At 69.5% G+C, this 110,722-nt stretch carries 104 protein-coding genes (2 of these 104 running past the window's edge); 44 read left to right on the top strand and 60 right to left on the bottom strand.

Translation table 11 applies throughout. From position 1 onward, the window contains the following. The 5 genes from AC1RLW_RS22185 to AC1RLW_RS22165 form a co-directional block, all read right to left on the bottom strand. Positions 1-174: the beginning of a serine endopeptidase gene (locus AC1RLW_RS22185; protein WP_070063203.1), read on the bottom strand. The gene continues 927 nt to the left of window position 1, outside the view; the window shows 174 of its 1,101 coding nt (coding positions 1-174); it begins with the start codon at positions 172-174; its stop codon lies beyond the left edge, outside the window. 31 nt (positions 175-205) lie between these two features. Continuing rightward, positions 206-1,006, bottom strand: a complete 801-nt coding sequence (locus AC1RLW_RS22180; protein ID WP_493195088.1) for a DUF2145 domain-containing protein — start codon at positions 1,004-1,006, stop codon at positions 206-208. Continuing rightward, positions 1,003-1,449, bottom strand: coding sequence for a hypothetical protein (locus AC1RLW_RS22175; protein ID WP_493195335.1), 447 nt, complete (start codon positions 1,447-1,449; stop codon positions 1,003-1,005). The genes AC1RLW_RS22180 and AC1RLW_RS22175 overlap by 4 nt, the downstream gene beginning before the upstream one ends. Positions 1,450-1,659: 210 nt before the next feature. After that, entirely contained in the window at positions 1,660-3,615 is a 1,956-nt protein-coding gene (locus AC1RLW_RS22170) for an MFS transporter (RefSeq protein ID WP_493195086.1), read from the bottom strand. Positions 3,616-3,678: 63 nt separating this feature from the next. After that, entirely contained in the window at positions 3,679-4,536 is an 858-nt protein-coding gene (locus AC1RLW_RS22165) for a hypothetical protein (RefSeq protein ID WP_493195085.1), read from the bottom strand. Positions 4,537-4,674: 138 nt separating this feature from the next. Between AC1RLW_RS22165 and AC1RLW_RS22160 the strand changes: the two genes are divergently transcribed. Then, entirely contained in the window at positions 4,675-5,409 is a 735-nt protein-coding gene (locus tag AC1RLW_RS22160) for a helix-turn-helix domain-containing protein (protein WP_062477478.1), read from the top strand. A 7-nt stretch (positions 5,410-5,416) separates the two neighbouring features. Here AC1RLW_RS22160 and pyrF read toward each other — a convergent pair whose 3' ends face one another. Genes pyrF through AC1RLW_RS22130 form a run of 6 tightly spaced genes read right to left on the bottom strand, consistent with a single transcriptional unit; the run spans position 5,417 to position 10,181 of the window. Continuing rightward, positions 5,417-6,241 carry an orotidine-5'-phosphate decarboxylase gene (gene pyrF / locus AC1RLW_RS22155; protein ID WP_062477481.1) on the bottom strand — a complete coding sequence of 275 codons (825 nt, stop codon included), beginning with the start codon at positions 6,239-6,241 and terminating at the stop codon, positions 5,417-5,419. 33 nt (positions 6,242-6,274) lie between these two features. Continuing rightward, positions 6,275-7,108: a uracil-DNA glycosylase family protein gene (locus AC1RLW_RS22150; protein ID WP_493195084.1), complete on the bottom strand. Its 834-nt coding sequence runs from the start codon at positions 7,106-7,108 to the stop codon at positions 6,275-6,277. Continuing rightward, on the bottom strand, positions 7,105-7,647 hold the full coding sequence (gene rimI, locus AC1RLW_RS22145; RefSeq protein WP_062483095.1) for a ribosomal protein S18-alanine N-acetyltransferase: 543 nt from the start codon (positions 7,645-7,647) through the stop codon (positions 7,105-7,107). Before rimI ends, AC1RLW_RS22150 begins: the two co-directional genes overlap by 4 nt. Further along, a complete protein-coding gene (gene tsaB, locus AC1RLW_RS22140) occupies positions 7,644-8,354 on the bottom strand; it encodes a tRNA (adenosine(37)-N6)-threonylcarbamoyltransferase complex dimerization subunit type 1 TsaB (protein ID WP_493195082.1) in 711 nt (236 codons plus the stop codon). Before tsaB ends, rimI begins: the two co-directional genes overlap by 4 nt. Further along, the gene (locus AC1RLW_RS22135; RefSeq protein ID WP_493195080.1) at positions 8,347-9,366 is read right to left on the bottom strand and encodes a DMT family transporter; all 1,020 of its coding nucleotides are present in this window, start codon (positions 9,364-9,366) and stop codon (positions 8,347-8,349) included. The genes tsaB and AC1RLW_RS22135 overlap by 8 nt, the downstream gene beginning before the upstream one ends. Before the next feature lie 47 nt (positions 9,367-9,413). Continuing rightward, positions 9,414-10,181 (bottom strand): DeoR/GlpR family DNA-binding transcription regulator, encoded by a 768-nt coding sequence (locus tag AC1RLW_RS22130; protein WP_493195078.1) that lies wholly within the window; start codon positions 10,179-10,181, stop codon positions 9,414-9,416. Positions 10,182-10,259: 78 nt separating this feature from the next. Here AC1RLW_RS22130 and AC1RLW_RS22125 point away from each other — a divergent pair, with 78 nt between their 5' ends. From AC1RLW_RS22125 to AC1RLW_RS22115, 3 genes are all read left to right on the top strand, one after another. Then, positions 10,260-10,847 (top strand): GDP-mannose pyrophosphatase, encoded by a 588-nt coding sequence (locus AC1RLW_RS22125; protein ID WP_493195077.1) that lies wholly within the window; start codon positions 10,260-10,262, stop codon positions 10,845-10,847. 7 nt (positions 10,848-10,854) lie between these two features. Beyond that, the gene (gene dacB, locus AC1RLW_RS22120) at positions 10,855-12,276 is read left to right on the top strand and encodes a D-alanyl-D-alanine carboxypeptidase/D-alanyl-D-alanine endopeptidase (RefSeq protein ID WP_493195075.1); all 1,422 of its coding nucleotides are present in this window, start codon (positions 10,855-10,857) and stop codon (positions 12,274-12,276) included. Positions 12,277-12,409: 133 nt separating this feature from the next. Further along, positions 12,410-14,011, top strand: a complete 1,602-nt coding sequence (locus AC1RLW_RS22115; protein WP_493195333.1) for an alpha/beta hydrolase family protein — start codon at positions 12,410-12,412, stop codon at positions 14,009-14,011. A gap of 24 nt (positions 14,012-14,035) precedes the next feature. Here AC1RLW_RS22115 and AC1RLW_RS22110 read toward each other — a convergent pair whose 3' ends face one another. Genes AC1RLW_RS22110 through purE form a run of 3 tightly spaced genes read right to left on the bottom strand, consistent with a single transcriptional unit; the run spans position 14,036 to position 16,778 of the window. Beyond that, positions 14,036-15,037 carry an L-threonylcarbamoyladenylate synthase gene (locus tag AC1RLW_RS22110; protein WP_493195073.1) on the bottom strand — a complete coding sequence of 334 codons (1,002 nt, stop codon included), beginning with the start codon at positions 15,035-15,037 and terminating at the stop codon, positions 14,036-14,038. Next, positions 15,034-16,236, bottom strand: coding sequence for a 5-(carboxyamino)imidazole ribonucleotide synthase (locus AC1RLW_RS22105; protein ID WP_493195071.1), 1,203 nt, complete (start codon positions 16,234-16,236; stop codon positions 15,034-15,036). The genes AC1RLW_RS22110 and AC1RLW_RS22105 overlap by 4 nt, the downstream gene beginning before the upstream one ends. Next, on the bottom strand, positions 16,233-16,778 hold the full coding sequence (purE, locus tag AC1RLW_RS22100) for a 5-(carboxyamino)imidazole ribonucleotide mutase (RefSeq protein ID WP_493195069.1): 546 nt from the start codon (positions 16,776-16,778) through the stop codon (positions 16,233-16,235). The genes AC1RLW_RS22105 and purE overlap by 4 nt, the downstream gene beginning before the upstream one ends. 36 nt (positions 16,779-16,814) lie before the next feature. Here purE and AC1RLW_RS22095 point away from each other — a divergent pair, with 36 nt between their 5' ends. The 4 genes from AC1RLW_RS22095 to AC1RLW_RS22080 all read left to right on the top strand — a co-directional run bounded on the left by AC1RLW_RS22095 (position 16,815) and on the right by AC1RLW_RS22080 (position 20,061). Further along, positions 16,815-17,735, top strand: coding sequence for a tetratricopeptide repeat protein (locus tag AC1RLW_RS22095; RefSeq protein WP_493195068.1), 921 nt, complete (start codon positions 16,815-16,817; stop codon positions 17,733-17,735). Between the two features lie 132 nt (positions 17,736-17,867). Then, the gene (locus AC1RLW_RS22090; RefSeq protein WP_062481916.1) at positions 17,868-18,176 is read left to right on the top strand and encodes a helix-turn-helix domain-containing protein; all 309 of its coding nucleotides are present in this window, start codon (positions 17,868-17,870) and stop codon (positions 18,174-18,176) included. Between the two features lie 49 nt (positions 18,177-18,225). After that, positions 18,226-19,515, top strand: coding sequence for a type II toxin-antitoxin system HipA family toxin (locus tag AC1RLW_RS22085; RefSeq protein ID WP_493195332.1), 1,290 nt, complete (start codon positions 18,226-18,228; stop codon positions 19,513-19,515). 102 nt (positions 19,516-19,617) lie between these two features. Further along, a complete protein-coding gene (locus AC1RLW_RS22080) occupies positions 19,618-20,061 on the top strand; it encodes an META domain-containing protein (RefSeq protein WP_159274102.1) in 444 nt (147 codons plus the stop codon). A gap of 12 nt (positions 20,062-20,073) precedes the next feature. On the opposite strand, the gene AC1RLW_RS22075 is transcribed toward AC1RLW_RS22080, so the two are convergent. The 3 genes from AC1RLW_RS22075 to AC1RLW_RS22065 all read right to left on the bottom strand — a co-directional run bounded on the left by AC1RLW_RS22075 (position 20,074) and on the right by AC1RLW_RS22065 (position 22,787). Continuing rightward, positions 20,074-20,982 carry a phosphoribosylaminoimidazolesuccinocarboxamide synthase gene (locus tag AC1RLW_RS22075; protein ID WP_062478299.1) on the bottom strand — a complete coding sequence of 303 codons (909 nt, stop codon included), beginning with the start codon at positions 20,980-20,982 and terminating at the stop codon, positions 20,074-20,076. A gap of 100 nt (positions 20,983-21,082) precedes the next feature. Continuing rightward, positions 21,083-22,147, bottom strand: coding sequence for a class II fructose-bisphosphate aldolase (fba, locus tag AC1RLW_RS22070; RefSeq protein ID WP_062478296.1), 1,065 nt, complete (start codon positions 22,145-22,147; stop codon positions 21,083-21,085). Between the two features lie 154 nt (positions 22,148-22,301). Then, complete coding sequence (locus AC1RLW_RS22065; RefSeq protein WP_070063218.1) at positions 22,302-22,787, bottom strand: Lrp/AsnC family transcriptional regulator; 486 nt, start codon at positions 22,785-22,787, stop codon at positions 22,302-22,304. Positions 22,788-22,929: 142 nt separating this feature from the next. Here AC1RLW_RS22065 and AC1RLW_RS22060 point away from each other — a divergent pair, with 142 nt between their 5' ends. Continuing rightward, positions 22,930-23,946, top strand: coding sequence for a 1-aminocyclopropane-1-carboxylate deaminase (locus tag AC1RLW_RS22060; protein ID WP_070063219.1), 1,017 nt, complete (start codon positions 22,930-22,932; stop codon positions 23,944-23,946). A gap of 60 nt (positions 23,947-24,006) precedes the next feature. Here the strand turns inward: AC1RLW_RS22060 and pyk are convergent, their stop codons facing one another. The 3 genes from pyk to AC1RLW_RS22045 all read right to left on the bottom strand — a co-directional run bounded on the left by pyk (position 24,007) and on the right by AC1RLW_RS22045 (position 27,755). Then, complete coding sequence (gene pyk, locus AC1RLW_RS22055; protein WP_062478290.1) at positions 24,007-25,455, bottom strand: pyruvate kinase; 1,449 nt, start codon at positions 25,453-25,455, stop codon at positions 24,007-24,009. Between the two features lie 105 nt (positions 25,456-25,560). Then, positions 25,561-26,754 (bottom strand): phosphoglycerate kinase, encoded by a 1,194-nt coding sequence (locus tag AC1RLW_RS22050; RefSeq protein ID WP_487847606.1) that lies wholly within the window; start codon positions 26,752-26,754, stop codon positions 25,561-25,563. A 92-nt stretch (positions 26,755-26,846) separates the two neighbouring features. Further along, on the bottom strand, positions 26,847-27,755 hold the full coding sequence (locus AC1RLW_RS22045; protein ID WP_493195066.1) for a LysR family transcriptional regulator: 909 nt from the start codon (positions 27,753-27,755) through the stop codon (positions 26,847-26,849). A gap of 90 nt (positions 27,756-27,845) precedes the next feature. Here AC1RLW_RS22045 and AC1RLW_RS22040 point away from each other — a divergent pair, with 90 nt between their 5' ends. The 6 genes from AC1RLW_RS22040 to AC1RLW_RS22015 are packed head-to-tail and all read left to right on the top strand — an operon-like array spanning position 27,846 to position 33,370. Further along, positions 27,846-28,400: a VOC family protein gene (locus AC1RLW_RS22040; protein WP_095747253.1), complete on the top strand. Its 555-nt coding sequence runs from the start codon at positions 27,846-27,848 to the stop codon at positions 28,398-28,400. After that, positions 28,393-29,514, top strand: coding sequence for an alpha/beta hydrolase (locus tag AC1RLW_RS22035; protein WP_493195065.1), 1,122 nt, complete (start codon positions 28,393-28,395; stop codon positions 29,512-29,514). The genes AC1RLW_RS22040 and AC1RLW_RS22035 overlap by 8 nt, the downstream gene beginning before the upstream one ends. A 7-nt stretch (positions 29,515-29,521) precedes the next feature. Beyond that, complete coding sequence (locus AC1RLW_RS22030; RefSeq protein WP_493195063.1) at positions 29,522-31,180, top strand: FAD-dependent oxidoreductase; 1,659 nt, start codon at positions 29,522-29,524, stop codon at positions 31,178-31,180. Then, complete coding sequence (locus AC1RLW_RS22025; protein WP_493195061.1) at positions 31,177-31,389, top strand: DUF2783 domain-containing protein; 213 nt, start codon at positions 31,177-31,179, stop codon at positions 31,387-31,389. The genes AC1RLW_RS22030 and AC1RLW_RS22025 overlap by 4 nt, the downstream gene beginning before the upstream one ends. Beyond that, positions 31,386-32,351, top strand: coding sequence for an MBL fold metallo-hydrolase (locus AC1RLW_RS22020; RefSeq protein WP_493195059.1), 966 nt, complete (start codon positions 31,386-31,388; stop codon positions 32,349-32,351). The genes AC1RLW_RS22025 and AC1RLW_RS22020 overlap by 4 nt, the downstream gene beginning before the upstream one ends. 44 nt (positions 32,352-32,395) lie before the next feature. Then, positions 32,396-33,370: a Bug family tripartite tricarboxylate transporter substrate binding protein gene (locus tag AC1RLW_RS22015; protein ID WP_493195058.1), complete on the top strand. Its 975-nt coding sequence runs from the start codon at positions 32,396-32,398 to the stop codon at positions 33,368-33,370. 10 nt (positions 33,371-33,380) lie between these two features. Here AC1RLW_RS22015 and AC1RLW_RS22010 read toward each other — a convergent pair whose 3' ends face one another. From AC1RLW_RS22010 to def, 5 genes are read right to left on the bottom strand one after another with little or no spacing between them, the layout of a single operon-like run. Beyond that, the gene (locus tag AC1RLW_RS22010) at positions 33,381-33,722 is read right to left on the bottom strand and encodes an AzlD domain-containing protein (protein WP_493195056.1); all 342 of its coding nucleotides are present in this window, start codon (positions 33,720-33,722) and stop codon (positions 33,381-33,383) included. After that, positions 33,719-34,459, bottom strand: a complete 741-nt coding sequence (locus AC1RLW_RS22005) for an AzlC family ABC transporter permease (protein ID WP_062478259.1) — start codon at positions 34,457-34,459, stop codon at positions 33,719-33,721. The genes AC1RLW_RS22010 and AC1RLW_RS22005 overlap by 4 nt, the downstream gene beginning before the upstream one ends. Beyond that, complete coding sequence (gene fmt / locus AC1RLW_RS22000) at positions 34,459-35,415, bottom strand: methionyl-tRNA formyltransferase (protein WP_493195054.1); 957 nt, start codon at positions 35,413-35,415, stop codon at positions 34,459-34,461. The genes AC1RLW_RS22005 and fmt overlap by 1 nt, the downstream gene beginning before the upstream one ends. Continuing rightward, positions 35,412-35,909, bottom strand: a complete 498-nt coding sequence (locus tag AC1RLW_RS21995; protein WP_354348065.1) for a hypothetical protein — start codon at positions 35,907-35,909, stop codon at positions 35,412-35,414. Before AC1RLW_RS21995 ends, fmt begins: the two co-directional genes overlap by 4 nt. Further along, positions 35,906-36,427, bottom strand: a complete 522-nt coding sequence (gene def / locus AC1RLW_RS21990) for a peptide deformylase (protein WP_070063231.1) — start codon at positions 36,425-36,427, stop codon at positions 35,906-35,908. Before def ends, AC1RLW_RS21995 begins: the two co-directional genes overlap by 4 nt. 160 nt (positions 36,428-36,587) lie before the next feature. Between def and AC1RLW_RS21985 the strand changes: the two genes are divergently transcribed. The 3 genes from AC1RLW_RS21985 to AC1RLW_RS21975 are packed head-to-tail and all read left to right on the top strand — an operon-like array spanning position 36,588 to position 39,583. Beyond that, complete coding sequence (locus AC1RLW_RS21985; RefSeq protein ID WP_070063232.1) at positions 36,588-37,811, top strand: LysM peptidoglycan-binding domain-containing protein; 1,224 nt, start codon at positions 36,588-36,590, stop codon at positions 37,809-37,811. A gap of 33 nt (positions 37,812-37,844) precedes the next feature. Then, complete coding sequence (gene dprA, locus AC1RLW_RS21980) at positions 37,845-38,987, top strand: DNA-processing protein DprA (RefSeq protein WP_139700754.1); 1,143 nt, start codon at positions 37,845-37,847, stop codon at positions 38,985-38,987. 59 nt (positions 38,988-39,046) lie between these two features. Then, positions 39,047-39,583, top strand: coding sequence for a Smg family protein (locus AC1RLW_RS21975; protein ID WP_493195051.1), 537 nt, complete (start codon positions 39,047-39,049; stop codon positions 39,581-39,583). Positions 39,584-39,638: 55 nt separating this feature from the next. Here the strand turns inward: AC1RLW_RS21975 and AC1RLW_RS21970 are convergent, their stop codons facing one another. The 5 genes from AC1RLW_RS21970 to AC1RLW_RS21950 all read right to left on the bottom strand — a co-directional run bounded on the left by AC1RLW_RS21970 (position 39,639) and on the right by AC1RLW_RS21950 (position 49,310). Then, the gene (locus tag AC1RLW_RS21970; protein ID WP_493195050.1) at positions 39,639-42,038 is read right to left on the bottom strand and encodes a DUF1631 family protein; all 2,400 of its coding nucleotides are present in this window, start codon (positions 42,036-42,038) and stop codon (positions 39,639-39,641) included. Between the two features lie 112 nt (positions 42,039-42,150). Beyond that, positions 42,151-43,113: a protein translocase subunit SecF gene (secF, locus tag AC1RLW_RS21965; protein WP_062478240.1), complete on the bottom strand. Its 963-nt coding sequence runs from the start codon at positions 43,111-43,113 to the stop codon at positions 42,151-42,153. Positions 43,114-43,131: 18 nt separating this feature from the next. Continuing rightward, positions 43,132-45,015, bottom strand: a complete 1,884-nt coding sequence (secD, locus tag AC1RLW_RS21960; RefSeq protein ID WP_062478237.1) for a protein translocase subunit SecD — start codon at positions 45,013-45,015, stop codon at positions 43,132-43,134. Between the two features lie 89 nt (positions 45,016-45,104). Then, on the bottom strand, positions 45,105-45,440 hold the full coding sequence (yajC, locus tag AC1RLW_RS21955) for a preprotein translocase subunit YajC (RefSeq protein WP_062478234.1): 336 nt from the start codon (positions 45,438-45,440) through the stop codon (positions 45,105-45,107). A gap of 258 nt (positions 45,441-45,698) precedes the next feature. Next, positions 45,699-49,310 (bottom strand): indolepyruvate ferredoxin oxidoreductase family protein, encoded by a 3,612-nt coding sequence (locus AC1RLW_RS21950; protein WP_493195047.1) that lies wholly within the window; start codon positions 49,308-49,310, stop codon positions 45,699-45,701. A gap of 178 nt (positions 49,311-49,488) precedes the next feature. Here AC1RLW_RS21950 and AC1RLW_RS21945 point away from each other — a divergent pair, with 178 nt between their 5' ends. Continuing rightward, positions 49,489-49,965, top strand: a complete 477-nt coding sequence (locus AC1RLW_RS21945) for an Lrp/AsnC family transcriptional regulator (protein WP_062478228.1) — start codon at positions 49,489-49,491, stop codon at positions 49,963-49,965. Between the two features lie 82 nt (positions 49,966-50,047). On the opposite strand, the gene AC1RLW_RS21940 is transcribed toward AC1RLW_RS21945, so the two are convergent. The 4 genes from AC1RLW_RS21940 to AC1RLW_RS21925 all read right to left on the bottom strand — a co-directional run bounded on the left by AC1RLW_RS21940 (position 50,048) and on the right by AC1RLW_RS21925 (position 52,094). Then, entirely contained in the window at positions 50,048-50,407 is a 360-nt protein-coding gene (locus AC1RLW_RS21940) for a hypothetical protein (protein WP_307695214.1), read from the bottom strand. Between the two features lie 100 nt (positions 50,408-50,507). Next, the gene (locus tag AC1RLW_RS21935; protein ID WP_493195044.1) at positions 50,508-50,897 is read right to left on the bottom strand and encodes a roadblock/LC7 domain-containing protein; all 390 of its coding nucleotides are present in this window, start codon (positions 50,895-50,897) and stop codon (positions 50,508-50,510) included. Then, positions 50,894-51,436 (bottom strand): GTP-binding protein, encoded by a 543-nt coding sequence (locus AC1RLW_RS21930; protein ID WP_070063237.1) that lies wholly within the window; start codon positions 51,434-51,436, stop codon positions 50,894-50,896. Before AC1RLW_RS21930 ends, AC1RLW_RS21935 begins: the two co-directional genes overlap by 4 nt. A 13-nt stretch (positions 51,437-51,449) precedes the next feature. After that, positions 51,450-52,094, bottom strand: coding sequence for a hypothetical protein (locus tag AC1RLW_RS21925; protein ID WP_493195043.1), 645 nt, complete (start codon positions 52,092-52,094; stop codon positions 51,450-51,452). A 179-nt stretch (positions 52,095-52,273) separates the two neighbouring features. On the opposite strand from AC1RLW_RS21925, the gene AC1RLW_RS21920 reads away from it, so the two are divergent. From AC1RLW_RS21920 to AC1RLW_RS21905, 4 genes are all read left to right on the top strand, one after another. Continuing rightward, positions 52,274-52,996, top strand: coding sequence for a hypothetical protein (locus AC1RLW_RS21920; protein WP_493195041.1), 723 nt, complete (start codon positions 52,274-52,276; stop codon positions 52,994-52,996). An 81-nt stretch (positions 52,997-53,077) separates the two neighbouring features. Further along, entirely contained in the window at positions 53,078-53,836 is a 759-nt protein-coding gene (locus AC1RLW_RS21915) for a basic amino acid ABC transporter substrate-binding protein (RefSeq protein ID WP_062479619.1), read from the top strand. Between the two features lie 93 nt (positions 53,837-53,929). Continuing rightward, the gene (locus AC1RLW_RS21910; RefSeq protein ID WP_493195039.1) at positions 53,930-54,700 is read left to right on the top strand and encodes an amino acid ABC transporter permease; all 771 of its coding nucleotides are present in this window, start codon (positions 53,930-53,932) and stop codon (positions 54,698-54,700) included. A 30-nt stretch (positions 54,701-54,730) separates the two neighbouring features. After that, positions 54,731-56,356, top strand: coding sequence for an MFS transporter (locus tag AC1RLW_RS21905; protein ID WP_070063242.1), 1,626 nt, complete (start codon positions 54,731-54,733; stop codon positions 56,354-56,356). Between the two features lie 9 nt (positions 56,357-56,365). Here the strand turns inward: AC1RLW_RS21905 and AC1RLW_RS21900 are convergent, their stop codons facing one another. Genes AC1RLW_RS21900 through AC1RLW_RS21875 form a run of 6 tightly spaced genes read right to left on the bottom strand, consistent with a single transcriptional unit; the run spans position 56,366 to position 61,542 of the window. Then, positions 56,366-56,689, bottom strand: a complete 324-nt coding sequence (locus AC1RLW_RS21900) for a cytochrome C oxidase subunit IV family protein (RefSeq protein ID WP_493195037.1) — start codon at positions 56,687-56,689, stop codon at positions 56,366-56,368. 8 nt (positions 56,690-56,697) lie between these two features. Further along, entirely contained in the window at positions 56,698-57,390 is a 693-nt protein-coding gene (locus AC1RLW_RS21895) for a heme-copper oxidase subunit III family protein (protein ID WP_493195035.1), read from the bottom strand. Between the two features lie 11 nt (positions 57,391-57,401). Continuing rightward, the gene (locus AC1RLW_RS21890; RefSeq protein WP_307582194.1) at positions 57,402-58,019 is read right to left on the bottom strand and encodes a cytochrome c oxidase subunit 3 family protein; all 618 of its coding nucleotides are present in this window, start codon (positions 58,017-58,019) and stop codon (positions 57,402-57,404) included. After that, a complete protein-coding gene (locus AC1RLW_RS21885; protein ID WP_493195033.1) occupies positions 58,016-59,803 on the bottom strand; it encodes a cytochrome c oxidase subunit I in 1,788 nt (595 codons plus the stop codon). The genes AC1RLW_RS21890 and AC1RLW_RS21885 overlap by 4 nt, the downstream gene beginning before the upstream one ends. After that, complete coding sequence (locus AC1RLW_RS21880) at positions 59,800-60,969, bottom strand: c-type cytochrome (RefSeq protein WP_493195031.1); 1,170 nt, start codon at positions 60,967-60,969, stop codon at positions 59,800-59,802. The genes AC1RLW_RS21885 and AC1RLW_RS21880 overlap by 4 nt, the downstream gene beginning before the upstream one ends. A 57-nt stretch (positions 60,970-61,026) precedes the next feature. After that, positions 61,027-61,542 carry a DUF1269 domain-containing protein gene (locus AC1RLW_RS21875; protein WP_095950478.1) on the bottom strand — a complete coding sequence of 172 codons (516 nt, stop codon included), beginning with the start codon at positions 61,540-61,542 and terminating at the stop codon, positions 61,027-61,029. A 201-nt stretch (positions 61,543-61,743) separates the two neighbouring features. Here AC1RLW_RS21875 and AC1RLW_RS21870 point away from each other — a divergent pair, with 201 nt between their 5' ends. The 9 genes from AC1RLW_RS21870 (at position 61,744) to AC1RLW_RS21830 (ending at position 71,865) form a co-directional block, all read left to right on the top strand. Continuing rightward, entirely contained in the window at positions 61,744-64,362 is a 2,619-nt protein-coding gene (locus tag AC1RLW_RS21870; RefSeq protein ID WP_493195030.1) for an autotransporter family protein, read from the top strand. Between the two features lie 170 nt (positions 64,363-64,532). After that, positions 64,533-65,354, top strand: a complete 822-nt coding sequence (locus AC1RLW_RS21865; protein WP_062479637.1) for a creatininase family protein — start codon at positions 64,533-64,535, stop codon at positions 65,352-65,354. A gap of 14 nt (positions 65,355-65,368) precedes the next feature. Beyond that, the gene (locus AC1RLW_RS21860; protein ID WP_062479639.1) at positions 65,369-66,178 is read left to right on the top strand and encodes an ABC transporter ATP-binding protein; all 810 of its coding nucleotides are present in this window, start codon (positions 65,369-65,371) and stop codon (positions 66,176-66,178) included. Next, positions 66,156-67,043, top strand: coding sequence for an ABC transporter permease (locus AC1RLW_RS21855; protein ID WP_174250296.1), 888 nt, complete (start codon positions 66,156-66,158; stop codon positions 67,041-67,043). The genes AC1RLW_RS21860 and AC1RLW_RS21855 overlap by 23 nt, the downstream gene beginning before the upstream one ends. After that, positions 67,015-68,412 carry an FAD-binding oxidoreductase gene (locus AC1RLW_RS21850; protein ID WP_493195027.1) on the top strand — a complete coding sequence of 466 codons (1,398 nt, stop codon included), beginning with the start codon at positions 67,015-67,017 and terminating at the stop codon, positions 68,410-68,412. The genes AC1RLW_RS21855 and AC1RLW_RS21850 overlap by 29 nt, the downstream gene beginning before the upstream one ends. A gap of 57 nt (positions 68,413-68,469) precedes the next feature. Continuing rightward, the gene (locus tag AC1RLW_RS21845; RefSeq protein ID WP_493195026.1) at positions 68,470-69,498 is read left to right on the top strand and encodes an ABC transporter substrate-binding protein; all 1,029 of its coding nucleotides are present in this window, start codon (positions 68,470-68,472) and stop codon (positions 69,496-69,498) included. Positions 69,499-69,640: 142 nt separating this feature from the next. Further along, entirely contained in the window at positions 69,641-70,234 is a 594-nt protein-coding gene (locus AC1RLW_RS21840) for an NAD(P)H-dependent oxidoreductase (protein WP_062479647.1), read from the top strand. 21 nt (positions 70,235-70,255) lie between these two features. Next, a complete protein-coding gene (locus AC1RLW_RS21835; RefSeq protein WP_070063251.1) occupies positions 70,256-71,218 on the top strand; it encodes a PDR/VanB family oxidoreductase in 963 nt (320 codons plus the stop codon). Then, entirely contained in the window at positions 71,215-71,865 is a 651-nt protein-coding gene (locus tag AC1RLW_RS21830; RefSeq protein WP_062479651.1) for a TetR family transcriptional regulator C-terminal domain-containing protein, read from the top strand. Before AC1RLW_RS21835 ends, AC1RLW_RS21830 begins: the two co-directional genes overlap by 4 nt. Here the strand turns inward: AC1RLW_RS21830 and AC1RLW_RS21825 are convergent. From AC1RLW_RS21825 to mdeB, 10 genes are all read right to left on the bottom strand, one after another. Next, positions 71,858-72,325: a RidA family protein gene (locus AC1RLW_RS21825; RefSeq protein WP_062479653.1), complete on the bottom strand. Its 468-nt coding sequence runs from the start codon at positions 72,323-72,325 to the stop codon at positions 71,858-71,860. The genes AC1RLW_RS21830 and AC1RLW_RS21825 overlap by 8 nt on opposite strands. Next, positions 72,322-73,521 (bottom strand): amidohydrolase family protein, encoded by a 1,200-nt coding sequence (locus AC1RLW_RS21820; RefSeq protein ID WP_493195024.1) that lies wholly within the window; start codon positions 73,519-73,521, stop codon positions 72,322-72,324. The genes AC1RLW_RS21825 and AC1RLW_RS21820 overlap by 4 nt, the downstream gene beginning before the upstream one ends. Then, the gene (gene otnI, locus AC1RLW_RS21815; RefSeq protein ID WP_493195023.1) at positions 73,518-74,336 is read right to left on the bottom strand and encodes a 2-oxo-tetronate isomerase; all 819 of its coding nucleotides are present in this window, start codon (positions 74,334-74,336) and stop codon (positions 73,518-73,520) included. The genes AC1RLW_RS21820 and otnI overlap by 4 nt, the downstream gene beginning before the upstream one ends. 12 nt (positions 74,337-74,348) lie before the next feature. Continuing rightward, on the bottom strand, positions 74,349-75,014 hold the full coding sequence (locus AC1RLW_RS21810) for a class II aldolase/adducin family protein (RefSeq protein WP_493195021.1): 666 nt from the start codon (positions 75,012-75,014) through the stop codon (positions 74,349-74,351). After that, positions 75,011-76,282: a 3-oxo-tetronate kinase gene (gene otnK, locus AC1RLW_RS21805; RefSeq protein WP_493195020.1), complete on the bottom strand. Its 1,272-nt coding sequence runs from the start codon at positions 76,280-76,282 to the stop codon at positions 75,011-75,013. The genes AC1RLW_RS21810 and otnK overlap by 4 nt, the downstream gene beginning before the upstream one ends. Before the next feature lie 3 nt (positions 76,283-76,285). After that, positions 76,286-77,299 (bottom strand): D-erythronate dehydrogenase, encoded by a 1,014-nt coding sequence (gene denD, locus AC1RLW_RS21800; RefSeq protein WP_070063257.1) that lies wholly within the window; start codon positions 77,297-77,299, stop codon positions 76,286-76,288. Positions 77,300-77,342: 43 nt separating this feature from the next. Then, positions 77,343-78,272 carry an L-threonate dehydrogenase gene (gene ltnD, locus AC1RLW_RS21795; RefSeq protein WP_307695231.1) on the bottom strand — a complete coding sequence of 310 codons (930 nt, stop codon included), beginning with the start codon at positions 78,270-78,272 and terminating at the stop codon, positions 77,343-77,345. Between the two features lie 16 nt (positions 78,273-78,288). Beyond that, positions 78,289-79,614 (bottom strand): MFS transporter, encoded by a 1,326-nt coding sequence (locus AC1RLW_RS21790; RefSeq protein WP_489060674.1) that lies wholly within the window; start codon positions 79,612-79,614, stop codon positions 78,289-78,291. Positions 79,615-79,771: 157 nt separating this feature from the next. Continuing rightward, positions 79,772-80,548 carry a FadR/GntR family transcriptional regulator gene (locus AC1RLW_RS21785; RefSeq protein WP_070063260.1) on the bottom strand — a complete coding sequence of 259 codons (777 nt, stop codon included), beginning with the start codon at positions 80,546-80,548 and terminating at the stop codon, positions 79,772-79,774. Positions 80,549-80,622: 74 nt separating this feature from the next. Further along, a complete protein-coding gene (gene mdeB / locus AC1RLW_RS21780) occupies positions 80,623-83,286 on the bottom strand; it encodes an alpha-ketoglutarate dehydrogenase (RefSeq protein ID WP_493195017.1) in 2,664 nt (887 codons plus the stop codon). A gap of 105 nt (positions 83,287-83,391) precedes the next feature. Between mdeB and AC1RLW_RS21775 the strand changes: the two genes are divergently transcribed. Beyond that, entirely contained in the window at positions 83,392-83,865 is a 474-nt protein-coding gene (locus tag AC1RLW_RS21775; RefSeq protein WP_062480783.1) for an Lrp/AsnC family transcriptional regulator, read from the top strand. Between the two features lie 31 nt (positions 83,866-83,896). Here AC1RLW_RS21775 and AC1RLW_RS21770 read toward each other — a convergent pair whose 3' ends face one another. Together AC1RLW_RS21770 and mltA are read right to left on the bottom strand one after the other, a co-directional pair. After that, the gene (locus tag AC1RLW_RS21770) at positions 83,897-86,119 is read right to left on the bottom strand and encodes a PhoX family protein (RefSeq protein WP_493195015.1); all 2,223 of its coding nucleotides are present in this window, start codon (positions 86,117-86,119) and stop codon (positions 83,897-83,899) included. A gap of 161 nt (positions 86,120-86,280) precedes the next feature. Next, entirely contained in the window at positions 86,281-87,429 is a 1,149-nt protein-coding gene (gene mltA, locus AC1RLW_RS21765) for a murein transglycosylase A (protein WP_062480787.1), read from the bottom strand. Between mltA and AC1RLW_RS21760 the strand changes: the two genes are divergently transcribed. The 5 genes from AC1RLW_RS21760 to AC1RLW_RS21740 all read left to right on the top strand — a co-directional run bounded on the left by AC1RLW_RS21760 (position 87,428) and on the right by AC1RLW_RS21740 (position 90,768). Beyond that, positions 87,428-87,577: a hypothetical protein gene (locus tag AC1RLW_RS21760; RefSeq protein WP_167395077.1), complete on the top strand. Its 150-nt coding sequence runs from the start codon at positions 87,428-87,430 to the stop codon at positions 87,575-87,577. The two genes, mltA and AC1RLW_RS21760, sit on opposite strands and share 2 nt — an antisense overlap. Before the next feature lie 197 nt (positions 87,578-87,774). Next, entirely contained in the window at positions 87,775-88,434 is a 660-nt protein-coding gene (locus AC1RLW_RS21755) for a YiaD family glycine zipper/OmpA-like lipoprotein (RefSeq protein ID WP_062480790.1), read from the top strand. Between the two features lie 85 nt (positions 88,435-88,519). Next, positions 88,520-89,077 (top strand): OmpA family protein, encoded by a 558-nt coding sequence (locus AC1RLW_RS21750; RefSeq protein ID WP_062480792.1) that lies wholly within the window; start codon positions 88,520-88,522, stop codon positions 89,075-89,077. 136 nt (positions 89,078-89,213) lie between these two features. Further along, positions 89,214-90,152 (top strand): helix-turn-helix domain-containing protein, encoded by a 939-nt coding sequence (locus AC1RLW_RS21745; RefSeq protein ID WP_493195013.1) that lies wholly within the window; start codon positions 89,214-89,216, stop codon positions 90,150-90,152. A gap of 136 nt (positions 90,153-90,288) precedes the next feature. Continuing rightward, on the top strand, positions 90,289-90,768 hold the full coding sequence (locus AC1RLW_RS21740; protein ID WP_159274136.1) for a 2,4'-dihydroxyacetophenone dioxygenase family protein: 480 nt from the start codon (positions 90,289-90,291) through the stop codon (positions 90,766-90,768). Between the two features lie 20 nt (positions 90,769-90,788). Here the strand turns inward: AC1RLW_RS21740 and AC1RLW_RS21735 are convergent, their stop codons facing one another. Genes AC1RLW_RS21735 through AC1RLW_RS21720 form a run of 4 tightly spaced genes read right to left on the bottom strand, consistent with a single transcriptional unit; the run spans position 90,789 to position 98,521 of the window. Next, on the bottom strand, positions 90,789-91,415 hold the full coding sequence (locus AC1RLW_RS21735; RefSeq protein WP_062480799.1) for a response regulator transcription factor: 627 nt from the start codon (positions 91,413-91,415) through the stop codon (positions 90,789-90,791). A gap of 49 nt (positions 91,416-91,464) precedes the next feature. Continuing rightward, entirely contained in the window at positions 91,465-93,540 is a 2,076-nt protein-coding gene (locus AC1RLW_RS21730; protein ID WP_493195012.1) for a sensor histidine kinase, read from the bottom strand. A 2-nt stretch (positions 93,541-93,542) separates the two neighbouring features. Beyond that, positions 93,543-94,361, bottom strand: coding sequence for a carbon-nitrogen hydrolase family protein (locus AC1RLW_RS21725; RefSeq protein WP_307695237.1), 819 nt, complete (start codon positions 94,359-94,361; stop codon positions 93,543-93,545). After that, on the bottom strand, positions 94,358-98,521 hold the full coding sequence (locus tag AC1RLW_RS21720; RefSeq protein WP_493195010.1) for a YhdP family protein: 4,164 nt from the start codon (positions 98,519-98,521) through the stop codon (positions 94,358-94,360). Before AC1RLW_RS21720 ends, AC1RLW_RS21725 begins: the two co-directional genes overlap by 4 nt. Before the next feature lie 25 nt (positions 98,522-98,546). On the opposite strand from AC1RLW_RS21720, the gene glnE reads away from it, so the two are divergent. Both glnE and AC1RLW_RS21710 read left to right on the top strand, forming a co-directional pair. Next, on the top strand, positions 98,547-101,342 hold the full coding sequence (gene glnE, locus AC1RLW_RS21715) for a bifunctional [glutamate--ammonia ligase]-adenylyl-L-tyrosine phosphorylase/[glutamate--ammonia-ligase] adenylyltransferase (protein ID WP_493195008.1): 2,796 nt from the start codon (positions 98,547-98,549) through the stop codon (positions 101,340-101,342). Further along, positions 101,335-102,450, top strand: a complete 1,116-nt coding sequence (locus AC1RLW_RS21710) for a septal ring lytic transglycosylase RlpA family protein (RefSeq protein ID WP_493195007.1) — start codon at positions 101,335-101,337, stop codon at positions 102,448-102,450. The genes glnE and AC1RLW_RS21710 overlap by 8 nt, the downstream gene beginning before the upstream one ends. 3 nt (positions 102,451-102,453) lie before the next feature. Here the strand turns inward: AC1RLW_RS21710 and AC1RLW_RS21705 are convergent, their stop codons facing one another. The 3 genes from AC1RLW_RS21705 to AC1RLW_RS21695 all read right to left on the bottom strand — a co-directional run bounded on the left by AC1RLW_RS21705 (position 102,454) and on the right by AC1RLW_RS21695 (position 104,872). Next, the gene (locus AC1RLW_RS21705; RefSeq protein WP_062475252.1) at positions 102,454-102,921 is read right to left on the bottom strand and encodes a carboxymuconolactone decarboxylase family protein; all 468 of its coding nucleotides are present in this window, start codon (positions 102,919-102,921) and stop codon (positions 102,454-102,456) included. Between the two features lie 105 nt (positions 102,922-103,026). Next, the gene (locus AC1RLW_RS21700; RefSeq protein WP_493195006.1) at positions 103,027-103,917 is read right to left on the bottom strand and encodes an RNA polymerase sigma-70 factor; all 891 of its coding nucleotides are present in this window, start codon (positions 103,915-103,917) and stop codon (positions 103,027-103,029) included. A gap of 97 nt (positions 103,918-104,014) precedes the next feature. Further along, positions 104,015-104,872 (bottom strand): ferritin family protein, encoded by an 858-nt coding sequence (locus tag AC1RLW_RS21695; protein WP_062475258.1) that lies wholly within the window; start codon positions 104,870-104,872, stop codon positions 104,015-104,017. A 129-nt stretch (positions 104,873-105,001) separates the two neighbouring features. Between AC1RLW_RS21695 and AC1RLW_RS21690 the strand changes: the two genes are divergently transcribed. Continuing rightward, positions 105,002-105,631, top strand: coding sequence for a glutathione peroxidase (locus AC1RLW_RS21690; protein ID WP_062475261.1), 630 nt, complete (start codon positions 105,002-105,004; stop codon positions 105,629-105,631). 330 nt (positions 105,632-105,961) lie between these two features. On the opposite strand, the gene AC1RLW_RS21685 is transcribed toward AC1RLW_RS21690, so the two are convergent. Beyond that, positions 105,962-106,573 (bottom strand): glutathione S-transferase N-terminal domain-containing protein, encoded by a 612-nt coding sequence (locus tag AC1RLW_RS21685; protein ID WP_062475264.1) that lies wholly within the window; start codon positions 106,571-106,573, stop codon positions 105,962-105,964. A gap of 119 nt (positions 106,574-106,692) precedes the next feature. Between AC1RLW_RS21685 and purB the strand changes: the two genes are divergently transcribed. The 3 genes from purB to AC1RLW_RS21670 all read left to right on the top strand — a co-directional run. Then, the gene (gene purB / locus AC1RLW_RS21680) at positions 106,693-108,072 is read left to right on the top strand and encodes an adenylosuccinate lyase (protein WP_095950454.1); all 1,380 of its coding nucleotides are present in this window, start codon (positions 106,693-106,695) and stop codon (positions 108,070-108,072) included. 143 nt (positions 108,073-108,215) lie between these two features. Continuing rightward, complete coding sequence (locus AC1RLW_RS21675; RefSeq protein ID WP_493195003.1) at positions 108,216-109,340, top strand: PepSY-associated TM helix domain-containing protein; 1,125 nt, start codon at positions 108,216-108,218, stop codon at positions 109,338-109,340. 55 nt (positions 109,341-109,395) lie between these two features. Next, positions 109,396-110,722 carry the 5' portion of a TonB-dependent receptor family protein gene (locus tag AC1RLW_RS21670; protein ID WP_493195001.1) on the top strand. 824 nt of this gene lie beyond the right edge of the window, so the window shows 1,327 of its 2,151 coding nt (coding positions 1-1,327); the start codon lies at positions 109,396-109,398; its stop codon lies beyond the right edge, outside the window.

Below are 110,722 nucleotides of genomic sequence, written 5' to 3'. Positions count from 1 at the left end.
CGGCTCGGCCGCGGGCTTGTCGATGAAGTCGTCGAGCACGCGCACGCGCTCGACCTGCGGCAGGTCGCCCACGATCGTGCTGCCCAGCCCGATCAGGAAGCTCGCGAACACGAACGCCACCAGCCACAGGCCGCGGCGGAACCACTTCTCGGAGAGGCGCAGGGATTTGCTCATGGTCGTTCCTTCTTTCTTTTCTTCGTTTCGCTCAGAGCTTGAGTGTGACTGGCGCCGCGCCCAGGCCCGCGCGCGGCAGCCAGGTGAACACCGAGTCGACGGTCACGGTCTCGATGCGGTCCGAAAACCGTTTCTCGTTCGGATGATCGTCGAACGCGATGTTGGCCGAGCCCACGCGCCCGCCCAGTCGAGTCAGCGGGCCGAGGTTCAGCGTGGTGGGCTCGTAGCCCTTGAACTGCAGCCAGGCCTGCGCCTGCGCGCGGGTGCCGATGGTGGCGGGTTCCATCGCCGCGGCCAGGGTCTCGAGGGCCCACTGGTTCGACTGCTGGTACTTCTGGCCCCAGGCGTAGCTCACGATGCTGTAGGGCGCCACGTTCAGGCGCACGAGGCGCGCGTCGGGCTCGCGCAGCGCGGCCATCAGCTGCGCCTGCACCGCGGGCGTGGGCACGGACCAGGCGGCCTCGTAGCGCCACAGGTCGTCGAGGAAGAACTCGCCCAGCCCCTGCCGGTAGACCGCGGCCACCGCCGTGCCGCAGTGGTTGAGCTTGTGCACCACGCGCCACGGGCCCTCGTCGGTCTTGTACGCGATGCCCAGGTGCGAATAGCGCAGGCCGTACTTGCTCAGGTCTTGTCCGGCGCGCGCCAGGATGACCACGCGCGCACCGCTCGCATCGAGCTGCTGCGAGGTGCGCTCGGCCAGCTGCATGCCCTTGACGATGAGCGCCGGCGTCGGCCTGACCTGTTCGCACGAGCGGCCGGCGTTCGCCTGCAAGGGCAGCACCGCTGCGACGGTGAACGCCAGCAGCAGCGCGGGGCGCGAGGCGGGTTTCACGACAGTCTTTCGTTGTGAAGCAGTGCGCGGCCGACCGCGTTGGGCACGAAGGCCAGCACCTCGCCAGCAGCCGAGAGCACGACGCCCGTGCCGATCACGCTGACGACCACGGCCGTGCCGGCGGCCGCCGACACGCCGCGGGTGGCGCGCCCCATCACCTTGACGCTGGCGCGGGCGCCGTCCGAGGCGCGTTCGAGCAGGTAGACGGTGCCGTCGACCGAGGCCTCGACCGCGATCACGGTGAGCACCGAGCCGCCCACCGACAGCGCCGCGGGCACGGCGACCACCGCAGTGGCCGATGCACCGACGACCGAAGCAGCACCGACCACCGAGGCCACGGGCAGCAGCGACAGCGCGGCCGAGGCCTCGCTCTGGGCCCGTGCGGACAGCGGCGTCGCCACACCCGCGAACGCAGCGCAGGCGGCGAAGGCCAGGGCGGCCATCGACCGCGCCAGGGCGGTCTTGCGCGAAGCCGGCTGGCTGCGCTGGACGATCGAAACGGTGGGGGATGAGAGGGGTTGCATGAAGGCCTCGCGGCGCAGTGAAGGTGAGCGAATGATGGTTCGCCTTCACGCCGCGGGGCTCGAATACTTCAACCAGTTGCGATCCTGGCGTCCCGCAGTATCCCGAAGAGATACTTTGGGGCGCACGCTTCAGGAAGCCAGCAGGCCGGCCACGCGCTGGTGCAGCGTCTCGGGCTGCACCTCCTGCGGCGCCACGGGGTGGCCCACGCGCAGGCCCACGCGGCTGAAGAGGCCGCGGCGGAAGGGCTTGGCCATGGCGACCTGCTGGCCGCCGCGCAGCTCGATGCGGCTGAAGTACGAGCCCCAGAGGTTGGTCAGCGCCATCGGGACCACGGGCGGCTCGATGCCTTCGGCGCGTGCGCCCTCGAGGATCTTCATCACACCGCCCTTGAAGGGCTGCAGCTCGCCGTCGCGCGTGATCGCGCCCTCGGGGAAGATGCCCAGCAGGTCGCCCTCGCGCAGCACGCCGATGGCCTTGGCAAAGGCCGCCTCGTACGCGGCCGGGTCTTCCTTCTGCGGCGCGATCGGAATGGCCTTGGCCAGCTTGAACAGCCAGCCGAGCACCGGGACCTTGAAGATGCGGTGGTCCATGATGAAACGGATCGGGCGCGGGCTCGCCGCCATCAGCAGCACCGCGTCGATGAAACTCACGTGGTTGCACACCAGCACGGCGGCGCCCTCGGTGGGAATGTGCTGGTCGTCCTTGATGTCGAAGCGGTACACGAAGCGCGACAGCACCCAGGCCACGAAGCGCAGCAGGTACTCGGGCACCAGCATGAAGATGTAGAACGCGACCACCGCGTTGGCGATGCCGGTGAACAGGAAGATCTGCGGGATCGTGAAGCCCGCGCCGAGCAGCGCGCCCGCGATGACCGAGCTGCCGATCATGAAGAGCGCATTGAGGATGTTGTTGGCCGCGATGATCCGCGCGCGGTGCGTGGGCTGGCTGCGCAACTGGATCAGGGCGTACATCGGCACGCTGTACAGGCCCGCGAAGAGCGACAGCAGCCCCAGGTCGGCCATCACGCGCCAGTGCGCCGGCTGCTGCATGAAGGCGCCCAGGCCCATGCCCGTCGCCGGGGGCAAGGCGCGCGAGGCAAAGTACAGGTCGATGGCGAACACGCTCATGCCGATGGCGCCCAGCGGCACGAGGCCGATTTCCACCTGCCGGCGGCTCAGCGTCTCGCACAGCAGCGAGCCCACGCCGATGCCCACCGAGAACACCACCAAGAGCAGCGAGGCCACCTGCTCGTCGCCGTGCAGCACTTCCTTGGCAAAGCTGGGGAACTGGCTCAGGAACACCGCGCCGAAGAACCACATCCACGAGATGCCCAGCAGCGAGCGGAACACCACGATGTTCTCGCGCGCCAGCATCAGGTTGCGCCAGGTTTCGCTGAAGGGGTTCCAGTTGATGACCAGGCTCGGGTCGGTGGCTGGCGCGGGCGGAATGGCCTGCGCCACGCCGCGCCCCACCAGCGCCAGCAGCAGGCAGGCCACGGCCACCGTGGTGTGGCCGATCTGCGGCATCGCCACCAGCAGCCCGCCCGCCACCTGGCCCAGCAGGATGGCGACGAAGGTGCCCATCTCGACCATGCCGTTGCCGCCGGTGAGCTCGCGCGAATCGAGCACCTGCGGCAGGTAGGCGAACTTGACCGGGCCGAACAGCGTGGAGTGCAGCCCCATGAGGAACACGCAGCCCAGCAGCACCACCGCGTCGGCGCGCACGAAACCCCAGGCGGCGATCAGCATGATCGCGATCTCGAGGTTCTTGACGAAGCGGATCATCTTCGTCTTGTCGAACTTGTCGGTCAGCTGCCCGGCCGTGGCCGAGAACAGCAAGAAGGGCAGGATGAACAGCGCACCGATCACCAGCCCCGCCATCGCCGGCGGCATCCAGCTCAGCTGCAGCTGGTAGGTCACCATGACGGTGAAGGCGAACTTGAAGAGGTTGTCGTTCGCGGCCCCCGCGAACTGGGTCCAGAAGAAGGGCGCGAAGCGCCGCTGGCCGAGCAGGGCGAACTGGTTCGCGTGGGCGTTGGGCTCATGCACCACGGGCGCAGTCGCGGCGGCGGCGGGGGTTGTCATGCGATGCAATCTCCTCTTTGTCTTCTACCGCTGCGCCACCGGCGTTCCGGTGGTCAGGCCGCGTCACACCGCAATCGCGGCAGGGTCGGGATTGTGCCGCAGCAGCGTCGCGCGCCAGCCCTTTTCAAGACGGTACAGCGCCATCAGCACAGGCAGGCCGGCCAGCGACGCCACCAGGTGCTTGAGCGTGTGGCCCGACACGAGGTGGCCGGTGGCTTCGTAGATGGCGTGGTCGCCCAGTTCGAAGGCCTTGGCCACCACATAGAACGCGATCACCCAGCCCAGCTTGAGCCCGACGGCGCCGCGCATCGGCGTGGCCAGCGCCAGCGTGAGCACCACCGCCATGCCGCCGAACTGCACCAGCGCCCAGGGCAGAACGTTGCCGGTTTCCTGGCAGACCTCGGCCGCCAGCAGGCCGGCCGTGAGCACGAACCAGGCGGCCGGCCAGCCGGCGCGCTGGCTGACGCGTTCGCAGACGGCGATGCCGATCAGGCCCGCGAAGGCCACGGCCATGCCGGCGCGGTCGGCGGCGAGGCGGGGCGCGTCGGGCAGCAGGTGATAGAAGGCCGAGCCGGCGGCGGTGGCGATCAGGCCGGCGAAGAACAGCCAGGCGCAATCCAGCGTGTTGTCCGGCGGGTCGTTGGCGGGCGGCGCCAGCGGAAACCCGGCCAGCGCTTCCTGGTGCGAGCGGTCGATGCGGTTGAGCCGGTACAGCCCCAGGCAGCCGATCGCCAGGAACGACAGGTTGCTCAGCACGTCCATCGCGTTGGGCAGGTGGAACAGCGGCCGGTTGTCGGCGAACACCGAGGCGATCGCCACGTCGGCGGCCGGCAGCGCCGGGCCGAAGAAGGCGACGAGCAGGAGCAGCGCGAAGGTGAACAACAGTCCGCGTTCGCGGCGTGTCAGGGTGGGCAGAAGCATGGCGTTCCTCGGTGGGGTGGTGGCTGGCGGGTGGAATCTAGTTGCCAGCCCTCCCCCAGGCATCGAGAATCGATACGAGGCACTATTTCACTCCCTTCGGTATCCTTTTTCTATACCTTCAACCCGTACCCTCCCTTCATGAGCACCACCGTCGACCTGGTCCAGGCCCTCAAGAACGAACTCAAAAGCGCCCGCATGACGTATGCCGACCTGGCCCGGTCGCTGGACATGGCGGAGTCCAGCGTCAAGCGCATGCTGGCCAAGAGCGACATGCCGCTGTCGCGCGTCGATGCGATCTGCCGCGCCCTGAAGATCGATTTCGCCGAGCTGGCGCGGCGCGTGGCCGACGCGCAGCCGCTGCTGAAGGAGCTGACCCACGAGCAGGAGAAAGCCGTGGTCAAGGACAAGAAGCTGCTGCTGGTGGCGATCAGCGTGCTGAGCCAGTGGACGCTGGAGCAGATCGTGTCGTCGTACCGGATCACCGAGGCCGAGTGCATCGGCTGCCTGGCGCAGCTGGACCGCATCGGCATCATCGAGCTGCGCCCGCTCAACCGGTATCGCCTGAAGCTCGCGAAAACCTTCCGCTGGCGCCCGCACGGCCCGGTGATGGAGTTCTTCCGCGAGAACGTGGTGCTCGACTACTACAAGGGCGGCTTCGACGGCCCGGCCGAAGGCCTGCTGCTGGTGCACGGCTCGATCAGCCGGTCGCTGGCGCCCGCCTTCATGGAGCGGCTGCAGCGCGTGGCGCAAGATTTCGCGCAGCAGCACCAGACCGACCAGAAGCTGTCGGCCAAGGACCGCGAGGGCTACACCCTGCTGCTGGGCATGCGCAACTGGGAATTCGAACTCTTCACCCGCCTGCGGCGGAACTGAAGGCCCGTCAGGGCTTCGCTGCTTCCAATGCGTCGCGCGTGGTGCGCGCCGCGTTCTTCGCCGCGTCGGCGAAGTCTTCGCCCGACGAGGCGTAGATGATCGCCCGCGACGAGTTCACGATGATCGGCGCGTCGGCGCGCCAGCCGGCGCGCACGGTGGCGACCGCGTCGCCGCCCTGGGCACCGACGCCCGGGATCAGCAGCGGCACCGTCGGCGCGAGTTCGCGCACGCGCTCGATCTCGGCCGGGTAGGTCGCGCCCACCACGAGGCCGAGCTGGCCGTTGAGGTTCCACGGGCCCTGCGCCAGGCGGGCGACGTGCTCGTACAGGAAGGGCTGGCCCTCGACGCTGGCCAGACGCTGGCCCTGCAGGTCGGAACCGCCGGGGTTGCTGGTGCGGCACAGCAGGAAGGCGCCCTTGCCTTCGTACTGGAGATACGGCGCGACCGAGTCGAAGCCCATGAAGGGCGACAGGGTCACGGCGTCGGCGCCGTAGCGCTCGAAGGCTTCGAGCGCGTACTGCTCGGCGGTGGAACCGATGTCGCCGCGCTTGGCGTCCAGGATGGTGGGCACATGGGGCGCGTTGCGGCGCATGTGCTCCATCAGGCGTTCGAGCTGGTCTTCGGCGCGGTGGGCCGCGAAGTAGGCGATCTGGGGCTTGAAGGCGATGACCAGGTCGGCCGTCGCGTCGACGATGCGCGCGCAGAAGTCATAGATGCGGCTGGCGTCGCCCTTGTACGCCCCCGGGAATTTGGCTGGCTCCGGGTCGAGGCCCACGCAGAGCAACGAACCGTTGGTTTGCTGTGCAGCGGCCAGCTTGTCGAGGAAAGTCATGGGGCCCGATTTTACGGACCCCGCCCGCCGACCTCAGGCCGAAGGGGTGGCCTGCTCCGCGGCCAGGCACAGGTCGGCCCAGGCGCGGGCCTTGTCGGCCGGGTTGCGTAGCAGGTAGGCGGGGTGGTAGGTGGCCACCACCGGCACGCCGTTGGCCGACGCCAGCGGCACGGCACGACCGCGCAGCTTGCCCAGCGGATCGCGGCTTTGCATCAGGCTCTGCGCGGCCAGCGGGCCCATCGCCAGCACGACGCAGGGCGCCAGCGCCGCCGCGTGGGCGTCGAAGGCGGCGTCGATCGGCTGCGGGGCGCCGGGCTGGCCAGCGGCCACGCCGCGGTGCGTGCGCATCAGGTGCACGGGCGTGCGGCCGTCGTGCAGCTTCAGCGCACGCAGCATGTTGTCGAGCAGGCGGCCGGCGTCGCCCGCGAAAGGCTCGCCGTGGCGGCCGTCGGCCTCGGGGGGCATGTCGGCCACGACCAGCCAGCCGCCCTGCACCGGCGCCGCGGCATCGGCCTTGTCGGCGTACAGGCGGCAGGGCGCTTCGACCAGCACGGCGGCGCCTTGCGCGACGGGCGCCGGCGCGACAGGACGCGGCGCCGGGGCGGCCACGGGACGGGCGACGGGCGCCGGTGCCGGGCGCGACGGAGGCGGCGCGTCGTACGACTGGTCGCGATCGTCGAGCTCCAGCGGCGGGCCTTCGGGCATGTCGGGCATGCCGGAATCAGCGGCCACGGGAGCCTCCGGCTCGGCTTCGACTTCGATCTCGGGTTCCGGCGGCACGGGCCACCAGACCTTCACGCCCATTTCGTCGAGCATGGCGCGCTGGCGCGCGTCCAGGCGCAGGGTGTGGACCGCGGTGTCCGTCATCGCAAAGCTCCCCAGGCGGAGCCTGTTTCGTTGAGGCGCATGCTCATGACGACCGCGTCTTCACGCTTGCCGTCGAACGCCGGGTAGTAGCCCTTGCGCACGCCGACGCTGCGAAAGCCTTGCCGCAGGTAGATGTCGAGCGCGCGCCGGTTGCTTTCGCGCACCTCGAGCCACAGCCACAGCGCGCCCTCGCCGCGCGACCAGCCGGCCAGCGCCTCGAGCATGAGCGGCGCCCAGCCCTGGCGCTGGAAGGCCGGCGCCACGGTGATGTTGAGCAGGTGCACCTCGTCCACGCCCTTCATGGCGACGAAGTAGCCGATCAGCGTTTCGCCCAGGCTGGTGCAGGGCGACTCGACACCCGGCGCCACGCCGGGCGCCAGCAGGCACTGGCAGTGGTAGCCCACGGCCATCGAATCGGTGAAGTTGGCGCGCGTCCAGGGGTGCGTGTAGGCCGTCTGCTCGACCGCGCACACGGCGTCGATCCGCTCGACGGTGAGCGGTTCAAGACGGGCTTCGACGGACTGGAGGACGGCGCTCATGCGGGGTTCGGCGGAACGGCGGCCGCCGCCTTGATGGCGGCGCGTTCCTCGGTGGTTTGCGCCACTTTATCGCGAACATACAGCGGCCAGGCCTGCGCGGCGGGCACGGTGCGCCCGGCCGCGAGCAGCGCGGGCGCCAGCCGCAGCATGGCGGCGGCCGTGGGCAGCACCTCGTGGCGGGCCGTGGCGCTCGCCAGGCGCGGGCCGTAGGCGGTGAAGGCGTTGCCGGCGAGCGCCCAGCCGGCCGGCACCTCGAGCGCCTCGGGGGCGAGCAGCAGCGGCTCGGGATCGCCGCCGAACGGGCCGGCGGCGGCGAAGTCGTAGTGCGCGGCGTAGAGCTGGTCCATGCGCGCGTCGAGCACAGCCACCACGCGCTGTGCGCCGAAGGCATCGCGCGCCTCGTCGGCCACGGCCAGCAGGGTGTCGACCGGCAGCAGCGGCACCTTGGCGCCGAAGGCCAGGCCCTGCGCCACCGAGCAGGCGGTGCGCAGGCCGGTGAAGGAGCCCGGGCCGCGCCCGAAGACGATGGCGTCGAGCTCGGCCAGCGCGAGCCCCGCGTCGGCGAGCAGCTCGCGGATCAACGGCAGCAGCGTGCTCGACGCCTGCGCGCCGCCCACGCCGCTGTGCGCCAGCACGCGGTCGCCGTGGCGCACCGCGACCGACAGGTGCTCGGTGCTCGTGTCGAAGGCCAGCAGCTTGTCAGACATTCGGACGCCCCATTCCCGCCGGGCACGGCGTCGGGCAGACCGGCGCCACGCGCACGGCTGCCGCGCGCACGCCGAACAGGATGCCGGCCGTCACCAGCGCAAGACCGGCGACCAGGCTCCAGTGCATGGGTTCGTCCAGCCACAGCACCGCGCCGAAGGCCGACAGGCCCGGCACCAGCGCCGTGATCATGGTGGTGCGCACGGGGCCGAAGTGCTGGATCATCTTCGTGAAGGTGATGCCCGAGATCACCACCGAGCCGACGCCCTGGAAGGCCATCTGAAACGCGACCTCGCCCCACGGCGCACTGCCGATGTGGCTCACGACCGCGCCCGAAGCCACCAGCAAGGTGTAGACCGGCACATAGGTCATGAGCGCGAACACGGTGATGGCGATGGTCGCGCGCACCGCGTCCAGGCCGTGGCGGCGCGCCACCACGCTGTAGCAGGCCCAGCAGAAGGCGGCGCCCATGAACATCAGGTCGCCCTTCCAGACCTCGCCGCCCTCGAAGGCGTGCAGCAGGCTGCGCCCGCCGACCACGAGGTCGCCCGCGACGATCATCGCCAGGCCGATGGCGCGCGTGGGGGTGATGCGGTCGCGCAGCACCAGCGCGGCCAGCAGCGTGGTCCACAGCGGCAGGCTGCCGGGCATCAGCACGGCGGCATGGCCGGCCGGCGCGAAGAAGAAGCCGCTGTAGGCGATGAGCGCGTAGGCCACGCCGCCGAAGATGCCGGCGGTGGCGGTGATGCGCAGCGACAGCGGCGACAGGCCGAAGAACGAGGACACGGCACCGCGGTGCTTCGTCGCCAGCCACGCGCCCCAGGGCACCAGCACCAGGCTGGCGCCGCAGACGCGCGCAAAGGCCAGGTCGAAGGGCGTGAGCGAGCGCGCGGCCGAGGCGCGCGCGATGAGGATGAAGGCGGTCCAGACCACGACGGTGACCACGGCCGCGCCGATGCCGAGCATGCGGGGAGACAGGAGGGGCGGGGAGGTCTGCGGGGGCGCGGCGGGCATCCCGCCATTATCGAGGGCAGGCCCCGGCCGCGCAGAGGCGGGGCGAATCAGCCGGCCTCGTCGGCGCGCAGGATCGCCAGCCCGGCCGCGCGCAGCGGCGCCAGCGCCTGCTCGGGGGCCTGCGGCGCCACCAGCAGCTGCGTCGCGTCCGCCAGCGGGTTCACCACCCAGGCCGACGCGGCCCCGAGCTTTTCGGACGAAGCCAGCACGACGGTCTCCGCGGCTGCGGCCATCAGCGCGCGCTTGATCTCGGCCTCTTCCGCGTCGCCCGTGGTCAGGCCCGCCTCGGCGTGCACGCCGGTGGCGCCCATGAAATACGTGTCGGCATGGATGCGCGAAATGGCCGCCATGGCCGCCGCGCCGACCGCCACCATCGAATGCCGGAAGAGGCGCCCGCCGATCAGCACCACCTCGATGCCGGCGTGCGCCGCCAGCTCGACCGCCACCGACGGGCTGTGCGTGACCACCGTGGCCTGCAGCGCGAGCGGCAGGTGGCGCGCCAGCTGCACGGCCGTGGTGCCGCCATCGATGAACACGACCTGCCCCGGCTTCACGAGGCGCGCGGCGGCGCGGCCGATGGCCACTTTTTCGTCGGGCGCGAGCTGCTGGCGGCCGCTGAAGTCGGCCTCGGCCGCCGCGACCGGCAGCGCGCCACCGTGCACGCGCTGCAGCAGCCCTTCGGCCGCGAGCTCGCGCAGGTCGCGGCGGATGGTGTCTTCGGACAGGGCCAGTTCCTCGCTGAGCGCCTTGGCGACGACCTGGCCGTCGCGCCGCAGGACCGAGAGGATGTGTTGCTTGCGCGGTCGGGTGAGCATGGGCCGATGGTAACGGGTTTGCACGTTATTGCACGAATCTTCTTGATATTGCACGAACTCGGTTCTATGCTCGCCGCCATGACCATTCACGACCGCGTCCGGGTGCACGAAGTCACCCTCCTGTCCGACAACTGGTACACGCTGCGCACCACCGCCTTCGACTGGCGGCGCAACGACGGCGAGTGGCAGCGCATGCACCGCGAGACCTACGACCGCGGCAACGGCGCCACGCTGCTGCCGTATCACCTGGGCCAGCGCACGGTGCTGCTCACGCGGCAGTTCCGCTACCCGGCTTTCGTCAACGGCCACGACGACCTGTTGATCGAAGCCGCCGCGGGCCTGCTGGACAACGCCGCGCCCGAGGAGCGCATCCGCGCCGAGGTGGAAGAAGAGTTGGGCTACCGGCTCGGCACCGTGCAGAAGGTGTTCGAGAGCTTCATGAGCCCGGGCTCGGTGACCGAGAAGCTGCACTTCTTCGTCGCGCCCTACGAGGCCTCGATGCGCGTCGGCGCGGGCGGCGGGCTGGCGGAAGAGGGCGAGGACATCGAGGTGCTCGAGCTGGGCATCGACGAAGCGCTGGCCATGGTGGCCGACGGCCGCATCGCCGACGCCAAGACGGTCATGCTGCTGTACCACGCGAAGCTGCACGTTTTCCCGCCGGGATAATCCGCGGATGCCTCTTGCCTTCCGCCCTGCGCCCCTCGCACTGACCCTCGCCCTGCTGGCTCCGGCCGGCGCCTTCGCCCAGCAAGCCCTTCCGCCTCAAGTCGATGCCGCCCTCGCGCGCGCCAAGGTGTCGCGCGAGGCCGTGACCCTGCTCGTGGCCGATGCCGACGCGGGCCGCGCGCCGCGCCTGGCCTGGCGCTCGCAGGTGCCGGTGAACCCGGCCTCGATCATGAAGCTGGTGACCACCTACGCGGCGCTCGACCTGCTCGGTCCGGCCTACAGCTGGAACACGCCGGTCTACGTCGAGGGCACGGTGGCCAACGGCGTGCTCAACGGCAACCTCTACATCAAGGGCCAGGGCGATCCCAAGCTGGTGCTGGAGCGCGTGTGGCTGCTGCTGCGCCACGTGCAAGGCCTGGGCATCACCACCGTGAGCGGCGACATCGTGATCGACCGCAGCGCCTTCGAGACCACGGTCGAGAACGACCCGGCCGCCTTCGACGGCGAGCCGCTGCGCCCCTACAACGCCTCGCCCGACGCGCTGCTGGTGAACTTCAAGTCGGTCAACATGACCTTCGCGCCCGACCGCGCCGGCCAGTACGCGCGCGTGAGCTACGAGCCCCCGCTGGCCAGCGTGGCGATGCCGCCCACGGTGCCGCTGGCGCCCGGCGAATGCGGCGACTGGCGCGGTGCGCTCAAGCCCGACTTCAGCGACGTGAACCGCATCCGCTTCAACGGCGGCTTTCCCACGGGCTGCGGCGAGAAGAGCTGGGCCGTGGCCTACGCCGACCCGCGCACCTACAGCCTGCGCGCCATCGGCGGCATGTGGGCCGAGATGGGCGGGCGCGTGGGCGGCCAGATGCGCGAGGGCCGCGTGCCCGCGGGCCTGAAGCCGGCCTTCGACTTCGAGTCGCCGCCGCTGGCCGAGGTGGTGCGCGACATCAACAAGTACAGCAACAACGTGATGGCGCAGCAGGTGTTCCTCACGCTGGGCCTCACGCAGAAGCAGCGCGGCACCTTCGAGGCCTCGCGCAGCGCGCTGGGCCAGTGGTGGCGCGAGCGCATCGGCACGGGCGAGGCCTCGCCGGTGTTCGAGAACGGCTCGGGCCTGTCGCGCGACGAGCGCATCAGCGCCGCCGCGCTCGGCAAGATGCTGCAGGTGGCATGGCGCTCGCCCGTGATGCCCGAGCTGGTGGCCTCGCTGCCCGCGATGGGCGTGGACGGCACGCTGAAGCGGCGCACGCTGCGCTCGGGCGGCGCGGCGCACCTGAAGACCGGCACGCTGCGCGACGCCTCGGGCGTGGCCGGCTACGTGCACGGCGCGAGCGGCCGGCGCTACGTGCTGGTGGCCATCGCCAACGGCGAGAACGCCGGCGCCGCGCGCGCCGCCTTCGACGCGCTGATCGACTGGACCGCGCAGGACCAGTGACTCGGACGGGGCCCGAACCGCCCCGCTACTGAATAGGTTCTGCTCGCAAACGCTGCTTGCGCGCGGCCATGGCGCTGCCCAGAATCGGACGCTCGTTCGTTTTCGATACAACTCCAGGAGACGCGCCTTGACCTTGCAGCACCCACGGCATTCACAGCCCTCGTCCTTCCCGGCCCGCCGGGTCACCGCCGCGGCGACGCTCGCCGGCGCCACGTTGCTGCTCGCCGCCTGCGGCGGAGGCGGCGGTGGGGGCGGCATCGGCATCGGCTTTCCGCCGCCGGGCGGCGGCAGCGACACCGGGCGCGGCTCGGTCGTCACCAGCCCGCCCGAGCAGGGCACCAAGCTCACGGCCGACCAGTTCAGGGCCAGCCTGCAGGCCTCCGACCAGGGCAAGGCGCTGCTGCAGGTCACCGGCGCGCCCAAGTGCGGCGTCGACATGCGCTACCTCGAGTACCGCACCGTCGGCGGCAAGAACGAAGCCACCAACGCCACCGCCGCGATCATGGTGCCCTCGGGTTCCGACGTCGCCTGCAGCGGCGCGCGCCCCGTGGTGCTGTACGCGCACGGCACCACGCCGGCGCGCAACTACAACCTCGCCAAGTGGACCGACACCACCCAGCCGGCCGCCGGCGAAGGGCTGATGGTGGCGGCCATGTTCGCGGCGCAGGGCTACATCGTGGTGGCGCCCAACTACGCGGGCTACGACAAGTCGACGCTGCCCTACCACCCGTACCTCAACGGCGAGCAGCAGGGCAAGGACATGGTCGATGCGCTCACCGCGGCGCGCAAGACCTTCTCGGACATCGGCGCGAACGACGCCGGCTCGCTGTTCATCACCGGCTATTCGCAGGGCGGCTACGTGGCGATGGCCGCGCATCGCGAGATGCAGGCCACCGGCAAGACCGTGACGGCCTCGGCCCCGCTGGCCGCGCCCTCGGCCATCAGCCTCCTGACCGACTACACCTACCTGGGCTGGCCGGCGCTGGGCGCCACGCTGTTCGTGCCGCTGCTGTCGACCAGCTGGCAGCAGCAGTTCGGCAACGTCTACAACAGCACCAGCGACGTCTACGAGGCGCAGTACGCCACCGGCATCGACACGCTGCTGCCCACCCTCACGCCGGGCACGCTGTTCTCCAGCGGCAAGCTGCCGCAGCTGGCGCTGTTCCCGGCCGACGGCAAGCCGGGCCCGGTGAGCCCCGAGCTGGCGATCTTCTACGGCGCCAACAACCTCATCAAGCAGAGCTTCCTCACGCAGGCGGCCACCGACATCCAGTCGGCCCCCTGCCCCGGCAACGCGCTGCCGGCCACGGCCGCGTCGCTCGGCTCGGCCTCGCCGCTGGACTGCAAGCCCGCCACGGGCTTCCGCAAGGCGGCCATCGCCAACGACCTGCGCAACTGGGTGCCGACCAAGCCGATGCTGCTGTGCAGCGGCGCGAACGACCCGACCGTGAACTTCCTGAGCACCCGCGCCACGGCCGGCTACTTCCGCGCCAAGGGCATGCCGGCCGCCGCGCTCGCGGTGGTCGACCTGGAAGACCGCGGCACCACCGACAGCTACTCGGCCGCACGCGCCGGCTTCGCGCAGGCGAAGGACCTGCTGGCACAGAGCACGCCGGGCAGCGCCGCCGACAAGGCGCGCGCCGTGACCGCGGCCTACCACGGCACGCTGGCGCCACCGTTCTGCCTGGCGGCAGCGCGCGGGTTCTTCCAGGGAGTGCTGGCGGCCGGGGGCTGAGCCCCGCGGCCTAAAAGGCGTTGATCAGGCCGCTGCAGCGCGCTGCAAGCGGTCTTTCACGCCTTCCCACTCGGGCGTGTCGGGCGGCGTCTCGACCCAGATCAGCTTCATGCCCTGCGCGTCGAACTCGCGCAGCACCGCGAACAGCTGCTGCGCGGTGGCCGCCGCGTCGTCGGGCATGCGCCGCAGCAGCACGCGCTGCGAGCGGCTGCGCACCGCGCTGCGCGTCCACACGGCAATGTGCGCGGCGTTGGCGCCGAGCACATCGAGGCCGGTCTGGATGGCCTTGGGGTCCATCAGCCGCACCTTGGCGTCGGGCGCGTAGTGCGCCTCCAGCGTGCCCGAGGCGCGCGGGTCGGGCGTGTCGAGCACCTCGCGGTCGCGCAGCGGCTCGCCGACGGCGGCCTCGATCTGGTCGCGCGTGATGAGGCCCGGGCGCAGCAGCACGGGCGCGCCGCGGCTGCAGTCGACGATGGTCGATTCGATGCCCACTTCGCAGGCGCCGCCGTCGACGACGAGCAGCGCGTCGCCGAACTCGTCGTGCACGTGCTGCGCCGTGGTCGGGCTGACGCGGCCGAAGCGGTTGGCGCTGGGCCCCGCGAGGCCGGGCACGCCCTGCTCGGCGCAGGCTTCGAGCAGCGCCTGCGCCACCGGGTGCGCGGGGCAGCGCAGGCCGATGGTGTCCTGCCCGCCAGCGGCCGCCGTGCCCACGCCGGGCTGGCGCGTGACGATCAGCGTGAGCGGGCCGGGCCAGAAGGCCTGCACGAGCTTCTGCGCGAAAGGCGGCAACGGCTGGGCAAAACGCGACAGCGCCTGCGCGCCCTTGGCGCCCGCCGCCACGTGGACGATCAACGGATGGTCGGCCGGCCGGCCCTTGGCCGCGAAGATGCCGGCGACGGCGGTGTCGCTGCTGGCGTCGGCGCCCAGGCCGTAGACGGTCTCGGTCGGGAAGGCGACCAGCCCGCCCGCGCGCAGCACGCGCGCGGCCTCGGCGATGGCGTCGGGAGCGTGGCCGTCGAGGATCATGCGAGCGCCGGCAGGCCCAGCAGCAGCGCGGCCTGCGAGGCATTGGCGCGCACGCTCTCGAGCGTGGCGCCGGTGAGGGTCAGGTGGCCCATCTTGCGGCCGCGGCGCGGTGCCAGCTTGCCGTACAGGTGCAGGTGGGTGCCGGGCAGGGCGAGCACCTCGCTCCAGCGCGGCGCGACCGGCTTGGCGCCGTCGCCCTCGCCGCCCGGGAACCACAGGTCGCCCAGCAGGTTGAGCATGACGGCGGGGCTGTGCTGGCGCGGCGCGGTCAGCGGCAGGCCGGTGAGGGTGCGCACCTGCAGCTCGAACTGCGACACGTCGCAGGCTTCCATCGTGTAGTGGCCGCTGTTGTGCGGGCGCGGCGCCATTTCGTTGACCACCAGCGAGCCGTCAGCCAGCGCGAAGAACTCGACGCACAGCACGCCCACGTAATCGAGGCCGCTGGCGATGCTCTTGGCGGAATTGACCGCGCCCTGCGCCACGGTCTTGGGCATGTTCTGCGGATGCACCTCGGTCACGGCGAGGATGCCGTCGCGGTGCAGGTTGCGCTGTGGCGGGAAGTGCACGATCTGGCCGTCGCGGCCGCGCGCCAGGATCACCGAGCACTCGAACTCCAGCGGCAGCATCTTTTCGAGCACGCAGGGCACGCAGCCGGCGGCCTGCCAGGCCTCGACCAGCTCGGCGCGCGTCTTCACGCGCTGCTGGCCCTTGCCGTCGTAGCCCAGGCGGGCGGTCTTGAGGATGCCGGGCAGCAGTTGGTCATCGACCGCGGCCAGTTGCTCCGCGGTCTCGATGACGGCGTAGGGCGCGCAGGGCACGCCGCAGCGCGTGAAGTGCGCCTTCTCCGCGATGCGGTCCTGCGCGATGGCGATGGCCGAGGCGGCGGGCGACACCGGCCGCGCCACCGCCAGGTGCTCCAGCGAGGGCGCGGGCACGTTCTCGAACTCGGTGGTCACCGCGTCGGCCAGGCCGGCGAGGCGGGCCAGGCCGTCGACGTCGGCGTAGTCGGTGTGGATGTGGTGGTGGCTCACGCGGCCGGCGGGGCTGTCGGCGTCGGGGTCGAGCACCGCGGTGAAGTAACCCATTCGCTGGGCCGCGTGCGCGAACATGCGCCCGAGCTGGCCGCCGCCGAGCACGCCGAGCGTGGCGCCCGGGAGGATGGGCAAATCGCCGGCATGGCCCGAATGGCCGGTGCTCACAGCGCACCCCCGCCTTGCGGCGAGAAGGGCGACACCGGCGCGCCCGCTTCGGGCGGTGGCAGCACCATGGCCTCCGCGGCGGCGGTCTGGGCCGTGCGGAAGGCGTCGAGTTGGGCGCGCAGTGCCGGGTTGTTCACCGCCAGCATGGCCACGGCGAACAGCGCCGCGTTGGCCGCGCCGGCGGTGCCGATGGCAAAGGTGGCCACGGGCACGCCCTTGGGCATCTGCACGATGCTGTAGAGGGAATCGACGCCCTGCAGGTGGCGGCTGGCCACCGGCACGCCGAGCACCGGCACCGTGGTTTTCGACGCCAGCATGCCCGGCAGGTGGGCCGCGCCGCCCGCCCCCGCGATGATCGCGGTGAGCCCGCGCCCGGCGGCGCTTTCGGCGTACGCGAACAGCGCATCGGGCATCCGGTGGGCCGAGACCACCTTCGCTTCGTGGCTGATCCCGAATTGCTGGAGAATCTCGACCGCGTGGCGCATCGTCTCCCAATCGGAGTTCGAGCCCATCACTACACCGACCTGAATGGTTTCGTTCATGGTTTCAATTTTACGTTTCACCCCCAGCTGTTCCCGATGATCGACATCACTCTCGAAAATTTCCAGGCCGAGCTGATCGAAGGCTCGGTCGCCACGCCGGTGCTGCTGGACATCTGGGCCGAATGGTGCGGCCCCTGCAAACAGCTCGGCCCGGTGCTCGAAAAGCTCGAAACCGAGTACGCCGGCCGCTTCACGCTGGCCAAGCTGGACGCCGACAAGGTGCCGCAGATTTCCTCGCAGCTGTCCGAGATGTTCGGCGTGCGCAGCATCCCGTTCTGCGTGATGTTCAAGGACGGCCAGCCGGTGGACGGCTTCGTGGGCGCCATTCCGGCCGAGAAGATCCGCGAATTCCTCGACAAGCACGTGCCGGGCGCAGAGGAAGCCGAAGCGGCTTCGGAAGGCGCCGCCGCGCAGGAAGCGCTGGCCGAGGGCGACACCCTGGGCGCGCTCGAGAAGCTGCAGCACGCGGTGGCCACCGACCCGGCCAACGACGACGCGCGCTTCGACTACATCAAGCTGCTGCTGCAGGAAGGCCGCACCGACGACGCCAAGGTCGCCTTTGCCCCGGTGATCGCCAAGACCACGCTGGTGCGCCGCTTCGATTCGCTGCAGCGCTGGATGGATGCCATCGATTTCGCAGCGCCCGTCACCGGCTCCGCGCCGACGCTGGGCGACTTCGACGACAAGATCGCGGCCAACAAGCGCGACTTCGACGCCCGCTTCAACCGCGCCCGCCTGCTGATGGCCGCCCAGCGCTGGACCGACGCGATGGACGAGCTGCTCGACATCCTCATGCGCGACAAGAGCTGGAGCGAAGACCTCGCGCGCAAGACCTACATCGCGATCCTCGACGTGATCGAGCCGCCGAAGGTGAAGGTCGCCGACGGGCAGATTCCGCCGGACGATCCGGTGGTGGCCACGTACCGCCGCCGCCTCAGCAGCGTGGTGTTGAGCTGAACGGCTGAACGACGCATTGCGCCTTTCAGTGCGCAATTGAACAAGAAAGCGACCTTTGGGTCGCTTTTTTATTGCCGCCACCGCCCCATATAGATAGCATTGCTACTCAATTCCCGATAAAAGCACATTGCAATGCTCCAACTGACCGAAGAACTCGAAAAAGCCCGCAAGGCCGGCGGCCTGAGCCAGGAGGCGCTGGCCACGCGCGCCGGGCTGTCGCGCATGACGGTGCAGCGCATCGAAAGCGGGCAGATCGATCCGCGCCTGTCGACGCTGCTCGAAATGGCGCGGGTGCTGGGGCTCGAGCTGATGCCCGTGCCCGCCAGCCTGCGCCCGCAACTCGAAGACTTCGTGCGCTCGGGCGGGCGCCTGCTCGGCCAGCCGGCGGGCGTGGGCGCGCCGCCGTCCATCGCCCAGAGCCTGGCCGACGAGAACCGGTGAGGCGGTGAGCACGCGCGCCGCCTTCAACACGGGCATCCGCTACCTGCGGATGCACCTGCACCTGCCCGGAGGCGGGCGGCGCGCCATCGGGTACCTCTCGCAGTACGGCGACATCCTGCGCGTGTCCTTCGACGAGGCCTACATCGCCGACCCGGGCCGCCCCACGCTGTCGCTGGCCTACCGCGGCGCCGACGAGGCCGCCACGCGCGCCATCCTGGCCTCGGCGCGCGACGCCCGCGTCTCGCGCAGCGACGGCCGCTGGCCCAGCTACTTCCAGAACCTGCTGCCCGAGGGCCACAACCGCGAGCGCCTGGCGCAGCAGCGTGGCTGCGCGGCCGACGACGAGTTTGAGCTGCTGGCCGCCGCCGGCCACGACCTCATGGGCGCGCTCGAGGTCGAGCCCGTGCCCACGTCCGAGGGCATTCCCGACACCGTGCGCCACTGGCACACGGCGCTGGGGCTCGACGTGCTCGAGCCCGGCTTCGTCGAGATGCCGGTGGAAGACGCCGCCGCCATCCCCGGCGTGGTGACCAAGTTCTCGGCGGTGCAGGACGGGCGGCGCTACGTGGTCAAGCGCCACGGCGCGGCGGGCTCGTTCATCCTCAAGCTGCCGAGCACGCGCCACCCCGACCTGGTCGCCAACGAATACACCGGCTACCGCCTGTGCGGCGCGCTCGGCCTCGACTGCGCGCAGGCCCACGTGATCGACCGTGCCGACGCCGACCTGCCCGAGCAGGTGCCCTTCGCGCAGATCCTGGCGGTGCGCCGCTTCGACCGCACGCCCGAGGGCGGGCGCATCCACATGGAAGAGTTCGCGCAGGTGCTGCAGTACGAGCCGCGCCAGAAGTACGGCCGTGGCCTGGCCACCGACTGGCCCGCCATGCTGCGCGTGCTCGACCGCCTGTCGCCGAACCCGGTGGCCGACGTGCGCGAGTGCGTGCGCCGCCTGGTCGCTTTCATCCTGCTGGGCAACAGCGACGCGCACCTGAAGAACTGGGCGCTGCGCTACCCCGACGGCGTGGAGCCGGTGCTCGCGCCGCTGTACGACCCGGTCTGCGTGGCCGCCTTCTTCGAGGACGTGCCGGCGCGCGACTACGGCGTCAACCGCGCCATCGACGCCACGCTGCGCGCCTTCGACGGGCCGGCGCTGGAGGCGCTGCTGCGCGCGGCCGGGCTGCTGCGGCCGGCGCGCCTGATGGCCATCGCGCGCGACACGGTGCGCCAGGCCCAGGCCGAGTGGCCCGCGCTGCTGGCGCAGGACGGCACGCCGGCCAGCGTGCGCCGCTGCGTCGAGGCGCGCCTCGCGGGCGGCGTGGCCCTCGCCAGCCTCGCGGCCTGAAGAAGCCCGGATGCGCCATCGGGCCTGTCTTCGCACCGGCCACGGCGTCGCATACGATGGCGCCGGTTTTAACTTGTTGCAGATTGAAAAGGAAAATTGGCCATGCGTTCCTTCGCCCGCCGTACCGCGCTCCCCGCCATTGCCTCGGCCGCGCTGCTGCTGACCGCCCTGACCGGTTGCGGCAGCGGCATCAGCCTCGACGAGCCGATCGAAGGGCCGGTGTGGCGCCTGGTGCAGCTGGGCGACGAGCCCATCGCGCCGGGCGGCGATGCGCAGCTGCAGTTCGATCGCAACAGCGGACGGGTCAGTGGTTCAGGCGGCTGCAACCGCGTCACGGGATCGTTCACGCGCGCGGGCGTGTCGCTCAAGCTCGGCCAGATGGCCGCGACGCGCATGGCCTGCGCCGACCCGGTGCGCGGCGCCAACGAGGCGCAGTTCCTGTCGGCGCTGCAGAACACGGCCAGCTACCGGCTGGCGCCGGGGCGGCTCGCGCTGCTCGATGGCAGCGGCCGCACGGTCGCGCTGCTCAGCAGCGGCAACCGCTAGGGAAAAAACAGATCAGCCGTGGGTGAGGCGGTCCAGCGCCTCGCGGTACTTGGCGGCCGTCTTCTCGATGACTTCGGCCGGCAGGCGCGGCGCCGGGGGCGTCTTGTCCCAGGGCTTGCCGTTGATCTTGGTGGCCTCGAGCCAGTCGCGCACGAACTGCTTGTCGTAGCTCGGCGGGTTGGTGCCGGCGGCCAGCGCGGCCTCGTAGCCCTCGACCGGCCAGTAGCGCGAGCTGTCGGGCGTGAGCACCTCGTCCATCAGCACCAGCGTGTCGTTCTCGTCCAGGCCGAACTCGAACTTGGTGTCGGCAATGATCATCCCCTTGGCGAGCGCGATCTGGGCCGCCGCTTCGTAGATGGCGATGCTGACCTCGCGGATCTGCTGGGCCAGCTTGGGGCCGACGACCTCGACCACACGCTCGTAGCTGATGTTCTCGTCGTGCTCGCCGGCCGCGGCCTTGGCGGCGGGCGTGAAGATCGGGCGCGGCAGCTTGCTGGCGTTGGTCAGGCCCTCGGGCAGCGGCACGCCGCAGACCGCGCGGTTGTCCTGGTATTCCTTCCAGCCGCTGCCGGCCAGGTAGCCGCGCACCACGGCCTCGACCGGGATCGGACGCAGGCGCTTGACCAGCATCGAGCGGCCCGTGACCTGCGCCACCTCGTCGGGTTGCACCACGCTCTCGGGCGCCTCGCCCGTCAGGTGGTTGGGGCACAGCGCGCCCAGGCGGTCGAACCACCACAGCGCCATCTTGGTGAGGATCTCGCCCTTGCCCGGGATGGGCTCGCCCATGATCACGTCGAAGGCGCTGAGCCGGTCGCTCGCGACCATCAGGATGCGGTCTTCGCCGACGGCGTAGTTGTCGCGCACCTTGCCGCGCGCAAGCAGGGGCAGGCTCTGGATGGAAGAGGTGTGAACGGTGGTCATGGACGGATGCTCGGCTGGGAAACGGTGACGGGAAAAGCGGATTGTGCGCGCAGAAAAAAGCCACCGCGAGCGGTGGCCTGCGGCGCGCAGTCTGTCTTCGTTAGATGACTTGCTGCGCCAGGTCGCCCTTGGCGTACTTGGCGGCAACGACCTGCAGCGTGTCGCCCTTGATCTTGGCGCCCTGACCTTCGCAGCCGAACTCGATGTAGCGCTGCTTGCAGATCTGCTTGGCGGCTTCGCGCGCGGGCTTGAGCCACTCGCGGGCGTCGAACTTCTCGGGGTTCTCGGCCAGGAACTTGCGCACGGCGCCGGTCATCGCCAGGCGGATGTCGGTGTCGATGTTGATCTTGCGCACGCCGTACTTGATGGCTTCCTGGATTTCCTCGACGGGCACGCCGTAGGTTTCCTTCATGTTGCCGCCGTATTTGCGGATGATTTCCAGCAGGTCTTGCGGCACCGACGACGAGCCGTGCATCACCAGGTGGGTGTTGGGCAGGCGGGCGTGGATTTCCTTCACGCGCTGGATCGACAGGATGTCGCCCGTGGGCTTGCGCGTGAACTTGTAGGCGCCGTGGCTGGTGCCGATGGCGATGGCCAGCGCGTCCAGCTGCGTGGCCTTCACGAACTGGGCGGCTTCCTCGGGGTCGGTGAGCAGCGAAGCGTGGTCGAGCACGCCTTCGGCGCCGATGCCGTCTTCTTCACCGGCCATGCCGGTTTCGAGCGAGCCCAGGCAGCCCAGCTCGCCTTCGACCGTGACGCCGACCTTGTGGGCCAGTTCGACCACCTTGCGGGTCACGTCGACGTTGTAGTCGAACGAGGCGGGCGTCTTGCCGTCTTCGTGCAGCGAGCCGTCCATCATCACGGACGAGAAGCCCAGGTCGATCGCGCCCTGGCAGATGGCCGGGCTCTGGCCGTGGTCCTGGTGCATCACCAGCGGGATGTTCGGGTACTGCTCGATGGCGGCCTGGATCAGGTGCTTGATGAAGGCTTCACCCGCGTATTTGCGGGCGCCGGCGCTGGCCTGCAGGATGACGGGCGCGCCGGTTTCCTTGGCGGCCTCCATGACGGCCTGGACCTGTTCGAGGTTGTTGACGTTGAAGGCCGGAATGCCGTAGCCGTTGGCGGCGGCGTGGTCCAGCAGTTCGCGCATCGAGACGAGTGCCATGGGAAATACCTCGTGGGAATAGAAAAAGACGGGAAAAAGAGAAGGCGGAAAGTCGGGAGAAAACTACCCCGATTCTACCGAGCCCCCTTGTGGGACAGGGCCGACGCCACCCCGGGCGCCACGGGTACTGGCGCGCAGCTCTTTTTCAACTTTTTCAGATCGGCAACTGCGTGGTCGACAGCACCTGCTTGAGCACCACGAAGGTCCGGATCTGCCGCACGCCCGGCAGGTACAGCAGCTGCTCGGCATGCAGGCGGTTGAAGCTGTCGTTGTCGCGGGTGCGCACGAGCATGAAGTAGTCGAATTCGCCCGTGACGACGTGGCATTCGAGGCAGCCCGACACCTTCTGCGCCGCCTTCTCGAAATCGGCAAACGAGTCGGGCGTGGAGCGGTCGAGCACCACGCCGATCATCACGAGCATGCCGACCTCGAGCGCGTCGGGGTCCAGCAGGGCGACCACGCCCTTGATGAAGCCCGCGGCCCGCAGCCGCTCGACCCGCCGCAGGCAGGCCGGCGCACTGAGGTTCACCTTGGCGGCCAGCGCCACGTTCGACACCGAGGCGTCGCGCTGCAGGGCGCGCAGGATGGCGCGGTCGGTGCGGTCGAGCTCCGTCGGGGCGCGCAACTTTGTTGTGCTCATGGCTTCCTTTCCGGATGAAAAGCCTTCTTAATGGCGATCCTGCCTTCTTTTGAGCGACGAAGCCAGCCAACTTCGCAAGCACATTGCAAAGCCTTCTTCCTACGATCGACAGCTTCAACCCCACCGCTTTGGAGCTGCGTCGATGAACCTGAAGAAATTCCCCCGCCACGCCCTGACCTTCGGCCCCACGCCGATCCAGCCGCTGAAGCGCCTGAGCGCCCACCTGGGGGGCAAGGTCGAGCTCTACGCCAAGCGCGAGGACTGCAACAGCGGCCTGGCCTTCGGCGGCAACAAGACGCGCAAGCTGGAGTACCTGATTCCCGAGGCGCTCGAAGGCGGCTACGACACGCTGGTGTCGATCGGCGGCATCCAGTCGAACCAGACGCGCCAGGTCGCGGCCGTGGCCGCGCACCTGGGCCTGAAGTGCGTGCTGGTGCAGGAGAACTGGGTCAACTACTCCGACGCGGTGTACGACCGGGTCGGCAACATCGAGATGTCGCGCATCCTCGGCGCCGACGTGCGGCTGGACGCGGCGGGCTTCGATATCGGCATCCGCCAGAGCTGGGAACAGGCGATGGCCGACGTGCGCGCGGCCGGCGGCAAGCCCTTCCCGATCCCCGCGGGCTGCTCGGAGCACCCGCGCGGCGGCCTGGGCTTCGTGGGCTTTGCCGAGGAAGTGCGCCAGCAGGAGGCCGAGCTCGGATTCAAGTTCGACTACATCGTGGTCTGCTCGGTCACGGGCAGCACGCAGGCCGGCATGGTGGTGGGCTTCGCGGCCGACGGCCGCGCCGACCGCGTGATCGGCATCGACGCCTCGGCCAAGCCCCAGCAGACCTACGAGCAGATCCTTCGCATCGCCAAAAACACGGCCGAGCTGGTCGAGCTGGGCCGCGACATCACCGAGAAGGACGTGGTGCTCGACCGCCGCTTCGGCGGGCCCGAGTACGGGCTGCCGAACGAGGGCACGCTGGAGGCGATCCGTTTGAGCGCGCGCTTCGAGGGCATGCTGACCGACCCGGTGTACGAGGGCAAGTCGATGCACGGGATGATCGAGAAGGTGCGGCTGGGCGAATTCCCGGCGGGCTCGAAGGTGCTGTATGCGCACCTGGGCGGCGTGCCAGCGCTGAACGCCTACAGCTTCCTGTTCCGCAACGGCTGAACCAGACGGCGCCATGAAAAAGGCCGGCATGTGCCGGCCTTTGCTTTGCTGCGAACGATCTCAGCTCGCGCGGCAAATCTTCAGCATGTTGGTGCCGCCGGGCGCGCCCATCGGCTCGCCGCAGGTGATGGCGTACACGTCGCCGCTTTGCACGATGCCGCGCTTCTTCAGGTGGCTCTCGGCTTGGCGCAGCGCGGTGTCGCGGTCGCTTTCCGAATCCATGAGCAGCGGGCGCACGTTGCGGTACAGCGCCAGCTTGCGCTGCGTGGCCAGGCGCGAGGTCAGGGCGTACATGGGAATGTGCGCGCGGTGACGGCTCATCCACAGGATGGTGGAGCCCGATTCGGTCAGCGCCACGATGGCCTTGGCGCCCAGGTGGTGCGCCGTGAACAGCGCGCCCATGGCGATCGACTGGTCGATGCGGCTGTAGGTCTTGCCGCTGAAGTCGGCGTCGAGCGTCTTGTCTTCGGCCGCTTCGGCGGCTTCGCAGATGCGGCTCATTTCCTGCACCGTCTCGAGCGGGTAGCGGCCCGAGGCGGTTTCGGCCGAGAGCATCACGGCGTCGGTGCCGTCGAGCACGGCGTTGGCCACGTCGCTCACCTCGGCGCGGGTGGGCACGGGGTTGGTGATCATCGACTCCATCATCTGGGTCGCGGTGATGACCACCTTGTCCATGTCGCGCGCCATGCGGATCATCTTTTTCTGCAGCGCCGGCACGGCGGCGTTGCCCACTTCCACGGCCAGGTCGCCGCGGGCGACCATGATGCCGTCGCTGGCGCGCAGGATTTCTTCCAGCTTCGGAATGGCTTCGGCGCGCTCGATCTTGGCGATCATGCCGGGCTTGTGGCCGTACTCGGCGGCCGCCACGTTGCACAGCTGGCGCGCCATTTCCATGTCGGTGGCGTTCTTCGGGAAGCTCACGGCCACGTAGTCGGCCTGGAAGCTCATCGCGGTCTTGATGTCTTCCATGTCCTTGGCCGTCAACGCGGGCGCCGTGAGGCCGCCGCCCTGCTTGTTGATGCCCTTGTTGTTCGACAGCTCGCCGCCCAGCTTGACGGTGGTGTGCACCGCTTCGCCCTTGACGCCGTCGACCGTGAGCACGATCAGGCCGTCGTTCAGCAGCAGCTTGTCGCCGGGCTTCACGTCGCGCGGCAGGTCCTTGTAGTCGAGACCGACGGCGTCGACGTCGCCCAGCTCGGTGCGCGAGGCGTCGAGCACGAACTTGGCGCCCGGCTCCAGCCAGATCTTGCCCTGCGCGAACTTGCCGACGCGGATCTTCGGGCCCTGCAGGTCGGCCATGATGGCCACTTCGCGCCCGGCCTTGCGGGCGGCTTCGCGCACCATGGTGGCGCGGTCGATGTGGTCCTGCGCCGTACCGTGGCTGAAGTTCAGCCGCACCACGCTGACCTTGGCCAGGATCATCTGTTCCAGCAATTCCGGCGTGCTGGAGGCGGGGCCGAGGGTGGCGACGATCTTGGTGGCGTGGCGGGGGATGCGGTCCGAGCTCATGAAGGGGGTCTCCGTTTTGTATTCGCTACTGTATACACTTTGTGTGTCGAACGGAAGTCAGTCGCCACGGGGGATTTCCCTCCCGTGGCCGGACCGCCGCCGGAATCAGCCCGCCGCGCGCTTGGCCAGGATCTCGAAGGCCGGCAGGGTCTTGCCCTCCAGCACCTCGAGGAAGGCACCGCCGCCGGTCGAGATGTAACCGACCTGCTTTTCGATGCCGTACTTGGCGATGGCCGCCAGGGTGTCACCGCCGCCGGCGATCGAGAAGGCGCTGCTTTCGGCAATGGCTTGCGCGATGGCCTTCGTGCCGCCCGCGAAGGCGTCGAACTCGAACACGCCCACGGGGCCGTTCCAGACGATGGTGCCGGCTTCGCGCAGCTGCGCGGCCAGGATGGCGGCCGTCTTCGGGCCGATGTCCAGGATCAGGTCGTCCTCGGCCACGTCGGTGGCGGCCTTGACGGTGGCGGGCGCGTCGGCCGCGAAGGTCTTGGCCGTGACCACGTCCACCGGGATCGGCACATCGGCGCCGCGCGCGCGCATGGCGTCGATCACAGCCTTGGCCTGGTCGACCAGGTCGGGCTCGGCCAGCGACTTGCCGATCGACAGGCCCGCGGCCAGCATGAAGGTGTTGGCGATGCCACCACCGACGATCAGCTGGTCGACGTTGGCCGACAGGCTCTTGAGGATGGTGAGCTTGGTGCTGACCTTGGAGCCCGCCACGATGGCGACCAGCGGGCGCTTGGGCTGGGCCAGCGCCTTGGTGATGGCGTCGATCTCGGCCGCCAGCAGCGGGCCGGCCGCGGCCACCTTGGCGAACTGAGCAATGCCGTAGGTGGTGGCTTCGGCGCGGTGGGCGGTGCCGAAGGCGTCGTTCACGTAGATGTCGGTGAGCGCGGCCAGCTTGCGGGCCAGTGCTTCGTCGTTCTTCTTCTCGCCCTTGTTGACGCGGCAGTTCTCCAGCAGCACGACCTGGCCGGGCTTGACGTCGACGCCGTCGACCCAGTTGGCCACCAGCGGCACTTCACGGCCGAGCAGCTCGCCCAGGCGCTGGGCGACGGGCGCCAGCGAGTCTTCGGGCTTGAACTCGCCTTCGGTCGGGCGGCCCAGGTGCGAGGTGACCATCACGGCCGCGCCGGCGTCGAGCGCCAGCTGGATGCAGGGCACCGAGGCGCGGATGCGCGTGTCTTCGGTGATGCGGCCGGCATCGTCCTGCGGCACGTTGAGGTCGGCACGGATGAAGACGCGCTGGCCGGCGGCCTTGCCTTGCGCACAGAGGTCGGTGAATCGAATGACGTTCATGGGTCTGAGGATGGTGAAAGACGGGACTGCCCGCATTGTAGTTTTCACCCTCCTGAGCCCCTGCGCGTCTCTTGCGGGGCGCTGATGCTTTTTCAGGCCTTCGCCTGCGCGGTCGCGAACTGCTCGAGGATGCCGACGAAGCTCGCCGCCGCGGGCGACAGCGAACGCCGCGCCGCGCTGTACACGCAGACCTCGCGGTGGAAGTCGGGCGACTCGAGCCGCACCATCTGCAGCCCGTGCGCGCGCACCAGCGACGCCGAGTAGGTCGGGCACACGGTCAGCCCCAGCCCCGAGGCCACCATGCCCAGCGCGGTGGTCATGTACGACACCTCCTGCGTGCCCGGCCGCATCAGGAAGGCGCGCTCCTCGGGCCCCAGTTCGGGCAGCACGCGCTGGCGGAAGTCGCGCGTGGGCGCGATGAAGGTGAAGGGCGCCAGCTCGTGCCAGCGCACCTTGCGGCGCTTGGCGAAGGCGTGGCCGGGCGGGCAGATCAGCCAGTGGCGGTCGCGGAACAGCGTGCGGCGCTCGATGGCGGCGGCGTCCACCGCCACGTCCTGGCCCACGGCCAGCTCGACGTCGCCGGCCGCCACGCCCAGCAGCAGGTGCTCGGGCAGCGTGTCGGCCAGACGCACGTCCACGTCGGGGTACGCCTCGCGGTAGGCGGCGATCACGCGCGGCATCAGCGTGCAGGCCATGAGCTGCGGCGCTGCGAGCCGCAACAGCCCTTTCTTCTTGTCACGCAAATCGGTCACGCCCGCGACCGCGCTCGTGAGGTCGCCGAGCAGCCGGTGCACCGACGGCAGGAACTCGCGCCCCGCCTCCGACAGCTGCACGCGCCGCGTGTTGCGGTCGAGCAGCTGCACGCCCATCTCGCGCTCGAGCTCGCGCACCAGCACGCTGAGCGCCGACTGCGTGAGGTGCAGCTGCCCGGCGGCAGTGGTGAAGCTGCCGGTTTCGGCCACGGCGGCGAAGGCGCGCAGCTGGCGCAGGGTGAGGTTCATATATATGATTATTTCATCAATCGATGAATTAATTTCGATTGCATCATAAGACGCGGCATTGCCCAATCGCGGCCTCAACGGAGACACGACATGCCGACGACCGCCACCCCCACGGCGCCCCCACCCATTCGCGGGCTGCACCACTTCGCCTGGCGCTGCCGCGACAGCGAGGAAACCCGCCACTTCTACGAAGACCTGCTGGGCCTGCCGCTGGCCCACGTCATCAAGAACGACCACGTGCCGAGCACGGGCGAGTACTGCCCCTACGTGCACATCTTTTTCCAGATGCGCGACGGCGCGTACATCGCCTTCTTCGACCTGGGCGACGACACCGCCGCGCTGCCCTCGCCCAACACGCCTTCGTGGGTGAACCACATCGCGCTGCGCGTCGACTCGGTGGCCGACCTGCTGGCCGCCAAGGCGCGGCTCGAAGGCGCGGGCATCGAGGTGCTGGGCGTGACCGACCATCACATCATCGAGTCGATCTACTTCTTCGACCCCAACGGCATCCGCGTGGAACTGACCACGCCGACCGTGCCGCAGGCCGAGATGGACGCGCACGCGCGCCATGCCCATGCCGACCTCGACGCGTGGACCGCGCGCAAGGCGGCGCTTCGCGCAGCGAAAGGCGCGTCGCATGTCTGAGCTGCAACTTGCCGTCATCGACGTGAAGCCCGGCGCGGCCATGGACAGCCAGTCGGGCCTGCAGCTGCTGCGCCCGCGCATCTACGGCGCCTTCCGCGCGCCGCCGGGGCCGAAAAAGATCGCGGCCATCGTGATGCACCCGACCAGCAACTTCATGGGCCACTACCTCATCGGCCCGCTGGCCGAGCGCGGCATCTGCTGCATGGGCCTGAACTCGCGCTTCGTCGGCAACGACACGGTGTTGCTGATGGAACGTGCGATTCAAGACCTGGGCGCCGGCGTGCAGTACCTGCGCGAGGCCGGCTACGAGAAGGTATTCCTGGTCGGCAACTCGGGCGGCGCGGCGCTCGCGGCCTTCTACCAGGCGCAGGCCGAGCAGCTCACGGCCACGCACCTGCCCGACGGCGACCCGACGCACCTGCACGCCAGCGACCTGCCACCCGTGGACGGCCTCGCGCTGTGCGCCGCGCACCTGGGCCGCACGCGGCTCATGCGCGACTGGATCGACCCCTCGGTCACCGACGAGCACGACCCGCTCTCGGTCGACCCCGAGCTCGACATGTACGACCCGCGCCACCGCGTGCCCTACGAGGCCGACTTTCTCGCGCGCTTCAGCGCGGCGCAGAAGGCACGGCTGGACCGCATCGAGCAGTGGTGCCTCGAGCGCCTCGCGCTGCTGCGCGGCACACCCGGCGCGCCGCGCGACCAGACTTTCGTCGTCTACCGCACGCATGCCGATCCGCGCTGCGTCGACCTGTCGCTCGATGCGAACGCGCGCCTGCCCGGCAGCGTCTGGGGCGATGCGCGGCAGGTGAACTACTCGGCCAACGCGATGGGCCGCACCACCTCGCTCACCGCGTTCCTCTCGCAGTGGTCGTCGCGCTCGCAGGCCGACGGGCCCACCAACCTCGCGCGCACCACGGTGCCCCAGCTGCTGCTGACCTACACCGGCGACCAGTCGACCTTCCCGAGCACGCGCGATGCATGGATGGCGGCGGGCGGCGCGCGCATCCGCAACGTCGACATCGTCGGCGGCAACCACTACCTGGCGGGCCAGCCCGAGCTGATCCCGCAGGCGGCCGATGCCATCGCCGAGTTCGCACACGCGCTGTAGAAGAGCCATGGAAAACTTTGCATTCGCGCCGGCCTACGAGCTGCCGGTCTGGCCCTTCACGCCGCCGCCCGAACTCAGCAGTGTGCAGGTGGTGCGCCACCCGGTCGTGATCGTCGGCGCCGGCCCCTCGGGCCTCACGCTGGCCTGCGACCTCGCGCAACGCGGCGTGCGCGCCGTGCTGCTCGACGAAGACGACACCGTGGGCGTGCGCGGCGCCTCGTCGCGCGGCATCTGCTATGCGCAAAAGAGCCTGGAGATCTTCGAGCGCCTGGGCATCTATGAACGCATCGCGGCCAAGGGCGTCACCTGGTCGTTCGGTCGCACCTTCTCGGGCGACGAGGAGGTCTACAACTTCAACCTGCAGGCCACGAGCGTCTCGACGCAGCCACCCTTCATCAACCTGCAACAGTTCTACATCGAGTGGTTCCTGGTCGAGCGCATTCTCGAACTCGGCGTGACCGACCTGCGCTGGAAGAGCCGTGTGACGCGCGTCGAGCCGCTGGCCGACGGTGTGCGCATCGACATCGAGACGCCCGCCGGCAGCTACACGATCGAGGCCGACCACCTGATCGACGCCACGGGCGCGAACAGCCCGATCCGCACGCAGCTCGGCGTGGCATCGCATGCCTCGCGCAGCACCGACCGCTGGTGCATCAGCGACGTGCGCTTCGAGAAGCCGCTGCCCACCGAGCGCTGGACCTGGGTCGACGCGCCCTTCAACGAAGGCCGCGGCGTGTGGCAGCACCTGATGGCCGACGGCGTGTGGCGCATCGACTACCAGATGCCCGAAGACTGCGACCCGGCCGAGATCAGCCGCCCCGAGGTGGCCGGTGCGCGATTGCGCGAACAGCTCGGGCCCGACGTGGCGTTCGAGTTCGTGTGGATCGGCCCCTACGGCTACCGCGACCACCTGCTGGAGCGCTTCCGCCACGGCCGCGTGTGCTTCATCGGCGATGCCGCGCACGTGGTGAGCCCCTTCGGCGCGCGCGGTGGCAACACCGGCATCCAGGACGCGGCCAACCTCGGCTGGAAGCTCGCGCTGGTCGCGCAGGGCCAAGCCGGCGACGCGCTGCTCGACAGCTACGACGCCGAGCGCCGCCCGGCCGCGCAGGAGAACCTGACGGTCACGAGCCGATCGGCGCGCTTCCTCGCGCCGCGCTCGCCGGCCGAGCACACGCTGCGCCGCGCCGTGGTGGCGCTGGCCAAGCGCCACACCTTCGCGCGCGCGCTGGTCAACACGGGCCGCATGTCGGTCGCCAACGACTACCCCGCCGCGCCGCTGCTGCCCGAGGGCGGGCGCACGGTGCAAAACCTGCCGCTGCGCTGGGCCGATGGGCGCGAGACCACGCTGATGCAGCTGCTGGCCGAGGGCACGCAGTGCCTGGGACTGTGGTTCGCGCCGACGCGCGCGCAGGCCCAGGCCGCGAGCGATGCCACGGCCGGATTGCCGTTGCGCCTGCTGGCCGTGGGCGGCGACAGCGGCCTGCCGACCTTGCAGGCCGACGAGACGCTGGCGCGCCACCTCGGCATCGACCCCGGCGCGACGGGCGGCTTCGTGCTCGTGCGCCCCGATGCCTACCGCGCTGCGCTCCTTGCACAAGCCAGACCCGACACGATCAGCGCCGCCGTCCGCACGGCGCTCGCACTCCCCGCTTCGTCCTCATGATTACCGAGCCCCGCATCCCCGATTCCGACGGCTTCTACGCCGCCCTGCTGGTCGCGCACGAAGGCCGCACCGAAGCGCAGAGCGCCGACCTCAACGCCCGCCTCGTGCTGCTGCTGGCCAACCAGTGCGCCGACCAGGCCGTGCTGCTCGCGTGCATCCGCGCGGCGGCCGAGGCCGACGACGACATCCCCACGACAACACCTCCATGACCGCCATCGTCTCTTTCGCTTCCGCCTCCGACACCCGCGAGCAGAAGCCCCGTCTGCAGGAACTCGCGCCGGGCGCCTACGGCTACATCAGCGACTTCGATCCCAACTGCGGCTTCGTCGTCGGCGACGAGCAGGTGGTGCTGATCGACACCCGCCCCACGCCGCGCATGGCGCGCGATTTCCTGGCGGCGATCCGCAGCGTGACCGACAAGCCGATCCGCACCATCGTGCTCACCCACTACCACGCGGTGCGCGTGATGGGCGCGAGCGCCTTCGACGAGGTGCAGGAGATCGTCGCCAGCAACGGCACGCTCGACTGGATCCGCACGCGCGGCCAGGCCGACTTCGAATCGGAAGTCGGCCGCTTCCCGCGCCTGTTCGCGGGCGTGGAAGAGATTCCGGGCCTGACCTTCCCGACCACGGTCTTCGACCGCGAGATGGCGCTGCCGCTGGGCGGTGGCAGCGAACTGCGGCTCCTAGCGCTGGGGCGCGGCCATTCGAGCGGCGACACCGTGGCTTGGCTGCCCGACAGCGGCGTGCTGTTTGCGGGCGACGTGGTCGAGAACCACTGCGGCGTGTACGCGGGCGACGCCTACATCGGCGACTGGGCCGGCACGCTCGACGCGGTGCGCGCGCTGCAACCGCGCGTGCTGGTGCCCGGGCGCGGCGCGGTGCTGCAAGGCGAAGCCGCCTGCGCCGAGGCGATCGGGCTCACAAAAGACTTTCTCTCGACGCTGCTCGACAGCGTGCGCGCGGGCATCGCCGCGGGCGACACGCTCAAGGGCTGCTTCGCGCGCGCCGAGGCGGCCATGACGCCGCGCTTCGGCGGCTGGCCGGTGTTCCAGCACGTGCTGCCTTTCGACGTCTCGCGCGCCTACGACGAGCTGCGCGGCATCGAGCACCCGGTCGTGTGGACCGCCGAGCGCGACCGCGAGCTCTGGCAGGTCCTGCGCGGCACCTGAGCCGACCGATCACCGATTTTCAACAAAGCAACGGAGACAAAACGATGAAACGCTTCCTTCCCCTGCTGGCCGCGACCCTCGCGCTCGCCACCGCGCCCTTCGCGTCGGCGCAACCGGCGGCCTACCCCGGCCAGCCCGTGAAATGGATCGTGCCCTACGTGGCCGGCGGCGGCACCGACAACCTCGCGCGCTCGCTGGCCGAGGCCATGCAGCCGTCGCTGGGCCAGCCGCTGATCATCGACAACCGCCCCGGCGCGTCGACCAACATCGGCGTGTCGGTGATGATGCAGGCCAAGCCCGACGGCTACACGATCATGCAGGCCGAGAACGCGGCGCTGCTGTTCAACGAGCACATGTTCGCCAAGCTGCCCTACAAGCCGGCGATCGACTTCACCTACATCGGCACCATCGGGCGCTTCCCGGTGGCGCTGGTCGTGCACCCCGACTTTCCCGCGAAGAACGTGGCCGAGTTCGTGCGCTACGTGAAAGCCAACCCCGACAAGGTGAGCTACGCCTCGCCCGGCAACGGCTCGCCGCACCACATGGCGATGGAGCTGTTCAAGCAGAAGGCGGGCCTGACGATCACGCACGTGCCGTACAAGGGCGCCGCGCCCGCCATGACCGACGTGATGGGCGGCCAGGTGCCGACGATGATGCTCGACCTGGCCTCGGGCCTGCCGATCATCAAGTCGGGCAAGGTGCGCGTGCTGGCCATCGCGCTGCCGCAGCGCGCCAGTGCATTGCCCGAGGTGCCGACCTTTGTCGAGGCCGGCTTCAGCGACGTCAACGCCTACGCCTTCCACGGCCTGATCGGCCCGGCCGGCATGCCGCCCGAGGCCGTGGCGCGCATCAACACCGAGCTGCACAAGGCGATGAAGGCACCGAAGGTGGTGAAGCTGTTTGCGGAGTTCGGCTTCGAAGCGCTGCCCGGCACGCCGCAGGACTTCTACAAGCTCTCGCGCGCGGAGAGCGAGCGCTGGGGCAACATCATCAAGACCGCCGGCGTGAAGCTCGACTAGTCTGAGTCGATCACCAGCCCAGGCCGAGGTGCAGGGGCAGGTACACCGCCATGCCGGCCAGCATCGTGCCGAGCACGCCGCGCCGCCAGAAATAGTAGGCGCCGCCGACGACCGCCGCATAAAGGCGGGCGTCGTGCAGCGTGGTGATCAGGTGGCCCTGCGTCATCACGATCTCGGGCGCGATCACGCCGGCCAGCGCGGCGGCCGGCGCGTAGTGCAGCGCGCGGTGCGCCCACTCGGGCAGGCCCCAGGGCCGGTCGAGGATGAAGAAGAAGCAGCGCGTGAGCACGGTGACGCCGGCGAGGCCGGCGATCACGGCCAGGGACCACCAGTCGGTGCCGCCGGCGTTCACTTGTCGTCCTCCGCGTCGGGGTCGAGCCCGAACTGCTTTTCGAGCCAGAAGCACAGCAGCACCGCCACGCCGATCGCGACCACGATGTTGAGCTTGAGCGGCAGCGCGTAGGCCGCGACCGCCGTGGCGCCCGCGATGAGCGCGGCCAGCACGCGCAGCCGCGTCGTCGCCATCGAGCAGACGATGGCCACCAGGCTCAGCACGCCGGCAAAGCCCAGGCCCCAGGTCTGCGGAATGAGGTTGGCCAGCGCGATGCCCAGCAGGCTCATGCCCATCCACGCGCACCAGGTCACGAAGTAGTTGCCGGTGAGGTAGGCCTCTTGCGCCAGCCGCTCGGCGGGCGTGGTCGGCGGGGCCGTGTACTGCTTCGTGAAGAGCGCGTAGCTCAGGTCGGCCGTCAGGTAGCCGTGCAGCAGGCGGCGCCAGCGCGGCATGTGCATAAGGTAAGGCCGCAGGTGCAGGCTGAACACCACGAAGCGCAGGTTCACGCAGAAGCCCGTCGCCAGAATCACCCAGGCCGGCGCGCCCGCGGCCAGCAGCGGGATGGCGGCCAGCTGCGAGCTGCCGGCGTAGACGAACAGGGTCATCGCCACGGCCTCGAGCACGCTCATGTCCGACTTGACCATGGCCACGCCGGTCATCAGGCCCCAGGCGCCGATGCCGAGCGCGGCCGAGGCCATGTCGCGCATGCCGGCGCGGAACTCGGGCTGGCGGCGCAGCGTGGGCGAGAGGAACATCAGCCGAAGACCTGGCCGGCCTTCAGGTCGAAGCCGCGCAGGAAATCGGCCGCGGGCAGGCGCTTGCCGCCCGGGCGTTGCAGTTCGGTGAGCACCACGGTGGCGTCCGACGCCGCCACGGCGACGCCGGTGGCGTCGGCCGAGACGACGGTGCCGGGCGCGGCGCCTGCAGGGCCGGTTGCCACATGTGCGGCCCAGAGCTTGACCGTCTCGCCGCCGAGCGGGCTGTTGGCGCCGGGGAACGGATCGAAGGCCAGCACGCGGCGCACGATGGCAGCGGCCGGCTGCGTCCAGTCGATCAGCGCTTCGTGCTTCTCGACCTTGTGGGCGTAGGTGATGCCTTCGGTGGGCTGCGGCGTGCGGGTGAGTTGCCCGATCTGCGCCAGCGCCTCGACCACCATGCGGCCGCCGAGCGCGGCCAGGCGGTCGTGCAGGCGGGCGGTGTTCTCGCCGGGCGCGATGTCGATCGCCTCGCGTAGCAGCATGTCGCCGGTGTCCAGGCCCGCGTCCATCTGCATGATCGTGATGCCGGTCTGCGCGTCGCCAGCCTCGATGGCGCGGTGGATCGGCGCCGCGCCGCGCCAGCGCGGCAGCAGGCTGGCGTGGATGTTGAGGCAGCCGTGCGTCGGCAGGTCGAGCACCCACTGCGGCAGGATCAGCCCGTAGGCCGCGACCACCATCACGTCGGGCTGCCACGCGAGCAGCGTGTCGCGCGCGGCGGTGGCCTCGTCGGGGTACTTGCCGTCCAGCCGCAGGCTGCGCGGCTGGGCGACGGGCCAGTTGTGGGTCACGGCGCACTGCTTGACGGGCGAAGCCTGCAGCTTCATGCCGCGACCGGCGGGCCGGTCGGGCTGGCTCATCACGCCGACGATGTCATGGCCGGCGGCGGCGATGGCCTCCAGGGCGACGCGCGCGAACTCGGGCGTGCCCGCAAAAACGACTTTCAACGCGCTCAATCCCGGATCCGTTCGAATTCGAGGTCATCCCCCGTGTGGTACCGGCGCACCACGCCGGTGGGGTCGATGTAGATATAGAGCATGCGACGCTCGTTGATGGCCTTGTAGCGCCAGGTCCAGACGGTGCCATCGAAGGAGCTGACGCGGCTGATTTCGTAGGGCTTGCCGTAGAAGGCCAGCACCTCGTTCTGGCGCCAGCGGTCGACCTGGATGTCGTGGTCGAAGCGCGCCTCGGTGAGCACCTGGGTCACCGAGACGACCTTGCCGGACGCGTCGAGGTCGATGTCGACCACCTCGAAGCCGGCCGGCATGCGCGAGTACTGCAGGCGCTCGCCGCCGCCGTTGAGCGGATAGCGGCCGGTGGGCGCGCCCAGGCGCTGCAGGGTCTCGGCGGCGGAGGTGCCGGGCTGGATGCGCGTGGGCTCGCTGACGCAGCCCGCCAGGAACAACAGTCCGGCGGCGGCCAGCGAGGACCACGCAGCCCGACGGTTCATGCCCGTGCTTCTTTCATGTCCTCGCGCTGCTGCTTGAGGAGCTTGCTCTTGATGCGGTTGCGCTTGAGCGGCGACAGGTATTCGACGAACACCTTGCCCATGAGGTGGTCGAGCTCGTGCTGAATGCACACGGCCAGCAGGCCGTCGGCCTCGATGGTGTGGGTGTTGCCGTCGGCGTCGAGCGCCTGGACCTTCACCGAGGTGGAGCGCATCACGCCGTCGTAGATGCCGGGCACCGAGAGGCAGCCCTCTTCATTCAGCACCTTTTCGTCGCTGGCCCAGGTGATTTCCGGGTTGATGAGCACGATCGGCTCGTTGCGCTCTTCGGAGACGTCGATCACGACCACGCGCTCGTGCACGTCGATCTGGGTCGCGGCCAGGCCGATGCCGCTCGCGTCGTACATGGTTTCCAGCATGTCGGCGACCAGCGTCTTGATGCGCGCGTCCACGCCCTGCACCGGCTTGGCCACCGTGTGCAGGCGCTTGTCGGGGTAACTCAGAATGATTCGTTTGGCCATGAAATCGGGGGGAAGTTGTGGCTATTTTCGCCAATTCCGCGACGCGTCGCGGCGCATTGGCGCGAAAACGTTGCCCTTGCAAGGGCTTCGGGCGCAGAATTCGTAGCAAATTGTGAGATTCGTATGCGCCACGATACTTCGTGCGCTCACCCATCCAGACATGACACAGCCCAGCTCCACCGAACACCAGCGCCCGACCTTCTTTGCCTTCTGGACGGCCGCCCTGGCAGTGGCCGGCAGTTGCGGCGCCACGGCGGCCTGGGCGCAGACGACCTACCCGGTCACGCCCCAGCAGCGCGCCACCGCCCAGCAGACCGCCCAGGCCGGCGTGCCGCTGAGCGAGCTGTCGCCGAAGGCGCCCGACGAGTACACCGTCAAGCCCGGCGACACGCTCTGGGCCATCTCGCGCCTGTACCTGCTGCGCCCCTGGCGCTGGCCGGAGCTGTGGGGCATGAACATCAACGAGATCCAGGACCCGCACCGCATCTACCCGGGCCAGGTGCTGTACCTGGACAAGAGCGGCGGCCGCGCGCGCCTGACCACGCGCCGCGGCGTCTCTGGCGGCGACGGCGGCACCATCAAGCTGTCGCCGCGCACGCGCTTCGACTCGCTCGCCGGCATGGCCCTGCCCACGCTCAACCCGAGCCTGATCGAGCCCTTCCTCAGCGAACCCATCGTGGTCGACGCCAACACGCTGGACGCCGCGCCGCGCATCGTGGCCGGCAACGACAGCCGCGTGCTGCTGTCGCGCGGCGACCGTGCCTATGCACGCGGCAACGCCGAGTCGCCGCTGGTCGAAAAGCCGGGCCCGGTGCAGCACTACCGCATCTTCCGCAGCGCCACGCCGCTGAAAGACCCCGGCACCGGCGAAATCCTCGGCTACGAGGCGCAGTACCTGGGCAAGGCGCAGCTGCAGCGCGGCGAATCGACCACCATCGAGACGACCGGTGACAAGGACGTCATCACCGTCGTGCCGGCCAGCATCGACATCATTGCGTCGCGCGAGGAAATGCGCGCCGGCGACCGCCTGCTGCCCGAGCCGCCGCGCCAGCTGCTGAGCTACGCGCCGCGCGCGCCCTCCACCCAGGTGGACGGCCGCATCGTGTCGGTCTACGGCAACGCCGTGCAGTACGCGGCGCAGAACCAGGTCGTGGCCATCAACAAGGGCACGCGCGACGGCGTCGACAACGGCCACGTGCTGGCCATTCTGAAGAACGGCGAGACCATCCTCGACCGCACCGGCGCACGCAAGGAAACCATCAAGCTGCCGAACGAACGCATCGGCCTGCTGATGGTGTTCCGCACCTTCGAGAAAGTCTCGTACGCACTCGTGCTCGAAATCAACGACACTCCCCGCGCCGGCGACTTCCTCGTCAATCCCTGACACGCGCCTGAGGCTTCTTTCTCGCACACTCGTTTGGAACGCGCAGAACTCGCAGGCTGGCTGCGACTTTCACTGACCCCAGGCGTCGGCGACGGCGCCGCACGCCGCCTGCTCGCGGCCTTCGGGCTGCCTGACGCGATCTTCGCGCAGCCCGAGGCAACGCTGTGCGAAGTCGTCAGCACCGCCCAGGCCGCCGCGCTGAAGCAGCCGCCCTCCGGCCTGCAGGCGCAGGTCGACCAGACCTGGCAATGGCTGCACCCCGCGGACGACCCCACCGGCGGCGCCATCACGCGCCGCGTCGTGACGCTCGGCGACGCCGGCTACCCGGGTTCGCTGCTCGAGATGGTCGACCCACCGCTGATGCTCTACGTGCTCGGCGCCGCCGCCTTCGACCTCACGCAACTCGGCCGCAGCCTCGCCGTGGTCGGCAGCCGCAACCCGACGCCGCAAGGCGCCAGCCATGCGCGCGCCTTCGCACGGGCACTGGGCGAAGCGGGCCTGCCCGTGGTCTCGGGGCTGGCGCTCGGCATCGACGGCGCGGCGCACCTGGGCGCGCTCGACGCGGCGGGCGACGCACCGGTACTCGCCACGGTGGCGGTGGTCGGCACCGGCCTGGACCGCGTGTACCCCGCGCGGCACCGCGACCTGGCGCACCGCATCACGCTGCAGGGGCTGATCGTGAGCGAGCTGCCGTTGGGCACGCCGCCGCTCACGCAGAACTTTCCCAAGCGCAACCGCCTCATCGCGGGCCTGGCGCGCGGCACGCTGGTGGTCGAGGCGGCACTGGCCTCGGGCTCGCTCATCACCGCGCGGCTCACCTCGGAGCAGGGCAAGGAAGTGTTCGCGATCCCGGGCTCGATCCACTCGCCGCAATCGCGCGGCTGCCACGCGCTGATCCGCCAGGGCGCAAAGCTGGTCGAGTCGGTGAACGACATCCTCGAAGAGCTTCCGCCGCTGGCACCGGCCGCTCGCACGCCTTCCACCGACACGCCTTCGCCGGCCCCGGAGCATCCGCTGCTCGATGCCCTCGGCTTCGACCCCGTGAGCCTCGATGCGCTGAGCGCACGCACCGGCTGGAGCGCGGCCCAGCTGCAGGCGAAGATGCTCGAGCTCGAGCTCGACGGGCATGTCTCGCGGTTGCCCGGCGGCCTGTTTCAAAGAGCAGCCGTCGGCTGACGCACGAAGTGCACGAAAGCCTGGGGACACACGACAGATTCCTCGGCTATATTGGGCCCATGTTCGAAGTGCTCGTGTTTGTGTATGAAAACTACTGGCGCGGCGATGCCTGCCCCGAACCCGAACAGCTGGGCCGCAAGCTCAGTGCGCACGGTTTCGAGGCGGACGAAATACGCGACGCCCTGCAGTGGCTCGACGGCCTGAGCCTTGCCACGCAAGGCCTGCAGTTTGAACACCAGGCCAGTGAAGGCGATGACGACAACGCCATCACCACTGCCCGCGTCACGCTGGGCGGCGCACCCGAGGCGGCACTTCCGCAATCGAGCCAGTCGATGCGCGTGTACTCGCCGTCGGAGCAGGAACACCTCGGCGCCGAATGCCTCGGCTTCATCCGTTTTCTCGAACTGTCGAACGTGCTGCCCTGCGGCCTGCGCGAGATCGTCGTCGAGCGCGCGATGGCCGCACCGGGTGACCCGGTGGCATTGGACGAACTCAAGATCATCGTGCTGATGGTGCACTGGAGCACCGGCATCGAGCCCGATGCGCTGGTGCTCGACGAGCTTTGCGAGAGCCGCGAAGGCCGTACGGCACACTGAGCTCCCCTCCGAGCTGCGCGCACTTCCCCACAGACGAGAACAGCCGCGCGGCTGACTAGTTCAGAAGCCGCTCGGGGTTCGCATCGAGCTTCGCCAACGCCTCGCGCGTCGCGCGCGCGGTGAGCGTTTCTTCCTCGGCCGGCACCAGCAGGCCGGCCTGCAGGTACATCGCCAGCCGTCCGGCCTGGATGAGGAAGCTGCGGCCGTCGGCCGAGGCGAACAGGTGCAGCTGCTTGCGGTCGCTGCGCCAGACGAACTGGACCTGGGTCACGCGGTCGTTGTGGTCCAGCATGAACCAGTTGCCCACCTGCAGCTCGTGCGTCCACGCGAGCATGTCCTCGGCCACCTTGACGCCGGCGGTGTCGGAAATGACCTCGATCGCGGTCGCGTCCACGCCGAGCAGCAGCTCGATGCTCTGGGCGTCCAGCGGCAGGCTGGAGGCGCTGCCGTCGTCGGTCACGAAGTCTTCCAGGTGCGCCAGCCGCTCGGCCATGGCCTCGATCTTGGCCTGGGGAATGGCCTCGGTCTTCGACATGAAGGCGTCGGTGAGCGTGGCGCCGATGGTCTTGATGTGGCCTTCCTGCGGCTCGCCGACGATGCCCAGCAGGTCCATGCCCTGGCGCAGGCGCTGCAGCAGCTGCGGCAGGTCTTGAATGACGCGGGCGCGGTCGGCGCGGTTGGGCTTGGCGCTCGCGGCCCAGACCAGCTCGGAGGCCACGCGCTTGAGCATCACGGTGTGCTCACCCTGCGCGCCATAGCGCAGCGCGGCGATGGCCAGCACCTCGGCCCAGACCTTGAACAGGAACTCGCGGATCTCGTCGCGCACCGGCATGTCGTTGAGCATCTTGCGCAACTCGATGGTGTACTGGATCGCCATCGTCTCCTTCTGCTCGACCTGCTGTGCCACGCTCATGACGCGCTGCGTGGCGTCGCTCTGCGTGAGGTAGCGGCTGAGGAAAGCGACGAACTCGTCGAACACCAGCTTGAACACGCGCTGGCCGGTTTCGGGGTACTGCTCGATCACCTGCACCACGCGCTTGATCTCGTTCTCGAGCGCGCTGCCGGTGATGGCGGCGGCGTCGAAGCCCATCACGCAGGAGCCCATGCGGTCGATCAGCATGCGCGCCGGGTGCTGCAAGGTGCCGAAGAATTCGGGCTCGGCGATGGCCACGCGCAGCACGGGCATCTGCAGCCGCGCGAACCACACGCGGGCGGAGAACGGAATGCGTTCCTCTGCGAGGATGGCCTGGAACATCAGCGCCACGATCTCGACCGTGGCCTTGTCGGCCGTGGTGGGCGCGCGCTTCTTGAGCTCGGCGGTGCGCCGGCGCAGGTCGACCGCGGTCTGCTGGATCAGCGTGGCCTGCTCGCCACCGCCGTCGATGTACTGCGTGGCCGCCATGCGGTAGGCAACCTCGGCATCGGCGATGGCGCCGGCAAAGGTGCGTGAAAACACGCGGGGCGCGGCCACGCCGCCGCCGGTGCCGGTCGTGCCACCGCCCGGTTGCGAGGCGCCGGCCTCGCCGCCGATGCGCGCGGCGACAAAGCGCTTGAGGCTCAGCAGCGCAGTCTGCGCGCGCTGCCGCGCGAACGCGAGCGGCGAGCTGCCCATCATCGAGCTGGAGGCCGGCCCCGACGACGGCACGGACGCCGCATGCGAGGCCTGGAAAGCGAAGCCCGGACGCTGCGGCTGCGATGGCTGCTGCTGGCCGTGCGGCACGGCCGCACCTGCCGGCAAGCCCTGCCCCATCGGCATGCTCGACGACACCGGCATGCCCATGGACGACGGGCCGCCGCCCGAATCGCCCGTGCGGCGCACGAAGCTCTTGAGGTCGATTTCGGGCATCACGCCCTGCGCGATCAGGAAGGCGTTGGCGCTTTCGTAGGCCTTCACGACCACGTCCGCCAGGGCCTGCTGCGCCGTGCCTTGCACGCGGCCCCAGGCCTCGCGGCTCAGGCCGGCGGCCAGCCACTGTTCCACCAGCAGCTTGGCCAGGGTCTCGGGTTTCAGCACGTCCCGGACGTCGAGCTCGTGCGTGCCCTCGAGGTGCTGGATGCGCAGGCGCAGGTCGCTGAGTTCGAAGCTGGCCTTGTCATGGATGGTCTGTGCCAGGCGCGAGGCGAGGATGTTGCTCTCGACCACCTCGTCGCCGATGAGTTCCAGCCGCAGTGCCGCGGGGGCCGACGAGGTGCCGCCCGCCGGGCCCGTGCCCAGCGCCTTGCGCCAGCCGGTCTGCGCCAGCGACACCCACTGCGAGGCATGGCCCTGGAACGCCACGAGGTCGTCGCGGCTTTCCTGCATGGTGCGCGCGCTGCCGACATCGGAGGCCACCGCGGTCAGCCGGTCGCGGATGGCCTGGGCCAGCGGAGCGATCGCACCTTCCGTGGCCGCCACGAAACGCTCACGCGCCTCGCGTGCGAGCTGCAGGGAAGAAGCGGACCGCGCAGTGCTCATTGATGGATCGGAAAGGCCGGAGAGAACGGTTCATCGGCGACAGCCCCGAGCTTGCATCGGGATGCGCCACCGCACAAGTGCGGGTGACGCGAAGCTGGCGCCGAAGTATCCCTCAGACGACGGCGCCGGCGTTCGGGTCGTCGCCGCCGGAGTCGCCGTCGCGCTTGACCGGCGGGCCCTTGATCAGGTCCTCGCGCTTCACGCCCAGCCACATGGCGATCGCGGCGGCCACGAAGCACGACGAGTAGATGCCGAAGCAGATGCCGATGGTCAGCGCCAGCGCGAAGTAGTGCAGCGTGGGGCCGCCGAAGAAGAACATCGACAGCACCACGAGCTGCGTGGAGCCGTGGGTGATGATCGTGCGGCTGATGGTCGAGGTGATCGCGTTGTCGATGACTTCGGTGGTCGTCATCTTGCGGTAACGACGGAAGTTCTCGCGCACGCGGTCGAAGATCACGACCGACTCGTTCACCGAGTAGCCCAGCACCGCCAGCACCGCCGCCAGCACCGCCAGCGAGAACTCCCACTGGAAGAAGGCGAAGAAGCCCAGGATGATCACCACGTCGTGCAGGTTGGCCAGCACGGTGGACAGCGCGAACTTCCATTCGAAGCGGAACGCCAGGTAGATCATGATGCCGATCACCACCATGGCCAGCGCCTTGATGCCGTTGGAGGTCAGCTCGTCGCCGACCTGCGGCCCGACGACCTCGATGCCGCGCTGCGTGGCCGACGGGTCGACCGACTTCAGCGCCTGCATGACCTGCGCGCTCTGCTGGTCGGAGCTCATGCCCTTCTGGGTGGGCAGGCGGATCTGCACGTCGCGCGAGGTGCCGTAGTTCTGCACCTGCACTTCGGGATAGCCGAGCTTGGTGACGGCCTCGCGCACCTTGCCGATGTCGGCCGACTGCTCGTAGGCCACTTCCATCACCGTGCCGCCGGTGAACTCCACCGACAGGTGCAGCCCGCGGTGGAACAGGAAGAACAGCGCCAGCGCAAAGGTTGCGAAGGAAATGATGTTCAGCACCAGGGCATGGCGCATGAACGGGATGGTCTTGTGGATGCGGAAGAATTCCATGGCGATGGTCCTCGGCCGTTACTTGGTGTCGACCACGGCGGTGCCGTCGGTCTTGGGCCGCCAGACGGTGCCGATCGACACAGACTTGAGCTTCTTCTTCTGGCCGTACCAGAAGTTCACGAGGCCACGCGAGAAGAACACGGCGGAGAACATCGAGGTGACGATGCCGATGCAGTGCACCACCGCGAAGCCGCGCACCGGGCCCGAGCCGAAGGCCAGCAGCGCGATGCCCGCGATCAGCGTGGTCACGTTGGAGTCGAGAATCGTGCCCCAGGCGCGGTCGTAGCCCGCGTGGATGGCGGCCTGCGGCGAGGCACCGTTGCGCAATTCTTCGCGCACGCGCTCGTTGATCAGCACGTTGGAGTCGATGGCCACGCCGATGGCCAGCGCCATGGCCGCGATGCCGGGCAGCGTGAGCGTGGCCTGCAGCATCGACAGAATGGCGACCAGCAGCATCAGGTTCACGGCCAGCGCGATCGACGAGAACAGGCCGAACAGCGCGTAGTAGGCACACATGAAGACCATGATGGCCAGGAAGCCGTACATCACGCTCTTGAAGCCTTTTTCGATGTTGTCGGCGCCGAGCGTCGGGCCGATCGTGCGCTCCTGGATGATCTCCATGGGCGCGGCCAGCGAGCCGGCGCGCAGCAGCAGCGCGAGGTCGCTCGCTTCGGCCACCGTCATCGAGCCCGAGACCTGGAAGCGGTTGCCCAGTTCGCCGTTGATCGACGGGGCCGTGAGCACTTCGCCCTTGCCCTTCTCGAAGATCAACATGGCCATGCGCTTCTTGTAGTTCTCGCGGCTGACGTCGCGCATGATGCGACCGCCCTTGGCGTCCATGGTCAGGTCGACCTTGGGCTGGTTGCTCTGCTGGTCGAAGCCGGGCTGGGCGTCGGTGAGGTTCTCGCCGGTGACGAGCACCTGCTTCTTCACGATCACCGGGCGGCCACCGCGGTCGAGGAATTTCTCGGAGCCGAAGGGCACGGGCGCGCCGCTCAGCTCGGCCGCGCGGCCTTCGGCGCTTTCGTCGACCATGCGCATTTCGAGCGTGGCGGTGCGGCCCAGGATTTCCTTGGCCTTGGCCGTGTCCTGCACGCCGGGCAGCTGCACGACGATGCGGTCCAGGCCCTGCTGCTGGATCACCGGCTCGGCCACGCCGAGTTCGTTGATCCGGTTGTGCAGGGTCGTGATGTTCTGCTTGAGCGCGGCGTCCTGCAGGCGGCGGGCCGCCTCGGGCTTGATGGTGGCGGTCAGGCGCCAGTTGGTGCCGTCTTGCGTGTCGGTGGTGCTGAGGTCGGGGAACTGGTCCACGATCAGGCGCTTGGCGGTCTCCAGTGAGGCCGCGTCGCGGAACGTCACCTCGACGGTCTGGCCGTTGCGGCTGACCTGGGTGCCGCGGATGCTCTTGTCGCGGAAGGTGGTGCGCAGGTCGCTCGCGAACGATTCGGCCTTCTTGTCGATGGCGCCCTTCATGTCGACCTGCAGCAGGAAGTCGACGCCGCCGCGCAGGTCCAGGCCCAGGTACATCGGGAACGCATGCAGCGACGTGAGCCACTTGGGCGAACGCGACAGCAGGTTCAGCGCCACCGTGTAGGGCGGGTCGCTGGCGTCGGGCACCAGGGCGCGCTGCACGACGTCGCGCGCCTTGAGCTGGTCGTCGGTGGTGGTGAAGCGGGCGCGCAGCGAGCCGGCGTCCAGCGTCACCAGGTCGGGCGTCAGGCCGGCGGCTTTCAGCGCCTCCTCGACCCGGGTCTGGGTGGCGGCATCGACCTTGACGGTCGTCTTGGCCGCGGACACCTGCACCGCGGGTGCCTCGCCGAAGAAATTGGGCAGGGCGTAGATGAGCCCCACGAGCAGCACGATCACGATGATCGTGTACTTCCAGACCGGGTAACGGTTCATGAGAAGGCGCTTTTCACAAGCGTTTCAGAAATGGAACACGGCGTGACTTGGGGCCCTGCGCCCTGGAGCGCAAGGTTCAGCTCACGCTTTTATTGCTTGACGGCGCCCTTGGGCAGCACCTGGACCACCGCGCTGCGCTGGATCTTGATCTCGACGCCGTTGGCGATTTCCAGGCCGAGGTACTGGTCGTTCAGCGAGGTGATCTTGCCGAGCACGCCGCCGGCCGTGGCGACTTCGTCACCCTTGGCCAGGGCTTCGATCATGGCGCGGGCCTCTTTCTGGCGCTTCATTTGCGGGCGGATCATGACGAAATACAGCACCACGAACATCAGCACCAGCGGCAGCATGCTGCCCAGCGAAGACAACATGTCGCCACCACCGGCGGCTGCGGGCGCGGTTTGAGCGAAAGCAGAGGAAATGAACAAGAGAGTCTCCAGCAGAGGGAAGAGAGAAGAAAAAGACTTCAGATGCGCGGGCCGGGCCCGCGGTTCCGCGCCCACGAGGGATGCGGGCCGCAAGTCAAAGGCTCGGCGGGGGAGGCCGCGCGCAGTCGGGCATTGTATTCGGCGCAGATGGCCGTTTCGCGCCCTTATCCGGCGCACCCCCGAGGGCTTTCAGCTATCGTTTAAATAGCAAAGAGCGCCGCAAGGGCGCTCTTTGTCAGGGGAAACGGGCCTGGCGGATCAGGCCGCTGCGCGCTGCGCCTGCGGGTGGCGCCACTTGCCCATCAGCTCGGTCCAGCGGGTGCGGGCCGCCGCGAGGTTGCGCTCCTTCACGTGGCCGTAGCCGCGGATCTGCTCCGGCAGCGCCGCGATCTCCAGCGCCAGCGCATGGTTGTCGGCGCGCAGGCCCTTGAGCACTTCCTCGATGCTGGCGCGGTACTCGCCGATGAGGGCGCGCTCGGTCTTGCGTTCCTCGGTGCGGCCGAAGACGTCGAGCGCCGTGCCGCGCAGGCCCTTGAGCTTCGCCAGGAAGCGGAAGCCCGTGAGCATCCAGGGGCCGAACTTCTGCTTCTGCAGCTGGCCCTTGGTGTTCTTCTTGGCCATGAGCGGCGGCGCCAGGTGGTAGTTGAGCTTGTAGTCGCCTTCGAACATGCCCTCGACGCGGTCCAGGAAGGTGCGGTCGGTGTGCAGGCGGGCGACTTCGTACTCGTCCTTGTAGGCCATGAGCTTGAACAGGTAGCGCGCCACCGTTTCGGCCAGGCCCGTGCTCTTGCCGACGGCCGACTCGACCTGCTGCACGCGGCCGACGAAGGCCTTGTACTCCTCGGCGTAGGCGGCGTTCTGGTAGCCGGTCAGGAACTCGGCGCGACGAGCGACGAGGGCCTCGACCGTCTCGCGCTTCTTGAACTCGATGACCTGGCCCGGGCGCACGCGCTTTTGCAGCTCGTCCGGACGCACGGCGGCCTGGCGGCCCCACTCGAAGGCGGTCTTGTTGTTCTCGATGGCCACGGCGTTCAGCTCGATGGCGCGCATCAGCGACTCGTGCGCCAGCGGCACCCAGCCCTTTTGCCAGGCGTAGCCCAGGATCATCGGGTTGACGTAGATGGTGTCGCCCATCAGCGCGGTGGCGGCGGCATCGGCGTCGAAGGCGCCCAGGCCGTCGATGCCCACGGCGCGCGCAATTTCAGCGGCGCAGGCGTCTTCGGGGTTCTGCCAGTTGGCGTTGCGCACGAAGGCCGCCGTGGGCGCGCTGTGGCTGTTGAGCGCCACGTGCGTGCGCCCTTCGCGCATGCGCGCCATGGTCTCGGCGTTGATCGTGACGAGCGGGTCGCAGGCCAGGATCAGGTCGGCCGCCGCGGTGCCCACGCGGGTGGTGCGGATGTCGTCCTGCGTGTCGCCGATGAGCACGTGGCTCCAGGTGGCGCCGCCCTTTTGCGCCAGGCCCGCCGCATCCTGCGTAACGATGCCCTTGGCCTCGATGTGCGCGGCCATGCCCAGCAGCTGGCCGATGGTGATCACGCCGGTGCCGCCGACGCCGGCCACCACCACGCCCCAGACCTTGCCGCCCGCGAGCGACGGAATGGCGGGCTCGGCCAGCAGGCCGAACTCGGCCGGCGTGGCCGCCTTGTTCTTGCCCTTCTTCTTGAGCTGGCCGCCCTCGACGGTCACGAAGCTCGGGCAGAAGCCCTTCAGGCAGCTCATGTCCTTGTTGCAGCTGCTCTGGTTGATGGTGCGCTTGCGGCCGAACTCGGTCTCCAGCGGCTCCACCGAGAGGCAGTTGCTCTGCACGCTGCAGTCGCCGCAGCCTTCGCAGACCAGCTCGTTGATGACCACGCGCTTGGCCGGATCGACGGCCGTGCCGCGCTTGCGGCGGCGGCGCTTCTCGGTGGCGCAGGTCTGGTCGTAGATGATGGCCGTGGTGCCGGCGATGGCGCGGAACTCGCGCTGGATGTCGTCGAGCAGGTCGCGGTGCTTCACCTGCACGTGGTCGCCGGGAATGTTCACGCCCTCGTACTTCTCGGGCTCGTCGGTGACGATGACGACCTTCTTCGTGCCCTCGGCATGCAGGCTCTCGGCGATCTGCAGCACCGAGTGGCCCTCGGGGCGTTCGCCCACGGTCTGGCCGCCGGTCATGGCGACCGCGTCGTTGTAGAGGATCTTGTAGGTGATGTTCACGCCCGCCGCGATGCTCTGGCGAATGGCGAGCAGGCCGCTGTGGAAGTACGTGCCGTCGCCCAGGTTGGCGAAGATGTGCTGGTCGGTCGTGAAGGGCTGCTGGCCCACCCATGGCACGCCCTCGCCGCCCATCTGCGTGAAGCCGATGGTGGAGCGGTCCATCCAGGTCGCCATGAAGTGGCAGCCGATGCCGCCCATCGCGCGCGAACCTTCGGGCACGACGGTGCTGGTGTTGTGCGGGCAGCCCGAGCAGAACCAGGGCTGGCGCGTGGCGTCGGCCACGCTGGTGGAGGCCTGCTGCACCACCATCGCGCGCTCCTTGGCCTCAAGGATGGCGAGTTGCGCGTCGATGCGGGCGGCCATGTCGGCGCCGGCGGCGGCCAGCAGGCCGGTCTTCTTGAGGCGCGCGGCGATGGCCTTGGCGATGAGCGCCGGGTTCAGGTCGGCGTTGGCGCGCAGCAGCGTGTGCGAGGTCGGGTTGGGCATCGACCATTCACCGCCGGAGTAACCGTCGTCCGTGGAGCTCGCGCCTTCGTCGAACTTGCCGACCACGTTGGGGCGCACGTCGGAGCGCCAGTTGTAGAGCTCTTCCTTGAGTTGGTATTCGATGACCTGGCGCTTCTCCTCGACCACCAGGATTTCCTGCAGGCCGGTGGCGAATTCGCGCGTGAGCTGCGCCTCCAGCGGCCACACCACGCCCACCTTGTGCAGGCGGATGCCCAGCTGGCGGCAGGCCGCGTCGTCCAGGCCCAGGTCGATGAGCGCCTGGCGCGTGTCGTTGTAGGCCTTGCCGCTGGCCATGATGCCGAAGCGGTCGTTCGGGCCTTCGATCACGTTGTGGTTCAGGCGGTTGGCGCGGATGTAGGCCAGCGCGGCGTACCACTTGTAGTGCATGAGCCGGGCTTCCTGCTCCAGCGCATGGTCGGGCCAGCGGATGTGCAGGCCGCCGGGCGGCATCTCGAAGTCGGTCGGGATGACGATGTCGACGCGCTCGGGGTCGATCATGGCCGTGGCGCTGGACTCTACGATCTCCTGGATCGTCTTCATGCCCGACCACACGCCCGAGAAGCGGCTCAGCGCGAAGGCGTGGATGCCCAGGTCGAGGATTTCCTGCACGTTGGCCGGGAAGAACACCGGCGTGCCGCAGGCCTTGAAGATGTGGTCGCTCTGGTGCGCGGCCGTGCTGCTCTTGGAGATGTGGTCGTCGCCGGCCACCGCGATCACGCCGCCCCAGGCGGTGGTGCCGGCCATGTTGGCGTGCTTGAACACGTCGGAGCAGCGGTCCACGCCCGGGCCCTTGCCGTACCAGATGCCGAAGACGCCGTCGAACTTGTTGGTGCCCTGCGGCGAGAAGCCCAGTTGCTGCGTGCCCCACAGCGCCGTGGCCGCAAGCTCTTCGTTCACGCCGGGCTGGAAGACGATGTTCTGTTCCTTGAGGAACTTGCTGGCCTTCCACAGCGCCTGGTCGTAGCCGCCGAGCGGGGAGCCGCGGTAGCCGCTGATGAAGCCGGCGGTGTTCTTGCCGACCTGCTTGTCGCGCAGGCGCTGCAGCATCGGCAGCTTGACCAGGGCCTGCACCCCGCTCATGAAGGCGCGCCCGTAATCGAGGCTGTATTTGTCGTCGAGCGTGACGGTTTCTAGCGCGCGGCGAATGTGCTCGGGCAGCGGGGCGTTCATGTTCTCTGTCTCCGTATTGGCAGGGCCTTGTGGGCCTGGCTGAGGGGTGTGGGTCTGTGCCCGGTAGGGCGCAAGCCCATGGTGACGCAAAGTGTATGCCGGGGTCTGCGACAGGTGTTTGCGTTTTTTGCTTCGAAAAAACGACTTTCAGAAAGAATCTTGCTTAACATCCACCCCTATGGAAAGCATTGACAAGTTCGACCTCGCTATCCTGCAAGAACTGCAGACCGATGGCCGCCTCACGAACGCCGAGCTGGCGCAGCGCGTGGGCCTGTCGGCGGCGCCCTGCTGGCGCCGCGTGCGGGCGCTGGAAGACGCTGGCTTCATCAAGGGCTACCGCGCCGAGATCGACCGCCACAAGATCGGGCTGGGCGTGCTGGCCTTCGTGCGCGTGGACACCGAGCGCGTCACCCACGAAGCCACGCGCAAGCTCGAAGACGCGATCCGCAAGATGCCCGAGGTGGTGGCCTGCCACTACATCAGCGGCACCGGCACCTTCGAGCTGCAGGTGGTGGCGCAGGACCTGAACGGCTTCTCGGCCTTCGCGCGGCAGAACCTCATGAACCTGCCGAACGTGAAAGACCTGCACACCAGCTTCTCGCTGGGCGAGGTGAAGGCCAACAGCGCGCTGCCGCTGGGGCATCTGGCGAAGTAGCCGCCCCACAAAAGAAAAAGGCCGCCTCCCGCGAGGGAGCCGGCCCGTCCATCCGCCCGAGGGCGGTGCACCTTCTATCTGGTTAGAAGGTTATGTCCTTCTCGACGTCCTGCAGCTTGCGGCGCGCCAGCGCCAGGTTCGACTTCGCCTTGTCGAGCACGAAGTAGATGAACACGCCTTCCTTCTGCGCCATCGGGCGCAGCAGGTGGTACTGCTTGCCCAGCGTGATGAGGATGTCTTCGATGGTGTCGCTCAGGCCCAGCGCGCGCATCGTCTTGAGCTTGGCACGCATCACTTCGGTGTTGCCGGCGGCGGCCACTTCGAGGTCCACGCCGGTGCCGGCGGCGCCCAGCATCATGCCGCTGGCGGAATCGACCACGGCAGCGCACAGGGCGCCGTCGGCGGTCAGGAGGGTGTCGAGGCTGGTCTGGATCGAGGCCATGTCAGTAAGTCCTGTGAGTGAAATTCATGCGAATGAAAAAAGAGGGTGGGGACGTCGCATGCCAATCCGTCCCCGCCCGTGAATTCGTGTTGGATGCGGTCTAGAACTGCGGCGCCTCGAGCGCCCGCACGCAGGCCGCCGTGCGGTACATCGCCTGCGCGAGCACCGCGTCGGCGTCGGCGATGACGTTCACCACCAGCGAGGTCTCGCCGCTGTGCACCGGGCTGACGAGCGCAAAGCCGTTGTCGGTCGCGACCGTGATGCAGGTGCAGCGGCCCAGGCGCGCCTCCTGCGACACCACGGCGCCGATGGCGGCGATCGAGCTGGCCATGGCGGCGATGCGCGCGGGCTCGACGTCGCGCCGCGCGGCGCTGGCGATCTCGAAGCCGTCGGGCGTGGCGATCACCACCGAAGCGATGCCCGTGACCTCGTCGAGCACGCGGCGCGCCTCGACCGCGGCGCGCAGCTTCAGGGCGTGGGGAATCTTCATGGTGCGGCCTCCTCGTCGAGCACTTCGATCTGCATCAGCAGCGTCTCGATCAGCGCGACCACGTCGTCCTTGCGGCGCGGGTCGACCGCCAGCAGCGGCAGCACCAGCCCGCGCGCCGCCAGCGCCTGCGCGTAGTCGTCGAGCGTGGGGGTGGGGTGCGACGGCAGGCGGCTCACGCCCACGGCGCAGGGCATGCGCTCGAGCGCGCCGGCAAAACCGTCCAGGTACTGGGCCAGGTCGGCCATCGGGTCGGGCCGGCTGTTGTCCAGCAGGATCGCCAGGCCCAGCGCATCGCGCACCAGGATCTTCCACATGAAGTCGAAGCGGCTCTGGCCCGGCGTGCCGTACAGGCGCAGCCGGTCGCCGTTGTCCAGCGTCACCTGGCCGAAGTCGAGCCCCACCGTGGTGGTGGCCTTGGCGACCGAGGTGTCGGCGTTGGCGACCTCGGTGGCGATCGGCGCGGTCTCGCTGATGGCCGCGATGGCCGTGGTCTTGCCCACGCCCATCGGGCCCGTGAAGACGAGCTTGAAGTCCCTCATGCCGGCGCCCTGCTCAGGCCAGCCCGAGGCGTCGGCGGATGCGCGAGAGCAACCCCCGCTTGTGCTGCGCGGCCTCGCCGCCGGCGCCGGCCCCCGAGGGGCGCGGCGCGCGGGCTTCCTCCGACCAGGTCAGCGCGCCCTCTTCCTCCAGCAGGCCGAGGAAGGTGCTGCACTCCTGCACATCGATGCGGCCCAGCACGCTCAGGCTTTCGGCCGATTGCGCGCTCTTGGACAGGGCGGCCGCCAGCCGCACGTAGATCGGATGGCGCTGCAGGGTCACCTGCGAGGGCCAGCGGATCAGCGAGGCGCGCGCGCGGATCGAGCGCACCATGGCGCGCGCCGCGTCGCCCGAGGCCCCGCTGGGCGCGACCTGGTTGAGCAGCGCGACCAGCTCTTCCGCGTAGATGGGACGCGCCAGCGTGCGGCGCGCGGGCGCGGCGGCCAGGGCCTCGCCGCGCGCCACCATCGGCACCACGAAGCGCGCGGACGGCGTCTGCCGCTCGGCGGCCGGCGCATCGCCGTCCACCAGCAACAGGTCGCAGGGCTGCGACTCGCTGACCGTCCACAACGACCGGAGATTGGAGCTGAGGCGAACGATGATCCGCAGGAGCTCGACCTCGACCTGAGGGAGCCCCATGACGCCCAAAACCAATGGCATACCTTCTTCCCTGAGCAATTGTTCTTAATAGTTCCTTATTGTTATATGTGTTAACTAATTGATGCGTTGTGTATCGAGTCGATGCCCAAATTTGGACGCGCACCGAGAAGTAACGCACACGCTGGGAGCGCCGGGCCGGCGGCGCGGCCCTTCGCGAGACCTCTGGGACACTGGGGCCCATGAATTCCGAAGAAGCTGGCCCACGGGCCCTGTCGCACCTGCACACCCTGGGCCTGCTGACCGACGCCGAACACGCGCAGGCGCTCGCGCACCCCGACCTGCCAAGCACGCCGCTGCGCACCCCGAGCGAAGCGCTGGGCTGGGCGGCCGCCAAGGGCATCGTCGCGCCGGAGTCGCTGCCCGGCCTGCGCGCCCGCGCCGCCCCCGGCGCGCAAGACGAGGCGCACCGCACCGTGGCGAATGCGGTGGCCATGGTCAGCGGCCAGGCGCCGGCCTGGGTGCTGCTCGAGATCAGCCTCATGGCGAACCGCCTGGAAGACGGCGTGACCGAGAGCGCCCTCGATCAACTGCAGGCGCTGCAGCTGGTCGACCCCGCGCAGCACGCACAGGCCCTCAGCCTGCTGCCCGCACAGGAGCCCGAATGGGCGGCGCCCGCCTCGCCGGCCGCCACGCTCGCCTGGGCCGTGCGCACCGGCGTGCTGACGCCGGCGCAGCTGCAGGCGCTTGCATCGCCGATGTCCGCGGTCTCGCCGGAAGGCCGGCAGGTCGTGGCCGATGCGCTCGTCCGCACGGAACGCAGCAGCGGCGGGCGCACGAAGACCGTGCACACCCACAGCGTGACGTGGAGTTCCACTGGCGCCTCCGGCTCGCCCCGCGCGGGCAAGGTGATCGCCGTCGTGGCCGTGGTGGCGGTCGCGCTCTACTTCCTGTTCGCCCGGTAGGCGGCAAGGGGTCCCGATAGCGAGCGCCTAAAATGCTCGCCCACCGCTTCCCGCCGGGCGGCAAAGACACAAGGACCCCGAATGAACTCTCTACGACGCGCCCTGGCCCTCGGCCTCGCTGCCGCCACGCTCGCCTTCGGTGCCCAGGCCCAGAACCGCGAACTCACCGTGGCCTCCAGCGCCACCTACGCGCCGTTTGCCTTCGAGAACAAGGACAAGCAGATCGTCGGCTTCGACATCGACATCATCAACGCCATCGCCAAGCAGCAGGGCCTGAAGATCAAGATCGTCAACACGCCCTTCACCGGCATCTTCGGCGCGCTGAACAACGGCGACGTCGACCTCGTGATCTCGGGCGTCACCATCAACGAGAAGCGCAAGCAGAGCTACGACTTCACGCCCCCGTACTTCGCGGCACGCCAGCTCATCGCGCTGCCGAAGAACAGCACCGTGGCCTCGCTGAAGGACCTCACGGGCAAGAAGATCGCCGTGGTCAGCGCCTCCACCGCCGACGACATCGCCTCGCGCGAGTTCGGCAAGACCAGCCCCAACATCCGCCGCTTCGAGAGCACGCCGCTCATCATTTCCGAGCTGGCCGGCGGCGGCGTCGATGCCGCCATGGGCGACAACGGCGTGATCGCCTACCGCGTGGCGCAGCACCCCGAGCTGAAGACGCTGGACGACAAATCCTTCCCCGAAGAGGGCTTCGGCATCGTCGTGAAGAAGGGCGACAAGGCACTGCTGGACAAGCTCAGCGCCGGCCTGGCGGCCATCCGCGCCGACGGCAGCTACGTGACGATCTACAAGAAGTGGTTCAACAAGGACCCGAACGTGCGCTGAGCCGCACGGCATTTTCCTGAACACGGCCGCCCTCACGCGGCCGTTTCGTTTTTCCGCTGACCGACAGATAGACAGAGAGTTGAGGACGCAAGCATGGAACAACCAGTGCTGCTTTTCGGATGGTTCCGCTGGGACATCCTCGTGGAATACAAGGACCTGTTCTGGCAGGGCGCCTGGATGACGCTGCGCATGACCGTGGTCTGCGTGCTGCTGGGCGCGAGCTGGGGCCTGTGCCTGGCGCTGGCGCGGCTGGCGCAGGCGCGCCACGCGCCGTGGACCTGGGTCACGCGCCTGCTGCTGCGCTGGCCCGCCACGGTGTACGTGAGCTTCTTCCGGGGCACGCCGCTGTTCGTGCAGATCCTGCTCATCCACTTCGCGGTGATGCCGGTGTTCATCCACCCGAGCACGGGCATCCTGATCGACGGCGAGCTGGCGCGCACGCTCAAGCAGGAGCACGGCGCCCTCATCTCCGGCGTGGTCGCGCTCACGCTGAACTCGGCGGCCTACATCTCCGAAGTGTTCCGCGCCGGCATCCAGTCGATCTCGCGCGGGCAGTTCGACGCCGGCCGCTCGCTGGGCCTGAGCCCCGCGCAGGTGATGCGCTACGTGGTGCTGCCGCAGGCTTTTCGCCGCATGCTGCCGCCGCTGGGCAACAACGCCATCGCGCTGCTCAAGGACACCTCGCTGGTGTCGGCCATCGGCCTGGCCGAGCTGGCCTACGCCGCGCGCACCGTGGCCGGCGCCTATGCGCGCTACTGGGAGCCGTACCTGGCGATCTCGGTGGTGTACTGGATGATGACGCTGGTCCTCACGACCTTGCTGCGCCGACTGGAACACCGTCTCGCACGCAGCGACCGGGGCTAGGCGCGCCGCCTCGCGCCACAATAGCGCGACATGCCGCCCATATCCCCCGAAGAGACACCCCTCCCGCCGGCCCGGCCGCAGCCCTCGAACCTCGCGGCGCTCGAGCCCCTGAAGCTCCCCGTGTTCCGCATGCTGTGGAGCACCTGGCTCATCGCCAACATCTGCATGTGGATGAACGATGTGGCCGCGGCGTGGATGATGACCTCGCTGACCACCTCACCGATCTGGGTCGCGCTGGTGCAGTCGGCCTCCACCCTGCCGGTGTTCCTGCTCGGGCTTCCGAGCGGCGCGCTGGCCGACATCCTCGATCGCCGGCGCTGGCTGGTGGCCACGCAGTTCTGGCTGGCCGGCACCGCCGTGGTGCTGTGCGCCGCCATCGCGCTCGACGTGATGACCGCGCCGCTCCTGCTGGCGCTCACCTTCGCCAACGGCATCGGGCTGGCGCTGCGCTGGCCGGTGTTCTCGGCCATCGTGCCCGAGCTCGTGCCGCGCCAACAGCTGCCGGCGGCGCTGGGGCTGAACGGCATCGCCATGAACGCCTCGCGCATCGTCGGCCCGCTCACGGCCGGCATGCTGATCGCGAGCGCGGGCAGCGTGTGGGTGTTTGCGCTCAACGCGGTGCTGTCGGTGGCCTCGGGCTTCGTGGTGCTGCGCTGGCGCCGCGAGCACACGCCCAATCCGCTGGGGCGCGAGAAGCTCATCAGCGCGATGCGCGTGGGCGTGCAGTTCGTGCGTCAGTCGCAGCGCATGCGCGCGGTGCTCACGCGCGTGTCGCTGTTCTTCTTCCACTCGACGGCGCTGCTGGCGCTGCTGCCGCTCTTGGCGCGCAACCTCCAGGGCGGCGGCGCCGGCACCTTCACGCTGCTGCTGGCCGCCATGGGCACGGGCGCGATCATCGCGGTGCTCTTCCTGCCGCGGCTGCGCCAGGCGCTCGGGCGCGACCAGCTGGTGCTGCGCGGCGCCATGCTGCAGTCGGCGGCCACGGCCGTGATGGCCGTGGCGCCCAACGCCTGGGTCGCGGTGCCGGCGATGTTCTTCGGCGGCATGGCGTGGATCACGGTGGCCAACTCGCTGTCGGTGTCGGCCCAGCTCGCGCTGCCCGACTGGGTGCGCGCGCGCGGCATGTCGACCTACCAGATGGCGATCATGGGCGCGAGCGCGATCGGCGCGGCGCTGTGGGGCCAGGTGGCCACCGTCACGTCGCTCAAGCTGAGCCTGGCCATCGCCGCCGTGAGCGGCACGCTGCTGATGCTGGCGGCCATGCGCTGGGTGACCGACGTGAGCGGCGAAGACGACGTGCGCCCCGCCCAGGCCGGCTGGGCCGCCGGCCCGCCGGCCGAGGCGCCGCAGGAAGACGGCCGCGTGGTGATCACGGTCGAGTACCTGATCGACCCGTCGCGCGCCGCCGCCTTCCACCTCGTGATGCAGCAGACCCGGCGCGCGCGCCTGGGCCAGGGCGCCATCGGCTGGGAGCTGCTGCACGACATCGCGCAGCCCGAGCGCTACGTGGAGCAGATCGTGGACGAGTCGTGGACCGACCACCTGCGCCGCTTCAACCGCGCCACCGCCGCCGACATGGCGCTGCGCGAGCGCCGCCTGGCCTTCCACCTGGGCGAGTCGCCGCCGGTGATCACGCGCTTCGTGGTCCGGCGCTGAGCAGCGCCGTCAGCGGAAGAACGCCAGCCGCGCGAGGAAGGTGTGGTCGGCCTCCGCCGCCATCAGCCCGACCAGCACCAAAAGGCACAGCGGCGGCAGCAGGATGGCGTAGACCAGCGCCATCCGCTCCCACGCCATGTGCATGAAGACCGCGACGATGAGCCCGGCCTTCAGCAGCATGAAGACGATGATCAGGCCCCAGCGCAAATAGCCCTGCACGTGCAGGTAGTCGACCATGTACGACATCGCGCTGAGCACGAACAGGAGCCCCCAGATCTTCAGGTACAGGCCGATCGGGTGCTGCTGGCCGGTGGTGGTGGTGTGAGTGTTCATGGTCGTCCTCACCAGAGATAGAACAGCGCGAAGATGAAGACCCACACCAGGTCGACGAAGTGCCAGTACAGGCCCACGATCTCGACCACCTGGTAGTTGCCGGCCTTGTCGTAGTCGCCGCGAATGAGCTTGAAGGCCACCGCGAACAGCAGCACCACGCCGGCCGACACGTGCAGCCCGTGGAAGCCCGTGATCATGAAGAAGGCCGCGCCGAACTGCGCCGCGCCCATCGGGTTGCCCCAGGGCCGCACGCCCTCCTCGAGGATCAGCTTGGACCACTCGAAGGCCTGCATGCCCACGAAGAGCTCGCCGAAGGTGGCGGTCACGAGCATCAGCGTGGCGGCGTTCACGCGGTCGCCGCGGTAGGCGAAGTTGACCGCCATCGCCATCGTGCCGCTGCTGCTGATGAGCACGAAGGTCATGATCGCGATCAGCAAAAGCGGCACGTCGGCCCCGCCCACGTGCAGCGCGAACACCTCGCTCGGGTTGGGCCAGGCCACGGTGGTCGAGACGCGCACCGTCATGTAGCCCGTGAGGAAGCAGCTGAAGATGAAGATGTCGCTCAGCAGGAAGATCCACATCATGGCCTTGCCCCACGAGACGTGGAAGGCCTGGCGGTCGGACGACCAGTCGGCCACCAGCCCGCGCCAGCCGCTCGTGGCGACGGCGGAGCCGGTGAGGGTTGCGGTGCTGGGGTTCATGCGAAGCCTCCTCACGCCGTGCCGCAGAGGACGCGCGCCACCTCCGGCGTCACCCACCCCAGCAGCGCGAACAGCGCCAGCCACACGGCCAGCATGAAGTGCCAGTAGCGCGCGCACAGCGCGATGCGCCATCCGGCCCGGGCGGGGTCGGCCCACGCGACGCGCGCCGCCATCGCCCACCCGACCAGGCCGCCCGCCAGGTGCAGCCCGTGCATGGCGGTCAGCAGGTAGAAGAAGCTGCCCGACGGATTGCCCGCCGGCAGCACCTGCGCGTGCGCCATCGCGGCCCAGGCCCACAGCTGCACGCCGAGGAAGCCCACCGCGCACAGGCCGCCGGCCAGCAGCAGGCGACGCATGCGCGCCGGGTCCACGCGGCGCGAAGCGGCTTCCAGCGCCACGCTGCCCGCCACCAGCAGCGCCGAGCTGAGCCACAGCTGCCACGGCAGCGCGAGCGCGACCGCATCGCCGCTGCTCATGCGCATCACGTAGGCGACGGTGAACAGGGAGAACAGCGCGGTGACCACGCCCATGAAGACCCACAGGCCGATGCCCGCCGCGCTCGCGTGCGCGTCGCGCAGCCGCACATCGCGGGGCAGGCCGCGCAGGCGCAGGGCGGCGTCCGCGTTCATGCCGGGGCTCCCCGCGCGCCGCTCACCGGCACGTCGTCCTTGTCGTCGCTGGCCTGCGGCGGCGCGTTCTGCGCGATGAAGTCTTCCGCCGCGCCCGGCACGCCGTAGGCATAGGCCCAGCGGTAGGCCACGGGCAGCCGCGGCCCCCAGTTGCCGTGGCCGGGCGGCGTCTCGGGTGTCTGCCATTCGAGCGAGGCAGCGCGCCACGGGTTGGCGCCGGCCGGCCGGCCACGCCAGGCGCTCCAGGCCAGGTTGACGATGAAGAGCAGCTGCGCCACGCCGACCACCAGCGCGACCACGGTGATGAATTCGTTCAGGCTGAAAGCCGACGGCGGGATGAACTTGTAGCCGTCGAAGTTGTAGTAACGCCGCGGCATGCCCAGCACGCCCAGGTAGTGCATCGGGAAATAGATCGCGTAGGTGCCCAGGAAGGTGATCCAGAAATGCAGCCGGCCGATCCGGTCGTCCAGCATGCGCCCGGTGATCTTGGGGAACCAGTGGTAGATGCCGCCGAACACCACCAGCAGCGGCGCCACGCCCATCACCATGTGGAAGTGCGCCACCACGAAGTAGGTGCCCGACAGCGGAATGTCCACGCTCACGTTGCCCAGGAACAGCCCCGTGAGCCCGCCGATCACAAAGGTGCACACGAAGGCCAGCGCGAACAGCATCGGCACCGACAGGTGGATGTCGCCGCGCCACAGCGTGAGCAGCCAGTTGTAGACCTTGATCGCGGTGGGCACCGCGATGACCAGCGTGGTGGTGGCGAAGAAGAAGCCGAAGTACGGGTTCATGCCGCTCACGAACATGTGGTGCGCCCACACCACCACGCTGAGCCCGCCGATGGCCACGATGGCCCACACCATCGTGCGGTAGCCGAAGATGCGCTTGCGCGCGTGCACGCTGATGAGGTCCGACACGATGCCGAAGGCCGGCAGCGCCACGATGTAGACCTCGGGGTGGCCGAAGAACCAGAACAGGTGCTGGAACAGCAGCGGGCTGCCGCCCTTGTGGCCCGACAGCTGCCCCATCGACACCAGCGCCGGCATGAAGAAGCTGGTGCCCACCGTGCGGTCCAGCAGCAGCATCACGCCGCTGACGAACAGCGCCGGAAAACCCAGCAGCGCCAGCACCGTGGCCACGAAGATGCCCCACACCGTGAGCGGCATGCGCAGCAGCGTCATGCCCCGGCAGCGCGCCTGCAGCACGGTGGTCGCGTAGTTCAGCCCGCCCATGGTGGTGGCCACGATGAAGATCAGCAGCGACACCAGCATCAGCACGATGCCGCCGCCGTGGCCCGGCGTGCCGGGCAGGATCGACTGCGGCGGGTACAGCGTCCAGCCCGCGCCGGTGGGGCCGCCCGCCACGAAGAAGCTGGCCATCAGCACCACCACCGACAGCAGGTAGACCCAGAAGCTCAGCATGTTGAGGTAGGGGAACACCATGTCGCGCGCGCCCACCATGAGCGGGATCAGGTAGTTGCCGAAGCCGCCCAGGAACAGCGCCGTGAGCAGGTAGATCACCATGATCATCCCGTGCATGGTCACGAACTGGTAGTAGCGCTCGGCGTTGATGAACTCGAACTGGCCCGGGAACCCCAGCTGCAGCCGCATGAGGTTGGACAGCACCAGCCCGACCACGCCCACCGCGATGGCGGTGCAGGCGTACTGCACGGCGATCACCTTGTGGTCCTGGCTCCAGACGTAGCGGCGCAGGAAGCCCTGCGGCGCCGCGTGGCCGCCGTCGTCGTGCTCGTCGTCTTGAGTGAGCGCAGAAGAAGTCATCGCGCGGCCTTCTGTTCGGTGGCAGCCTGCGTCGGCGGGCTGCCCAGACTCTGGATGTAGGCCACCAGCGCGGCCAATTCCTCCTCGCTCAGGTCGATCTTCGGCATCACCGGCGGGAAGCCCTTCACGTGGCGCGCCTGCGGGTCGCGGATGAAGCTGCGCAGGTAGGCCTCATCGACCAGCGCCGTGCTGCCGTCGGCCATCGACTCGGTCTTGCCGTACAGGCCCTTCCAGGTCGGCCCCACGCGTGTGCTGCCGTCGACGGTGTGGCAGGCCACGCAGCCCTTGGCGTCGGCCAGCGCGCGGCCCTGGTCGACGCGGCCGCCACCGCCGGCCGGTGCCTGGGCAGCCTGCGCCGCCTTGGCCGCTTGCGCCAGCTGCATCGCGCCGAAGGTCGGCAGCGCCGTGCGCCAGGCGTCGTAGGCCGCCGCGTCCTCCACCACCACGAAGCCGCGCATGTTCGGATGGCCCACGCCGCACAGCTGCGCGCACAGCGCCTCGTAGCGGCCCGCGACAGTCGGCGTGAACCAGAAGCGGCTGACCTGCCCCGGCACGATGTTCATGCGGGCGCGGATGGGCGGCACGAAGAAGTCGTGCAGCACGTCGTGGGAGCGCATCAGCACCAGCACCGGCTGGCCGATCGGCAGGTGCACCTCGTCGCCGGGAACCAGCAGGTCGTCCAGCCCCGCCGCGTCGGCCGGGTCGAGCCCGAAGGGGTTGGCGGCGCTGACGAAGCGCGCGTCGGTCGCGCCCAGCTTGCCGTCCGCGCCCGGCAGGCGAAAGCGCCACTGCCACTGCTGGCCCAGCACCTCGAGCACGAGCGCGTCATGCGGCGTGCGCACGTAGTTCGCGTACACCACGAGGCCGGGCGCCAGCAGCGCCATGATGCCGACGGTGGTGCCGCCGATGAGCCAGCGCTCCAGCGTGCGGCTCTCGGGCGCATGCGGCGCCACGCGGCGCCCCTCGCGGTGGCGAAAGCGCACCACGGTGTAGGCGAGGAACAGGTTGATGACGACGAAGAACAGGCCCGTGATGAGCAGCGTGATGGTCAGCGTGTCGTCCATGCGCTGCCAGTTGGAGGCCAGCGGCGTCGTCCACCACGGGTTGACGGCGTGGAACGCCACCGAGGCCACCACGATGAGCAACAGGACGACGGCGATGGTCATGTGCTGCGCTCCCTGGGGTGGCCATCGTGGGGTCCGGGAGTCGCATGCGCGGCGGCTTCAGCGGATCGCCGGGATCCGCGGCTCTTCGCCCTCGAAGCGGGCCTCGGGGTGCGTGGCCTCCAGCATCGCCTCGACCTCGCGCACGCGCGCGGGCGGCAGGTCGACCATCAACAGGACCTGGCCCTGCGCGATGGCGCTCTCGAAACGCGCCAGCCGCGGGCTCGGGATCGACACGCCGACCATGGTGGCCGACCAGGCGCCCACCACGCCGCCCAGCAGCGCCAGGCCCACGGCCACGGCCCATTCGGGCTCGTCGCCGAACACGGGGAACAGCAGCGCGGCCAGCAACCCGACGACGACGCCGCAGGCGGTGCCGAGCACCCAGCCGGTCTTGGCGGCGTGAACGAGGTCGGAGGTCTGCCAGACGTTGGCCGCATGGAGCCCGGCCATGTCCTGGCCTTCGCGTGCGGCGAAATGCAGGTGCGCGATGTCGACACGCGCCTGCAGCAGATCGTGCATGGCCTGCCTGGCACTCGCCAGGTCCGGCAACAGCCAATAGATGCGTCTTTTCACGGCGCCTCCTTTCCGTCTTGCGACGAGCAAGAGACCATGCTTGAGTTATAGGCTCAACAAGGGCCGCATTCAAGTCGGCGCGCCATCGGGACCGACCCGGTGAGTACGGAAGTTCGTCGGTTTCCAGAAGGGCAATTGCACTGAATAATCCGCCGCTCCAGGCCCCCACGGCCTCATGAAAAACAAGAAGGAGCAGACGACATGCGCATGGAGCGAGGCCCCCGGTTTTCCCACTTTTCTCGGTTTTCTTTTCCCCGCCGTCATCCGGCATCCCCCCTTCCCTGGCTCGCGGCCGCCCTTGCAGGGCTCGCAGGCGGCGCCGCGCACGCGGCCTGCGGCCCCACCGCCACGCCGGTCACCGGCGACATCGTGGTCTGCGACGGCACCACGACCGTATCGCCCAGCGTGATCGCCACGCCGGGCAGCACCGGCGTCACCATCACCGTGAACAGCGGCGCCACGCTGACCACCAACGCCACGCAGGCGCTGCTGGTGCGCGATGCGAGCACCATCACCAACAACGGCACGATCACGGTGTCGGGCGGCTCGGGCTCGGCGCGCGCGGCGATGGTCGCCACGGGCAACGACAACACGCTGACCAACAACGGCACGCTGAGCACCACGAGCAGCGGCACCGCGGGCATCCTGGTGACGTCGAACAGCAGCACGCGCACGCGCATCACCAACAACGGCAGCATCGGCACCACGGGCCTCAGCTCGCACGGTATCTCGTTGCTGGGCCCGGGCAACACGGTGGTCAACAACGGCAGCATCTCGGCCATCGGCACCTCGGCCAAGGGCGTGTACCTGCAGGGCGGCAACCTCGTGGCCAACCTGCTGGTGAACACCGGCAGCATCGCCACCACGGGCGCCAACTCGCCGGCGGGCGGCGCCGACGCGGTGCATGCGAACACGCTCGGCGGCACCTTCTTCTCGCGCGTGGAGAACCGGGCCGGCGCCTCGTTCTCGAGCGCCAACGGCTACGGCTACCGCGGCCAGAACGGCAACGACGTGCTGGTCAACGCCGGCACCATCGAAGGCCACGGCGGCGCCGCCAGCACCGACGCGATCTACATGGGCGCGCTCGGCAACGGCACGCTGATATTGCAGACCGGCTCGGTCATCAAGGGCGGCGCCGACGGCGGCGTCGGCAAGACGGCCAGCACCTTTCTCGAAGGCAGCGGCACGGTCGACAACGCCTTCCGCAACTTCCAGCACCTGACGATGCGCGGCACCGCGTGGTCGTGGCAGACCGACGCGAGCTTCTCGGATTCGATCCGCGTCGAGTCCGGCCGCTTCACCCTGCCCGCCACGCTGACCAGCCCGGTCATCGCGGTGTTGCCCGGCACCACCGTGGCCGGCACCGGCACCTTCGCGGGCAACGTCACCAACCAGGGCACGCTGCTGCCCGGACCGAACGACGGCGTCGGTTTCGGCGCCTTCACGGTGCGCGGCAACTACGTGGGCGGCAGCGGCGCGCTGCTGCAGGTCAACACCGTGCTGGCGGGCGACAACGCGCCCTCGGACAAGCTGGTGATCGACGGCGGCGCGGCCACGGGGTCCACCGGCCTGCGCGTGGTGAACCGCGGCGGCCTGGGCGCGCCCACGCTGGCCGACGGCATCCTGGTGGTGCAGGCCGTCAACGGCGGCACCACAGCCGACCACGCGTTCTCGCTGACCCAGGCGGTGGAGGCCGGCGCCTACAACTACCGGCTGTTCCGCGGCGGCGCGACGGGCAATAACCGCGACAACTGGTACCTGCGCAACAACGGCTACCTCGTGGGCGGCACCGTGGTGGGCTCGCTGGAGGAGGCCGCCGAAGTGATCGCCGAGACCGGCGCGCCGGCGACGGTGGAACAGGTCAAGCTCTACCGGCCCGAGGTGCCGCTGTACAGCGCCCTGCCGATCGCCGTGCGCCGCCTCGGGCTGGCGCAGCTGGGCACCTTCCACGACCGCCAGGGTGACCCACAACTGCTCGCGGACGGTGAAGGCCGGCAGGCCTCGTGGGGCCGCGTGTTCGGCGAAAGCACGCGACAGCGCCTGCGCGGCGATGCCAATCCGCAGTTCGACGGCAGCGTCAGCGGCCTGCAGCTGGGCCACGACTTCCTGGCGGCCACCGACGGCGCGGGCGGGCGCCACCGCGTCGGCGTGCTGGGCGGCTACACGCGGGCCAGCGGCCACGCGAGCGGCATGGCCGGCGGCGCCACCAACGAGGCGGCCGGCCGGCTCACCGTCGAGGGCTACAGCCTGGGCGCCTACTGGACGCGCATCGCGAGCAGCGGCTGGTACAGCGACGCCGTGCTGCTGGCCACGCGCTACAAGGCCGATGCGCGCTCCACCCTGGGGCGCGGCGGCCGCCCGCACGGCACCAGCGTGACCGCATCGCTCGAGGCCGGCTACCCGCTGGCGCTGAGCGACACCGTCACGCTGCAGCCGCAGGTGCAGCTCATCTGGCAGCGCAGTTCGCTCGACGACTTCGACGACGGCCTCTCGACCGTGCGCTTCCAGCGCGACAACGCCGTCACCGGCCGGCTCGGCGCGCGGCTCGAAGGCCGCTTCGAGGCGGCCGGCGGTGTCTGGCAGCCCTACCTGAAGCTCAACCTGTGGCACACCTTCAGCGGCAGCAACGCCCTCTACTTCGGGCCGAGCGACCGGGTCGTGAACCGCCGCAACGCGAGCGCCCTCGAAGTGGGCGGCGGCATCGTCGGGCAGGTGAACAAGACGCTGTCGGTCTACGGCGGCCTGGCCTACACCAGCGCCATCGGCATCACCGAGCAGACCGGCGTGCAAGGGCAACTGGGGCTGCGCATGCGCTGGTGACCCCGGGGCGCCGGGCGCCCGGACGGCTCGACTTTTGACCGTCCGTGCAAATTTGATGGCATGCGGTTTGCTTGATAAATATCAACGGGTATCCACGGATAGCCAGTCTTTTTTGACCGTATGGATAATTTAGCCCATCATCCCGTCCGCCCGCCACGAGGTACACCCCGATGAATCACCCCCCCTTGCGCAGCCGCTTCTGGTCCGACCTGACCAGTGAAGAGTTCTCCCGCCTCGACCGCGAACGGCTGATCGCCGTGCTGCCGGTGGGGGCGACCGAACAGCACGGCCCCCATTTGCCGATGTCGACCGACACCGCCACCATCGACGGCATGGTGCGCGCCAGCCTGCCCTACCTGCCCGACGACCTGCCGGTGCTGTTCCTGCCCACCGTGCCCTACGGCAAGAGCAACGAGCACTCGCGCTACCCGGGCACGCTCACGGTGTCGGCGAACACGCTGATTTCGCTGTGGAAGGACGTCGGCGCCTGCGTCGCCAAGGCCGGCGTGCGCAAGCTGGTGCTCTACAACAGCCACGGCGGCCAGATGAGCGTCATGGACATCGTGGCGCGCGACCTGCGCGAAGAGCACGACATGATGGTCGTGGCCGCCAACTGGTACACGCTGGGCCTGCCCGAGGGCCTGTTCACCGCGCACGAAGGCAAGCACGGCATCCACGCGGGCGACCTCGAGAGCTCGGTGATGCTGCACCTCACGCCCGATTACGTGCGCAAGGACCAGTTCCAGAACTTCGGCTCCATGACCGAGCAGCTGGCGGCCGAGAACAAGTTCCTGTCGATCACGCCCAGCGGCAAGCTCGGCTGGCAGATGCACGACATCAACCCGGCCGGCGCCGCCGGCGACGCCACCCGCGCCAGCGCCGAGAAGGGCGCGGCGGTGCTCGACCACGTGGGCCAGCGCTTCGTCGAACTGCTGCACGAGATCGACCGCTTCCCGCTCTCGCGCCTGGCCAACGTTCCGGCCTGGCGCTGACGCCAAGGAGTCCCATGGAAAGCACCACGCCATCCACGCCGCCCCTGGTCCGCCTGCGCAACGTCGGCAAGCGTTTTGCCAACGGCACGCTCGCCCTGCAGGGCATGACGCTCGACATCGGCGAGCACGACTTCGTCAGCTTCCTGGGCCCCTCGGGCTGCGGCAAGAGCACCGCGCTGCGGCTGATCGCCGGGCTCACACGCATCAGCTCGGGCGACATGCAATGGTCGGGCGCCAACACCGGCAGCGCCAAGGACAGCAAGAGCGACCGCGACCTGGGCTTCGTGTTCCAGGAGCCCACGCTCATGCCCTGGACCAAGGTGTTCGACAACGTCTGGCTGCCGCTGAAGCTCGCGGGCATGAGCCGCGACGAAGCCGCGCCGGTGGTGCAGCACGTGCTGGAACTGGTCGGCCTCTCGCGCTTTGCCGACGTGTACCCGCGCGAGCTCTCGGGCGGCATGAAGATGCGCGTGTCGATCGCGCGCGCGCTGGTCACGCACCCGCGCCTGCTGCTCATGGACGAGCCCTTTGCCGCGCTCGACGAGATGACGCGCATCAAGCTCAACAACGACCTGCTGGCCATCTGGCGCGAGCACCGCTTCTCGATCGTGTTCGTCACGCACAGCGTGTACGAGTCGGTCTACCTGTCGAACCGCATCGTCGTGATGGCGGCGCGCCCGGGCCGCGTGATCGACGAGATCGCCATCGACGAGCCCTACCCGCGCGGCGAAGCCTTCCGCACCTCCAGCCGCTACAACGCGCACTGCACGGCTGTTTCGCAATCTCTGCACGGAGCGCTCCATGGCCTCGACATCGACCATTGAAACCGTGATGCCCCTCGACACCACCAACGAAGCCACGCCGTCCGCCGAGACGCTGCGCGCGCACGAAGACAAGCTGCGCCGGCGCGAGGCCACGCTGCGCATCGTCGTGCCGGTCGTCATCGTCGCGGCGCTGCTGCTGGTGTGGGAATGGATGGTGCGCGCCAACGACATCCCGCACTACATCCTGCCCGCGCCCTCGCTCATCCTGCGCACGCTGTTCGACAACTGGGGTTCGCTCTCGGGCGCGCTGTGGTTCACGGTGAAGCTCACGCTGCTGGCGCTGGGCGCCGCCATCGTCGGCGGCGTGCTGCTGGCGATTGCGTTCGCGCTGTTCAAGTGGGTGGAGATCGGCCTGTTCCCGATCGCCGTGATCCTGCAGGTGACGCCGATCATCGCGATCGCGCCGCTGATCCTGATCTACGTGTCGAGCACCACCGCGGCGCTGTTGCTGTGCGCGTGGATCGTGGCCTTCTTCCCCATCTTGTCGAACACCGTCATCGGCCTGAAGAGCGCCGACAGCAACCTGCGCGACCTGTTCCAGCTGTACAAGGCCTCGCCCTGGCAGACCTTCCGCTACCTGCTGGCGCCCAGCGCGCTGCCGTACTTCATGGCGGGCCTGAAGATCGCCGGCGGCCTGAGCCTGATCGGCGCGGTGGTGGCCGAGTTCACGGCCGGCACGGCGGGCAAGGAAACGGGGCTGGCCTCGCGCATCCTCGAGTCGAGCTTCCGCACCGAGATCCCGATGATGTTCGCGGCGCTGCTGCTGGTGTCGCTGCTGGGCATCGTGATCTTCATCGTGTTCGCCGCCCTGTCGCGCCTCGTGCTCGGCCACTGGCATGAAAGCGAAATGCGCCGTGAACGCTAGAACCCCGCTGTCCACCGTCGACTGGGATGCCGTGCGCGAGGAGTTGCGCGGCCTGAACGTGATCGCCACGCCCAGCCAGCGCAAGCAGCTGTCGAAGGACTTCTACTGGTACAGCCCCATCCTCACGGCGCAGCTCGCGGGCTGCGTGGCCGACCTCGTGGTCAAGGTCAGCACCGAGGACGACGTGCGCCAGGCCGCGGCCGCGGCCGCCAAATGGAAGCTGCCGCTCACCGTGCGCGCCGGCGGCACCGGCAACTACGGCCAGTGCGTGCCGCTCGAAGGCGGGCTCGTGCTCGACGTGACGCAGATGTGCCGCGTGCTCGACCTGGCCGAGGGCCGCATCCGCGTCGAGGCCGGTGCGCGCATGCACGACATCGACCTGGCCGCGCGCGAGACCGGGCAGGCGCTGCGCATGTGGCCCTCGACCTGGCACGTGGCCAGCATCGGCGGCTTCATCGCGGGCGGCTTCGGCGGCATCGGGTCGTTCCGCCACGGCATCCTGCGCGACCCCGGCAACCTGCTGCGCGCGCGCGTGATGACAGTGGAGCGCGAGCCGCGCGTCATCGAGCTGGTGGGCGACGAGATCCAGCAGGTGCACCATGCCTACGGCACCAACGGCGTGATCCTCGACGTGGAAGTGGCGCTGAGCCCGGCGGTCGACTGGGTGCACTGCACGGCGCTGTTCGACACCTACCGCGGCGCGCTCGACTTCGGCATTGCCGCGCAGGCGCCCTCGCTGGACATCTTCCTGCTGTCGACCGTGGAGGCGCGCTTCTCGCCCTACTACACGGCCATGGGTGATCGCTTTCCGCCCGACCGGCACGCGGTGTTCACCATGGTCTCGCCCGATTCCATGGCCGAGTTCCGCGCGCTCGCGGCGGCGCACGGCGGCACCCTGTCGGTGGTCGGCACCGAGGCCGAGCTGCAGGCCGAGGGCCTGCCGCCAGCCTACGAGTGCGCCTTCAACCACACGACGCTGCAGGCGCTGAAGGCCGACCGCAGCTGGACCTACCTGCAGGTGGCCTACGCCCAGCCCTTCGACCCGGCCGTGGTCGAGCGCCACATGCAAATCTTCGGCGACGACGTGCTGCAGCACCAGGACTTCGCGCGCGCCAACGGCCAGTGCGGCACCTTCGGCATCCTGCTCGTGCGCTGGAAGGGCGAGGCCCACCAGTACGAGGTGATGCGCGAGATCGAGTCGCAGGGCGGCGCGCAGATCTTCAACCCGCACGTCTTCACCATCGAAGACGGCGGCATGAAGACCATCGACACGCAGCAGATCGAGTTCAAGAAGCGCAGCGACCCGATGGGCCTGATGAACCCCGGCAAGACGCGCGGCTGGACGCCCGACATGGCCGTCGAGCGCTGAAAAACAATTAGTCTTCGCATCCCGTCCCCACCCCAACCTCCACAGGAGTCCGTCCCCATGCGCATCCCCGCTTTCTCTCTTCGGCCGCTGGCCTTCGGCCTGGCCCTCGCAGGCGCTGCCTTCGCCGCACAGGCCCAGGACAAAGTGGTGTTCGCCACCAACTGGAAGGCGCAGGCCGGCCACGGCGGCTTCTACCAGGCGCTGGTGGACGGCACCTACAAGAAGTACGGGCTCGACGTGGAAATCATGCAGGGCGGCCCGATGGTCAACAACCGGCCGATGCTGCCGGCCGGCAAGGTCGACTTCCTCATGACCGGCAACCTGCTGCAGTCCTTCGACAACGTGAAGAACGGCGTGCCCACCGTGGTGGTCGCGGCCATCTTCCAGAAAGACCCGCAGGCCATGTTCGCCCACCCGGGCCAGGGCTACGACACCTTCAAGGACATGACCAAGGCGCCCGTGGCCTTCATCGGCAAGGACGGCCAGTTCAGCTTCTGGCAGTGGATGAAGTCGGAGCACGGCTTCAAGGACGCGCAGCTCAAGCCCTACACCTTCAACGTGGGCCCATTCCTGGCCGACAAGAAATCGATCCAGCAGGGCTACGCCATCTCGGAGCCGCTGTCGATCAAGGCGCAGGCCGGCTTCGACCCGGTGGTGCACCTCCTGGCCGACCACGGCTTCTCGACCTACGCCACCACCATCGAGACCCGCGCCGACCTCATCAAGACCAAGCCCGAGACGGTGCGCAAGTTCATCGAGGCCTCGATCGTCGGCTGGAACAACTACCTCTACGGCGACAACAAGGCCGCCAACGAACTCATCGCCAAGACCAACCCCGACGCCACGCCGGCCGCGCTGCAGGGCTCCATCGACCTCATCAAGAAGATGGGCATCATCGACAGCGGCGACTCGCTCACCAAGGGCATCGGCGCCATGGACGAAGCACGCGTGAAGGACTTCTACGAGAAGATGGTCAAGGCCGGCCTGTACAAGCCGGGCGAGATCGACCTGTCGAAGGTCGCGACCACGCAGTTCGTCAACAAGGGCGTCGGTGTCGACGTTCGCAAGAAGCTCACCGGCAAGTAATTCGCTTCGTTTTTTCCCGTGGGTCGCGCGGGGCTTGCGCCGGGGTCAGATGCCGGCGCCTGGGTTGCCATAAGGCACTGCGCGGCCTTTGTTCCCTTGGGCTCTGACCCCGTCTCGCCGAACAGGCGAACCGGCCCGAACCATGAAAACGCTCGTCGTCCATTGCCATCCGAACCCTGACAGCTTCAACCACGCGCTGTACCGCACCGCCCTCGAGGCCCTCACGCCGCGACACCCCGTCAAGGCCATCGACCTGTACGCCGAGGGCTTCGACCCGACGCTGACACGCGAAGAGCGCATCGCCTACCTCGACAACCCCGAACTGATCCGCGAGCGCGTGAAACCCCACGTCGAAGCGCTGCTGTGGGCCGAGCACCTGGTGTTCGTGTACCCCACCTGGTTCCATGGACCGCCGTCCATGCTCAAGGGCTGGCTCGAGCGCGTGTGGCTGCCGGGCGTGGCCTTCCTGCCCGCCGAGCGCAAAGGACAACTCGCGAAGTCGGGCATGCGGCACATCCGCCGGCTGACGGTGGTGACCACCGGCGGCTCGCCGCGCTGGTTCGTGATGGCCATCGGCGACCCGGGGCGGCGGCTGTTCACGCGCGCGCTGCGGGCGCTGTTCGCGTGGCGCTGCAAGGTGACGTGGCTGCAGCTGCACGACATGAACGCCGTCACCGACCGCGACCGCACCCATTTCATCGCGCGCGTGGCGCGCACGCTGCACAACATCCAGTAGACAAGCAGGGAGACACACACCATGAGCCTCGAACGCACGCTGACCGTCCGTGTCGAACGCATCTCGCGGCAGACGCCGGAAATCCTGGCCTTCGAGCTGGCGCATCCGTGGGGCCGGCCGCTGCCCGGCTACGAGGCCGGCGCGCACATCGACGTGCACATGCCCGGCGGCTTCTCGCGCCAGTACTCGCTGGCGCGCGCGCCCTCGGGCAGCGGCGGCTACGTGATCGGCGTGAAGCGCGAGCACGCGAGCCGCGGCGGCTCGGCCTCGATGCACGAGCGCGTGCGCGAGGGCGACCTGATCGCGATCAGCGCGCCGCGCAACACCTTCCCGCTGCGCGCCGAGGCCCGCCGCCACCTGCTGCTGGCCGGCGGCATCGGCATGACGCCGCTGCTGGCGATGGCGCAGGCGCTGGCCGCGCGCGGCGCCGACTTCACGCTGTGCGTGTTCGCGCGCAGCGAGGAGCACCTGGCCTTTGCCGAGGCGCTGCACGCGCCCGCGCTGGCGCCGCACCTGAAGCTGCACCTCGACCAGGGCGATGCGACGCAACGCATCGACCTGCGCGCCCTGCTGGCCGAGCGCGCGCCCGACACGCACCTGTACGTCTGCGGCCCCGGCGGCTTCATGCAGGCCGTGCGCGAGGCCGCCGCGCACTGGCCCGAAGATGCACTGCACACCGAGTACTTCGCCGCGCCCACCGGCACGGCCGCCGCCACCACGGGCCTGCCCTTCACGCTGAAGCTGGCGCGGCGCGGCATCGAGGTGCCGGTGGCGGCCGACCAGACCGCGGTCGACGCATTGCACGAAGTCGGCATCGACATCCCCGTGTCGTGCCAGCAGGGCCTGTGCGGCACCTGCGTGGTCGAGGGCGACGGCGAAGGCGCCGAGCACCGCGACTTCTGCCTCACGGGCACCGAGCGGCGCACCAAGGTGGCGCTGTGCTGCTCGCGCGCCAAGGGCCCCGACCTGGTGCTGCAGCTGTGAGCGTGACGGACACCGACAGCGAAGCCCCCGCCACGCGCGGGCGATCGCGCAAGTACACGCAGGTGCTGGGCCTCATCAACCAGGCCGCCATCGAGGTGTTCGCCAGCGAAGGGCTGGCCGGCGCGTCGACGCAGGCCATCGCCGACAAGGCGGGCCTGTCGAAGGCGCAGCTGCACTACTACATCGAGAGCAAGGAAGCGCTGTACCGCCAGGTGCTGCAGGACATCCTGACCGACTGGATCGTGGTGTTCGGCTTCAGCGACGAGGCCTTCGGCCCACGCAAGGTGCTGGGCGACCTGATCCAGCGCAAGATGATGTTCTCGTTCGAGCATCCGCTGCGTTCGCGCATCTTCACCGCCGAGATGATGCGCGGCGCGCCCGTCATCAACAGCATGATGGACACGAGCAAGCAGCGCACCGACCAGGCCGCCGCCGTGATCCAGAACTGGATGAACCAGGGCCTGATGGACACCGCCGACCCGATGCTGGTGCTGTTCCACATCTGGGCCGTGACGCAGTTCTACGCCGACCACGCCACGCAAGCCGCCTACTACCGCAACACGGCGCAGCAGGGCGACGACAAGGACCGCCGCTACCTGATCGAGCAGGTGACGGAGTTCCTGCTCAAGGGCGCGGGCGTCAAGTAGCCGCGCGCTGCGGCAGGTACATGGTGGCTTCCACCTCGACGAGCACCTCGTCGCCCGGCAGGAAGCGCGACACCTCGACCACCGTGCTCACCGGCGGCTCGCCCGGATAGAACAGGCCGCGCACGCGGTTGTAGAAGGCGTAGTGCGGCAGGTGGCGGAAGTACTGCACCAGCTTCACCACGTCTTCCATGGTGCCGCCGTGCTCGGCGGCGATCTGACGGATGCGCTCCAGCACGAACCAGCTCTGCGCCACGATGGGCGCCTCGAAGATGTCGACCGACATCTGGCCCGTGGCATAGCCCACGCCCTGCAGCGCGGTGCGGGCTTCTTCCGGGATGGCGTCGTAGCCGGCCACCGCGCGGCGCGTGGCCGGGTCGACGGCGACCACGCCGCTCATGAAGACGAAATCGCCGACGCGCTTGGCGGCGGCATAGTTGGCCATCGGCTTGCCCATGCTCATGGTGTGTTCTCCAGTGCCCGGCCTGCGCGGTAGACGGTGCGTTGCCGTCCGCGCGGGCCGATGAGTTCGTGTTCGTCGGTGGCGGCCAGCACCACCAGGTCGGCCGGGCAGCCCGGCGCGATGCGGCCGTCCCATGCGAGGCCCAGCGCTTTCGCGGGGTTCACGGTGATGGTGTCGAGCCAGTCGGCGGCGGGCGCCAGGTGCGCCATCTGCACGCCCAGGCCGAAGGTCTCGAGCAGGTCGTAGCTGCCGTAGGGATAGAAGGCGTCCTGCACGTTGTCGGTAGCCAGGCTGGCGCGCAGGCCGTGCGCAGCGGCCTCGCGGATGCGCGTGATGCCGCGCGCCACGGGCGTGCGGTCCCACGCGCCCTGCAGGTAGAGGTTGGTGGTCGGCAGCGCGACGAGGTGCAGCCCGGCGCCGGCGCACAGCGTGAGCGTTTCGGCGGCCACCGCATCGTCCTGCACCGAGAGCGAGCAGGCGTGGCCGCAGACCACGCGGCCCTGGAAGTCGCGCGCGCGCACCAGCTGCGCGATGCTGCGCAGGCCGCTGGCGTCGGTGTCCAGGCCTTCGTCGACGTGGAAGTCCAGCCCCAGCCCGTGCTGCTGCGCGAGGTCGAAGACACGGCCCAGCTTGGCGAAGAGGCCGTCGTTGCGGTAGATGAACGCGCCCAGCGAACCGCCCGCGCGCTTCACGTCGCGCGCGATGCGCTCGCCGGCGGCGGGGTCCGCGAACACGTCGAGCGGCACGAGCGCGACGAACTGCAGCTCGATGCGGCCGGCCCATTCCTCGCGCAGCGCCTCGAACACGGCCAGCGCGGCCGGCGGCTCGGGCTCGACCCAATCGAGGTGCGTGCGCAGCGCGCGCGTGCCGGCGCGCCAGGCCTCGTGCAGCGCGCGCTCCATGCGCAGGCGCAGCGAGGCGCCGGTCCAGCTCGCGCGGTGGCGGCCCATGCGCTCGATGGCGGTGAACAGGTCGCCCTGCGCGGCGCCGACGTCCTGCACGGTGAAGTTCTTGTCGATGTGCGCATGCGCCTCGACGAGGGCGCTCAGCAGCGTGCCGCGCGCCTGCGTCTGTGAGGCGCTGGGCACGATGGACGCGATCTTGTCGCCGTCGATCGTGACGTCGAAGACCTGCGCATCGCCCGCTGCAAAACCTCGCAGCGGCATCGGGATGCGCAGCGCTTCGAGCGTCGTCATGCGCGCTGGCGCCAGTCGCGCAGCCAGCCCAGGCCGGCCGAGGTGCCGCCGGGTTCCATGCCGCGGCGCGGGCGGTACTCGCAACCGACCCAGCCTTGCCAGCCGCACTGCGCCGACACCTCGTCGATCACGCCGAAGAGGTAGTCGTAGTTCTGCTCGCCCACATCGGGCTCGTGGCGCTCGGGCACGCCCGCGATCTGCAGGTGGCCGACGCGGCCGGTCGGCAGGTACTGGCGCAGCTTCATCGCCACGTCGCCTTCGACGATCTGGCAGTGGTACAGGTCCATCTGCACCTTGAGGTTGGCGGCGCCGACCGTCTCGACGATCTGGTGCGCGTGGTCCTGCCGGTTGAGAAAGAAGCGCGGGATGTCGCGCGTGTTGATCGGCTCGATCAGCACGTCACGCCCGGCCTTCGCAGCCTCGGCCGCGGCCCAGCGCAGGTTCTCGATATAGACGGCTTCCGCCGCCTCGCGTGCGAGGCCTTCGGGCACCAGCCCGGCCATGACGTGGATGCGCGGGCAGTCGAGCGCCACGGCGTAGTCGATGGCCTTCGCGATGCCTTCGCGGAATTCGCCCTCGCGCCCCGGCAGGCAGGCCAGGCCGCGTTCGCCGCCGGCCCAGTCGCCGGGCAGGCCGTTGAACAGCACCTGCTGCAGGCCGTTGTGCTTCAGGCGCGCGACGATCTCTTCCTTGCGGAAGTCGTAGGGGAAGAGGTACTCGACGGCCTGGAAGCCGTCTTTCGCGGCGGCGTCGAAGCGGTCGAGAAATGCGAGCTCCGGGTAGAGCATCGAGAGGTTGGCGGCGAATTGGGGCATGGGGTGTTTGTACTACCAGCGCGCACCGAAAGTGCGGCGCAGTTCATCGATCTGATCGGGGGCGAGCGGTGCGGGCCGGGTGGCCTGCGTGAGCATCTGCAGGCGTGCGGTTTCTTCCAGCTCTTCGAGCACGGCCATGGCGGCGGCCGGTGTTTCGTGCCAGACGTTGGGGCCCAGGCGCGCGAGCATCGCCGCGCGGATCGGCGTGCCGGCCGCGCCGTAGCGCGCGATAGTGTCTGCCACCTGCTCGGCCGCCTCGGGCGCGCCGGGGCGGTGGTACGGGATGACCGGCACATGGCCGACCTTCATCACGAAGTAAGGCGTGAGCGCGGGCAGCAGTTCGGCTTGCGGGTTGCCCAAGGTCAGCGCGACGCAGTGCGTGCTGTGCGTGTGGATCACGCAGGCCGTGGCGGCATCGAAGCCGCGCGCGGCGGCGTAGATGCGCGTGTGCAGCGCGATGGTCTTGCTGGCGCGGTCGCCGCCGGTCTGCTGGCCTTGGGCATCGAGCCGTGCGAGCCGCGCGGGATCGAGAAAACCCAGGCAGGCGTCGGTCGGCGTGATGAGGAAGCCGTCGTCCAACCGCACGCTGATGTTGCCCGCCGTGGCGTGCACGTAGCCGCGCTCGAACAGGCTGCGGCCGACGCGGCAGATTTCGTCGCGGGCTTCGTTCTCGGTCATGCGAGCACTGTAAAAGCTTTGGTGAAGAAATCGTCGCTGCCGAAGTTGCCCGACTTCAACGTGATGTGCAGCCCGGCTTCGGGTGCCGCATCGCAGCGCGCATGGCACCACGGCACGCCGGGGTCGATCTGCGGACCGATCTGCATCTGCGCGATGCCCAGCGCCTGCACGCAGGCACCCGAGGTTTCGCCGCCGGCCACCACCAGCTGGTGCACGCCGCGCTCGACCAGGCCGCGCGCAATGGCGGCGATGGTGCGTTCGACCATCGCACCGGCTTCTTCCACGCCGAGCCGCCCCTGCACCGACTTCACGGCGCCGGCTTCGGCGGTCGAGTAGACGAGCACAGAACCCTTGTCGATCAGCGGTGTGGCCCAGGCCAGCACTTCGGCGGTCACGTCCACGCCCGCCGCGATGCGCAGCGGGTCGATGGCCATGGCCGCGCCGCCGCGCTGGATGAAGTCGAGCACCTGCCGGTTGGTGGCCAGCGAGCAGCTGCCCGACACCACCGCCGTCTTGCCGCCGGCCTTCGGCAAGGCGCTGGCCTGCGACGACGGCGCAAGGCCGAAGTTGGCCGGCAGGCCGATGGCTACGCCCGAGCCCGCCGTGAGCAGCGGCAGCTTCGCGAGGGCGGGGCCCATGCGCAGCAGGTCGTCGTTCGAGACCGCGTCGACGATGGCGATCGACACGCCCTCGGCCTTCAGCTGCGCGATGCGTTCTTCGATGGCCGCTGCGCCGCGTGCGACCACCGCGTGGTCGATCAGGCCCACCTTGCGCGTGCACTGCGCCTGCAGCACGCGCACGAGGTTCGGGTCGGTCATCGGCGTGAGCGGATGGTTCTGCATGCCGCTCTCGTTGAGCAGCACGTCGCCCGCGAACAGGTAGCCCTTGAACACGGTGCGCTTGTTGTCGGGGAAGGCGGGCGTGGCGATGGTGAAGTCGCATTGCAGCGCGTCCATCAGCGCCTCGGTCACGGGGCCGATGTTGCCCTGCGCGGTGCTGTCGAAGGTAGAGCAGTACTTGAAGTAGATCTGCTGCGCGCCCTGCGCCTGCAGCCAGCGCAATGCGTCGAGCGACTGCGCGATGGCTTCGGCCGGTGCGATGGTGCGCGACTTGAGCGCGACCACGACCGCATCCACGTCGGCATCGAGCGGGCCGGCCGGCACGCCGATGGTCTGCACCACGCGCATGCCGGCGCGCACGAGGTTGTTGGCCAGGTCGGTGGCACCGGTGAAGTCGTCGGCGATGCAGCCGAGCACGAGCTTCGCCATCGCTCAGCCCTTCAGCGCCAGCGTGACTGCCTGCGCGTTCTCGCGCACGTAGTCGCGCAGGATGGCGTCGAAGCTGGCGTCGGCCTTCAGGCCCAGCGCCTCGGCGCGCGCCGCATGGATGCGGCTGGGCCAGCTGGTGACGATCTTCGCAATGGCGGCGTCGGGTTCCCAGTCGATGAGGGCGGTGGCCTCGGTGCCGGCGATGCGCTCGAGCGCCTGCGCCATCTCGCGCACGGTGGTGGTCAGCGCGGGCAGGTTGACGGCGGTGCGCGCACCCCATTCGGCCGCGCCGGCGGTGGCCGCGCGCACGATGCCCGCGACGGTGTTGCCGGGCGAGGCCAGCGCGACCGGCGTCTCGGGCGCCACGGGGCAGCGTGCGCGCACGCCGGCCAGCGGCTCGCGCAGCATGCCGCTCAGGAAGCTGGAGGCCGCGCCGTTCGGACGGCCCGGGCGCACCGACACCGTCATGAGCCGCACATTGCGGCCCTGCACGAAGCCCTTGCGCGTGTAGTCGGCCACGAGCTGCTCGCCGATGAACTTCTGGATGCCGTAGCTGTTCTGCGGCGTGGGCAGCGTGGTGTCCTCGATCACCGCGGGCAGGCGCTGCTCGGGCGAATCGCCGAACACGGCGACGGAGCTGGAGAACACGAACACGGGCGCATGGCCCGCGCTGCGGCAGGCGTCGAGCAGGGCGCGCGTGGTGTCCAGGTTGCTGCGCATGCCGAGGTCGAAGTCGGCCTCGCACTCGCCGCTCACGGCGGCGGCGAGGTGGAACACGGCGTCGGTGTCGGCCAGCGGCAATGCGCCGTTGGCGGCCTGCTCGTACAGGTCGCCCTGCACGAACTGGATGCGCGCGTCGGCTGCGAGGTCGGCGGGCGGCGGCACGCGGTCGGCCAGCGTGATGCGTGCGATGTCTTGAGGCTGGCCGCCGGCCAGTGCGAGCGGGCCGCCGGCGAGCAGGGTGCGGGCGAGGCGGGCGCCGAGGAAGCCGCAGCCGCCGGTGATGAGAACGTTCATGGTGTGTGTCTTTCCTGGGTCGGTGGAGCGCAGACGCTCGATGCTATTTTTTCGATTCTTTCGCAGCAGGCAACTCGATGCCCGGGAAGATCTTGATGACCGCGCTGTCGTCTTCGCGCGCGAAGCCGGCCGTGGAGGCCTGCATGAACATCTGGTGCGCGGTGGACGACAGCGGCAGCGGAAACTTGCTGGCGCGCGCCACGTCGAGCACCAGGCCCAGGTCCTTCACGAAGATGTCGACGGCCGACAGCGGCGTGTAGTCGCCCGCCAGCACGTGGGCCATGCGGTTCTCGAACATCCAGCTGTTGCCGGCGCTGTGGGTAATGACCTCGTACAGCGCGTCCGGGTTCACGCCCTCGCGCAGGCCCAGCGCCATGGCCTCGGCCGCGGCGGCGATGTGCACGCCGGCCAGCAGCTGGTTGATGACCTTCACCTTGCTGCCCGCGCCGGCCGAATCGCCCAGGCGGTAGACCTTGGCGGCCATCGCGTCGAGCATGGCGCCGGCCTTCTCGTAGGCCGCGGGCGTGCCGGCGGTCATCATCGTCATCTGGCCGCTCGCGGCCTTGGCGGCGCCGCCGGAGATCGGCGCATCGAGGTACAGGATGCCCTGCTGCGCCAGGCGCGCTTCGAGCGCCACCGACCAGTTCGGGTCGACGGTGGAGCACATCACGAACAGGCTGCCGGGCTTCATCGATGCCGCGCAGCCGGGCGTGGTGCCGTCGCCGAACAGCACCGACTCGGTCTGCGCCGCGTTGACGACCACGCTGACCACAATGTCGCACTGCGCGCCGAGCGCGGCCAGCGTGTCGCAGGCCGTGCCGCCCTCGCGCGCGAAGGCCTCGGCCACGCCGGGACGCACGTCGAACACATGCGGTGCATGGCCCGCGCGACGCAGCGATTGCGCCATGCCGCTGCCCATGGCGCCCAGGCCCACGAGGCCGACGACGGGGGTGGTGTTGGAAGAAGAAGTCATGTCGTGCGTCCTTCGATCAGCGATTGACCAGTTGCTTCGGGGTGAGCCACACGCCGATGGCACCGAGCACCAGCGCGCCGGCCAGCACGTACATGCCGATCTGCGTGCTGCCCGTGAGGTCCTTCAGGTAACCGATGAGGTACGGGCTCACGAAGCCCGCGAGGTTGCCCACCGAGTTGATGACCGCGATGCCGGCGGCTGCCGCCGTGCCCGAGAGGAAGGCGGTGGGCAGCGACCAGAACAGCGGCGCGCAGGTGAGCACGCCGGCCGCGGCGAGCGACAGGAAGGTCAGCGACACGACCGTGTTCTGCGTGTACGAGGCCGCGACCGTGAAGCCCACGGCGCCCATCATCGCGGGAATGATCAGGTGCCAGCGGCGCTCGCGGCGCGCGTCGGCGCTGCGGCCGAACAGGTTCATCGCGACGATCGCGCACAGGAACGGAATGGCGCTGAGCAGGCCGATGTTGAAGTTGCCCTGCACGCCCGTGGCCTTCACCAGCGTGGGCAGCCAGAAGGTCAGCGCGTACTGGCCCATGACGAAGGCAAAGTAGATGAGCGCCATCCACCACACGCGCGCGTCGCGGAACATCGCGCCCACCGAGTGCGGGCCCTTGGCGCCGTGCGCCTGGTCGCGGTCGACCTCGCGCTGCAGCAGGTTCTTCTCTTCAGGCGAGAGCCAGCGTGCGTGCTGGATGCCGTTGTCCAGGTAGAACAGCACCATCACGCCCACCAGCACGGCGGGAATGGCTTCGATGATGAACATCCATTGCCAGCCGTGCATGGCCGACACGCCGTGGAAGGCGTCCATGATCCAGCCCGACAGCGGGTTGCCGAAGATGCCCGCCACGGGAATCGCCGACATGAACACCGCGATGATCCGCGCGCGCCGGTGCGACGGGTACCAGTGCGTCAGGTACAGGATCACGCCGGGATAGAAGCCCGCCTCGGCCACGCCGAGCAGGAAGCGCAGGATGTAGAAGCTGGTCGGCGTTTCCACGAACACGAAGCAGGCCGACAGCAGGCCCCAGGTGATCATGATCCGCGCGATCCACACGCGTGCGCCCACGCGGTTGAGCAGCAGGTTGCTGGGCACTTCGAACAGGAAGTAGCCCAGGAAGAAGATGCCGGCACCGAGGCCGAACACGGTTTCGCTGAAGCCGAGGTCCGCGCCCATCTGCAGCTTGGCGAAGCCGACGTTCACGCGGTCGAGGTACGCGACCACGTAGCACAGCATCAGGAAGGGCACGAGGCGCCAGAACACCTTGGCGTAGGCGCGTTTTTCGAGCGCGGCGTCGGGCGCGTCAGCCGCGAGGGGCGCGCCGGCCTGGAGGGTGGAAGTCATTGGGAGGGAGTCCGCTGGATGAAAAAACGGGGTCGTCCCGTCACCCTGCGGCGCGGTCGCCCCTTACTTGTCAGGTCATCATACAAATTTAAGACAAGCTCCCGGATACGGGATAACCCGCACATTCTGCCCTCTTGAGAAGACCGTAAGCGTGGGCTTACTTGCCCGCAGGCCAGCCTTCGACCAGGGGTCGGGCGAGCTGGGCGCCTTCCTGCTGCCAGAAGGCCGGGTCGGCCTGCTCGATGCGGCGGATGGCGTTGTCCATGTGGGCCTTGGCGGCTTCGCGCGCGGCCAGCGGGTCGCCGGCGTCGATGGCCTCGACGATGCGCGCGTGCTCCTGCGCCACTTCGCGCACGAAGTCGGCGCGGCGCGCCTCGTTGGCGCGCGTGACGCGGGTGGCGCCATGCAGGAACTGCCGCAGGTACTGCAGCGTGCCGATGAGGAAGGGGTTGCGCGCGGCCTCGGCGATGGCGCGGTGAAAGCGCACGTCCTCGTCGGCGCCGTTGCCGCCCATCGACACCGCCGCGTGCAGCGCATCGATGGCGTCGCGGATGCGCAGCATGTCCTCGGGCGTGCGGCGCTCGGCCGCGAGCGCGGCCACCTCGGCCTCGAGCGCGCGGCGCAGCTCGACCATCTGCACCACCGCTTCGCGCGACGCCACGTGCGGCATCTCGAAGCGCAGCGGCTCCACGCCGGCAGCGCGCACGTACACGCCGCTGCCCTGGCGCGAATCGACCAGCCCGAGCGACTTCAGTCGCGACACCGCCTCGCGCACCACCGTGCGGCTCACGCCGAACTGGGTCGCCAACGCGGTCTCGGTGGGCAGCCGGTCGCCTTCCGACAAGCGCCCGCTGCGCACCTCGGCCACGAGCGCTTCCGCCACCTGGTCGGCCAGGCGGACGGCGGGAGCAAGGGACTGGAAGCGGGCGGTCATGGGCGCGGGAAGGCGGTGGGGCCTGCGACTCTAACGCAGGCACCGCACCGTCACGCCGCATGGCCGCGCTGGCGTCAGGCGCCGAGCGCGTGCCGCGCGGCCCGCGCGATGCTCGCCGCGTCCACGCCGAAGAAACCGCGCAGCGCGGCGCGCGTGTCGCTGCGACCGAAGCCGTCGGTGCCCAGCGTGAGGTAGCGGCGGCCTTCGGGCAGGAAGGCGCGAACGCTCTCGGGCAGGGCGCGCACGTAGTCGGTGGCGGCGACGATCGGGGCCTTGCTGCCGCCCTTGCCCAGTTGCTGCGCGACGAAGGGCGTGCCGGCATTCTTCTCGCCGGCCAGCGCACGCTGCTCGCAGGCCTGGCCGTCGCGCGCGAGTTCGCTCCAGCTCGTGACGCTGAACACCTCGGCCGCGATGCCTTCGTCGGCCAGCAGCTGCGCGGCCTTGATGACCTCGGTGAGGATCGCGCCCGAGCCCAGCAGCGTGACGCTCTGCTTCGCCTTGCCCGATGCCGGCGCATACGTGCCGAAGCGGTAGCAGCCGCGCAGGATGTCGGCCTCGGCACCCGCCGGCAGGTCGGGCTGCGCGTAGTTCTCGTTCATGAGCGTGACGTAATAGAACACGTCCTGCTGCTCGACCATCATCTCGCGGATGCCCGCGTCGACGATGACGGCCATCTCGCCCGCGAAGGCCGGGTCGTAGGCCTTGCAGTTGGGAATGGTCGCGGCCACGAGGTGGCTGCTGCCGTCCTGGTGCTGCAGGCCTTCGCCGCCGAGCGTGGTGCGCCCCGACGTGGCGCCCAGCAGGAAGCCGCGTGCGCGCTGATCGGCCGCGGCCCAGATGGCGTCGCCCACGCGCTGGAAGCCGAACATCGAGTAGTAGATGTAGAACGGCAGCATCGCCAGGCCATGCACGCTGTAGCTGGTGGCCGCGGCCGTCCAGCTGGCGATGGCGCCGGCTTCGCTGATGCCCTCTTCGAGGATCTGGCCGTCGGTGGCTTCGCGGTAGCTCAGCACCGAGCCGATGTCTTCCGGCGCATAGCGCTGGCCCACGCTCGAATAGATGCCGACCTGCTTGAACAGGTTGGCCATGCCGAAGGTGCGCGCCTCGTCGGCCACGATGGGCACGATGCGCGGGCCCAGGGCCTTGTCCTTCATGAGGTTGCCCAGCATGCGCACGAAGGCCATGGTGGTGCTCATCTCCTTGCCCGCGGCGGCCGTGGCGAACTGCGCGTAGGCCGCGATGTCGGGCTTGGGCACGACGTCGCAGGCGGTCTCGCGGCGCGGCATGGCGCCGCCGAGCGCTTCGCGGTGCTGGCGCAGGTAGCGCATCTCGGCGCTGTCTTCGGCAGGGCGGTAGAAGTCCATCGCGGTGGCCTGCGCATCGGTGAGCGGCAGGTTGAAGCGGTCGCGGAATTCGATGAGGTCCACGTCGCCCATCTTCTTGTGCGAGTGCGTGGTCATCTTGCCCTGCGCGGCGCTGCCCATGCCGTAGCCCTTCTTGGTGTGGGCCAGGATGACGGTGGGCTGGCCCTTGTGGGCAGCAGCGGCGGCGTACGCGGCATGGATCTTCACGAGGTCGTGGCCGCCGCGCTTCAAGCGGTCGATCTGCTCGTCGGTCATGCCTTCGGCCAGGCGCGCGAGCTCGGGGTTCTGGCCGAAGAAGTTGTCGCGGTTGAAGCGGCCGTCCTTCGCGGCGAAGGTCTGCATCTGGCCGTCGACGGTTTCGGCGAACACGCGCGCGAGCGCGCCGCTCACGTCCTGCGCGAACAGGCCGTCCCAGTCGCTGCCCCACACGAGCTTGACGACGTTCCATCCTGCCCCGGCGAAGAGCTTTTCGAGCTCGTCGATGATGCGGCCGTTGCCGCGCACCGGGCCATCGAGGCGCTGCAGGTTGCAGTTGACGACCCACACGAGGTTGTCGAGCTTTTCGCGCGCGGCGAGCGTCAGCGCGCTCATCGATTCGGGCTCGTCCATCTCGCCGTCGCCAAACACGCCCCAGACCTTGCGGCCTTCGCAGTTCAGCAGGTTGCGGTGCGTGAGGTAGCGCATGAAGCGCGCGTGGTAGATCGAGCTGATCGGGCCGATGCCCATCGAGCCGGTGGGGAACTGCCAGAAGTCCGGCATCAGGTACGGGTGCGGGTAGCTGCACAGGCCGCGCGCGCCGCTGCCGTCGGTGAAGGCCGGCGCAGTGAGTTCCTGGCGGTAGTGGTTCAGGTCTTCTTCGCTCAGGCGGCCTTCGAGGTAGGCCCGCGCATACACGCCGGGTGCGCTGTGCGGCTGGAAGAACACGAGGTCGCCGCGGTGCGCCGGGCTGCGTGCGTGGAAGAAGTGGTTGAAGCCGGTTTCGAACAGATCGGCCGCGCTCGCGTAGCTGGCGATGTGGCCGCCGAGTTCGCCGTACGCCTGGTTGGCCTTGGCCACCATGGCGAGCGCGTTCCAGCGCATGAGCGAAGCGAGCTTTTCTTCCACCGCGAGGTCACCCGGGAACGGCGGCTGGTCGGCCGCGGCGATGGTGTTGACGTACGGCGTGGCCAGCTCGGGCTGCCAGCCGATGCGTTGCTGCCGCGCCAGGCGCGCCAGCTCGGCCAGCATCTGGCGCGCGCGCTGCGGACCTTGCGTCTGCGCCAGCGCCAGGAAGGCGTCGCGCCATTCGGCGGTCTCTTCGGGGTCGGGGTCGTGCGACGGCGGCGTGTCGAGCAACAGGGCGCGCATCTGGTCGGCGGAGATCGGGGCGTTCATGCCAGCACTTTAAGCCGCCTTGCGGAAAATTAGCTACCGGCACCTGCGACTTCATGGCTATTCGCAAGCATAAAATGCCGCGACCCAAGCGCTTTACGGAATTTCATGGAACTCGACGCCATCGACCTGCGCATTCTCGACGAGCTGCAACGCGACGGCGCCCTGTCGAACGTCGAACTCGCGCGCCGCGTGCACCTGTCGCCCTCGCCCTGCCTGGCGCGCGTGAAGGTGCTGGAGACCAGCGGCGTGATCGACCGTTATGTGGCGCTTGCGAACGCCAAGGCGCTGGGCCTGGGGCTCAACGTGTTCATCTCGATCAGCCTGACCACGCAGAGCAAGCAGTCGCTGGCCGACTTCGAGCAGCGCATCGCCGAGCACGACGAGGTGATGGAGTGCTACCTGATGACCGGCGACAGCGACTACCTGATCCGCATCGCCGTGGCCGACATGGCGGCGCTGGAGCGCTTCATCATGGAGCAGCTCACGCCGATTCCGGGGATCGAGAAGATCCGCTCGAGCTTTGCGCTCAAGCAGGTCAGATACAAAACGGCGCTGCCGTTGCCAGCAGCGCCGTTGTAATCGGCACGCCCCCGACGGGGCGGAAAGAAACTCAGAGACCGATCAGGCCGCCGTCGTTCTTGGTGATGACCACGGTGGCCGAGCGCGGGCGGCTGCTGCCACCGTCCGGCCAGTGGCTGATCGGCGTTTCGTCCTTCTTCGAACCTTCACCCGGATGCTGGATGTTCACGAACAGCGCGCGGCCGTCGCCCGACTCGGCAATGCCGGTGAGTTCGCAGTCCTTCGGGCCGACCAGGAAGCGGCGCAGGCCTTCCGTGCCGGGAGCCTTGCCCACGAAGGTGTTCTGCGTGCGCGTGGTGCTGGTCGCGGCATCGACGTTGGTGATCACCTTCGCACCGCCGTCGCCCACCTTGCCGGGCAGTGCGGCCAGCAGCATGCAGTTGGTGACGTCGGTGTAGGCGCCGTCGTCGGTCTGCAGCCAGAGCAGGCCGGGGGCGGCGTGGCTGAACCACATGCCGTCAGGGCTGGACAGGTCGTTGTCTGCGGTGAGCTGCGAGAGGTTGACGTCGGCCGACGCCGTCGAGCGCGCGGCGAAGAGATACACGTCCCACTTGAAGCGCAGCGAGGTCGGGTCGGCGTTCTCGTCCGCGAAGCGCACGATGTGGCCGTTCGGATTGCCCAGCTGCGGTGCGTTGGCGGTCGTCCTGTCGTCGTAGTAGCGCGGGTTGGAGGCGCTGGTCTTGCCGATCGGGCGAGAGGCGGCGTTGGTGTTGGTCAGCGTCACGTAGACGTCGCCGGTCTTCGGGTTGACGGCGGTCCACTCGGGGCGGTCCATCTTGGTCGCGCCGGCGGCGTCGGCGGCCAGGCGGGCGTTGGTCACGACGTCCGCCGCATCGGCGAAGGCGTACTTGTCGTAGTTCGAGGTGATGTTGTTCACGCCGAGCTTGAGCTCGAGCCACACGCCCGTGCCGTCTTCGTCGAAACGGGCCACATAGAGGCGGCCGTCGTCCATGTACTTGTCGCCCGCGGCCATGCCGCCGCCGATGTCGGCCGCGTCCCAGTTCTTCGTGGAGACGAACTTGTAGATGTACTCGTTGCGCGAGTCGTCGCCCATGTACCAGACCAGCGGCTTGCCGACCACGACCGGGCCGAGGCAGGCGCCTTCGTGGCCGAAGCGGCCGAGTGCGGTGCGCTTCTTCGGCGTGCTGGTGGGGTTGAACGGATCGATCTCGACCACCCAGCCGTAGGTGTTGTGGCCGTTGCGGTAGTCGTCGGTGGCCGAGGCGCCGAGGACTTCGGTGTTCCAGCGGCCGTACTGGCCGTCGGCGGTGTCGGGCGTGACGGTGGCCCAGAGTTCGCGGCCGGTGCTGGCCACGCCGTAGCGGCTGAAGCTCGCGAGTTCCTTCGCCGAGCGCTTGCTGTCGTCGGTTCCCTTGATGCGGCGGAAGTAGCCGGCCCAGTTCTCTTCGCAGGTGAGGTACGTGCCCCACGGCGTGGTGCCGTTGGCGCAGTTGTTGAGCGTGCCGCGGGTCTTGCTGCCGTCGGTCGAGTACTTGGTCTTCAGGTAGTCGGTCTTGGCGGCCGGGCCCGAGAACTGCATGTCGGTGAGCGTGTGGACGCGGCGGTTGAAGCTCGAATCCTGCTTGTAGCTCCAGCTGCTGCCGGTCTTGTTGACCTCGACCACGCTCACGCCGTGCAGGTAGAACTCGCGCTTCACTTCATCGGCGACGGTGCGCACACCGCCCACGACGGTCTGGCCGGTCGGGTGCAGGAACAAGGGCGTGATGGCTTCATGGTTCATCACCAGCAGGCCGCGCGTGGCGTTGGCCGGGTCCCACTTGTTCGTGGCGTTGACGCCGAAGAAGGTCATGCCGTCGTGGTGGTCGCCGGCGCGGCGGTCATAGGTCGCCGGATCATCCGTGCCGTCGTTCTTGTACGCGGCCACGCCGGCGGCGATCGGGTCGCCCAGGCGGTAGAGCACGCTGGCGGTGTAGCCGGCGGGCACGGTCACGACGTCGTCGAGGCTCTTGGCCACGGGGTTGAAGCCCAGCTTCAGCGGCGTGGGCGACGGGGCGGGGGCCGGTGCGGGAGCCGGTGCAGGCGGAATGATGGGGAAGGCTGCGCCGCCACCACCGCTGCCGCCACCGCAGGCCTGCAGCAGTGCGGTGCCGGCGGTACCGACGCCCAGGCCGAACAGATGGCGGCGGCTCAGGCGCGACGCGACCAGGTCGGTGAAGGACGGGTTCGGGGAATCGTTGGTGCCGACATCGTCGAGATCGACGCCGTGGGCGTCCGTGCGGGTGTTTGCGGTCATGCGCAATATCTTTCGTGGGTTGGGATTGAAACCAGCCCGCGAAGTTAGGCACTTCGCATGACATGCCTGTGAAACGCTCGGCCGTTGGTTGGGGTACGGCGAGATTTCGTCAAAAAACCTTCACGCCCGCGCCACACATGGCAGCGCGAACGCTGCGCCCCTCAGGGCGCCGGCAGTTGCCTCGGCCACAACGCCCACAACCGCAGCGGCTGGTTCACGCTCGCCGCCAGCCGGCCGGCCTCTGCGCCGGTGCCCGCGAAGTAGTCGGCGCGCACGGCGCCCAGGATGGCGCTGCCGGTGTCCTGCGCCACCACCAGCTTCTGCAGCTGCGCGGTCGGACCGTTCGAGGCGAGCCACACCGGCGTGCCGTAGGGAATGCTCTCGCGGTCGACCGCGATGGAGCGCCCCGCCGTCAGCGGCACGCCTTGCGCGCCGCGCGGGCCGAAGGCGGCGTCGAGCTCGCTCATGGTCTCTTCGCGGAAGAACACGTAGCGCGGGTTGCTCCACAGCAGCTGCGACACGCGCTGCGGGTTCTGCGCCACCCAGGCCTTGGTGTCGTCGGGCCACTTGCCGACCTTGGCCACGCCCTGGCTCATGAGCCACTGCTGCACGCTGCGGTACGGCTGCTCGTTGGTGGCCGCGTAGGCCACGCGCACGGTGTGCTGGTAGCCGTTGGCCTCGGTGATGCGCAAGCGGCCCGAGCCTTGGATGTGCAGCATCAGCGCGTCGATGGGATCGGCCATCCAGGCGATCTCGCGACCGCGCAGCGCGGCCTGGGCCTCGGGCAGGGTCTCGATCTCCTGGCGCGTGAACCAGGGGCGCTTGGGCACGAGGCCGTCGGGCGCCTGGTACAGCGGCACGCTGAAGCCGGCCGAGGGCACGCGCGAGGCTTCGTACACGGGCTCGTAGTAGCTGGTGAGCTTGCCTTCGCTCTGGCCCGCGAGCGATTCGACGCGGTAGGGCTGCAGCCGGTCGGTCATCCAGCGGCGCTGCTCCTCGGGCGTGGCGATAGCGAGCTGGCGCACCTCGCGGCACAGCGGCGCGAAGGCGGCGTTGGGGCGTGCGCAGTTGGCCAGCAGCGCGATCCACGCTTCATGCAGCGGGTCTTCGCTGAAGCCCGGCAGCTCGGACCAGCCCACGGGCACCCAGCGGCTTTTCGGATGCGCGAGCGATCCGGTCAGCGGACCGAGGTCGCGCGGCGGGGTGACGGTGGGTCGGGTGGGGGTGTCGGGGGCGCGGGGGCCGAGGGAACAGCCGGCAAGCGTTGCTACGATCGCAAGCCCGACCAGCCACTGGAGTCCATTTCTCATGGGTTTGATTCTGCTTGAAGCCCTCGCCGCGGGACTCGTCCTGATCTTGATCATCTGGTGGACCATGTTTTCCGGGCGTAACAAGGGTGAATTGCATGACGACCCCGACGCCGAGCGTGAGGACAAGGATTCGCCGCCCAAAGTGTGAATTGCTCGTGTAGCCACACGGCGCGGCCCACTGTCGGACAAGCACCCCATTGCTACAACTTTAGTAGCAATCATCGCAGCATTCACGGGCGATGGCGAAAGTTTTCTTATTTTCCGTAGGGCTTTGAGCACGTACCATCGCATACCCGCCGGGGGCTAAGCTGTGGCCCGCTTGATTCAACCTTGAAAGGGATCGCCATGAAAAAGTTCGTTCTTGCAACCACCGCAGCTGCCCTCGTCCTGTCCGGCTGTGCCGGCGGAATGACCGACACCCAGCGCAACACCGGCATCGGTGCCGGCATCGGCGCACTCGGCGGCGCCGCCATCGGCTCGGCCACCGGCGGCAACCGCGGTGCCATCGGCACGGGCGCGGTGGTCGGCGCGGCAGCCGGCGCACTCGGCGGCTACCTGTGGTCGCAGCGCATGGAAAACCAGAAGCGCCAGATGGAAGCCGCCACGCAGGGCACCGGCGTGGCCGTGACGCAGACGGCCAACAACGAGCTCAAGCTCGCCATTCCGAGCGACGTGTCGTTCGACGTGGGCCGCTCCAACATCAAGTCGAACTTCGCGCCCGTGCTCGACCAGTTCGCCAACGGCCTGCGCAACAACCCGAACGCCGAGGTGCGCATCATTGGTCACACCGACAGCACCGGCTCCGACGCCATCAACAACCCGCTGTCGGTGGACCGCGCTGCCAGCACGCGCGACTACCTGGTGGCACGCGGCGTGAGCGCCGCGGCATTCCGCATCGAAGGCCGTGGCTCGCATGAGCCGGTGGCCGACAACAACAGCGACGCCGGCCGGGCACAGAACCGCCGCGTCGAGATCTACGTGGGCGAGCGCGCACAGCGCGGCTGATCGCCGCCCCACCGGGAAACCGGCCGCCCTATCGAACGGCCGGTTCCCGCTTCAGTTTTCATTGGTCCAAGCAGAGGGAAAATTCATGAGGAAGTTTGTTGTGTCTAGCGCGGCCCTGGCCGCTGTGTTGTTCATCGCGGGGTGCGCATCGTCGACCCCGCCGGCCGAAGCACCGGCCGCACAGCAGGCCGCACCGGCCAACAGCTGGACCGCCCGCCTGGACGCGCTGAAGGCCGAGCTCGAAAGCTCCACCAAGGGCACGGGCGTGGTGATCTCGCAGACCGCCGACAACCAGCTTCACGTCGTGATTCCGAATGAACTCTCGTTCGACACCGGCCGCGCCAACGTCAAGCGCAACCTCGCGCAGGTGCTGGACAAGGTCGCCGAAGGCCTGAAGAGCGCCACCACCGCCAGCCTGCGCGTGGTCGGCCACACCGACAGCACGGGCAGCGAGGAAGGCAACGAACGCCTCTCGGTGAGCCGCGCCGACAGCGTGCGCAACCACCTGGTGGGCCGTGGCGTGTCGACCACCGTGATCACCACCGACGGCCGCGGCTCGCGCGAGCCGCTGGCGGACAACGGCACGGCCGCCGGCCGCGCGCAGAACCGCCGCGTCGAAATCTTCGTCGCCGAGAAGATCTGAGCACCGGTGCTGCGCGCACCCCGCGCGGCACCGTGAGGAAATCCCGCATGAGGGCACGGCGCCGCCGGCCCTAACATCGCGCGGCCTGCACGCGGCGCGCGCACCGCGTGCCGGGCGGACACGAGAGGAAACTCCGATGAACGCCATCGCGCCGGCCCCATCGAGCGTCGCATCCCACATCGCATCCCGTTTCGCCCCGGACATCATCGCCGCGGGCACCGGTGCGCAACCCCAGTACCTCGTGACCGGCGGCGACCAGCTGTTCGCCGCCCGCTGGCAGCAGGACGCGTGCTGGCTGCCCTTCCACGGCGCGGCGCATCACGTGCTGGTGCTGCACGAGAACGGCAGCACGGCGGTGCGCAAGTACGAGCGCGGCAAGCTCGTCGCCTCGCGCTCGCGGCTGGGCAGCGTGAGCTTCATCCCCTGCGACGGCACCGAATGGGAGATCGGCGGGCGCTGCGGCGTGGTGCACCTGTACATCGGGCAGGCGCTGATCGCGCGTGTCGCCGCCGAGGAAGACCTCGGGCCGGCGGCGGAGATCGATCCCTTCTTCGCGATCCGCGACCCCTGGCTGCAAGGCTTCTTCCAGATGCTGGTGAGCGAGGTGGAGCTGTACGGCAACGTGCCCGCGAGCCCCGATTCGCTGCTGCTCTCGCAGAGCCAGCACCTGCTGGCGCATCACCTCGTGCGGCGCCACTGCGCACCGGGGCGCGGTGCGCTGCCGCGCGCGGAGGGCGCGCGGCGGCAGCCGGTCCTGACGCCGCGGCAGCTGCGCCGGGTGACCGAGCACATCGACGCGCACCTGGCCACGCCGCTGGGCCTGGCCGACCTGGCAGCGTTGGTGCACCTGTCGCAGGACCACTTCATCCGCAGCTTCAAGGCGGCCAGCGGCATGGCGCCCTACCAGTACCTGCTGCGCCGCCGCCTGGAAGGCGCCGCCGAACTGCTGCGCACCAGCGACCTGCCCATCGAGGCCGTGGCCCAACGCATGGGCTTTGGCAGCCCCGCCTACTTCTCGACGCGCTTCCGTGCGTTCCTCGGCGTGGCGCCGAGTGCCTACCGCCGCATGCGCTGAACAGCACCGCAACTTGCGCAAAAGCGCGCCACTTTCGACATCCCGTGCTTCGTTCGGGCCAACAGGCCATGGCGTGGGAAGCCGCTCCTAGACTGGCTTGGCAGGCCGATCCGGCCGCGTCACCCACGGAGACACCATGACCCTGACCGCCCTGAAAGCCACGCCGCCCGCCAGCGCCGCCCACGCGCGCATCACGCTGCCGTACCCGCATTTCCAGAAGCTCGAAAGCTATCCATGGAAGCCGTGGGTCATGCCCGGCGTGGCCTACAAGCTGCTGAGCATCAACCGGCGCAGCGGCGGTTTCACCTGCCTGCTGAAGGTCGATCCCGGCACCGAGGCGCCGGTGCACCACCACCTGGGCGCCATCGAGGTGATCGTGCTCGAAGGCGACATCTACTACGAGCGCAACGACATCGGCCGCCCGGGCGACTACATGCACGAGCCCGCCGGCGACATCCACCAGCCGCGCTCCGACGGCGGCTGCGTGCTGTTCTGCGTGTTCGAGGGCGCGATTGCCGGGCTGGGCGAGGACGGCAACGTCGTCGGCATCGTCGACGGCCGCAGCATGCTGGAGATGGCCACGCGCGACGGCGCGGCGCAGCACGTGCACAGCTGAGGCCCGACCTGCGGTGCGGGCTAGAGGTCGCGCAGGCGGTTGGCGAGTTCCACCGCCGACTTCACTTCCATCTTCTCGAACACGCGCGCCCGGTGGACCTCCACCGTGCGCACGCTGATCGCGAGCTGGTCGGCGATGAGCTTGTTCGGCAGGCCCTCGACCACGAGGCGCATCACGTCGCGCTCGCGGTCGGTCAGCTCGGCGATGCGGTCGGCCAGGCCGCGGCGCACGCGCTGCACCTCGAGCGCGCGCTGCGACATGCCCAGCGCCTGCTCGATGCGGTCGACCAGCGCGTTGTCCGAGAACGGCTTCTCGCAGAAGTCGAAGGCCCCGCGCTTGACCGCCTCGACGGCGGTGGGCACGTCGGCATGGCCGGTCAGGAAGATCACCGGCATCTCGGCCAGCAGGCCGCGTTCGGCCAGCCGGTCGAACAGCACCAGCCCGCTCATGCCGGGCATGCGCACGTCCAGCAGCAGGCAGCGCGGCTGGTCGGGCAGCGGTGCCTCGTCCAGGTACTGCTCGAAGGCCTCGGCGCTGCCGAAGTGCTCGCTGGCCAGGCGGCGCGAGCGCAGCAGCCAGGCCAGCGCCTCGCGCACGCTGGCGTCGTCGTCCACGATAAAGATCAAGCCATCGATCAGCGGTTGCATGCCATGAGGTCCAGCGGAACAGAGAAAACGAAGAAGGAGAAAAAGGCGGCTATCCCGCAGCCGGGAGCGTAAACCTGAAGACGGTGCCCCGGGGGCGGTTGGGCTCGAACATCAGCGCGCCGCCGTGCTGCTCCACCACGGTGCGGCACAGGCTCAGGCCCAGGCCCATGCCGTCGGGGCGCGTGGTGAAGAAGGGCGTGAACAGGCGCGCCGCCACCTCCTCGCTGATGCCGCAGCCCAGGTCGGCCACGGAGAACTCGAGCCAGCGCCGGCCGTCGGCCGGCACGGTGGCGCCCACCGGCAGCGCGCGCGCCACGCGCAGGCGCAGCACGCGGCTGCCGGGCGCGTGGTCGGCGCCGTCCATGGCCTGCATGGCGTTGCGCGCCAGGTTCAGCAGCACCTGCTCGACCAGCGTGCGGTCGCACACCACGGCGGGCAGGCGCTCTTCGCACACGATCTCGATCGTCACGTCGAGCTTGCGCGCCTGCAGCCGCACCAGCGGCAGCACGGCGTCGATCAGCGCCTGCGGCGCCACGGCCTCGCGCATGCGGTCGCGCCGGCGCACGAAGTCGTGCACGCTGCGGATCACCTGGCCCGCGCGGTCGGCCTGCTCGGCGATGCGCTTCACGGCCATGGCCACCTCGGCCTGCTCGCCGCGCGCCTCGGGCCCGATCAGGTTGAGCGAGCCGGTGGCATAGCTGGCGATGGCGGCCAGCGGCTGGGTGAGCTCGTGGCTCAGCAGCGAGGCCATCTCGCCCACGGTGGCCAGCCGCGCGCTGGCCTGCAGGCGCTCCTGGCTGGCGCGCGAGAGTTCCTCGACGCGGCGCTGCTCGCTCACGTCGATGAAGGCGCTCATCCAGCCGGTCTGCACCTTGTGCGCGTTGATCAGCGGCGCCTCGAAGATGAGCACCGGAAAGCGCGTGCCGTCCTTGCGCATGAAGACCGACTCGAAGCCCTCGCGCGGCGGCAGGCCGCCCGCGAAGCGGCGCGTCTGGCGCAGGTGGTATTCGTGCGCCAGCTCGGTCGGCCAGTAGGGCGCCTCGACGCTGTCGGCCATGAGCTCTTCGGGCGTGAAGCCGACCATTTCGCAGAAGGCCGGGTTGACGTAGGTGATGCGCCCCTGCAGGTCGCGCGCGCGCAAGCCGGTGATGACCGAGTCTTCCATCGCCTTGCGAAAGGCCAGCGCGTCGGCCAGGTCGCGCTCGGCGCGCAGGCGGCGGCGGGTGTCGCGCGCCAGCAGCACGAGCACCGACACGAGCGCGATCGAGATCGCCGTGACCAGCGCCGTGAGCATGTTCGGGAACAGGTCGGGCGCGGCGCGCCAGCCGTCCACGCGCAGCATGAGCGAGGCGCCCGGCAGGTCGATGCGCTGCTGCGAGGTGAACACGCGCGTGCCGATGCGCCGCGAGGTGCCCAGCGCCACCAGCCGCGTGCCGTCGGCCTCGGTGAAGGCGACCTCCTGGCCGCGCGTGAGCGTGGGGCCGACCAGCTCGACCAGCGTGTCGCGCAGCGAATAGCTGGCCACCAGGTAGTCGCCGGCGTCCATCGGCAGGCACAGCTCCATCACCTCGACGCCGCCGCCGCCGGCCACGGGCACGTAGTGGCTGGGCGAGTAGGCGGGCGCACCGGCCTTGCGCGCGGTGGCGCAGGCCTGCGCCACGTCGGACTGCGCGGGGCCGCGGTTGCTCTCCTCGAGGATGCGCGTGCGGTAGGGCGTGTTCACGGCCTCGATGGGTTGCAGCTGCGCGTCGCGCCATTCGAGCCGCAGCCATTCGCGGTGCTCGCGCAGCTGCGCCGCCGCGCGGTCGGCCCAGTGCGTGCGCTCCATGCCCGGCGCGAGCGTGGCGCGCAGGCTCTGGGCATTGCGCTGCAGGCCGCTGCGCAGGTCGACGACGGCGTCGGCGGTGTCGCGCTCCAGCGCGGCCTGCACCTGCTCGACCTCGTGCCGACCGGCCAGCCACACGACGGTGACCAGCAGCGCCGACACCAGCACCGCCAGCAGCAGCCACAGAAACCAGCGCTTCCACAGCGAGCGCAGGCGCGCGAAGGCGACGCCCCATCCCCGGCGCTGCGGCTGCTGTTGCGGCGGCGGCGGTGCAGGAACGTCGAGCGCCTCGTCGGCCATCGTCAGGCGAGCACGCGGTGCGACAGCGCGGGCAGCTGGGCGCGCGTGCGCTCGACCTGCCGGGCGTCGAGGTCGAACAGCACCACGCCCTCTTCGGCGGCCTGCTGCGCCACCACCGTGCCCCAGGGGTCGATGACCAGCGACTGGCCCCAGGTCTGGCGGCCGTTCTCGTGCGTGCCGCCCTGCGCGGGCGCGACCACCCAGGCCAGGTTCTCGATGGCGCGCGCGCGCAGCAGCACCTCCCAGTGCGCGGCGCCGGTCGTGCGCGTGAAGGCGCTGGGCACCAGCAGCAGGTCGGCGCCCTGCCCTGCCAGCGCGCGGTACAGCTCGGGAAAGCGCAGGTCGTAGCAGACGCTCATGCCGATGCGCCAGGCGTGGCCGTCGCGCGAGGGCAGCTCGAACACCACGGGCTCGGCACCCGGTGCGATCACGCGGCGTTCGTCGTAGCGCTCGGTGCCGTTGTCGAAGAAGAACAGGTGGATCTTGTCGTAGCGCGCCACGCACTTTCCTTCGGGCGAGAAGGCCAGCGAGCTGTTGAAGACGTGGTCGGCGTCGTCGCTCTCGATGGGCAGCGTGCCGCCCACGATCCACAGGCCGAACTCGCGCGCCGCGTCGGCCAGGAAGCCCTGCACCGTGCCGGCGCCCGCGGTTTCGCGCAGGCCTAGCTTGTCGGTGTCGCGCGCGCCCATCATGCAGAAATACTCGGGCAGCACCGCGAGCTCGGCGCCGTCGCGCGCCGCCTGCCCGAGCAGCGCGTGGGCGCGCACGAGGTTGGCTTCGCGGGCGATGGCGGACACCATCTGGATGGCTGCGACTTTCATTGCGTGGTCTCCGTTTTCTTGCCTTCGCTGGCGCCCGTGGATGTCGATGCGCCCGGCAGGCCGGGCAGCAGCTGCAGCGAGCGCGGCACCTTGGCGATCTTGGGGTCGGCCCAGGTGCCTTCGACGTGGAACTCCTGCGTGGCGGCCGCCGCGAGCGGCTTGCTCAGCACCCACTGCGCGAGGAAGGTGCCCAGGCCGATGGCCGGGTTGATGGCGGTGGCCACCAGCGCGGCCGTGCCGGCGTTGATCTCGGGCACCACCACCACGCGCAGGTTCTGCGTCTCGCGCACGATGTCGGCCGAGCCGTCCATGAGCGCGGCGGCGTTCACGCCCTTCATCTGCAGGTTGTTGGTGCTGGCGATGCCCTTGTTGATCTTCGCGTCGCCGCGGATGAAGTCGAAGGCGAAGCCCTGGCTGAACACGTCGCGGAAATCGAGCGTGAGCCGGCGCGGCAGCGCCTGCAGGCTCAGCACGCCCAGCAGCTTGGCCAGGCCCGGGTCGGCCTTGAGGAACTGGCCCTGCTCCACGTCGACCTGCAGCTGACCGCCCAGGCTGGGGTAGTCGAGCGAGAACGGCGAGCCGCGCCAGTTCACCTCGCCCTCGAGCCGCCCCTTGCCGCGGCGCAGCACGCCGGGCATGCCGAAGCGCGTGAGCAGGTCGCCGGCGTCGGCGATGTCGAGCTTGAAGTTCATGGCCGTGGTGCGGCGCTGGCCGGCGCTTGCGCCGCCGCCCGCCGGCGCGGCCCAGGTGCCCTTGGCGGTGAAGGTGGCCTCGGGCACGCTGAAGGCGAGCTTGTTGAGCAGCCACTCGCGCCCGCCGCGGTTGACGGCGTCGATCTCGGCGCGGCCCAGGCGCTTGCCGAGCAGCTCGAAGTCGTCGACCACGATGTCCAGCGCCGGCAGGGTGCCGGGTTGCTCGTCGAGCAGGGTCTCGACCTGCGTGGCCTCGGCCGGTGCGATCTTCAGGCGCGCGAGCCGCGCATAGAGCCGGCCGGCCTGGCTGTGGCTGTACTCGGCGTAGCCGCTCAGCTCGGAGGCGTCGACGTTGGCGCGCCACAGCGCGCCTTCGCGCGTGCCGCCGAGCACCACGTTGTGCAGGGTGCGCCCCGCGATGCCCAGCTGCTGCGCGCGCACCGCGATGCGCGTGGGCAGGTAGGCCAGGTCGGGATCGTCGGCGCGCTCGCCGCCGCCGACCACCGCGGCGGTGCCCACCAGCGTCTGCCAGGCGCCCATGTCGAGCTTGGCGACGTTGACGTTGGCGAACACGCCGCGGTCGGGCGGCAGCGCCGTCTCGCCGGGCGCCAGCCCGATGCCGATGCCGCCGCGCAGCACGTGCGCCTGGCCGTTGGCCGACAGCTCGCGCACGTACTGCACCGAGCCGACGCGGCCGAGCTCGAGCGTCAGCTGGTCCTGCGTGGCGCGGCGGGCGTCGCGCGCCAGCACCTTCTTCTCGATGCGCAGCGGCATCAGCTCTTCGGCCGTCTTGACCAGCGGCGTGGGCAGCTGCAGCGCCAGCCCCTGCAGGCTGCTGGTGAGCGAGAACTCGGGCGTGTCGTCGCGCATCGAGAAGGTGGCGGCGTAGGGCGTGCTGCCGGTGGCGTGCTTGGCCAGGCGCGCGAGCCAGTCGACCTCGCGCGCGCCGCGCAGGCCTTCGGCGCTGGCCGTGCCCTGCGCCTTCAGCGCAAGTTCGCGCTGCGGCCCGCTGAAGCGGCCCTTGCCTTCGACGCGCACCTCGCCGCCCAGCAAGCGGGCCTGCACGCCGGCCAGCGAGAAGCCGGTGTCGGTGAAGTTGAGCGTGCCGCGCGCCTGCGTGAACGGCGGCGCCTCGGGCACCACCTGCAGCTCGTTGTCGGCCAGCGTCACGGTGGCCTGCACCTTGGTGTTGTCGACGTTTTCCAGCGGCAGGTCGAGGCGCAGCTTGTAGTCGGCCGAGCCCGTGGCGCGCGCGCGCTGCAGGAAGGGCCCGGCCTCGCCGGCCAGCGGCGCGCCGGCGCGCAGCACCTCGCCCAGCGGGCCCTTGGCCTGCGCGTCGACGCGCAGCAGCGCGGCGTGGTGCGACATGTCGGCGATCTGCGCCTCGGCCTTCGTGACCTCGACGCCGGGCGCCCCGGCAATGCGCCCGCGCGCATTGCGCACCAGCATGCCTGCGCGCTCAAAGACCAGCTCGCCCGACACGCCGGTGAGCGCCGGCCACACGGGCGGCGGCGCGGCGGGCGGGCCGGTGCGCGACGCCGGGGTCGCGGGCGCGGCGGTGGCGGCCGCGAGCGAGGGCGGCACGTAGGCGTAGTGCACGTCCGACACCTTGGCCGCGATGCGGAACTCGCCCTGCTTCGGGTCCATGAAGGGCATGTCGTGCAGGTCGCCGCGCACGCGGAAATCGACCGTGCTGGCGGTGCCCTTGACGACCGACTCGCGCACGTAGTCGCGCGTGTGCTGCGGAATGTCGAGCGGCAGGTAGCGGAACACGCGGGTGCCGTCGGCGCGCGTGAGCTTGCCCTGCAGGTCGAGCACGCCGGGGTGCTGCGCGCGGCTGCTCGAGGTGGCCGGGTCGCTGGTGCGCCAGTGGGCCTCGGCCTCGCCCTCGGCGTCGGCGTTGGCGAAGCGCAGCTTCGACACCTGCACCTGCATGGCGCCGTTGTCGAGCTTCCACTGCAGCTGGGTCGAGAGCCGGTCGATGGGGATCACCGGGTCTTCGAACACGCCGGGGAACTCGAGCGTGCCCTTGGCCATGGCCAGCGTGGCGGTGCCGCCGGTGTGGCTGGCGTCGAAGTCGAGCGTGGCGCCGCTCAGGCCTGGGGTGCCGGGGTGCACGCGCGGCGGCGCGGCGGGGGCGCCGGCCGGTGCCGGGGTGCTTTGGGCGGTGGCGGCAGGCGCCGGCTGCGAGGCCACGCGCAGGCCGCTGACCCGGCCCTTGGCCTGGTAGCGCGCGATCGCGTCGGGCGCGCCCTGCCAGTTCATGTCGATGCGCTCGACCAGCCCGCGCGGCGCGTAGGCGCCCAGCACGCGGTGCGTGGCCTCGCCCAGCGGCAGCCGGTCGGCGATGAGCGCCAGCGCCGCAAGATCAAGCCGGTCGGCCTTCAGCGCGCCGTGCTCGGGCGTGCGGCCCTTGGCCGGCGTGTGCTGCAGCCACAGGTTGCCGCCCGGCCAGCGCAGGCCGTCGACGGTGTCGAACTGCAAGGCGGTGGTCGAGAACTCGAAGGTGTCCGCGTTCATCTGTCCCGCCAGCCGGCCGGTGACGGCGCGCAGCACCAGCGGCTGCAGCCCCTTGCCGAGCGAGGCGTCGATGCGGTTCAGGCCCAGGTCGGCCGCGCCGCCGACGATGCGCCCGTCGTCCACGTCGGCCCACAGGCGCAGCGCGCCGTTGCCTTCGCGGATGCGCGCGTCGAGCGAAACGTACTGGCCCAGGCGCGTGACGTCGATGTAGGGCAGGTCGGCATAGAGCTGGCCGTCCCACGTCTGCCAGTGGCCGCTGCGGATCGACAGCAGCGGCTGGCGGAACTGGCCGCGCAGCGTGAAACGCTCGCCCCAGCCGGCCGGCGGCGTGGCGTCCAGCCGCAGGCCGTGGCGGCGCGCGCCGTTGCGGGACACGAAGCGCACGTCGGTCAGCAGCAGCGGTTCGGCGCGGCGCTGCTCGTCGGTCCAGCGCACGGTGCCGCCTTCGATGACGAACTCGCGCTGCGCGAAAAACCAGTCGGCGGCGCGGGTTTCTCCGGTCGTGTCGGTCTCCATGTGCAATCCAGCCACATGGAGTTTTCCCTGAGTGTCGCGGCGCACGTCGAGTTGCGGACCCTCGATATAGAGCTGCTCGAAGTTCAGGCGCCACAGCGACCGCGGCGACACGCTCGCCACCACCCGCACGAGGCGAAGGGCCTCGCGCTGGTCTGCGTCCTGCAGCACCACGTCGCGCAATTCGAAGGCCGGAAATAGCCCTTCGGAACGGGCGGTGATGGCGCCGATGCGCACCGGGACACCGATGGCCTTGCTAGCCTGCGCCTCGAGTGCACCGCGAAAATCGCCGATTCGCGGCACAATCCACGCGTGCAGGACCACGACTGACAGTGCCAGCAGAAGCCACGCAGCGAAGAGCAGACCCAATAGCCAGCGCGCTGTCACAGCGGTGATTTGGAGCAGACGTGAAGGGGAAGACGCCGTGTCGTTCATTGAGGATCGCGCTGTGTCGGGAATTATGACCGCCAGCCTTGAGCCGGGTTCCGCGCCAACCCACACCAGTGTGAATCAGTTGCCATCCAATCCGACGCCTTCCGCGTTTTCTTCCAGTTCCCGATTCGTCCAGCGGCTGCGCCGCCGCTATGCGGCCGAGCTCGAATTCCTGCCGCCCGGCGAGCCCCGGCGCGAATCGATGACCGTCGCCTACGACGCCCTGCGCGCACGCGGCGTGGCCGTGGGCGATGCATTGCGCATCGTGCGCCAGCTCACGATGGAACGTCTGGTCACACTCGACTGCGACCAGCAGGCCCCGCTCGCGGTGGTGACCACCGCCGTGACCGAGCTGGCCGAACTGGCCCTGGACATCGCCTGCCAGGACGCCTGCCATGAACTCGACGCCCAGCACGGCGCGCCGCTCGGCCCCGAAGGCCAGCGCTCGCAGCTGTGGGTGATCGGCATGGGCAAGCTCGGCGCGCGCGAGCTCAATGTGTCCAGCGACATCGACCTCATCTACCTGTACGACGTCGACGGCGACACGGCCGGCGACGCCGACGGGCGCGGCAAGCTGTCGAACCAGGAGTACTTCGCGCGGGCCGTGAAGCGCATCTATGCGCTGGTGGGCGACGTGACCGAGCACGGCTTCGTGTTCCGCGTCGACCTGGCGCTGCGGCCCAACGGCAACTCGGGGCCGAGCGTGGTCTCGCTCGACGCACTCGAAGAGTATTTCCAGGTGCAGGGCCGCGAATGGGAGCGCTTTGCCTGGATGAAGAGCCGCGTGGTCGCGCCGCGCGCCGTGGTGCTCGACGGCCAGGCCCAGGCGCTGCGCAACGTGGTGCTGCCCTTCGTGTTCCGCCGCTACCTCGACTACAGCGTGTTCGACTCGCTGCGCATCCTGCACCGCCAGATCCGCGAGCAGTCGGCGCGCCGCAGCGCCGGACGCCCCGAGCGCGCCAACGACGTGAAGCTGTCGCGCGGCGGCATCCGCGAAATCGAATTCACCGTGCAGCTGCTGCAGGTGGTGCGCGGCGGCCAGTTCCCCGAACTGCGCACGCGCCCCACGCTCGACGCGCTGCAGCGGCTGGCGCGCGCCAACCTCATGCCGCAGGACACGGCCGACACGCTGGCCGCGGCCTACGAGTTCCTGCGCCGCGTGGAGCACCGCATCCAGTACCTGGACGACCAGCAGACGCACGTGCTGCCGGTCAACGACGACGACCTGCGCTGGATCGCGCAGTCGATGGGCTACGCCGACTGCTGCCCCTTCCTCGAACAGCTCGACACGCACCGCGAATTCGTGGCCCAGGAGTTCGACAAGCTGCTGGGCGGCGAGAAACCCTGCAACGGCAAGTGCAACGGCAAGAAGGCCGCCGCGCCCGCCGACCTGGTCGACCTGCTCGACGACCTGCCGCCTGTGTTCGCCGAGCGCATCCGCGACTGGTGCGAAACGCCGCGCGTGCTCGCCCTGCGCGAGGAAACCCGGGGCCGCCTGCGCCAGCTGGTGCAACGCACCGGCCAGTGGCTGAAGGAGCCCGACGGCGAGGGCGCGGGACAGACGCCGCGCCACGTCGATGCCGCCATGCGCTGGGCCGACTGGATCGAGCCGCTGATGCGCCGCGAGAGCTACCTGGCGCTGCTGGTCGAACGGCCTGCCGTGCAGGAGCGCCTGCTGCGCCTGCTGGGCGCCGCGAAATGGCCCGCGCGCTACCTCATGCAGCATCCGGGCGTGATCGACGAACTCGCGAGCGACGAGATGCTCTCGGGCCGCTTCATCGCCGAGGAATTCGAGCGCGAACTCGAAGCGCGCCACACCTCGCTCACCCGCACCGGCGAGGCCGACGAAGAGCGCCTCTTGAACCTGCTGCGCCACGCCCACCACGCCGAGGTGTTCCGCACGCTGGCGCGCGACGTGGACGGCCGCATCACCGTCGAGCAGGTGGCCGACGACCTGAGCGCGCTGGCAGACACCACGCTGCGCGTGACCGCCCGCTGGTGCTGGCCGCACGTGCGCAACCGGCACCGCGAGGTGCCGCAGTTCGCGATCATCGGCTACGGGAAACTGGGCGGCAAAGAGCTGGGCTACGGCAGCGACCTGGACATCGTGTTCGTCTACGACGATGACGACGAGCGCGCCGGCGAGGTCTATGCGGCCTACGTGCGCAAGCTCATCAACTGGCTCACGGTGAAGACGCGCGAGGGCGACCTGTTCGAGATCGACACCGCGCTGCGCCCCAACGGCAACTCGGGCCTGCTCACCACCAGCTTCGAGGCCTACGAAAAGTACCAGCTCGGTCGCGGCAGCAACACCGCATGGACCTGGGAGCACCAGGCCATGACGCGCGCGCGCTTCGTGCTCGGCAGCGCCGACCACGGCGCCGAACTGGGCGCGCGCTTCGACCAGGTGCGCGAAGCCGTGCTGGTGGCGCCGCGCGACCGCGAGGCGCTGAAGGCCGAGATCATCGGCATGCGCAACAAGCTGCGCGGTGCGCGTCCCGTGAAGGCCGACCGCTTCGATGTGAAGCACAGCCCCGGCGGCATGGTCGATGCCGAGTTCGCGGTGCAGTTCCTGGTGCTGTCGGCCTCGGGCGCGCACCCCGAGCTGATTCCCAACCTGGGCAACATCGCGCTGCTGCTGCGTGCCGAGCAAGCCGGCCTGCTGCCCGAAGGCGTGGGACGCGACGCCGCCACCGCTTACCGCGAGCTGCGCCGCGTGCAGCACACCGCGCGCCTGAACGAAGAGCCCACGCAGGTCACGCCGCCTGCCCTGAGCGCCGAGCGCGACGCCATGCTGGCGCTGTGGAAGGCGGTCTTTGGCTGACGGCGCCCTCGCTTCCCGCGCGCTGACGGCCTGCGCCCTGGCCGCCGCGCTCGTGCTGGTCGGCTGCGCCAGCGGACCGCGCAGCAGTGGCGGCGGCGTCGCCAGTGGCCGCGACGGCCCCGGCAGCAACATCCCGTCGGACCTCGACCGCGTGCCCGATGCCGAACCCCGCATCGAGCCCATCCGCAGCAGCGGCGGCACCAGCAAGCCCTACACGGTGCTGGGCCGCGGCTACCAGCCGATCACCGACGACCGGCCGTTCCGCGAATCGGGCATCGCCTCGTGGTACGGGCGCAAGTTCCATGCGGCCTCCACCGCCAGCGGCGAACCCTACGACATGTACGCCATGACGGCCGCGCACAAGACGCTGCCGCTGCCGAGCTATGTGCGCGTGCGCAACCCGGCCAACGGGCGCGAGGTGATCGTGCGCGTGAACGACCGCGGCCCCTTCGTGGACGGCCGCGTGATCGACCTGAGCTACACGGCGGCGCTGAAGCTCGACCTGCTGCGCGGCGTGGCGCCGGTGGAGATCGAGCGCATCACCAACGACGACATCCGCACCGGCGCCTGGCGCCGCGATGCGGGCACGGCCTATGCTGCGGCGCCTGCGCCCGCCCCTGCGCCCGTCCGGGTGGCGGCGGCGCCGGTGGCCGTGCCGTCGGCCTGGGTCGCGCCGGTCGCGATGACGGCCACGGCAGCCCCCGTGGCAACGATGCCCGTGGCGCCGCAGACGCCGGTGATGGCCGCGGCACCGTCGGAACCCGAGGCCCCGGCCGGCCCGCGCGAGGCGATGGTGGTGACCGACCTTGCGCCGCTGGCCCCGCTCGCCGCACCTGCCACGTCATCGGCGCCATCGACGCCCTCTTCCGCTGCCGCCGGCTTCTGGGTGCAGCTCGGCGCGTTCCGCGAACGCGACGGCGCCGAGACCCTGAGAAGCCAGGCCGCACGCGGCCTGCCCACGCTGGCACCGCAGTTGCGCGTGTTCAGCGAAGCCGGCACGCACCGCCTGCAGGCCGGGCCGTTCCCGTCACGCAATGCCGCGGGCGAGGCCGTCACGCAGTTGCGCGACAACCTGCGCATCGCGCCGATGGTGGTCGAGCGGCGCTGAGGCTCAGGGCATCGCCTTGGCCACGACCTGCGAACGCAGGCCCACGCCGAGGCGGTTCCAGGCGTTGATCTGCGCCACGGCGAGAGAGAGCTCGACGATTTCCTGGTCGCTGAACACGGCCTTCAGGGCTTCGAACTCGGCATCGCGATCGGCGTGGTGGTCGGCCAGGCGCGTGAGCGTTTCGGCCCAGTCCAGCGCGGCCCGCTCGCGTTCGTTGAACAGACTCACTTCGCGCCAGGTGGCCAGGCTGTTGATGCGCTGCCAGTCTTCGCCCTGCACGCGCAGGTCGCGCACGTGCATGTCCAGGCAGTAGGCGCAGCCGTTGATCTGCGAGACGCGGGCAAACACGAGGTCGATCAGCACCTTGCCGAGCGTGCTCGACTCGAAGCTGCCGTTGACGGCGATCATGGCCTGGAAGGACTTGGGGGCGAACTTGGTCCAGGCGAGACGGAGGGCGGGGGCTTGGCTCATGGGATGTACTCCAGGGTGGTTGAAGGAAGAAAAGCGAAATCTGCTTGCTACACCCTGAAGACGCGCCAGCCACCGGCCCTGTGACAGGTTGCCCGAATTTTTTCTTCAGGCGCCCCGTTTGGCCGCGAACAGCTGGGCGATGCGCGCCAGCTTGTCGGGGTTGCGCTGGGCGCGGATGCGCACGATGCGCTCGCCCTCGATCTCGAAGGTCTGGGCCGATTCGAGTTCGCCGTCCAGAAAACGCAGCATGCCAAGCTCGCCGTTGAGCTCGACCAGCTCCATGTGCACGCCGGCGCCCATGCGGCGCCAGAGCGAGAAGTACAGCTGCGCCAGCCGCTGGCTGCCGCGCAGGATCTTGCTGAAGGTCTGCACCTTGCCCCCGCCGTCGCCGATGAGTTCGACGTCTTCGGCCATCAGCGCCTTCAGGTCCTGCATGCTGCCGCGCGCGGCGGCGTCGGCAAAGGCGCGCAGCAGGCGCTGGTGGGTGTCGCGCGAGACCTGGAAACGCGGGCGGGCCTCCTGCACCTGGGTCTTGGCGCGGTGCACCAGCTGGCGGCAGGCGGCCTCGCTCTTGCCGAGGGTCTGGGCGATCTCGTCGTAGTCGGCGTCGAACACCTCACGCATGAGGAAGGCGGCGCGCGCCTCGGGCGCCAGCCGCTCGAGCACGGCCAGGAAGGCGACGGAGATGTTGTCGACGCGCTCGAGCGTTTCTTCGGGCGTGTCGGGCGACCCGGTGAGCGTGGGCTCGGGCATCCACGGGCCGATGTAGTGCTCGCGCTGGACCTTGGCGCTGCGCAGCCGGTCGATCGACAGGCGCGTGACGACGGTCACGAGCCAGGCTTCGGCGCTGTCGAAACTGGCCTTGTCGGCCTCGTGCCAGCGCAGCCAGGCGTCCTGCACCACCTCTTCGGCCTCGGCGACGGAGCCGAGCATGCGGTAGGCGATGCCCTGGAGGCGGCGGCGGTGGCTGTCGAAGGTGAGGGTCGGGTCGTCCATGCCCGATTAGACGTTTGACGTCGCCGCGTTGTGACAGCCGGCGGCCAAAAAAATCGCCCCGGCATGCGGGGCGATTTCATCGAACTCTTGGGGCGGCTCAGGCGCCCTGGTATTCGGGCTTGGGGCCCAGCGTGGCCGAGACTTCCTTGCGGTAGCGGTTCAGCTCCTGCACGGTCTTGAAGCTGCGGTTCATCAGCAGGCTCAGGTTGTGCAGGATGCGCTCGCCGACCTTGGTTTCCCAGCCGGCGTCGAACTTGATCTGCTTGTCCAGCCAGTGCTCGAGCCAGTCGGGGTCGGGCATGCGGCTCTGGATGGTGTCGTTCGGGAACAGCGCCTTGTTCACGTGCAGGTTGGTCGGGTGCAGCGCCTGGGCCGTGCGGCGCGCGCTGGCCATGAGCACGCCCACCTTGGTGAAGGCGGCGCGGGCTTCGTCGCCGAACTTTTCCATGGCGCGCTTCATGTAGCGCAGGTAGGCGCCGCCGTGGCGGGCTTCGTCCTGGCTCAGCGTGGTGTAGATGTGCTTGATGACCGGCTCGGTGTGCCACTGGGCGGCACGGCGGTACCAGTGGTTCAGGCGGATCTCGCCGCAGAAGTGCAGCATGAGGGTTTCGAGCGGGGGCGCGGGGTCGAAGTCGAAGCGCACCTCGTGCAGTTCCTGCTCGGTGGGTGCGTGCTGCGGGCTGAAGCGCTTCAGGTACTCCATGAGCACCAGCGAGTGCTTCTGCTCTTCGAAGAACCAGATCGACATGAACGCCGAAAAGTCGCTATCGTGGCGGTTGTCGCGCAGGAACATCTCGGTGGCCGGCAGCGCCGACCACTCGGTGATGGCATTCATCTTGATGGTCTGCGCCTGCTCTTCAGTCAGCAAGGAAGCGTCGAACGACTGCCAGGGGATGTCCTTGTCCATGTCCCAGCGGACGGATTCGAGTTGTCTGAAGAGTTCCGGGTAGAGCATCAAAGTCTTTCAATGGCCGCCGATTTTAGTCGGGCCGTTTGGCGCGCCCGTGACAGACGCGCGATGATGTGCTTGCGCGCGCGCCCGCGCCATAGATGCACACCCCCCTTTTCGATCCAGGAGCCCGTCATGCGAACCCCCGCCCGATTGTCGATGCTGCGACGTTGCGCCACGGCCTTTTCCCTCGTGGCGGGCCTGTCCGCCGCCCTGTCGGCGGGTGCGCAGACGGCCCCCGCAGCCCCTGCCGCGCCCGCGGTGGGCGGCGCCACCGGGTGCCCGGCGATCCTGCAGCACAGCTTCCCGCGGCTGCAGGATGAAAAGCCCCAGAACCTGTGCCAGTACTCCGGAAAAGTGGTCCTGGTGGTCAACACGGCCAGTTTTTGCGGCTTCACCCCGCAGTACAAGGGGCTGGAGGCGCTGGACATGAAGTACCGCGCCCGCGGCCTGGTGGTGCTGGGCTTCCCGTCGAACGATTTCTCCCAGGAATCGGGCTCCAACAAGGAAATCGCCGACTTCTGCGAAAGCACCTTCGGCGTGAAATTCCCGATGTTCGCCAAGTCGTCGGTGCGCGGCACCGACGCCAACCCGCTGTTCAAGCAACTAGCGCAGGCCTCGGGCACGACGCCGAAATGGAACTTCTACAAGTACCTGATCGGGCGCGACGGCAAGGTGGTGCAGGCGTGGTCGAGCATGACGGCGCCCGACGAGAACGGCTTCATCCAGGTGATCGAGAAACAGCTCGGCCCCAGCGGCGACTGACCGGCCCTGCAATGTGAACTTTGAGTCACAAACGTTTACCACTCGAACGGGAACCGTGCGGCGGAGCCGCGCTCATACTTGAGCGTGGGCGGCCAAGGCCCACAGGTTTTCATGTTGCGAGGTCTTCCGGGCGCCTGCCGTCCGGTTGAAATCCCGAGGCGATTCTTCTCCTCCTCCCTCCCTCCCTCCTTCGTGTCGGGGCGCCTCGCAGCATTTTTGTCTTCCCGCCGAAAGCGGGGCCCGCGATGACGCAGCGCCCCCTCGGCCTTCCCGCATACGGTGGCCCGAACGGCCCCAAGAAAAAAGCGCCCCACGGGGCGCTTTGTCATTTCAGGGCTGGGTGTCGATGAAGCTCGGCCGCAGCATGAGCTTGTCGTACAACTTGGCCAGGTTGGCGTGGTCGCCGCGCCAGTCGATCTCGGGAAAACGCAGCCCCAGCCAGCCCAGCGCGCAGCCGACCGCGATGTCGGACAGGCTCAGGTGGATGCCGCTGCAGAAGGGCTTGTCGCCCAGGCCCTTGGCCATGGCGGCCACGCCGGCCTGGACCTTGGCGCGCTGGCGCTCGATCCAGGCGGCGCTGCGCTCGGCGTCGGCGCGGCCGGTCCAGGTGGCTTCGAGGCGCCACAGCACGCCGGCGTCCATGACGCCGTCGGCCAGCGCTTCCCAGGTCTTGACCTCGGCGCGCTCGCGGCTTTGCTGCGGAATGAGCTTGCCCACGGGCGACAGGGTGTCGATGTATTCGACGATGACGCGCGAGTCGAACATCGCCTCGCCGCCTTCCATGATCAGGCACGGCACCTTGCCCAGCGGGTTCGAATGGGCGATCGTGGTGTCTGCGGACCAGACGTCTTCGATCACGAACTGGTAGTCGAGCCGCTTTTCGGCCAGCACCACGCGCACCTTGCGCACATACGGGCTGGCGGCGGATCCGATCAGTTTCATGAAGGCTCTCTCCCCATCGCTTGTTAACGTTTGTTCGCAGGCATTTTAGGTGAAGGGAAAAAGACGGCGCCCGAATTCCCCCGCGGCGCGGCCACCCGGCGGCCGCCTAAAATTCGGGCATGAGCTTTTCCACCGTCTCCGCCCTCTCCCCCCTTGACGGCCGCTATGCGGCCAAACTCGCGGCCTTGCGCCCGCTGATGAGCGAACAGGGCTATATGCACCGTCGCGTGCAGGTGGAGGTGGCCTGGTTCATCGCGCTGTCCGACTGCGGCTTTGCCGAGTTCAAGCCCCTCACGGGCGGCGCCCGCAAGTACCTGATGGGGCTGGTGTCGCACTTTTCCGAGGCCGACGCGCTGGCCATCAAGGACATCGAGAAGACCACCAACCACGACGTGAAGGCCGTCGAATACTGGATCAAGTCGAAGTTCGAGGCCCGGCCCGAGCTGCTGGCCGCCGCCGAGTTCGTGCACTTCGCCTGCACCAGCGAAGACATCAACAACACCAGCCACGCCCTGCAGATCCAGGCCGCGCGCGACACCGTGGTGCTGCCGGCCATCGACGGCCTGATCGCCAAGCTGCGCGAGATGGCGCACCAGTTCGCCGACGTGTCGATGCTCTCGCGCACGCACGGCCAGACCGCCAGCCCGACCACCGTGGGCAAGGAAATCGCCAACGTGGCGGTGCGCCTGACCAAGGCCCGCGCGCAAATCGCCGCCGTGCAACTGCTCGGCAAGATGAATGGCGCGGTCGGCAACTACAACGCCCACCTGGCCGCCTGGCCCGAGTTCGACTGGGAAGCCTTCAGCCGCAAGGTCGTCGAGACGCCCGCGCCGCTGGGCCTGGGCCTGAGCTTCCAGCCGTACAGCATCCAGATCGAGCCGCACGACTACATGGCCGAGCTGTTCGACGCCGTGGCGCGCGTCAACACGATCCTGGTCGACTTCTCGCGCGACATCTGGGGCTACGTGAGCCTGGGCTACTTCAAGCAGCGCCTGAAGAAGGGCGAGATCGGCTCGTCGACCATGCCGCACAAGGTCAACCCGATCGACTTCGAGAACGCCGAGGGCAACCTGGGCCTGGCCAACGCGGTGCTGCGCCACCTGAGCGAGAAGCTGCCCATCAGCCGCTGGCAGCGCGACCTGACCGACAGCACGGTGCTGCGCAACATCGGCGTGGCCTTCGGCTACGCCACGCTGGCCTACGCGAGCCTGGCCACCGGCCTGGGCAAGCTCGAGATCAACCAGGAAGCGCTGGCCGACGACCTCGAGGCCTCGTGGGAAGTGCTGGCCGAGCCGATCCAGACCGTGATGCGCCGCTTCGGCGTGCAGGGCGCCTACGAGCAGCTCAAGGAAGTCACGCGCGGCAAGACCGTGACGGCCGAGGCGCTGCACGGGCTGATCCGCTCGTTGGCCATTCCCGAGGAAGAGAAGACCCGCCTCCTGGCCATGACGCCCGCCAGCTACACCGGCAAGGCGGCCGAGCTGGCCCGTAGAATTTAGGCTTCCCCCGCGACGATCCGCCGGCCCGTGCCGCCCACGGCCGGCGCGCCTCGTTCGCCCATCGATACCTCCCAGCCAACGTGCCCTGTGCAGGGCACGCCAGCCGACAACCCTGACGGGACACCTCGACGTCCCCGTTGTTCATGCGGCGCGCCCCACTGAGACGCCTCTGGCTCACGCTCCACCGATGGATCGGCCTCACGCTCGGGCCGCTGCTCGCCCTCACGGCGCTCCTGGGCGCTGTGCTGGTCGTAGCGCTGCCGCTCGACCGCGCGGCGCATCCTGAGCTCTTCGTCGCGCACAGCAACAGCAGTGCGGCCCCCGCGCCGCTGGAGCCCCTGCGCCAGCGCCTGCTCGCCGAGTTCGGCCCCGACACCAACCTCACGCTGCGCCCGCCGCGCCAGCCCGGCGACACGCTCTGGGTGCTGGTGCGCGGCCCGTGGGACGGCACGCTCTACCTCGACCCCGCCACCGGCGCCGAACAGGGCCGCCGCGGCACGCACGAAGGCGCCTACAACCTGCTGTTCGAGCTGCACAGCAGCCTGCTGCTGGAAGACACGGGCAAGGGCATCCTCGCCATCGCCGCGCTGGCGTACCTGTTCCTGCTGGTCACCGGCGTGGTGCTGTGGTGGCCGGCGCGCTGGCCGCCCTCGCTGCGCATCGTGCTGGACCGCGGCCTGCTGCGCGGGCTGTTCGACCTGCACCGCACCGGCGGCGCCGTGCTCGGACTGCTGATCGCGGTGTCGGTCTTCACCGGCGCCTACATGGCCTGGCGACCGCTGGGCGGCTTCATCTCGACCGCGCTCGGGCAGGTGCCCGCCAAGGCGCCGATCGTGCCCAAGGGCACCGCCACCGGCCCTCGCCTGCCGCTCGACGAGCTCGTCGCCCGCGCGCAGGCCGTGTTCCCCGGCCAGCCCATCGGCTACGTGCAGGTACCCGGCCGCGCGGACCGGCCGCTGCGCGTGCGCTTCCGGCTCGCCGACGACCCGCACCCGAACGGCATCGGCTCGGTGTGGGTGCATCCGGTCACGGGCGAGCTGCTCGGCGTGCGCCGCTGGCAGGACATGGACACCGGCAACGGCGCGGTGGTCGTGATCTATCCGCTGCACACCGGCGTGCTCGGCGGCGTGGTGCACCAGGCGGTCACCGCGCTGCTGGGCCTGGCGCTGGCCGGTCTCGGCCTGAGCGGCGTGTGGCTCTGGTGGCGCCGGCGTGCCGTGGCTGCGGCCGCGCGCAGCCAGGCACTGTCGCGCGGCGCGGCGCCCTGAACGACGCACACATCCCATCCCTTCATCCATCACAAATACATCGAGGAGGACTCCCTTGTTCCCGCACAAAAAAACCGCCATCGCCCTGGCCCTGCTGCCCCTGAGCCTGCACAGCTTCGCGGCCGACGCCGAGCCGTCGAAGTCGCTCGAGGCCATCACCGTCACCGGCGACTGGCTCGGCACGCCCACCGAGACCAAGGTGCTCGAGCACGCCGGCGCGCGCAGCATCGTCGAGCGCCAGCAGATCCAGGAAAGCGGCTCGGCCAGCGTGCGCGACGTGCTGCGTCAGGTGCCCGGCGTGCAGGTGCAGGAGAGCAACGGCACTGGCGGCAGCGACATCTCGCTCAACGTGGGCGTGCGCGGCCTGACCTCGCGGCTGTCGCCGCGCTCGACCGTGTTGCTGGACGGCGTGCCGCTGGCCTACGCGCCCTACGGCCAGCCGCAGCTGTCGCTGGCACCGGTGTCGCTGGGCAGCCTCGAAGCCGTCGACGTGGTGCGCGGCGCGGGCTCGGTGCGCTACGGCCCCCAGAACGTGGGCGGCATCATCAACTTCGTGACGCGCTCGATCCCCAAGCAGTTCGCGGGTGAAGTCGGCGTGGGCGTGGAGAGCGCCAGCCACGGCGGCGGCACCAAGAGCACGCCCAGCCTGTTCATCGGCGGCACCAACGAGAACGGCTTGGGGCTGGCACTGCTTTATTCGGGTACGCATGGGGACGGCTTTCGCCAGAGCAACGACAAGACCCGCATCGACGACCTGATGCTCAAGGGTGCCTACCGCCTCTCGAAGACCGACGACATCGCGATCTCGCTGCACCACTTCGAAGGCAAGGGGCGCATGCCCGGCGGCCTGACGACGGCGCAGTTCGCGGCCAACCCGTTCCAGTCGGACCGCCCCTACGACGAGTTCACGGGCCGCCGCACCGACGGCTCGCTCAAGTACACGCACAACGACGGCGTGAACAAGTTCGAGATGCTGACCTACTACACGGACTCGTACCGCAGCAGCTACCTCGAGCAGGAAGGCACGGGCGCCAACGCCAACCGCCGCCGCCTGACCACCGCGCCACGCAACTACAAGACCTACGCCTTCGAGCCGCGCTACTCGCGCCTGATCGACTCGGGCAGCGTGGTGCAGGAGATCAGCATCGGCGCGCGCTACCTGAAGGAAGAAGCCTCCGAAGTGGCCACGCGCAGCAGCTACTACCGGCCGGCGCCGGGCTTCGACGCCTACGCGCTCGCGCAGCCCGCGTACCAGACCAGCAAGGGCGGCACGACCGCGCACGCGTTCTACATCGACGACCGCATCGACTTCGGCAACTGGACGGTCACGCCCGGCGTGCGCTACGAGTCCTTCCGCTCGCACAACGACGTGTTCACGGTGA

It is taken from the genome of Variovorax sp. GW822-FHT04A09 (assembly GCF_058801005.1).
Note: the sequence above shows the minus strand (reverse complement) of the source record. Positions and strands in the feature narration are given on the sequence as shown.

Bases quoted from the DNA above. Each gene is read 5' to 3' on its own strand.
- AC1RLW_RS22175 (WP_493195335.1), bottom strand. From the start codon at position 1,449: ATGGCCGCCCTGGCCTTCGCCGCCTGCGCTGCGTTCGCGGGTGTGGCG.
- AC1RLW_RS22170 (WP_493195086.1), bottom strand. From the start codon at position 3,615: ATGACAACCCCCGCCGCCGCCGCGACTGCGCCCGTGGTGCATGAGCCC.
- AC1RLW_RS22165 (WP_493195085.1), bottom strand. From the start codon at position 4,536: ATGCTTCTGCCCACCCTGACACGCCGCGAACGCGGACTGTTGTTCACC.
- AC1RLW_RS22160 (WP_062477478.1), top strand. From the start codon at position 4,675: ATGAGCACCACCGTCGACCTGGTCCAGGCCCTCAAGAACGAACTCAAA.
- pyrF (WP_062477481.1), bottom strand. From the start codon at position 6,241: ATGACTTTCCTCGACAAGCTGGCCGCTGCACAGCAAACCAACGGTTCG.
- AC1RLW_RS22150 (WP_493195084.1), bottom strand. From the start codon at position 7,108: ATGACGGACACCGCGGTCCACACCCTGCGCCTGGACGCGCGCCAGCGC.
- rimI (WP_062483095.1), bottom strand. From the start codon at position 7,647: ATGAGCGCCGTCCTCCAGTCCGTCGAAGCCCGTCTTGAACCGCTCACC.
- tsaB (WP_493195082.1), bottom strand. From the start codon at position 8,354: ATGTCTGACAAGCTGCTGGCCTTCGACACGAGCACCGAGCACCTGTCG.
- AC1RLW_RS22135 (WP_493195080.1), bottom strand. From the start codon at position 9,366: ATGCCCGCCGCGCCCCCGCAGACCTCCCCGCCCCTCCTGTCTCCCCGC.
- AC1RLW_RS22130 (WP_493195078.1), bottom strand. From the start codon at position 10,181: ATGCTCACCCGACCGCGCAAGCAACACATCCTCTCGGTCCTGCGGCGC.
- AC1RLW_RS22125 (WP_493195077.1), top strand. From the start codon at position 10,260: ATGACCATTCACGACCGCGTCCGGGTGCACGAAGTCACCCTCCTGTCC.
- dacB (WP_493195075.1), top strand. From the start codon at position 10,855: ATGCCTCTTGCCTTCCGCCCTGCGCCCCTCGCACTGACCCTCGCCCTG.
- AC1RLW_RS22110 (WP_493195073.1), bottom strand. From the start codon at position 15,037: ATGATCCTCGACGGCCACGCTCCCGACGCCATCGCCGAGGCCGCGCGC.
- purE (WP_493195069.1), bottom strand. From the start codon at position 16,778: ATGAACGAAACCATTCAGGTCGGTGTAGTGATGGGCTCGAACTCCGAT.
- AC1RLW_RS22095 (WP_493195068.1), top strand. From the start codon at position 16,815: ATGATCGACATCACTCTCGAAAATTTCCAGGCCGAGCTGATCGAAGGC.
- AC1RLW_RS22090 (WP_062481916.1), top strand. From the start codon at position 17,868: ATGCTCCAACTGACCGAAGAACTCGAAAAAGCCCGCAAGGCCGGCGGC.
- AC1RLW_RS22085 (WP_493195332.1), top strand. From the start codon at position 18,226: ATGCACCTGCACCTGCCCGGAGGCGGGCGGCGCGCCATCGGGTACCTC.
- AC1RLW_RS22080 (WP_159274102.1), top strand. From the start codon at position 19,618: ATGCGTTCCTTCGCCCGCCGTACCGCGCTCCCCGCCATTGCCTCGGCC.
- AC1RLW_RS22075 (WP_062478299.1), bottom strand. From the start codon at position 20,982: ATGACCACCGTTCACACCTCTTCCATCCAGAGCCTGCCCCTGCTTGCG.
- fba (WP_062478296.1), bottom strand. From the start codon at position 22,147: ATGGCACTCGTCTCGATGCGCGAACTGCTGGACCACGCCGCCGCCAAC.
- AC1RLW_RS22065 (WP_070063218.1), bottom strand. From the start codon at position 22,787: ATGAGCACAACAAAGTTGCGCGCCCCGACGGAGCTCGACCGCACCGAC.
- AC1RLW_RS22060 (WP_070063219.1), top strand. From the start codon at position 22,930: ATGAACCTGAAGAAATTCCCCCGCCACGCCCTGACCTTCGGCCCCACG.
- pyk (WP_062478290.1), bottom strand. From the start codon at position 25,455: ATGAGCTCGGACCGCATCCCCCGCCACGCCACCAAGATCGTCGCCACC.
- AC1RLW_RS22050 (WP_487847606.1), bottom strand. From the start codon at position 26,754: ATGAACGTCATTCGATTCACCGACCTCTGTGCGCAAGGCAAGGCCGCC.
- AC1RLW_RS22045 (WP_493195066.1), bottom strand. From the start codon at position 27,755: ATGAACCTCACCCTGCGCCAGCTGCGCGCCTTCGCCGCCGTGGCCGAA.
- AC1RLW_RS22040 (WP_095747253.1), top strand. From the start codon at position 27,846: ATGCCGACGACCGCCACCCCCACGGCGCCCCCACCCATTCGCGGGCTG.
- AC1RLW_RS22035 (WP_493195065.1), top strand. From the start codon at position 28,393: ATGTCTGAGCTGCAACTTGCCGTCATCGACGTGAAGCCCGGCGCGGCC.
- AC1RLW_RS22030 (WP_493195063.1), top strand. From the start codon at position 29,522: ATGGAAAACTTTGCATTCGCGCCGGCCTACGAGCTGCCGGTCTGGCCC.
- AC1RLW_RS22025 (WP_493195061.1), top strand. From the start codon at position 31,177: ATGATTACCGAGCCCCGCATCCCCGATTCCGACGGCTTCTACGCCGCC.
- AC1RLW_RS22020 (WP_493195059.1), top strand. From the start codon at position 31,386: ATGACCGCCATCGTCTCTTTCGCTTCCGCCTCCGACACCCGCGAGCAG.
- AC1RLW_RS22015 (WP_493195058.1), top strand. From the start codon at position 32,396: ATGAAACGCTTCCTTCCCCTGCTGGCCGCGACCCTCGCGCTCGCCACC.
- AC1RLW_RS22005 (WP_062478259.1), bottom strand. From the start codon at position 34,459: ATGTTCCTCTCGCCCACGCTGCGCCGCCAGCCCGAGTTCCGCGCCGGC.
- AC1RLW_RS21995 (WP_354348065.1), bottom strand. From the start codon at position 35,909: ATGAACCGTCGGGCTGCGTGGTCCTCGCTGGCCGCCGCCGGACTGTTG.
- def (WP_070063231.1), bottom strand. From the start codon at position 36,427: ATGGCCAAACGAATCATTCTGAGTTACCCCGACAAGCGCCTGCACACG.
- AC1RLW_RS21985 (WP_070063232.1), top strand. From the start codon at position 36,588: ATGACACAGCCCAGCTCCACCGAACACCAGCGCCCGACCTTCTTTGCC.
- AC1RLW_RS21975 (WP_493195051.1), top strand. From the start codon at position 39,047: ATGTTCGAAGTGCTCGTGTTTGTGTATGAAAACTACTGGCGCGGCGAT.
- AC1RLW_RS21970 (WP_493195050.1), bottom strand. From the start codon at position 42,038: ATGAGCACTGCGCGGTCCGCTTCTTCCCTGCAGCTCGCACGCGAGGCG.
- secF (WP_062478240.1), bottom strand. From the start codon at position 43,113: ATGGAATTCTTCCGCATCCACAAGACCATCCCGTTCATGCGCCATGCC.
- secD (WP_062478237.1), bottom strand. From the start codon at position 45,015: ATGAACCGTTACCCGGTCTGGAAGTACACGATCATCGTGATCGTGCTG.
- AC1RLW_RS21950 (WP_493195047.1), bottom strand. From the start codon at position 49,310: ATGAACGCCCCGCTGCCCGAGCACATTCGCCGCGCGCTAGAAACCGTC.
- AC1RLW_RS21945 (WP_062478228.1), top strand. From the start codon at position 49,489: ATGGAAAGCATTGACAAGTTCGACCTCGCTATCCTGCAAGAACTGCAG.
- AC1RLW_RS21940 (WP_307695214.1), bottom strand. From the start codon at position 50,407: ATGGCCTCGATCCAGACCAGCCTCGACACCCTCCTGACCGCCGACGGC.
- AC1RLW_RS21935 (WP_493195044.1), bottom strand. From the start codon at position 50,897: ATGAAGATTCCCCACGCCCTGAAGCTGCGCGCCGCGGTCGAGGCGCGC.
- AC1RLW_RS21930 (WP_070063237.1), bottom strand. From the start codon at position 51,436: ATGAGGGACTTCAAGCTCGTCTTCACGGGCCCGATGGGCGTGGGCAAG.
- AC1RLW_RS21925 (WP_493195043.1), bottom strand. From the start codon at position 52,094: ATGCCATTGGTTTTGGGCGTCATGGGGCTCCCTCAGGTCGAGGTCGAG.
- AC1RLW_RS21920 (WP_493195041.1), top strand. From the start codon at position 52,274: ATGAATTCCGAAGAAGCTGGCCCACGGGCCCTGTCGCACCTGCACACC.
- AC1RLW_RS21915 (WP_062479619.1), top strand. From the start codon at position 53,078: ATGAACTCTCTACGACGCGCCCTGGCCCTCGGCCTCGCTGCCGCCACG.
- AC1RLW_RS21910 (WP_493195039.1), top strand. From the start codon at position 53,930: ATGGAACAACCAGTGCTGCTTTTCGGATGGTTCCGCTGGGACATCCTC.
- AC1RLW_RS21905 (WP_070063242.1), top strand. From the start codon at position 54,731: ATGCCGCCCATATCCCCCGAAGAGACACCCCTCCCGCCGGCCCGGCCG.
- AC1RLW_RS21900 (WP_493195037.1), bottom strand. From the start codon at position 56,689: ATGAACACTCACACCACCACCACCGGCCAGCAGCACCCGATCGGCCTG.
- AC1RLW_RS21895 (WP_493195035.1), bottom strand. From the start codon at position 57,390: ATGAACCCCAGCACCGCAACCCTCACCGGCTCCGCCGTCGCCACGAGC.
- AC1RLW_RS21890 (WP_307582194.1), bottom strand. From the start codon at position 58,019: ATGAACGCGGACGCCGCCCTGCGCCTGCGCGGCCTGCCCCGCGATGTG.
- AC1RLW_RS21885 (WP_493195033.1), bottom strand. From the start codon at position 59,803: ATGACTTCTTCTGCGCTCACTCAAGACGACGAGCACGACGACGGCGGC.
- AC1RLW_RS21880 (WP_493195031.1), bottom strand. From the start codon at position 60,969: ATGACCATCGCCGTCGTCCTGTTGCTCATCGTGGTGGCCTCGGTGGCG.
- AC1RLW_RS21870 (WP_493195030.1), top strand. From the start codon at position 61,744: ATGCGCATGGAGCGAGGCCCCCGGTTTTCCCACTTTTCTCGGTTTTCT.
- AC1RLW_RS21865 (WP_062479637.1), top strand. From the start codon at position 64,533: ATGAATCACCCCCCCTTGCGCAGCCGCTTCTGGTCCGACCTGACCAGT.
- AC1RLW_RS21860 (WP_062479639.1), top strand. From the start codon at position 65,369: ATGGAAAGCACCACGCCATCCACGCCGCCCCTGGTCCGCCTGCGCAAC.
- AC1RLW_RS21855 (WP_174250296.1), top strand. From the start codon at position 66,156: ATGGCCTCGACATCGACCATTGAAACCGTGATGCCCCTCGACACCACC.
- AC1RLW_RS21850 (WP_493195027.1), top strand. From the start codon at position 67,015: ATGAAAGCGAAATGCGCCGTGAACGCTAGAACCCCGCTGTCCACCGTC.
- AC1RLW_RS21845 (WP_493195026.1), top strand. From the start codon at position 68,470: ATGCGCATCCCCGCTTTCTCTCTTCGGCCGCTGGCCTTCGGCCTGGCC.
- AC1RLW_RS21840 (WP_062479647.1), top strand. From the start codon at position 69,641: ATGAAAACGCTCGTCGTCCATTGCCATCCGAACCCTGACAGCTTCAAC.
- AC1RLW_RS21835 (WP_070063251.1), top strand. From the start codon at position 70,256: ATGAGCCTCGAACGCACGCTGACCGTCCGTGTCGAACGCATCTCGCGG.
- AC1RLW_RS21825 (WP_062479653.1), bottom strand. From the start codon at position 72,325: ATGAGCATGGGCAAGCCGATGGCCAACTATGCCGCCGCCAAGCGCGTC.
- AC1RLW_RS21820 (WP_493195024.1), bottom strand. From the start codon at position 73,521: ATGACGACGCTCGAAGCGCTGCGCATCCCGATGCCGCTGCGAGGTTTT.
- otnI (WP_493195023.1), bottom strand. From the start codon at position 74,336: ATGCCCCAATTCGCCGCCAACCTCTCGATGCTCTACCCGGAGCTCGCA.
- AC1RLW_RS21810 (WP_493195021.1), bottom strand. From the start codon at position 75,014: ATGACCGAGAACGAAGCCCGCGACGAAATCTGCCGCGTCGGCCGCAGC.
- otnK (WP_493195020.1), bottom strand. From the start codon at position 76,282: ATGGCGAAGCTCGTGCTCGGCTGCATCGCCGACGACTTCACCGGTGCC.
- denD (WP_070063257.1), bottom strand. From the start codon at position 77,299: ATGAACGTTCTCATCACCGGCGGCTGCGGCTTCCTCGGCGCCCGCCTC.
- ltnD (WP_307695231.1), bottom strand. From the start codon at position 78,272: ATGACTTCTTCTTCCAACACCACCCCCGTCGTCGGCCTCGTGGGCCTG.
- AC1RLW_RS21790 (WP_489060674.1), bottom strand. From the start codon at position 79,614: ATGACTTCCACCCTCCAGGCCGGCGCGCCCCTCGCGGCTGACGCGCCC.
- AC1RLW_RS21785 (WP_070063260.1), bottom strand. From the start codon at position 80,548: ATGACCGCCCGCTTCCAGTCCCTTGCTCCCGCCGTCCGCCTGGCCGAC.
- mdeB (WP_493195017.1), bottom strand. From the start codon at position 83,286: ATGAACGCCCCGATCTCCGCCGACCAGATGCGCGCCCTGTTGCTCGAC.
- AC1RLW_RS21775 (WP_062480783.1), top strand. From the start codon at position 83,392: ATGGAACTCGACGCCATCGACCTGCGCATTCTCGACGAGCTGCAACGC.
- AC1RLW_RS21770 (WP_493195015.1), bottom strand. From the start codon at position 86,119: ATGACCGCAAACACCCGCACGGACGCCCACGGCGTCGATCTCGACGAT.
- AC1RLW_RS21760 (WP_167395077.1), top strand. From the start codon at position 87,428: ATGGGTTTGATTCTGCTTGAAGCCCTCGCCGCGGGACTCGTCCTGATC.
- mltA (WP_062480787.1), bottom strand. From the start codon at position 87,429: ATGAGAAATGGACTCCAGTGGCTGGTCGGGCTTGCGATCGTAGCAACG.
- AC1RLW_RS21755 (WP_062480790.1), top strand. From the start codon at position 87,775: ATGAAAAAGTTCGTTCTTGCAACCACCGCAGCTGCCCTCGTCCTGTCC.
- AC1RLW_RS21750 (WP_062480792.1), top strand. From the start codon at position 88,520: ATGAGGAAGTTTGTTGTGTCTAGCGCGGCCCTGGCCGCTGTGTTGTTC.
- AC1RLW_RS21745 (WP_493195013.1), top strand. From the start codon at position 89,214: ATGAACGCCATCGCGCCGGCCCCATCGAGCGTCGCATCCCACATCGCA.
- AC1RLW_RS21740 (WP_159274136.1), top strand. From the start codon at position 90,289: ATGACCCTGACCGCCCTGAAAGCCACGCCGCCCGCCAGCGCCGCCCAC.
- AC1RLW_RS21735 (WP_062480799.1), bottom strand. From the start codon at position 91,415: ATGCAACCGCTGATCGATGGCTTGATCTTTATCGTGGACGACGACGCC.
- AC1RLW_RS21730 (WP_493195012.1), bottom strand. From the start codon at position 93,540: ATGGCCGACGAGGCGCTCGACGTTCCTGCACCGCCGCCGCCGCAACAG.
- AC1RLW_RS21725 (WP_307695237.1), bottom strand. From the start codon at position 94,361: ATGAAAGTCGCAGCCATCCAGATGGTGTCCGCCATCGCCCGCGAAGCC.
- AC1RLW_RS21720 (WP_493195010.1), bottom strand. From the start codon at position 98,521: ATGAACGACACGGCGTCTTCCCCTTCACGTCTGCTCCAAATCACCGCT.
- glnE (WP_493195008.1), top strand. From the start codon at position 98,547: ATGACCGCCAGCCTTGAGCCGGGTTCCGCGCCAACCCACACCAGTGTG.
- AC1RLW_RS21705 (WP_062475252.1), bottom strand. From the start codon at position 102,921: ATGAGCCAAGCCCCCGCCCTCCGTCTCGCCTGGACCAAGTTCGCCCCC.
- AC1RLW_RS21700 (WP_493195006.1), bottom strand. From the start codon at position 103,917: ATGGACGACCCGACCCTCACCTTCGACAGCCACCGCCGCCGCCTCCAG.
- AC1RLW_RS21695 (WP_062475258.1), bottom strand. From the start codon at position 104,872: ATGCTCTACCCGGAACTCTTCAGACAACTCGAATCCGTCCGCTGGGAC.
- AC1RLW_RS21690 (WP_062475261.1), top strand. From the start codon at position 105,002: ATGCGAACCCCCGCCCGATTGTCGATGCTGCGACGTTGCGCCACGGCC.
- AC1RLW_RS21685 (WP_062475264.1), bottom strand. From the start codon at position 106,573: ATGAAACTGATCGGATCCGCCGCCAGCCCGTATGTGCGCAAGGTGCGC.
- purB (WP_095950454.1), top strand. From the start codon at position 106,693: ATGAGCTTTTCCACCGTCTCCGCCCTCTCCCCCCTTGACGGCCGCTAT.
- AC1RLW_RS21675 (WP_493195003.1), top strand. From the start codon at position 108,216: ATGCGGCGCGCCCCACTGAGACGCCTCTGGCTCACGCTCCACCGATGG.